The sequence below is a fragment of the Arthrobacter sp. UNCCL28 genome (assembly GCF_900102805.1).
GTDB lineage: Bacteria > Actinomycetota > Actinomycetes > Actinomycetales > Micrococcaceae > Arthrobacter > Arthrobacter nicotinovorans_A.
On record NZ_FMWE01000003.1, the window covers coordinates 458,854 to 574,196 of the forward strand.

Annotated in this window: 103 protein-coding genes (2 of these 103 only partly in view); 66 read left to right on the forward strand and 37 right to left on the reverse strand. The window is 62.8% G+C overall.

What is annotated here, in order from left to right:
* The 7 genes from BLQ01_RS10660 to BLQ01_RS10690 all read left to right on the forward strand — a co-directional run.
* Positions 1–1,317 carry the 3' portion of an ABC transporter substrate-binding protein gene (locus BLQ01_RS10660; RefSeq protein WP_026540532.1) on the forward strand. The gene continues 357 nt to the left of window position 1, outside the view, so the window shows 1,317 of its 1,674 coding nt (coding positions 358–1,674); the start codon falls outside the window, past its left edge; the stop codon is at positions 1,315–1,317.
* Positions 1,318–1,442: 125 nt separating this feature from the next.
* Positions 1,443–2,420, forward strand: coding sequence for an ABC transporter permease (locus tag BLQ01_RS10665; RefSeq protein ID WP_026540533.1), 978 nt, complete (start codon positions 1,443–1,445; stop codon positions 2,418–2,420).
* A 10-nt stretch (positions 2,421–2,430) separates the two neighbouring features.
* Positions 2,431–3,369: an ABC transporter permease gene (locus BLQ01_RS10670; RefSeq protein ID WP_091551682.1), complete on the forward strand. Its 939-nt coding sequence runs from the start codon at positions 2,431–2,433 to the stop codon at positions 3,367–3,369.
* Positions 3,366–4,328: an ABC transporter ATP-binding protein gene (locus tag BLQ01_RS10675; protein ID WP_091551683.1), complete on the forward strand. Its 963-nt coding sequence runs from the start codon at positions 3,366–3,368 to the stop codon at positions 4,326–4,328. Before BLQ01_RS10670 ends, BLQ01_RS10675 begins: the two co-directional genes overlap by 4 nt.
* 11 nt (positions 4,329–4,339) lie before the next feature.
* On the forward strand, positions 4,340–5,419 hold the full coding sequence (locus BLQ01_RS10680) for an ABC transporter ATP-binding protein (RefSeq protein ID WP_091551986.1): 1,080 nt from the start codon (positions 4,340–4,342) through the stop codon (positions 5,417–5,419).
* On the forward strand, positions 5,416–6,966 hold the full coding sequence (locus BLQ01_RS10685) for a glycoside hydrolase family 32 protein (protein WP_026540537.1): 1,551 nt from the start codon (positions 5,416–5,418) through the stop codon (positions 6,964–6,966). Before BLQ01_RS10680 ends, BLQ01_RS10685 begins: the two co-directional genes overlap by 4 nt.
* 161 nt (positions 6,967–7,127) lie before the next feature.
* On the forward strand, positions 7,128–8,552 hold the full coding sequence (locus BLQ01_RS10690; protein ID WP_091551685.1) for a glycoside hydrolase family 32 protein: 1,425 nt from the start codon (positions 7,128–7,130) through the stop codon (positions 8,550–8,552).
* A 192-nt stretch (positions 8,553–8,744) separates the two neighbouring features.
* Here BLQ01_RS10690 and BLQ01_RS10695 read toward each other — a convergent pair whose 3' ends face one another.
* Together BLQ01_RS10695 and BLQ01_RS10700 are read right to left on the reverse strand one after the other, a co-directional pair.
* A complete protein-coding gene (locus tag BLQ01_RS10695; protein WP_091551687.1) occupies positions 8,745–10,190 on the reverse strand; it encodes an SLC13 family permease in 1,446 nt (481 codons plus the stop codon).
* 12 nt (positions 10,191–10,202) lie between these two features.
* Positions 10,203–11,321, reverse strand: a complete 1,119-nt coding sequence (locus tag BLQ01_RS10700) for a PrpF domain-containing protein (RefSeq protein ID WP_091551688.1) — start codon at positions 11,319–11,321, stop codon at positions 10,203–10,205.
* 228 nt (positions 11,322–11,549) lie between these two features.
* Here BLQ01_RS10700 and BLQ01_RS10705 point away from each other — a divergent pair, with 228 nt between their 5' ends.
* On the forward strand, positions 11,550–12,488 hold the full coding sequence (locus BLQ01_RS10705) for a LysR family transcriptional regulator (protein ID WP_026540541.1): 939 nt from the start codon (positions 11,550–11,552) through the stop codon (positions 12,486–12,488).
* Here the strand turns inward: BLQ01_RS10705 and BLQ01_RS10710 are convergent, their stop codons facing one another.
* Entirely contained in the window at positions 12,489–13,268 is a 780-nt protein-coding gene (locus BLQ01_RS10710; RefSeq protein WP_026546712.1) for a type 1 glutamine amidotransferase domain-containing protein, read from the reverse strand.
* A 180-nt stretch (positions 13,269–13,448) separates the two neighbouring features.
* On the opposite strand from BLQ01_RS10710, the gene BLQ01_RS10715 reads away from it, so the two are divergent.
* The 7 genes from BLQ01_RS10715 (at position 13,449) to BLQ01_RS10745 (ending at position 20,585) form a co-directional block, all read left to right on the forward strand.
* The gene (locus BLQ01_RS10715) at positions 13,449–13,874 is read left to right on the forward strand and encodes a ChaB family protein (RefSeq protein WP_091551690.1); all 426 of its coding nucleotides are present in this window, start codon (positions 13,449–13,451) and stop codon (positions 13,872–13,874) included.
* Between the two features lie 178 nt (positions 13,875–14,052).
* The gene (locus tag BLQ01_RS10720; RefSeq protein WP_091551691.1) at positions 14,053–15,642 is read left to right on the forward strand and encodes an ABC transporter substrate-binding protein; all 1,590 of its coding nucleotides are present in this window, start codon (positions 14,053–14,055) and stop codon (positions 15,640–15,642) included.
* Positions 15,643–15,669: 27 nt separating this feature from the next.
* Positions 15,670–16,611, forward strand: coding sequence for an ABC transporter permease (locus tag BLQ01_RS10725; RefSeq protein WP_026540545.1), 942 nt, complete (start codon positions 15,670–15,672; stop codon positions 16,609–16,611).
* Positions 16,595–17,440 (forward strand): ABC transporter permease, encoded by an 846-nt coding sequence (locus BLQ01_RS10730; protein ID WP_091551693.1) that lies wholly within the window; start codon positions 16,595–16,597, stop codon positions 17,438–17,440. The genes BLQ01_RS10725 and BLQ01_RS10730 overlap by 17 nt, the downstream gene beginning before the upstream one ends.
* Positions 17,433–19,049 (forward strand): ATP-binding cassette domain-containing protein, encoded by a 1,617-nt coding sequence (locus BLQ01_RS10735; protein WP_091551695.1) that lies wholly within the window; start codon positions 17,433–17,435, stop codon positions 19,047–19,049. The genes BLQ01_RS10730 and BLQ01_RS10735 overlap by 8 nt, the downstream gene beginning before the upstream one ends.
* 92 nt (positions 19,050–19,141) lie before the next feature.
* Entirely contained in the window at positions 19,142–19,348 is a 207-nt protein-coding gene (locus BLQ01_RS10740; protein WP_026540547.1) for a hypervirulence associated TUDOR domain-containing protein, read from the forward strand.
* A gap of 4 nt (positions 19,349–19,352) precedes the next feature.
* On the forward strand, positions 19,353–20,585 hold the full coding sequence (locus tag BLQ01_RS10745; RefSeq protein WP_091551696.1) for an NAD(P)/FAD-dependent oxidoreductase: 1,233 nt from the start codon (positions 19,353–19,355) through the stop codon (positions 20,583–20,585).
* Positions 20,586–20,622: 37 nt separating this feature from the next.
* Here BLQ01_RS10745 and BLQ01_RS10750 read toward each other — a convergent pair whose 3' ends face one another.
* From BLQ01_RS10750 to BLQ01_RS22350, 4 genes are all read right to left on the reverse strand, one after another.
* Positions 20,623–21,516 (reverse strand): glucose 1-dehydrogenase, encoded by an 894-nt coding sequence (locus tag BLQ01_RS10750; RefSeq protein WP_026540549.1) that lies wholly within the window; start codon positions 21,514–21,516, stop codon positions 20,623–20,625.
* Between the two features lie 132 nt (positions 21,517–21,648).
* Positions 21,649–22,923, reverse strand: coding sequence for a cation:proton antiporter (locus BLQ01_RS10755; protein WP_091551698.1), 1,275 nt, complete (start codon positions 22,921–22,923; stop codon positions 21,649–21,651).
* A gap of 1 nt (position 22,924) precedes the next feature.
* Complete coding sequence (gene ligD, locus BLQ01_RS10760; protein WP_091551700.1) at positions 22,925–24,169, reverse strand: non-homologous end-joining DNA ligase; 1,245 nt, start codon at positions 24,167–24,169, stop codon at positions 22,925–22,927.
* A 4-nt stretch (positions 24,170–24,173) separates the two neighbouring features.
* Entirely contained in the window at positions 24,174–24,629 is a 456-nt protein-coding gene (locus BLQ01_RS22350) for a hypothetical protein (RefSeq protein WP_175493385.1), read from the reverse strand.
* Between BLQ01_RS22350 and BLQ01_RS10765 the strand changes: the two genes are divergently transcribed.
* Together BLQ01_RS10765 and BLQ01_RS10770 are read left to right on the forward strand one after the other, a co-directional pair.
* Complete coding sequence (locus tag BLQ01_RS10765; RefSeq protein ID WP_254779361.1) at positions 24,622–24,927, forward strand: DUF3846 domain-containing protein; 306 nt, start codon at positions 24,622–24,624, stop codon at positions 24,925–24,927. The two genes, BLQ01_RS22350 and BLQ01_RS10765, sit on opposite strands and share 8 nt — an antisense overlap.
* 81 nt (positions 24,928–25,008) lie before the next feature.
* Positions 25,009–26,757: a pyruvate dehydrogenase gene (locus BLQ01_RS10770; protein ID WP_091551703.1), complete on the forward strand. Its 1,749-nt coding sequence runs from the start codon at positions 25,009–25,011 to the stop codon at positions 26,755–26,757.
* Between the two features lies 1 nt (position 26,758).
* On the opposite strand, the gene uvrA (BLQ01_RS10775) is transcribed toward BLQ01_RS10770, so the two are convergent.
* Together uvrA (BLQ01_RS10775) and arfB are read right to left on the reverse strand one after the other, a co-directional pair.
* A complete protein-coding gene (gene uvrA, locus BLQ01_RS10775; protein WP_091551705.1) occupies positions 26,759–29,272 on the reverse strand; it encodes an excinuclease ABC subunit UvrA in 2,514 nt (837 codons plus the stop codon).
* Positions 29,273–29,321: 49 nt separating this feature from the next.
* A complete protein-coding gene (gene arfB / locus BLQ01_RS10780) occupies positions 29,322–29,741 on the reverse strand; it encodes an alternative ribosome rescue aminoacyl-tRNA hydrolase ArfB (RefSeq protein ID WP_091551706.1) in 420 nt (139 codons plus the stop codon).
* Between the two features lie 174 nt (positions 29,742–29,915).
* Here arfB and BLQ01_RS10785 point away from each other — a divergent pair, with 174 nt between their 5' ends.
* The 5 genes from BLQ01_RS10785 (at position 29,916) to BLQ01_RS10805 (ending at position 32,663) form a co-directional block, all read left to right on the forward strand.
* Positions 29,916–30,311, forward strand: a complete 396-nt coding sequence (locus BLQ01_RS10785; RefSeq protein ID WP_091551708.1) for a hypothetical protein — start codon at positions 29,916–29,918, stop codon at positions 30,309–30,311.
* A 72-nt stretch (positions 30,312–30,383) separates the two neighbouring features.
* Positions 30,384–31,019, forward strand: a complete 636-nt coding sequence (locus BLQ01_RS10790; protein ID WP_091551710.1) for a dihydrofolate reductase family protein — start codon at positions 30,384–30,386, stop codon at positions 31,017–31,019.
* Positions 31,016–31,660, forward strand: a complete 645-nt coding sequence (locus tag BLQ01_RS10795; RefSeq protein ID WP_091551712.1) for an MBL fold metallo-hydrolase — start codon at positions 31,016–31,018, stop codon at positions 31,658–31,660. Before BLQ01_RS10790 ends, BLQ01_RS10795 begins: the two co-directional genes overlap by 4 nt.
* 160 nt (positions 31,661–31,820) lie before the next feature.
* Positions 31,821–32,303, forward strand: a complete 483-nt coding sequence (locus BLQ01_RS10800) for a pyridoxamine 5'-phosphate oxidase family protein (RefSeq protein ID WP_026540558.1) — start codon at positions 31,821–31,823, stop codon at positions 32,301–32,303.
* A gap of 3 nt (positions 32,304–32,306) precedes the next feature.
* Entirely contained in the window at positions 32,307–32,663 is a 357-nt protein-coding gene (locus BLQ01_RS10805; protein WP_091551713.1) for a TraR/DksA family transcriptional regulator, read from the forward strand.
* Positions 32,664–32,694: 31 nt separating this feature from the next.
* Here BLQ01_RS10805 and BLQ01_RS10810 read toward each other — a convergent pair whose 3' ends face one another.
* From BLQ01_RS10810 to BLQ01_RS10840, 7 genes are all read right to left on the reverse strand, one after another.
* The gene (locus BLQ01_RS10810; protein WP_026540560.1) at positions 32,695–32,955 is read right to left on the reverse strand and encodes a hypothetical protein; all 261 of its coding nucleotides are present in this window, start codon (positions 32,953–32,955) and stop codon (positions 32,695–32,697) included.
* Between the two features lie 18 nt (positions 32,956–32,973).
* A complete protein-coding gene (locus BLQ01_RS10815; RefSeq protein WP_091551715.1) occupies positions 32,974–33,987 on the reverse strand; it encodes a fumarylacetoacetate hydrolase family protein in 1,014 nt (337 codons plus the stop codon).
* 10 nt (positions 33,988–33,997) lie between these two features.
* Positions 33,998–35,074 carry an amidohydrolase family protein gene (locus BLQ01_RS10820; protein WP_254779364.1) on the reverse strand — a complete coding sequence of 359 codons (1,077 nt, stop codon included), beginning with the start codon at positions 35,072–35,074 and terminating at the stop codon, positions 33,998–34,000.
* Positions 35,071–36,195: an FAD-dependent monooxygenase gene (locus tag BLQ01_RS10825; protein WP_091551718.1), complete on the reverse strand. Its 1,125-nt coding sequence runs from the start codon at positions 36,193–36,195 to the stop codon at positions 35,071–35,073. The genes BLQ01_RS10820 and BLQ01_RS10825 overlap by 4 nt, the downstream gene beginning before the upstream one ends.
* 65 nt (positions 36,196–36,260) lie before the next feature.
* Positions 36,261–37,220, reverse strand: coding sequence for a cyclase family protein (locus BLQ01_RS10830; RefSeq protein WP_175493428.1), 960 nt, complete (start codon positions 37,218–37,220; stop codon positions 36,261–36,263).
* Between the two features lie 44 nt (positions 37,221–37,264).
* Positions 37,265–38,206: a fumarylacetoacetate hydrolase family protein gene (locus BLQ01_RS10835; protein ID WP_091551719.1), complete on the reverse strand. Its 942-nt coding sequence runs from the start codon at positions 38,204–38,206 to the stop codon at positions 37,265–37,267.
* Positions 38,206–39,225: a VOC family protein gene (locus tag BLQ01_RS10840; RefSeq protein WP_091551721.1), complete on the reverse strand. Its 1,020-nt coding sequence runs from the start codon at positions 39,223–39,225 to the stop codon at positions 38,206–38,208. The genes BLQ01_RS10835 and BLQ01_RS10840 overlap by 1 nt, the downstream gene beginning before the upstream one ends.
* Positions 39,226–39,496: 271 nt before the next feature.
* Between BLQ01_RS10840 and BLQ01_RS10845 the strand changes: the two genes are divergently transcribed.
* Both BLQ01_RS10845 and BLQ01_RS10850 read left to right on the forward strand, forming a co-directional pair.
* Entirely contained in the window at positions 39,497–40,723 is a 1,227-nt protein-coding gene (locus BLQ01_RS10845) for an MFS transporter (RefSeq protein ID WP_091551723.1), read from the forward strand.
* 29 nt (positions 40,724–40,752) lie between these two features.
* The gene (locus BLQ01_RS10850) at positions 40,753–41,709 is read left to right on the forward strand and encodes a LysR family transcriptional regulator (RefSeq protein ID WP_026540568.1); all 957 of its coding nucleotides are present in this window, start codon (positions 40,753–40,755) and stop codon (positions 41,707–41,709) included.
* A gap of 19 nt (positions 41,710–41,728) precedes the next feature.
* Here the strand turns inward: BLQ01_RS10850 and BLQ01_RS10855 are convergent, their stop codons facing one another.
* Positions 41,729–42,979: an MFS transporter gene (locus tag BLQ01_RS10855; RefSeq protein WP_091551724.1), complete on the reverse strand. Its 1,251-nt coding sequence runs from the start codon at positions 42,977–42,979 to the stop codon at positions 41,729–41,731.
* Positions 42,980–43,184: 205 nt separating this feature from the next.
* Positions 43,185–45,095, reverse strand: a complete 1,911-nt coding sequence (locus BLQ01_RS10860; protein ID WP_091551726.1) for an FAD-binding monooxygenase — start codon at positions 45,093–45,095, stop codon at positions 43,185–43,187.
* Between the two features lie 184 nt (positions 45,096–45,279).
* On the opposite strand from BLQ01_RS10860, the gene BLQ01_RS10865 reads away from it, so the two are divergent.
* Entirely contained in the window at positions 45,280–46,215 is a 936-nt protein-coding gene (locus tag BLQ01_RS10865; RefSeq protein WP_254779366.1) for a 5'-3' exonuclease, read from the forward strand.
* A 151-nt stretch (positions 46,216–46,366) separates the two neighbouring features.
* Positions 46,367–46,927 (forward strand): Clp protease N-terminal domain-containing protein, encoded by a 561-nt coding sequence (locus BLQ01_RS10870; RefSeq protein WP_091551729.1) that lies wholly within the window; start codon positions 46,367–46,369, stop codon positions 46,925–46,927.
* Positions 46,928–46,989: 62 nt separating this feature from the next.
* On the opposite strand, the gene BLQ01_RS10875 is transcribed toward BLQ01_RS10870, so the two are convergent.
* Both BLQ01_RS10875 and BLQ01_RS10880 read right to left on the reverse strand, forming a co-directional pair.
* Positions 46,990–48,741: an acyltransferase gene (locus BLQ01_RS10875; RefSeq protein WP_091551731.1), complete on the reverse strand. Its 1,752-nt coding sequence runs from the start codon at positions 48,739–48,741 to the stop codon at positions 46,990–46,992.
* Positions 48,742–48,897: 156 nt separating this feature from the next.
* A complete protein-coding gene (locus BLQ01_RS10880; RefSeq protein WP_091551733.1) occupies positions 48,898–49,788 on the reverse strand; it encodes a helix-turn-helix transcriptional regulator in 891 nt (296 codons plus the stop codon).
* A gap of 128 nt (positions 49,789–49,916) precedes the next feature.
* Here BLQ01_RS10880 and BLQ01_RS10885 point away from each other — a divergent pair, with 128 nt between their 5' ends.
* Together BLQ01_RS10885 and hrpB are read left to right on the forward strand one after the other, a co-directional pair.
* Positions 49,917–50,960 (forward strand): NAD(P)-dependent alcohol dehydrogenase, encoded by a 1,044-nt coding sequence (locus BLQ01_RS10885; RefSeq protein ID WP_026540574.1) that lies wholly within the window; start codon positions 49,917–49,919, stop codon positions 50,958–50,960.
* Positions 50,887–53,754, forward strand: a complete 2,868-nt coding sequence (gene hrpB, locus BLQ01_RS10890) for an ATP-dependent helicase HrpB (protein WP_091551734.1) — start codon at positions 50,887–50,889, stop codon at positions 53,752–53,754. The genes BLQ01_RS10885 and hrpB overlap by 74 nt, the downstream gene beginning before the upstream one ends.
* Here hrpB and BLQ01_RS10895 read toward each other — a convergent pair.
* Together BLQ01_RS10895 and BLQ01_RS10900 are read right to left on the reverse strand one after the other, a co-directional pair.
* Entirely contained in the window at positions 53,751–55,382 is a 1,632-nt protein-coding gene (locus tag BLQ01_RS10895; protein WP_091551736.1) for an amidohydrolase, read from the reverse strand. The two genes, hrpB and BLQ01_RS10895, sit on opposite strands and share 4 nt — an antisense overlap.
* Positions 55,372–56,829, reverse strand: a complete 1,458-nt coding sequence (locus BLQ01_RS10900; protein ID WP_091551738.1) for an APC family permease — start codon at positions 56,827–56,829, stop codon at positions 55,372–55,374. Before BLQ01_RS10900 ends, BLQ01_RS10895 begins: the two co-directional genes overlap by 11 nt.
* Before the next feature lie 157 nt (positions 56,830–56,986).
* On the opposite strand from BLQ01_RS10900, the gene BLQ01_RS10905 reads away from it, so the two are divergent.
* The 3 genes from BLQ01_RS10905 (at position 56,987) to BLQ01_RS10915 (ending at position 60,645) form a co-directional block, all read left to right on the forward strand.
* Positions 56,987–57,604: a TetR/AcrR family transcriptional regulator C-terminal domain-containing protein gene (locus BLQ01_RS10905; protein ID WP_026540578.1), complete on the forward strand. Its 618-nt coding sequence runs from the start codon at positions 56,987–56,989 to the stop codon at positions 57,602–57,604.
* 31 nt (positions 57,605–57,635) lie between these two features.
* Positions 57,636–58,370 (forward strand): M50 family metallopeptidase, encoded by a 735-nt coding sequence (locus tag BLQ01_RS10910; protein WP_091551740.1) that lies wholly within the window; start codon positions 57,636–57,638, stop codon positions 58,368–58,370.
* Between the two features lie 169 nt (positions 58,371–58,539).
* The gene (locus BLQ01_RS10915) at positions 58,540–60,645 is read left to right on the forward strand and encodes an elongation factor G-like protein EF-G2 (RefSeq protein WP_091551741.1); all 2,106 of its coding nucleotides are present in this window, start codon (positions 58,540–58,542) and stop codon (positions 60,643–60,645) included.
* Between the two features lie 35 nt (positions 60,646–60,680).
* On the opposite strand, the gene BLQ01_RS10920 is transcribed toward BLQ01_RS10915, so the two are convergent.
* Positions 60,681–61,343 carry an alpha/beta hydrolase family protein gene (locus BLQ01_RS10920; protein ID WP_091551743.1) on the reverse strand — a complete coding sequence of 221 codons (663 nt, stop codon included), beginning with the start codon at positions 61,341–61,343 and terminating at the stop codon, positions 60,681–60,683.
* 76 nt (positions 61,344–61,419) lie between these two features.
* Between BLQ01_RS10920 and ligD (BLQ01_RS10925) the strand changes: the two genes are divergently transcribed.
* Positions 61,420–62,445 (forward strand): non-homologous end-joining DNA ligase, encoded by a 1,026-nt coding sequence (ligD, locus tag BLQ01_RS10925; RefSeq protein WP_091551987.1) that lies wholly within the window; start codon positions 61,420–61,422, stop codon positions 62,443–62,445.
* A 39-nt stretch (positions 62,446–62,484) separates the two neighbouring features.
* Here ligD (BLQ01_RS10925) and BLQ01_RS10930 read toward each other — a convergent pair whose 3' ends face one another.
* The 5 genes from BLQ01_RS10930 to BLQ01_RS10950 form a co-directional block, all read right to left on the reverse strand.
* Positions 62,485–63,105 carry an L-threonylcarbamoyladenylate synthase gene (locus tag BLQ01_RS10930; RefSeq protein WP_026540583.1) on the reverse strand — a complete coding sequence of 207 codons (621 nt, stop codon included), beginning with the start codon at positions 63,103–63,105 and terminating at the stop codon, positions 62,485–62,487.
* 20 nt (positions 63,106–63,125) lie between these two features.
* On the reverse strand, positions 63,126–63,992 hold the full coding sequence (locus tag BLQ01_RS10935; RefSeq protein WP_091551745.1) for an ABC transporter permease: 867 nt from the start codon (positions 63,990–63,992) through the stop codon (positions 63,126–63,128).
* A complete protein-coding gene (locus BLQ01_RS10940) occupies positions 63,982–64,953 on the reverse strand; it encodes an ABC transporter ATP-binding protein (RefSeq protein ID WP_091551746.1) in 972 nt (323 codons plus the stop codon). Before BLQ01_RS10940 ends, BLQ01_RS10935 begins: the two co-directional genes overlap by 11 nt.
* Complete coding sequence (locus BLQ01_RS10945) at positions 64,950–66,038, reverse strand: LolA family protein (protein WP_309803379.1); 1,089 nt, start codon at positions 66,036–66,038, stop codon at positions 64,950–64,952. The genes BLQ01_RS10940 and BLQ01_RS10945 overlap by 4 nt, the downstream gene beginning before the upstream one ends.
* 72 nt (positions 66,039–66,110) lie before the next feature.
* The gene (locus BLQ01_RS10950) at positions 66,111–67,112 is read right to left on the reverse strand and encodes an N-acetylglucosamine kinase (protein ID WP_254779368.1); all 1,002 of its coding nucleotides are present in this window, start codon (positions 67,110–67,112) and stop codon (positions 66,111–66,113) included.
* 103 nt (positions 67,113–67,215) lie between these two features.
* Here BLQ01_RS10950 and BLQ01_RS10955 point away from each other — a divergent pair, with 103 nt between their 5' ends.
* The 5 genes from BLQ01_RS10955 to BLQ01_RS10975 all read left to right on the forward strand — a co-directional run bounded on the left by BLQ01_RS10955 (position 67,216) and on the right by BLQ01_RS10975 (position 71,688).
* On the forward strand, positions 67,216–67,938 hold the full coding sequence (locus tag BLQ01_RS10955; RefSeq protein ID WP_026540588.1) for a GntR family transcriptional regulator: 723 nt from the start codon (positions 67,216–67,218) through the stop codon (positions 67,936–67,938).
* Between the two features lies 1 nt (position 67,939).
* Complete coding sequence (locus BLQ01_RS10960) at positions 67,940–68,734, forward strand: IclR family transcriptional regulator (protein ID WP_091551748.1); 795 nt, start codon at positions 67,940–67,942, stop codon at positions 68,732–68,734.
* 173 nt (positions 68,735–68,907) lie between these two features.
* The gene (locus tag BLQ01_RS10965) at positions 68,908–69,693 is read left to right on the forward strand and encodes an SDR family NAD(P)-dependent oxidoreductase (RefSeq protein ID WP_091551749.1); all 786 of its coding nucleotides are present in this window, start codon (positions 68,908–68,910) and stop codon (positions 69,691–69,693) included.
* A gap of 37 nt (positions 69,694–69,730) precedes the next feature.
* Positions 69,731–71,401: a 4-oxocyclohexanecarboxylate 2-dehydrogenase gene (locus tag BLQ01_RS10970; protein ID WP_091551751.1), complete on the forward strand. Its 1,671-nt coding sequence runs from the start codon at positions 69,731–69,733 to the stop codon at positions 71,399–71,401.
* Complete coding sequence (locus BLQ01_RS10975; RefSeq protein ID WP_026540591.1) at positions 71,398–71,688, forward strand: Dabb family protein; 291 nt, start codon at positions 71,398–71,400, stop codon at positions 71,686–71,688. Before BLQ01_RS10970 ends, BLQ01_RS10975 begins: the two co-directional genes overlap by 4 nt.
* Before the next feature lie 65 nt (positions 71,689–71,753).
* Here the strand turns inward: BLQ01_RS10975 and BLQ01_RS10980 are convergent, their stop codons facing one another.
* Genes BLQ01_RS10980 through kynA form a run of 3 tightly spaced genes read right to left on the reverse strand, consistent with a single transcriptional unit; the run spans position 71,754 to position 74,812 of the window.
* Complete coding sequence (locus BLQ01_RS10980; RefSeq protein ID WP_091551752.1) at positions 71,754–72,641, reverse strand: PaaX family transcriptional regulator; 888 nt, start codon at positions 72,639–72,641, stop codon at positions 71,754–71,756.
* 6 nt (positions 72,642–72,647) lie between these two features.
* Positions 72,648–73,886 carry a kynureninase gene (kynU, locus tag BLQ01_RS10985; protein WP_026540593.1) on the reverse strand — a complete coding sequence of 413 codons (1,239 nt, stop codon included), beginning with the start codon at positions 73,884–73,886 and terminating at the stop codon, positions 72,648–72,650.
* Positions 73,887–73,942: 56 nt separating this feature from the next.
* Positions 73,943–74,812, reverse strand: coding sequence for a tryptophan 2,3-dioxygenase (kynA, locus tag BLQ01_RS10990; RefSeq protein WP_026546752.1), 870 nt, complete (start codon positions 74,810–74,812; stop codon positions 73,943–73,945).
* A gap of 109 nt (positions 74,813–74,921) precedes the next feature.
* Between kynA and BLQ01_RS10995 the strand changes: the two genes are divergently transcribed.
* The 6 genes from BLQ01_RS10995 (at position 74,922) to BLQ01_RS11020 (ending at position 79,658) form a co-directional block, all read left to right on the forward strand.
* Complete coding sequence (locus BLQ01_RS10995) at positions 74,922–75,440, forward strand: HAD domain-containing protein (RefSeq protein ID WP_091551754.1); 519 nt, start codon at positions 74,922–74,924, stop codon at positions 75,438–75,440.
* Between the two features lie 181 nt (positions 75,441–75,621).
* Complete coding sequence (locus tag BLQ01_RS11000; protein WP_026540596.1) at positions 75,622–76,827, forward strand: inorganic phosphate transporter; 1,206 nt, start codon at positions 75,622–75,624, stop codon at positions 76,825–76,827.
* Positions 76,824–77,045, forward strand: a complete 222-nt coding sequence (locus tag BLQ01_RS11005) for a hypothetical protein (protein ID WP_026540597.1) — start codon at positions 76,824–76,826, stop codon at positions 77,043–77,045. Before BLQ01_RS11000 ends, BLQ01_RS11005 begins: the two co-directional genes overlap by 4 nt.
* 384 nt (positions 77,046–77,429) lie before the next feature.
* On the forward strand, positions 77,430–78,209 hold the full coding sequence (locus BLQ01_RS11010; RefSeq protein WP_139183481.1) for a hypothetical protein: 780 nt from the start codon (positions 77,430–77,432) through the stop codon (positions 78,207–78,209).
* A complete protein-coding gene (locus BLQ01_RS11015; RefSeq protein ID WP_254779369.1) occupies positions 78,206–79,093 on the forward strand; it encodes a hypothetical protein in 888 nt (295 codons plus the stop codon). Before BLQ01_RS11010 ends, BLQ01_RS11015 begins: the two co-directional genes overlap by 4 nt.
* 13 nt (positions 79,094–79,106) lie before the next feature.
* Positions 79,107–79,658: a dihydrofolate reductase family protein gene (locus tag BLQ01_RS11020; RefSeq protein ID WP_026540599.1), complete on the forward strand. Its 552-nt coding sequence runs from the start codon at positions 79,107–79,109 to the stop codon at positions 79,656–79,658.
* A 4-nt stretch (positions 79,659–79,662) separates the two neighbouring features.
* Here the strand turns inward: BLQ01_RS11020 and BLQ01_RS11025 are convergent, their stop codons facing one another.
* Entirely contained in the window at positions 79,663–80,127 is a 465-nt protein-coding gene (locus BLQ01_RS11025; protein WP_091551757.1) for a hotdog fold thioesterase, read from the reverse strand.
* A gap of 160 nt (positions 80,128–80,287) precedes the next feature.
* Here BLQ01_RS11025 and polA point away from each other — a divergent pair, with 160 nt between their 5' ends.
* From polA to rpsA, 4 genes are all read left to right on the forward strand, one after another.
* Positions 80,288–82,930, forward strand: coding sequence for a DNA polymerase I (gene polA / locus BLQ01_RS11030; RefSeq protein WP_254779397.1), 2,643 nt, complete (start codon positions 80,288–80,290; stop codon positions 82,928–82,930).
* A gap of 84 nt (positions 82,931–83,014) precedes the next feature.
* Positions 83,015–84,331 (forward strand): GNAT family N-acetyltransferase, encoded by a 1,317-nt coding sequence (locus tag BLQ01_RS11035; RefSeq protein ID WP_091551760.1) that lies wholly within the window; start codon positions 83,015–83,017, stop codon positions 84,329–84,331.
* 62 nt (positions 84,332–84,393) lie between these two features.
* Complete coding sequence (locus tag BLQ01_RS11040; protein WP_091551761.1) at positions 84,394–85,347, forward strand: polysaccharide deacetylase family protein; 954 nt, start codon at positions 84,394–84,396, stop codon at positions 85,345–85,347.
* A gap of 200 nt (positions 85,348–85,547) precedes the next feature.
* Positions 85,548–87,029, forward strand: coding sequence for a 30S ribosomal protein S1 (rpsA, locus tag BLQ01_RS11045; protein WP_026540604.1), 1,482 nt, complete (start codon positions 85,548–85,550; stop codon positions 87,027–87,029).
* Between the two features lie 92 nt (positions 87,030–87,121).
* On the opposite strand, the gene BLQ01_RS11050 is transcribed toward rpsA, so the two are convergent.
* Entirely contained in the window at positions 87,122–87,811 is a 690-nt protein-coding gene (locus tag BLQ01_RS11050) for an IMPACT family protein (RefSeq protein ID WP_091551763.1), read from the reverse strand.
* 22 nt (positions 87,812–87,833) lie between these two features.
* On the opposite strand from BLQ01_RS11050, the gene coaE reads away from it, so the two are divergent.
* The 4 genes from coaE (at position 87,834) to BLQ01_RS11070 (ending at position 93,774) form a co-directional block, all read left to right on the forward strand.
* A complete protein-coding gene (coaE, locus tag BLQ01_RS11055; RefSeq protein ID WP_091551764.1) occupies positions 87,834–89,072 on the forward strand; it encodes a dephospho-CoA kinase in 1,239 nt (412 codons plus the stop codon).
* 29 nt (positions 89,073–89,101) lie between these two features.
* Entirely contained in the window at positions 89,102–91,201 is a 2,100-nt protein-coding gene (uvrB, locus tag BLQ01_RS11060; protein ID WP_026540607.1) for an excinuclease ABC subunit UvrB, read from the forward strand.
* 168 nt (positions 91,202–91,369) lie between these two features.
* The gene (locus BLQ01_RS11065) at positions 91,370–92,398 is read left to right on the forward strand and encodes a TerC family protein (RefSeq protein ID WP_026540608.1); all 1,029 of its coding nucleotides are present in this window, start codon (positions 91,370–91,372) and stop codon (positions 92,396–92,398) included.
* Positions 92,399–92,427: 29 nt separating this feature from the next.
* On the forward strand, positions 92,428–93,774 hold the full coding sequence (locus BLQ01_RS11070; RefSeq protein WP_026540609.1) for an MFS transporter: 1,347 nt from the start codon (positions 92,428–92,430) through the stop codon (positions 93,772–93,774).
* On the opposite strand, the gene BLQ01_RS11075 is transcribed toward BLQ01_RS11070, so the two are convergent.
* From BLQ01_RS11075 to BLQ01_RS11090, 4 genes are read right to left on the reverse strand one after another with little or no spacing between them, the layout of a single operon-like run.
* Positions 93,771–95,081: an alpha/beta fold hydrolase gene (locus BLQ01_RS11075; protein WP_091551994.1), complete on the reverse strand. Its 1,311-nt coding sequence runs from the start codon at positions 95,079–95,081 to the stop codon at positions 93,771–93,773. The genes BLQ01_RS11070 and BLQ01_RS11075 overlap by 4 nt on opposite strands.
* Before the next feature lie 40 nt (positions 95,082–95,121).
* Entirely contained in the window at positions 95,122–95,634 is a 513-nt protein-coding gene (locus BLQ01_RS11080) for a GNAT family N-acetyltransferase (protein WP_091551766.1), read from the reverse strand.
* A 44-nt stretch (positions 95,635–95,678) separates the two neighbouring features.
* Complete coding sequence (locus tag BLQ01_RS11085) at positions 95,679–97,052, reverse strand: CoA transferase (RefSeq protein ID WP_091551767.1); 1,374 nt, start codon at positions 97,050–97,052, stop codon at positions 95,679–95,681.
* 10 nt (positions 97,053–97,062) lie between these two features.
* Positions 97,063–99,597, reverse strand: coding sequence for a DEAD/DEAH box helicase (locus BLQ01_RS11090; protein WP_091551769.1), 2,535 nt, complete (start codon positions 99,595–99,597; stop codon positions 97,063–97,065).
* 70 nt (positions 99,598–99,667) lie between these two features.
* Here BLQ01_RS11090 and BLQ01_RS11095 point away from each other — a divergent pair, with 70 nt between their 5' ends.
* The 15 genes from BLQ01_RS11095 to BLQ01_RS11165 all read left to right on the forward strand — a co-directional run.
* A complete protein-coding gene (locus BLQ01_RS11095) occupies positions 99,668–100,447 on the forward strand; it encodes a trans-aconitate 2-methyltransferase (protein ID WP_091551770.1) in 780 nt (259 codons plus the stop codon).
* Between the two features lie 211 nt (positions 100,448–100,658).
* On the forward strand, positions 100,659–101,039 hold the full coding sequence (locus tag BLQ01_RS11100; RefSeq protein ID WP_026540615.1) for a GntR family transcriptional regulator: 381 nt from the start codon (positions 100,659–100,661) through the stop codon (positions 101,037–101,039).
* 65 nt (positions 101,040–101,104) lie between these two features.
* Entirely contained in the window at positions 101,105–104,032 is a 2,928-nt protein-coding gene (gene uvrA, locus BLQ01_RS11105) for an excinuclease ABC subunit UvrA (RefSeq protein ID WP_026546769.1), read from the forward strand.
* A 68-nt stretch (positions 104,033–104,100) separates the two neighbouring features.
* Positions 104,101–104,817, forward strand: coding sequence for an HAD hydrolase-like protein (locus BLQ01_RS11110; protein WP_026546770.1), 717 nt, complete (start codon positions 104,101–104,103; stop codon positions 104,815–104,817).
* Entirely contained in the window at positions 104,804–105,472 is a 669-nt protein-coding gene (locus BLQ01_RS11115) for a lysophospholipid acyltransferase family protein (protein ID WP_026546771.1), read from the forward strand. Before BLQ01_RS11110 ends, BLQ01_RS11115 begins: the two co-directional genes overlap by 14 nt.
* A gap of 82 nt (positions 105,473–105,554) precedes the next feature.
* Positions 105,555–107,570 carry an excinuclease ABC subunit UvrC gene (uvrC, locus tag BLQ01_RS11120; protein ID WP_091551772.1) on the forward strand — a complete coding sequence of 672 codons (2,016 nt, stop codon included), beginning with the start codon at positions 105,555–105,557 and terminating at the stop codon, positions 107,568–107,570.
* A gap of 121 nt (positions 107,571–107,691) precedes the next feature.
* Positions 107,692–108,615: an RNase adapter RapZ gene (rapZ, locus tag BLQ01_RS11125; protein WP_026540620.1), complete on the forward strand. Its 924-nt coding sequence runs from the start codon at positions 107,692–107,694 to the stop codon at positions 108,613–108,615.
* Positions 108,615–109,631, forward strand: a complete 1,017-nt coding sequence (gene yvcK / locus BLQ01_RS11130) for a gluconeogenesis factor YvcK family protein (protein WP_026546773.1) — start codon at positions 108,615–108,617, stop codon at positions 109,629–109,631. The genes rapZ and yvcK overlap by 1 nt, the downstream gene beginning before the upstream one ends.
* Before the next feature lie 9 nt (positions 109,632–109,640).
* Positions 109,641–110,621, forward strand: a complete 981-nt coding sequence (gene whiA, locus BLQ01_RS11135; protein ID WP_018777554.1) for a DNA-binding protein WhiA — start codon at positions 109,641–109,643, stop codon at positions 110,619–110,621.
* Positions 110,622–110,796: 175 nt separating this feature from the next.
* Positions 110,797–111,420, forward strand: a complete 624-nt coding sequence (locus BLQ01_RS11140; RefSeq protein WP_091551774.1) for a superoxide dismutase — start codon at positions 110,797–110,799, stop codon at positions 111,418–111,420.
* A gap of 271 nt (positions 111,421–111,691) precedes the next feature.
* On the forward strand, positions 111,692–112,702 hold the full coding sequence (gene gap / locus BLQ01_RS11145; protein ID WP_024821016.1) for a type I glyceraldehyde-3-phosphate dehydrogenase: 1,011 nt from the start codon (positions 111,692–111,694) through the stop codon (positions 112,700–112,702).
* Positions 112,703–112,711: 9 nt separating this feature from the next.
* Positions 112,712–113,938: a phosphoglycerate kinase gene (gene pgk, locus BLQ01_RS11150; protein ID WP_091551775.1), complete on the forward strand. Its 1,227-nt coding sequence runs from the start codon at positions 112,712–112,714 to the stop codon at positions 113,936–113,938.
* 73 nt (positions 113,939–114,011) lie between these two features.
* Positions 114,012–114,827: a triose-phosphate isomerase gene (tpiA, locus tag BLQ01_RS11155; RefSeq protein WP_091551777.1), complete on the forward strand. Its 816-nt coding sequence runs from the start codon at positions 114,012–114,014 to the stop codon at positions 114,825–114,827.
* 36 nt (positions 114,828–114,863) lie between these two features.
* Complete coding sequence (gene secG, locus BLQ01_RS11160; protein WP_017198454.1) at positions 114,864–115,121, forward strand: preprotein translocase subunit SecG; 258 nt, start codon at positions 114,864–114,866, stop codon at positions 115,119–115,121.
* Positions 115,122–115,300: 179 nt separating this feature from the next.
* Positions 115,301–115,343, forward strand: the 5' end (the start) of a protein-coding gene (locus tag BLQ01_RS11165; RefSeq protein WP_091551778.1) for an RNA polymerase-binding protein RbpA. 356 nt of this gene lie beyond the right edge of the window; 43 of the gene's 399 nt are visible here — the first part of the coding sequence; it begins with the start codon at positions 115,301–115,303; the stop codon falls past the right edge of the window.

Consider the following 115,343-nt stretch of genomic DNA (forward strand, 5'->3'; position numbering starts at 1 on the left):
GGCCAGCCTTTCGTGGCCGACGATGTCGCCTATACCTTCGAACTCCAGAAGAAGATCAAGGGCGGCTTCGACTATCTGGACACTGTCACGGCTGAAGGCAACAAGGTCACCTTCAACTTCAACAAGCCATGGTCGCCTGCCCTGTACGACGTCGGTCAGCTCACCATCTTGCCCAAGCACATCTGGTCCGCGTTGCCGGACCCCGAAAAGGACGCGAACGCCAAGCCGGTAGGCACGGGACCTTACACCGAGATTGACAGCTTCCAGGCCCAGTCCTTCGTGCTGACGAAGAACCCCCACTACTGGCAGCCGGAAAAGCAGAAGATCGCAGGCATCAAGATGCTTGCTTTCGCAGGCAACGACGGCGCCAACCTCGCCGCTGCGAACGGCGATGTGGACTGGGCTCCGCAGTACATCCCGAACATAGAAAAGACCTTCGTTTCCAAGGACAAGGAACACCGCCAGTACTGGTTCCCGGCTACCGGTGCCATGATCAACTGGCAGCTGAACACCACCAAAGCTCCGTTCAACGACGTTGATGTCCGCAAAGCACTGAGCATGGCCGTGGACCGTGACCAGGTCACCAAGATCGGCATGAGTGGCTACGCCAAGCCGGCAGACTGCACCGGACTCTCCGGCAACTATGAGAAGTGGAAGAACCCCGCAGTCAAGGACAGCTGCACGTGGACCAACCATGACGTCCAGAAGGCCAACGAGCTCCTGGACAAAGCGGGCTACCCCAAGGGTGCTGACGGGAAGCGCACCCTGAAGGACGGCAAGCCTTTCGAGTTCAAGATCTCCGTCGGCGCAACGTCCTCGGACTGGCTCTCCGTAGCCAATGTCATCGCACAGAACCTGGCCGAAGTTGGCGTGACGGCCAAGGTGGAGTCCCCGGACTGGGCGGCAGTGGTTGCCGGCTATGAGACCGGAGACTTCGACTCGGGCATTGTCTGGAGCGCGAACGACCCCAGCCCGTACAAGTACTTCAACACTTCCATGGGCACCGCCAGTGTGAAGCCGGTAGGCACCAAGACGTTCGATAACTACCACCGCTTTGGCGATCCCAAGGCCGACGTCCTCCTTGCCGACTTCGCCGCAGAGGCCGACGAGTCCAAGCAAAAGGACCTCGCCAACAAGCTGCAGGAAGAGTACAACGACGTCGCACCGCTGGTGCCGCTGTTCTCCGGCCCTGAATGGGGCGCCTTCAACGACACCCGCTTCACCGGATGGCCCACCGAAGAGAACCCCTACGCCACCCTCTCAGTGAAGTCGCCCACCACGGTCCTGGTTTTGACCACGCTGGAACCGCGCAAGTAGTCCCCACCGGGTCATCTACGGCCTGGCATTGCACGCCCGGCGGCCCTCTGCCGCTAACCGGCCAACCCGCCGGGCGTGCCCCCTTTCTTTCCGCACTTTCCGCAATTCCCGAATGGAGGGAAACCGTGCGCTTCATCCTGCGCCGCCTGGGTTTCTACCTGATCGCCTTCTGGGCATCCATCACCCTGAATTTCCTGCTTCCGCGGTTCATGCCCGGAGACCCCGTGTCCCGCATGTTTGCCCGCTCCCAGGACCGAATGCAGCCCGAACAAATCGAGGCCCTGCGAAAGCTGCTGGGTGTTGATGACCGGCCCATTTGGGAGCAATACATCAACTACATGCAGAACATCTTCACCGGGCAGATGGGTGTTTCCATTTCCCGTTTCCCCACCCCGGTTACCGAGGTCATCTCCTCGCAGATCGGATGGACGCTGTTGCTGGGCGGCACCGCGCTGGTGATTGCCGCCGTCGTGGGCAACCTGTTGGGGATCCTCGCTGCTTGGCGGCGCGGCGGCGCGATCGACTCGGCGCTTCCTCCACTGCTGGTTTTTATTGGCTCCTTCCCGTACTTCTGGCTGGCCATGGGTGCGCTGTACCTGTTCGGGGTGGTGCTGGGTTGGTTCCCGATCCGCCATGCCTTCACTGACGGTTTGGAACCTGCTTTCACTTGGGAGTTCATTGGCGACGTCGGTGCCCACCTTGTGCTTCCGGCGTTGACGATCGTGCTTGTTTCCATCGGCGGCTGGATGCTGGGCATGCGGAACACCATGATTGCCACGAACTCCGAGGACTACATCACCATGGCCGAGGCCAAAGGACTCCGTCCGGGACGGATCATGCTCCGCTACGCAGCACGCAACGCCATGCTGCCTTCAGTGACCAGCTTCGGCATGGGGCTGGGGTTCGTGGTGGGTGGTGCGCTGCTCACAGAGGTGGTTTTCGCCTACCCCGGTGTCGGCTACCAGCTGCTCAACGCCGTCCAGGGCCTCGACTATCCGCTCATGCAGGGCCTGTTCCTGACCATCACCGCCGCTGTGCTGCTTGCCAACTTCCTGGTGGACATCCTCTACGTCCGCCTCGACCCGCGCGTGCGCAGCAACTAGAGGACTGACCATGACAACCGCACTTCTGAAGCAGCCAACCACCACACCGGCTGTCCGCAAGCCCAACCGCAGCTTCATCCACGGCCTGATCAGCAACAAGAAGGCACTGACAGGCATGGCCGTGATGGTCATCTTCATAGCCTTGGCCTTGCTGGCGCCGGTGCTGTTCCCGGGAGACCCCTCGAGGATCACCGCGATGGCATCACTGGAACCATCGGCCGAGCACTGGCTGGGGACCACCGCCAAGGGACAGGACGTGCTCGCACTGACCGTCCACGGTTCCCGCAGTTCCCTGTTCGTGGGACTGACCGTGGGCCTGGCATCGACCTTCATCGGCATCCTGGTCGGACTTGCCTCGGCTTACTTCGGCAAATTCATCGACGAGGCACTGTCCCTGGTGACCAACGTCTTCCTGCTCCTGCCCGGCCTGCCGCTGCTGGTCATCCTGGCCGCGTTCCTTCCGCCGGGCCTGGGCACCGTGATTCTGGTTCTGGTGGTCACCGGATGGGCCGGTTCGGCACGCGTCCTGCGCTCCCAGGCCCTCTCCATCCGATCCAAGGACTTCGTGGCCGCAGCCGTAGTCTCCGGCGAACGGGCAGGCCGGATCATGTTCCGCGAAATCCTGCCCAACATGGCCTCGATCGTCATGGGCACCCTGCTGGCATGCGTCATCTACGGAATCGGAGCCCAAGCGGGCCTGGAATTCCTGGGCCTGGGCGATGTCAGCACGGTCTCGTGGGGCAACAACCTTTTCTGGGCCGGCAATGAAGGCGCGCTGCTCACCGGCAGTTGGTGGGTCTTTGTACCCTCCGGCGTGTGCATTGCCCTGGTTGCCTTCGCCCTCGCCCTCATCAACTACGCCGTCGATGAGGTTACCAACCCGCGCCTGCGAAAGATCAAGACCCCCAAGACGTCAGCCGGCACCGCCGAAAGGAGCGCCGCCAAGTGACCATTTCCCAGGTTTCCTTCGGCTCCCACGAACCCGTCCTTGAGGTCAAGGACCTCACGGTCAAGTACATCGGCGATACCAGGTCCACCACCGCCGTCGACCGTGTTTCCTTCAGCATCGGCACCGGTGAGGTATTCGGCCTCGCCGGAGAATCAGGGTGCGGAAAGTCCACCATCGCCAACTCGATCATGAGGCTCTTGAAGGACCCGGCCAAGATTCCCGGCGGCAGCATTTCCTTCGGTGGCAAGGACGTCCTGGCCATGAGCCAGGAGGAGCTGCGGCGCTTCCGCTGGCAGGACGTGGCCATGGTCTTCCAATCGGCCATGAACTCGCTCAACCCGGTCCTGACCATCGGCGAACAGATCGTGGACATTTTCACCACCCACGCCGGCTACTCGCGGAAGGAATCGATGCGGCGTGCCGCCGGGTTGCTGGAGTTGGTCAGGATCGACCCCGCGCGGCTCAAGTCCTATCCGCACCAGCTCTCCGGTGGCATGCGCCAACGTGCCGTCATTGCCATGGCGGTTGCGCTCAAACCTTCGCTGTTGATCCTGGATGAACCCACCACAGCACTCGACGTGGTGGTCCAGCAGGAGATCATGGCTCAAATCAAGGAACTGCAGCGGGAGCTGGGTTTCTCCGTCCTGTTCATCACGCACGATATGTCCCTCATGGTGGAACTCTCTCACCGCATGGCCGTCATGTATGGCGGCAGGATCGTGGAGACCGCCAAGGCCCAGGATGTCTACGCCAATCCCCGCCACCCCTACACACAAGCCCTGATGGGTGCGTTCCCGCCGCTCACCGGACCACGTGTTCCACTGACCGGACTGCCCGACGGCGTGAAGTTCCGCAACATCCCGGACCTCACCGAGGCCGCCCCCGGCCATTTTGTGGCCCCCTTCGGTGCCGGCACGCCAGTGATCGAACCCGCCAACCTGGAAGGAGTCGCGCTGTGAGCCACTCTGTCATGACCCCGCGGCCGGAGACCCTGACCGGCAGCCCTGCCTTGGAAATCCGCGGCCTGGGAAAGTCGTTCCCGGTGGGCGGCCTGTTTTCCCGCGACTCTGTACGCGCTTTGCACGGCGTCGACTTGACTCTTGGCCGCGGTGAAATCGTGGCACTGGTGGGGGAGTCAGGTTCGGGCAAGAGCACTTTGGCCCGCTGTGTGGCAAGGCTCGAGAAGCCAACCGCAGGCGAAATCTTCATCGACGGCGTCGATGTCCTGAAGCGGGACAGGTTCCAAGCGTCACGGGCGTTTCGGTCCCAGCTCCAGATGGTCTTCCAGGACCCTTTCGGTTCCTTGAACCCTGCCCACAGGATCGAGCACTTCCTACAGCGTTCGCTGGCGATCCACGGCAAGGCCGGTAAATCCGGTGACGAGGCCCGGCGGCGGCTTGAGGGACTCATGACAACTGTTGGCCTCGAGGCGGACATGTTGAACTCCTACCCGCACGAGCTCTCCGGTGGTCAGCGCCAACGCGTGGCAATTGCCCGGGCACTGGCCGTCGAACCGCAGGTCATCCTGGCCGATGAGCCCACCTCCATGCTCGATGTCTCCGTCAGGATCGGCGTGCTCAACCTCATGCGCAAGCTCCGGGACGAGCAAGGCATCTCCATGCTGTACATCACCCATGACCTGGCATCGGCCCGCTACCTGGCAGACCGGACAGCAGTCATGTTCGCCGGTGAACTGGTGGAGGAAGGCGAATCGCTGGACCTGCTGGCAAACCCTGCGCATCCATACACGCAGCTGCTGGTTTCAGCCGTTCCGGACCCGGCGCGGGCAGGCTCGTATGATCCCGTCCGCAGGGCCGCCCTGCGGCAGGCGGTCATGGCCTCGACCCATTGCGCCTTCGATGGTGACCCGAATCAGGCCTGCTCCGCCAACAAGCCCGTCCGCCATCAAGTGGGGGACCCCGAAAACCAGCACTGGGTGCGCTGCCACCTCTACCGCCCGTGGGCAGCTGCCGGTGGCCATGCACTGGCGGGTGAACCGGCCCAACCCAGCCACCCGACGTCGACCATTCAAGAAGAGGCCTCAGCATGACTGAATTGACCCACCCGTTCGCCACCGTTCCGCAGGAAGAACTGGTGGCCCGCGCTGAAGCCGATCCCCTCAGGCCGCGATTCCACTTTGTCTCCCCGGCCGGTTGGCTTAACGATCCCAATGGCGTCAGCCAGTGGGACGGCACCTACCACCTCTTTTACCAGTACAACCCTGAGGGTGCCTTCCACCACCGGATCCAGTGGGGGCATGCCACCAGCACCGACCTGGTCAGCTGGGAGGACCAACCTGTTGCCTTGGAGCCCTCCGCGGGACCGGACGCTGAAGGTTGCTGGTCCGGGGTGTTGGTCAACGACGGCGGTACGCCCACCCTGGTGTACTCCGGACGGTCCAACGACAGGGAGCTGCCCTGCGTCGCTGTAGGTTCCGCGGACCTGATGAGCTGGACCAAAGATCCCCAAAACCCCGTCATTGCCGCACCGCCCGTTGGCGTGGACATCACCGCCTACCGCGATCACTGTGTGTGGCGGGAGGGCTCTGTGTGGCGGCAACTGGTGGGTTCGGGAATCCGGCACCGCGGAGGCACGGCGTTTTTGTATGAATCAGAGGATCTCCGGTCCTGGAACTATGTGGGACCGTTGGTCATCGGCGATGCTTCCCAAGGTGATCCATCGGACACGGACTGGACCGGGACCATGTGGGAATGCGTAGACCTCTTCCGTGCAGGGACGGGATCGCTGGGTTCGGCACCTGCCGGCAACTCGCCCGATGTGCTGGTCTTTTCAGCCTGGGACGACGGCGAAACCCGCCACCCGCTGTACTGGACCGGCCGCTACGCCGGGGATGCCTTCGAGCCCGAGGCACTGCACCGGCTGGACTACGGAGGGCGGTTCTTCTACGCGCCCCAGTCATTCCAGGATGAGGCGGGCCGGCGGATCATGTTCGGCTGGATGCAGGAAGGGCGAAGCGACGCGGCCATGGTTGAGGCCGGCTGGTCCGGAGTGATGAGCCTGCCCCGGGTCACCACCGTGGGGCAGGACGGAACCCTGGAGTTCGCGCCGGTCCCCGAAATCGACAAGCTGCGCAAGAACCACGCCAGCGTGCCGGCCCAGGTGCTGGTGGGGCATGGAACGCCGTTGGATACGGGTGTGTCAGGGAACCAACTGGACCTTGAACTGGAGCTGCAACTCGCGCCAGGAGGGGAGCTGAGGCTGGGAATCCTCGCTTCCCCGGACGGCGCCGAGGAGACGGTGATCGTGCTGGACCGCCCGGCTGATGAAACCCTGGACGGCACCCTCCGCCTTGACCGCACCCGTAGCAGCCTGGACCCCTTGGTGGATGTGGAGGACAAGTCCGGACCCCTGCCCATGGCGGAAGGCCGTGTCCGCCTGCGCGTGCTGGTGGACCGGTCCGCCGTCGAAATTTTTGCCAACGGCAAGCCGCTCACTGCCAGGATCTACCCCACCCTCGGTGGCGGGAAGGTGAGCCTGGCCGCCAGCGAAGGTTCGGTGCGGCTGATTTCCTTTGATGCCTGGTCCATGGCCGGGATCTTCGAAGGCACCCGCAGCCTTTTGCCGGAAGGGAAGTGACATCCATGGAAAAATCCCCGAGCCTCTCCCGCCGCGGACTTCTCACAGGAGCCGGCGCGGCCGCATTGGGCGGTTCAATTGCATTGTCGGTTTCCACCGCGCAGGCCGGGCCCGGCGGACCTGGATCGGCAGATGTCCCGCCGTCGAAAGGAAGATCGCGAATGCGTCCCGCCTATCATTTCAGCGTGCCGGACAACTGGAAGAACGATCCCCAGCGGCCCATCTACCTGGACGGCGAGTACCACTACTACTACCTGTACAACGCCGATTACATCAACGGCGGTGGGGGTACGTCCTGGCGCCGGGCAACCACCACGGACCACGTCTCATTCCGGGACCAGGGTGTGGCGATACCGAAGTTCAGCAACGGCAATGGTGACTGCTGGTCCGGTTCCCTGGTGGTGGATGAGAAGAACACTGCCGGTTACGGGGCGGGCGCTGTCATAGCCCTGGTTACCCAGGCACCGGAAGGACGGCAAGCGCAGTACCTTTGGTACTCCACGGACAGGGGCCGCTCTTTCACCCCGGGAGGTCAAGCGCCGGTACTGCCCAACCCCGGCGTACATGATTTCCGTGATCCCAAAGTGATCTGGGACGGGGACCGGGGCCGATGGTTTATGGCGAACGCCGAGGGCCGGAAACTCGGCTTTTACGCATCAAAGGACCTGCGGTCCTGGACACGCGTTGGCGAATTTGTGCGTGAGGACCTGGGGCTGCTTGAGTGCCCGGACATTTTCAGGATGACAGCCGACGACGGCACCTCCCATTGGGTTCTTGGCACCAGCGCGAACGGCAAGGGCCGCGGACTGCCCGCAACGTACGCCTATTGGACCGGAGCTTTTGACGGCAGTTCGTTCAACCCGGACCGGCCCGAACCGGAATGGCTCGACTATGGTTTCGACTTCTATGGCGCGGTTACCTACCCACACCACGATTCCTCGGGCGCGGAGGATCCAACCCTGCGCAGGGCGATCGGCTGGGCAAATTTCTGGGACTACCCCCACAACACGCCAACGCTTGCCACCGATGGCTACAACGGCGATGACATGATCGTCCGCGACATCCGGCTCAAGCGTGGAGCCAACGCCTACTACCTCGCCTCCGCGCCGACCTCTGCCGTGGGTGACCATGTCACGCGCGAGCATCGACTCGGTGACGTGGTGGTGGCCGGCACCCACGACCTGGAGGTCCGGTCCCTGGCCGTCGACCTCAGCTGTGAGGTGGTGTGGGACCCGGCCGCGCCGCCTGCCAACCTTGGATTCGAAGTATGCAGGGCACCACGTGGCGGCAGGCACGTCGCCGCGGGCGCCTTCCTGGGTGGTCCCTTCGCCTACGTCAACCGCCGCCCCACGATCAACCCCACGGCCGGCGAAACCCAAACCCCGGTGGACCCTGCCGCGGGCAGTCTTGCGCTGCGCATCCTGGTGGATCGCACCAGCGTGGAAATGTTCGTCGGTGACGGGCGCGTGGTCCATTCACATCGGGTATTTCCCCTTGAAGGCGATGACGGTATCCGCCTTTATGCCCATGAAGGATCGGCCACGTTCCGGAACCTGACCCTCCGGGAGCTCAAGGTCACCCCATAAACCGATGGTGAGCCGGTGACGGCTGGGCAGCGTCCAACGACAAAGGGCAGGACCACCTTCCTGGTGGCCCTGCCCTTTGCTGCGTAGGGTGCGTCTCCTGCGCCCGCGGTTCGGGCTTCCTGTTGCGATGGTGTGCAGGTGCCGTCCCCTACGCATGCCGAACTCTTCTTCGGCAGTCCATGAGGTCCTGGGCTACATGATTCCGGTGGGAACCAGCAGGGCCCAAGCCAGGGCGGGTGCCACCAGGACTACGCCGCCGGCGTACATCATCAGTTGCTTATACACGCGCTGGCGATCGTCTTCGCGGGCATTGGCCACAACCAACGCTCCGTCGGTGGAGAAGGGAGAGACGTCAACGACGGTTGCGGCGATGGCCAGGGCAGCCACGGTGCCTGACGCGCTGAGTGAACTGGTCGCAAGCAACGGCCCGGCCAGCGGGATAAATGCGGTCAGCAGGGCAGTTGAGGAGGCAAAGGCCGAGCCGACTCCGATTACGTAGCAGAGAACAAGGGCAATGAGCAGCGGGGCTCCGAGCGCCAGGGCCTGCTCGGCCAGCGTGTCGATGACGCCGACGTGCTGCAGCAAGGACACGTAGGTGATCATGCCGGCGACCAGCAGCACCGTTGACCATGAAACTCCGCCGATGAACGTCTGGTGCTCCTTGATGTTGACCAGGGCCAGGAGGAGTCCGGCAGAGAGGGCGACGAAGCCGATGGGCATGTGGAAGCCCAAGGCGCACACAAGCATTGCCGCGATCAGGCCCAGGGTGAGGATCTGCTGGCCGTGGGGCCGGGTGCTGCGTGCCTCGAGGTCGGCATGCTGGCCCGCGGCGCCGTCGCGAAGTTTGCCCAGGAGGGCGAACAGCACCACGGTGAGGACCGAGAGGATGAGGTTCAGCGCGAAGCTCGCGCCAAAAAGGGCACCTTGGGAGATCGGGAAGCCGTTCTTCACGGCAATGTCATGGACCAGTACGCCTGCCACGGACAAGGGGGAGAACCCTCCGGCATGGGCCCCATTGATGATGAAGGCACCCATCAGGACGGGGTGGATCCGTGATTCGTAGGCCAGTCCAATGGCTGCAGGCGCCAGCAGGGCGACGGCTGCGGGGGAGAACGTGCCCAGCGCGGTCAGTGATGCTGCCAGCAGGAAGAATACCCATGGCAAAAGCAACGTTTTGCCTCGAACCGCACGGACGCAGTTCTGGACGATGATGTCGATGGTCCCGTTCCTCTGGGCCATGCTGAAGAAGTACGTGACGCCAATGATGGTGATGACAATGTTTGACGGGAAATCGGCCAGGATCTCCTTATCGGTCATGCCCAGCATGAAGTAGCCGACACCGAAGGAGGCGACCAGCCCCATCACGCCAATGTTCAGCGGCCACTTGGTGGCGACGACGAACATCACCACCAGGATGACCAGAGGGATGATCTGGGTGGCAGTCATGGTCGGCTCCGATTCCGGGGTAGCCGCCGGGTTGAAGATGGCGCCCCCGAACAGGATGGCGACCAAGCCCAGGATCACGGAAGCGGCAACCGTTAGAAGCAGGATACGGCGGCGGCGGTTGGGACTGCTGGAACTCCGGTCCCGGATTTCGCTCTCGACTTTGGGAGCTGGTTGGTACGTAGTCTTAGCCATGATGGTTTCTCCTCATTGAGTGGCTGATGCAAGCGAGGCTTCGACGGCACTGCCGAGAGTCTCCGGGAGGTGAATGATGCTGGTGGCGATGGTGCGGGCAGTCCGGTCGACGCCCACCAGGAGTGAACCGTCGCGTTGCTCGGTCCAGGTCTCGATCACGCCGGCCGGCGTCCGGAGTTTCAGGGTGGGGTAAGAAACGGTGCCCGTGATCTCGTTCAGCACCGTTCCTGGGGTGCGGGCGGCCAATGTCAAAGCGATGCTGCCCGTGATGGCCAGTGCCGGATGTGGCTTGCCCATGGAAAGCATCATGACGTTGACGTCACCTACGGGGTCGTTGCTGCTGGGTGCGGCCACGATCGCAAGCTTGGGAACGGCCCGCGCCGCCTGGGAGGGGCTCGTTGCCAAACCCATACGGACCGCCGCCTGGCGTCGGATAACGTCCAAGGTGTCCAGTTGCAGTTCCACCCCTGCGCCCCAGGTGTCATAGCGCGAAGTGTCCAGTCCCAACTCTTCTGCGCGGAGTATGACAACTGGCGCACCGGCGTCGACCATTGATACGGTCCACCGCGTGCCTCCTGCGAGGATGACGTCCGTCGGCGCGCCGGTAGGAAGGAGCTTCCCGGTGGTTTTTCCTGCCGGATCAAAGAAGCCCAGGCCCACCCTGTAACCGGGAAAAACGACGCCGGGCATTTCCGCATCCGGAACGATCGGCAGGGCGCCATTGGGGGTGGAAACCCGCTGGATGATGATCTGGCCCGTGTTGGTGTTGCGGGTGACGATGCGGGTGGAATCGCCGTCGGGCGACACCCAGCCCTTTTCGATGGCGTACAGGCCCACAACTGCGGAGCAGTTGCCACAGTTGCTGCCCCAGTCCACGGCTGCCTCTTCGATGCCTACCTGCGCGAAGGTGAATTCGACATCCACGTCTTCGTCCTCGGGCCGGCTGAGGATCATCGCTTTGCTGGTGGTGGAAGTGGCCCCACCAACGCCGTCGATCTGGCGGGAGTCCGGGCTTCCGAAGAGCCTGGGAAGCAGCTCGTTGACGTCGGTGCCGGTTTGTTCCAGATGCGCAGTTTCAAAGACCCAGCACTTGCTGGTACCTCCGCGCATCCATTCCGCTTCTATCTTCATGGTGTTCCCTGCATCTCGTTGATGTTGTTCCTGTTACGAGGATGATCCGGATCACAAATGAAGACAATGTTGGATTTCTAGAGGGGGCTGTAGCCTTGCTTCATTCATTGAGGCTAAAGTGTCTAGCGGAGGAAAGTGTGCCCGTGTCTGGACGACGCAGTCCGCTGAATGGCAGCTCTATGCCGAGTAAATGCAGTGAATGAACGGTTAAAACAGGAGTGTGAAGGCATGCTTAACGACGACACCCCGGAATTATTCGACATCAGAAGGCTCGCGCTGCTGGTGGAAGTCGTCGAGCAGGGATCCATTACTGCTGCAGCCGATACCATGCTCTACACTCCCTCGGCCGTTTCACAGCAGCTGCGCAAGCTTGAGCAAGAGGTCGGCCAGCCGTTGCTGAACCGACGTTCGCGCGGCGTTGTTCCCACCGAGGCAGGCCAGATACTCGCAGGGCATGCCCGGAAAATTGTGGGTCAGATGCGGGCGGCCCGTTCCGACCTGGACCAAATCGCAGGCTTGAACCGCGGTTCGCTGACCATTGGTACCTTTCCCACACTCGCGGGATCGTTTCTGCCCCTGGTCATCAGGGCATTCAAGAAGCGGTACCCGGCCATTGGCCTCTCCGTGCGCAGCGCACGCTTTGACGAGTTGGTCTCGGACCTTCAGTCAGGAGTGACGGGATTGTGTTTGCTGTGGGACTACCCCTGGAACCGGTTCAACGATGAATCCATCCGCATCACCGAGGTCTTCCAGGAGAGCACAGTGATTTTGGTGGCCAAGGGACACCCCTTGGCCGACCGGGAGCAAGTGGAGATGGGAGAACTCCGGAAGGAGTCATGGATAGTCCGCGCGGAAGCACATCCGGTGGTTGAAGTGCTTCAACGTTCAGCACATGTTGCCGGCTTTGAGCCGAACATCGGCTTTTTGGCGAACGATTACCAGGAGGCGCAGGCCATGGTCAGCGTGGGTATGGGGGTGGCGATGGTGCCCAAAACGGCGGTGGCCTTGCAGCACCCCGATGTCCGCGTCCTCAGCCTTGGCCCTGATGCGCCCTTGCGTCGGGTACTCCTGGCCCAGCGCCAGGACAAGGTGTATGCCCCCGCGGAAGTGGCTTTCCACTCGACGCTCGTGGAAATCGCGCGGGCGCGGGGGCATGACTACCTCTAGTCAGTGGCCGGTGTCAGAACCGGCCTGCTTCCTGGCGGACTTTTCGGCGTCCTTCCCAGCACGCACTGCATCTGCCTCGTGCTGCTCTTCGGCCTTTTCCTGGTGGATGACTTCGGCAAAGAGTTTTTCCATTTCTTTGGCCACGCCGGCCGCCGAGGCAGGGTTCTGGCCTGTGACAAGGCGGCCGTCAACCGCCACCTTCTCCTCAAAGACCCCCGCGGAGACGTGACGCGCCCCCTGTTCCTCAAGCCGGTCTGCAAGGAAGAAGGGAATGACCTTGTCTTTGCCTGCAGCCACTTCTTCGTCATTGGTAAACGCTGCCACGTCGCGGCCCTCGACCAGCCGGAATCCGTTGTCCAGTTCTACGTTCACCAGTCCGGCCGGCCCGTGGCATACGGCACCCACCAGGCCGCCGGCGTTGTAAATGCCGGCCACCAGATTCTGCAGGCCTTCGCTGTCGGGGAAGTCCCACATGGTGCCGTGGCCACCCACGAGGTAGATGGCATCGTATTGGGCGGGATCGACGACGTCGACGCGGGCGGTGTTGTACAGCCCTGCGCGCGTTGTCTCGTCCTGGGTGAAGGCAACCTGGATGGGATCCTCTTCGTCCACTTCATCGCGTGGAGGCTGGCCTCCTTTGATGGACGCAAAGTCGACGAAGTGGCCCGAATCTTTGAAGACCTTCCAGGGGTGGGCGGCTTCGGCCACGTTGTAGCCGGTTTTCTCTCCCGTGTCGCCGAGCTCGGAAACGCTGGTTACTACCATGAGGATTTTCTTCATGAAGTGCTCCTTTCGTCCACCTTCCACCCTACGCCCACCGCTTTTCGGCCCTTTCTTGGGCCCTTGGCTTCAGACTCTGGCCAGATTTGGCAGGCGCCGGGGCCTCGTGAGGGCATCTTGAGGTCGGCCCTGGTGTTGTCGCATGCTTGAGGTATTCCCTGGACCAGGAGAGTGAGTCACATGCCCAAGACCGGCAAGAACGATCACGCCCGAAAAGACGAGTTGCCCTCAACCCTTCAGCGCTCGGACCAGAAAGCCCAGGACACGTTCGCCAAGACCTACGACTCCGCGATGGAATCCTACGACGGCGATGAGAGCAGGGCCGCCCGCACGGCCTTCGCATCGCTGAAGCACAGCTACGAGAAGGTTGGCGACCATTGGGAACCCAAGGAAGAACGTGGACCTTCCGATGACCATGCGGCGGAAGGGGCCAGCTCTGACAAGGCCACTGCCGGCGGAGTGGACGCCAATGCTTCCAAGGAGCACCTCTACCGGCGGGCCCGCGAACTGGGCATCAAGGGGCGCTCAACCATGGATAAAGATGAGCTGATCCACGCACTGCAGAAGGCCAATGACGCCGCTACCCGAAAAGCCCGGGAAGGCTGATCCGGAGTGCCCACGCCGTGGCGCCCTGGTGATGGTCCGGCTTGTTCCAACTGACTTGACGAACTTACCTGACGAAAACCGGCGGGTGATGTCGGGCACATTATGACGCGTCTGCGAAGCCGGCCGTTTTTGGTGTTGCGTAGGAGGTAAGGCTAACCTAAATAGTCTCTACTTCCCCATGCCCTCCCGTTCCGGGCATACATCGCAGGCGGTTCCTTTGCGCACACTCAGCCTTCCCACAGCAGCCCTTGGGGTCGCTGCACTTCTCGCCCTGACCGGTTGCGGCCTCAGCGGTGGACAGACAGCCAGCACCGAAAAGGTGGCCGATACCAACCAGCGCATCGTCGTGGACAACTTCCGGGCTCCCGTGGCCAACTGGGCGTTGGAGTCCGACGCCGCGTACATCCTCTCGCTGTCCGGCTGCCTGGAAACCTTGACCAAGTACGACTCCGCCCAGGGCAAAGTGGTCCCGTTCCTTGCCACTGAGTGGAAGCAGGTCTCACCCCTGGAGTGGGACTTCACCATCCGCGAAGGCGTGAAGTTCCAGGACGGCACCGATCTCACGGCGGAGGCGGTCGCCGCCTCGCTGAACTCCGTCCTGAAGGCCAAAGTCCCTGCCCGGGCGTTCAGCCCGGCCATTGTCACTGCCGTCCAGGCCACGGACGCCAAAACCGTTCGCGTGACCACCCCGGCGGAGAACCCACTGGTGCCGTTCCGCCTGGCGAGCGTCAACACCGGCATTCTCGCCCCTGCCGCCTACGCAGGTGCCACGATTGATCCCTTCGGTCACTGCACCGGCCCGTTCACGCCGGTATCGGAAAAGGCAAAGCAGTCCTTGACGCTTGACCGCAACGAGAACTACTGGGGCGGAAAGGTGCAATTGGCGGGCGCCGAGGTCCGCTTCATCACCAACGGAGCTACCCGTGCGGCCCAAGTACAGACCGGCGAAGCGGACATTTCCCTATCCATCCCGGCCTCTGCGCTGTCCACCCTTGAAAGCGCACCTGATGTTTCGGTCCTGAAGGCAGATTCGCCCCGCACGGCCACCTTGTACATGAACAACGGCCGGGCACCTTTCAACAACGTCGATTTCCGCAAGGCACTCCGGTCCGCATTGGACCTGGAAGCTTTGGCAGCCAGCGTCTACGAAGGCGCGGCGCTGCATGCCACCGGTCCTTTCGCGCCCTCCGAGCCCTGGGCGTCCAGCGAAGCCAAGGCGCCCAAGCAGAACCTGGACGAAGCGAAGAAACTCCTGGCCGATGCCGGTTACACCGCGGACAAACCGCTGGAGATCATCGCCATTGTGGAGCGGGCAGAGTTCGCGGACGTAGCAACAGTGATCCAGGACAACCTCAAGGACATCGGTGTACCGGTGACCATCCAGGCCAAGGAATACGCCTCGGCCGAACCGGATGTCCTGGCCGGGAACTATGACATGATCCTGAGCCAGCGCAACCGGCTCATCGACATCGCAGATCCCATTGGCTTCCTGACGGCCGACTACACCTGCAAGGGGACGTACAACCTGAGCCACTTCTGCAACGAGGACTACGACGCCATCATCGCCGAAGCAGCCAAGACCTCCAACACCGAGGAACGGTACAAGCTGTATGCCAAAGCCGGTCAACTCCTTAACGACCAAGCCGTGAACCTCTGGCTCGTCAATGAACAAGCCACGGACGCTGTCCGCAGCAACGTCCTGTCCTACGCCCAGGATCCGCTGTCCCGGTATGTCCTGACTGCGCAGACGGCCAAGGCCGGCTCCTAGCAACGGGCCGGGACAAGCTAGAAGCGTATGATCACCTTCCTTGCGAGGCGGACGGCGACCCTGGTGGTCGCCGTCCTGCTGTCGTCTTTCGCCGTCTTCCTGATTCCGTATGTGACTCCGGGCGATCCTGTCAGGAAAATCATCCGTTCCAGGGTGGCAGGAGATGTGGTGGATGAGGCAACGGTCCATGCACTGGCGGACAGCCTGGGATTGAACGATCCCCTTCCCGCCCAATATCTGCGGTGGCTGGGCGATTTCTTCACCGGTGACATGGGGTTGTCCCACATCAGCCGGACACCGGTGATCGACCAAGTGATGCCTGCTTTGGGGATCACCGTCAGCCTTGTCCTGGTGGCCTTGGGCGCTGCTTTAGTGGTGTCCCTGCCGTTGGGGATCGTGGCGGCCCTGAAGCAAGGCAGCAAAACCGACAAACTCATCACTACCGTCACGCAGTCCTTCATTGCCATGCCGGAATACTGGCTGGCACCCCTGCTGGTGCTGGTCTTTGCACTGAGGCTTGCCTGGCTCCCTTCAGCAGGGTGGAACACGGCGTCCTCCATCGTCCTGCCCGCCGCGACGCTGGCCCTGCGCCCTATCAGCTTCTTCACGTCAGCAGTCCGCTCGGGCATGATCGATGCCCTGGAAGCCGAACACATCCAGGCGGCCCGGGCCCGGGGGCTCAGCCACGTGCAGACGGTCCTGCAGCATGTGATTCCCAACGGACTGGTTCCCTTGTCCACTTTGTTCGCGGTGTGGTTCGCGGGGCTTCTGGGAGGTTCGGTGATTGTGGAGGTAATCTTCGCAATCCCCGGCATGGGACGGCTCCTCTACGACGCCGTGGTCAACAGTGACATCCCCCTGGCGCAGGGAGGCGTGGTGGTTGTGGTGGCGTTGGCCGTTGCCATCACCACTCTGGCGGACTTCCTGCACCGGATTCTGAGCCCAAAGGTGAGTGGCGCCCTTGCGTAAACGGTCAGTGCTCGACGGCGCCGCCGTCGTTATTCTTGTCCTGATAGTCGTCGCCGTGGCGGCTGCGCCGTGGTTGGCGCCTTTTCCTCCGGAAGACCAGAACCTCGCTGTGCGGCTTGCGCCGCCCAGTGCCACACACTGGCTGGGGACAGACCACCTCGGGCGGGATACGCTGAGCCGCTTGCTCGACGGCGGTCGGTTCTCCCTGGTGGTGGCGGCACTGGCTACCCTCCTGACGGGGATCATCGGGTTGGGGATCGGTGTGCTCAGCGCCCGGCGGAAGGGTTGGGTAGATGAACTGTTCACCCGTACCAATGACGTTTTGTTGGCGCTGCCGGAGATGGTGGTGGCATTGTTCATCGTTGCTGCCATGGGCACCGGATTTACGTCGCTGCTGGTCGCGTTGACGGTGACAGGGTGGACGCCCTTTGCCCGCCTGGCGCGGACATTGGCCTACGACGTCTCTGCACGCGGCTTCGTCGAAGCAGCGCGTGTGGTGGGCTGTTCGCCGTCGTTCATTGTGTTCCGCCACATCATCCCGCACCTCGCCGCCCCCATGCTGGGGCAGGCGACACTGCGTTTCGGGCAGCTCCTGATCAGCGTGGGAGCCCTGTCCTACCTCGGCCTGGGCGTTCAGCCGCCGCAATCGGACTGGGGTTCCATGGTGGCAGCGGCCCAGCCATACGCGGAGCGGGCGCCGTGGGGGATTGTTGCTCCGGGACTCACCATCTTCCTGGTTGCCCTTTGTGTCACGCTGATCGGTCAGCGGACATCACGGCGGGCAGCCGATCCGGTGGATGTCCTGGTGGTGGAGGGTCAACATGCCTGAACTGGTGATCAAGGACCTGACGGTGGTGGGAGCAGGCGGCGGGCGGCCTGTTCTTTCCGATGTCAGCCTTGCAGTACACCCCGGCGAGTTTGTAGCGCTCGTGGGCGGTTCGGGGTCGGGCAAGACCATGACTGCCCGGTCCGTCCTGCAGTTGCTGCCGGAGCAGTTGCGGATTGCTTCGGGGTCCATCCATGTGGGCTCCGTCGACGTGACCTGTGCCCCTGAAGGTGAACTGAACCGCATCCGGGGTGGCCGGCTGGGGATGCTGTTCCAACAGCCCAAGAAGATGTTCAACCCCAATAAGACCATCCGCGCCCATCTCAGGGAACCACTCCGTCTCCATTCAGGCCTGCGCGGTAAAGCTGCGGACGCCAAGGTGCTGGAACTGTTGGGTGAAGTGGGATTCGAGAATCCGCAGTGGGGCGCCAGGTCCTACCCGCATCAACTTTCCGGTGGCATGGCCCAGCGTGCAATGACAGCCATGGCCTTGGCGGGCCAGCCTGGGATCCTGCTTGCCGACGAGCCGACGTCCGCGCTGGACAAGGTCCTGGAACGCCAGATCCTGCAGCTGCTGGACCGCGAACGGAGCCAGCGCGGACTGGGAATCCTCTACATCACCCACAACCTTGCTTCCGTTGCGGCCTTCGCAGACCGTGTGTTGGTGATGGACGCAGGGAAGATCGTTGAGTCCGGCACTACCGAAGAAGTGTTGGGAAGTCCGAAGACTCCCTACACGCAGAGGCTCCTCGAAGCCTCGAACCTCCTGCCGTCAGGGACTGTGAAGCAGCCGAAGCCGGGGCCCGCTGTCCTCACCCTGAACGGCGTGGTGAAGAACTTCGGACGAAGCAGGCGGGGCCGCACTCCAGCGCTGGATGCTGTTTCCCTTGAACTGAACAAGGGCGAGATCCTCGGGGTGCTCGGCCAGTCAGGATCGGGGAAAAGCACCCTCGCCCGGGCCATCGTCGGTCTTGAAGGAATCAGCAGCGGCAGCATCACCCGGGCTCTGTCGGCAGGCCGCCTTACGGATAACACTGCCGTCCAACTGGTGTTCCAGGAACCTCACGACGCCTTCGACCCACGTATGACGCTCCGCGCCAGCTTGGAAGCACCGTTGCCCCGTCAGCTTCCGGCGGGCCTGAAAAAGCAGCGGCTGGATGAGGCCATGGCAGAGGTGGAATTGGACCCCGCAGTGCTGGACAGGCGCCCCGGCCAATGCTCCGGAGGCCAGTTGCAGCGGGTCACCATCGCCAGGGCACTCCTGCTGGAGCCCGAGGTGCTCATTTGCGACGAAGCAACCTCTGCCCTGGATGCCCTGACACAGAGAACCATCCTTGATCTGCTGCAACGCCTGCACCGCGAACGGGGACTCTCCCTGATGATGATCACCCACGACATGGACGTGGTCCGCCACATGTGCCAACGCGTAGCCGTCCTCTACCAAGGGCGGTTGGTGGAGCTGACGGACACGGACAAGTTCTTCACTGACCCCCAGCACCAGCACAGCAAAGACTTGGTCTCGGCAGCGATTCCCTGCAGGGGATTGCATCTGAAAAAGATGAGGACAGCCCTGCACGGGCAGGGAGCAAGCGCCAACTCAAACACCGCGTGAACGGATGCCTGGGTTCCGCAAAAAGATCATCATGCTTACTATTGTGGGGCGGCGCGTGATGTCAGAGCTGCAGAGCACACATTGGAGCGGACATGGCACTGAGCAAGGGAACCCACGTGGAGTGGAATACCTCCCAAGGAAAGACGCACGGAAAGATCCTGGAAAAGAAGACCAGCGATTTCGAGCTTGACGGCAACACCCATCGGGCCTCCGAAGAGGATCCGCAGTACGTGGTTGAATCCGAAAAAACGGGTGCACGGGCGGCGCACAAAGGCTCAGCGCTTACCGAGAAGAAGTAGGCCCATGTCCAACCACCATGATGTAGTCATCATCGGCGGAGGTAATGCTGGGGTATCGCTGGCGGCACGCTTGAGGCGCTACGGGGTCAAGGATATCGCCCTCATTGAGCCCAAGGACCATCACCTCTATCAGCCGCTGTTCTCCCATATTGCCGGTGGCAGGGCTGAGGTCAAGGAGGCCATCCGCAGCCAGTCATCCGTGACGCCCAAAGGCGTTGCGTGGATCAAGGACAAGGCAGTGGATGTGGACACCAACGCCAACGCGGTGTTGCTGGCATCGGGCACCGCCGTGGGCTATGGGCACCTGGTTGTCTGTCCAGGGCTCCAGTACCGGTGGGATGCTGTGCCGGGCTTGGCTGAGGCGGTCCGCTCCCCGTACGGCGCGTCGCATTATGAGTTCGAGCTCGCCCCGAAAGCCTGGTCGCTTCTGCGCAGCGTGCGGTCCGGCACCGTAATTTTCACCATGCCATCAGGGCCCATCAAATGTGGGGGTGCCAGTCAGAAGCCGATGTACCTGGCCTGTGACTACTGGCGTGAACAGGGCGTTCTGGACAATATCCGGGTAGTGATGGTGCAGCCCTATCCCACAGTGTTCGGCGTACCCGAGGTAGACAGGGAGCTTGAGCGGATCATCGCCGCGTACGGCATTGAACTGCGGACAAACAGCGAATTGGTGGCTGTGGATCCCGTAGGCAGGCAGGCAACCATCCGCAACATAGTCACCGGTACAACAGAGGACCTGGCCTACGACGTCCTCAATGCGGTGCCGCCCCAGTCGGCACCGGACTGGCTCGCGGCAACGGACTTGCCGGCCCCTGGCCGGCAGGATGGACTGAACCGCCAGGACGGACTCGGCCGGCAGGATGGATTTGTCGAAGTCGATACCGAGACGTTGCGCCACGTCCGCTTCGCTAATATTTGGTCCCTCGGCGACGCCGCAGCCACCACCAATTCCAAGGCCGGCGGCGCGCTGCGGAAGCAGACCAAGGTGCTGGCCAGGAACCTGGTTGCCGCGCGCCGTGGAAAACCGCCGGTGATGAAATACAACGGCTATTCAGTGTGCCCCTTCACCGTCTCCCGCACCACGGTGGTCTTCGCCGAGTTCGATCACCGGTACCGCCCGATGCCCACCATTCCCCGGGTGCCCACGTGGAAGGAAAGCCGGTTGTCGTGGTGGGTGGACCGCATCATGTTCCCCAAGGTCTACTGGCACATGATCCTCAAAGGCCGGGCCTGAGGAGTCCGTTCCCACCACGGCACCGCGTAGTTTAGGGCTACGGCGTCGGACTTCCACCGTTGACGTTCAAAGTCTCGCCCACCACATAACTTGATTCGGGCGAGGCCAGGAACACATAGGCCGGTGCGAGCTCTGCCGGCTGGCCGGCGCGGCCCAGGGGAGTGGACTGGCCGAACTCCGGCAAGGCTTCCTTGGGCTGGCCGCTGCTGACCTGAAGCGGTGTCCAAATGGGACCCGGGGCCACAGCGTTGACGCGGATGCCCTTGGGGGCAAGCTGCTGGGCCAGGCCTTTGGTGAAGTTATTGATGCTTGCCTTGGTGGTGGCATAGTCCACCAGGGTGGGCGAGGGGTTGTAGGCCTGGATAGAGGTGGTGTTGATGATGGTGGAACCGGCGGGCAGGTGGGGAAGTGCGGCTTTGGTCAGCCAGAACATTGCATAGACATTGGTCTTCTGGGTGTGGTCGAACTGTTCGTCGGTAATGTCCGCGAGCTCTTCCTGTGCTACTTGCTTTCCGGCGTTGTTCACCAAGATGTCCACCCCGCCCAGGACGGCCACGGCGGTATCGACTACTTCCTGGCATGTGGCGGAATCCTTCAGGTCGCCGGGAACCTTGACGGCCTTGCGCCCCGCGGCTTCGATAATGCCGGCGATCCTGCTTGCGTCCTCTTCTTCTTCGGGCAGGTAGGAGAGCACCACGTCTGCACCCTCCCTCGCGAAGGCAATGGCCGTCGCCGCGCCGATGCCCGAGTCCGCTCCTGTGACGATCGCCTTGCGGCCCTCCAGCCGCCCTGTTCCACGGTAGGTTTCCTCGCCAAGGTCCGCTTTCGGTGTCAGCTCTGCATCCAGGCCCGGCTCGGGCTGGTGCTGTTTGGGCGGGGAAATCTGCTCATAGGCGGTGACAGGGTTCCGGAACGTGTACTGGTCAGTCATGGTTGTCCTCCTGATGTCCGACGGATGGCGTGTTGTTGATACATCATGAAAAAGCTAAGGAAGCTTATGAATCAACCCTAAGCATCGCGACGCCTGTGTGCAAAGCCTGTGATGGATCCTGGCAGCCAGCCGTTACGGTAGCTGGCCGGAAGCGGCCGACGGCGGGAGGTCGCCGTCGTGAGTCTGTCGCGTTGGTGCCGGACCCTTGTCCTCAGGCCCAACGGCTGGCGTGGAAGTCGCGCCCTTGCGTTGGAGTTCCCGCAAAGCCAGCAACGGGAACAGCAGGACCGAAAGCATCCCGGCCCCCACCAGGGCGGAGGAGAAGCCGCTGGTGATGAACCCGTGCTCACGGCCAATAGTGGTCACGGCCACGATGATCGGCAGGCCCGTCGCCCCAAACAGGATGAGTGCCCGTTTGTCCGCCTTGGTGGAGCCGCGGGGAGCAGCGAGCAGGGACGGGAGCCCGCGAATGACCAGCAGGAGGACCAGGAACAGCGGAACCAGGACCAGCGTGCCGGGGCTGGACGTCAAGGCGCCGAGATCAAAATCGATCCCGGTATCGATGAAGAAAACAGGCACCAGGAAGCCGAAGGCGACCGCGTCGATTTTCGTTTCAATGACTTTTCGATCCTCTTCGGGAGCCCTCGCGATGGTCACCTGCCAAAGAACGCCGGCGGCGAAAGCGCCCAACAGCATGTCCAGCCCCAGGACCATGCTCAGCACAACCAGCGAGCTAAGGACCAGCATGATGGAGCGCATGGCGAATTGGCTGCTGGTGTGGAGGGTTCGGGTAATTTGCGCGTGCAGGACAGTGTGCTGCGCCCTGGAAGCGAAGAAAATGGCCACGCAGGTCAGGAGCACGAACCCCAGCAACACCACAGATGCCGTTCCCACCTGCTTCCCGGTGAAGAAAAGCGAAATCGCGATGAGTGGACCGAACTCCCCGACAGCGCCCAGGGCAGCAACGGCCGTGCCTGTGGGTGACGTGGATTCACCGGCATCACGGATGATGGGCAGCAGGGTTCCCAACGCTGTGGAGCACAAGGCGACTCCGATGATGACAGCCGACTCCGGGGCCGGAGCCAGAACAAAGCCTGCGCCGATTCCGGCAGCCAAAGAGATCAGCCAGCCTGCCGAAGCGCGCCTGATGGGGCGTCCGCGGATGGCCGTGAAGTCGATTTCATTTCCCGCGACGAAAAACAGCATGGCCAGCCCGAAATCGGCCAGGGTGTCGGTGAAGGCCGTGGAGTCGATCCATCCAAGCAAGCTCGGGCCCAAGAGTATCCCCAGGACAATTTCGAACACCACGATCGGCACCTTGACCACGGGATCAAGCAGTCGGACGGCAATGGGGGCCGCAACTGCCAACGCTGCAATGAGCACCAGGGACCCGGGCAGGTCTTGCATGTCAGGATCCGTGCCGTCCCGGCCATTCCTTGCCCGCCCACGGATCGTAGTCGGCGAGGAGTTCCTCTTGCGGTGGCCGCTCATTTTCCGGAACATGCTGCAGGTTCACCCGAACCCGGTACCAGAGCGAACTGGACCCCCTCATGCCATCAATCAGGACATCGGCAGGGTGCAACGCGGAGACGACGCCGGGATGCCGTCCTTTCCACTCCTCAAACGCAGCGATGGCCTCGGGTTTGGTCTTGGTGCGAGCCACCTCGATGAGCGGCATGGCGGACATCCGGCGGCCGGATCCGTCTCCTGCCCGGGGAGCTTTCTCGGCCGGCCCCAGTTCAGCAGCCAACGCCAGCAGTGCGTCCAGGGAGCCCACGGCGTGGTCGATGCCGGCGTGCGGATCACCCATCCCGGCATAGCGGTCCGGGACAGTGAGCACGGTGAACTCCTCCGGTCGGATGGAGCGTACTTCAGCCCAGGTCAGAGGTGTCGAGACGCGGGCATCGGGAAGTGAGCGGACGGAGTAGGCCGAAGCCACAGTGCGGTCCTTCGCGTTCTGGTTGAAGTCCACGAACACACTTTCACCCCGCTCCTCCTTCCACCATCTGGCGGTGGCAAGCCCGGGCGCACGGTTTTCTACTTCCCGGGCGAGGGTTTCGGCCGCGAGCCGCACTTCGCGGTAGGACCAGTTGGGAGCAATCCGCACCAGGATGTGGAGCCCCCGGGACCCGCTCGTCTTCGGCCACCCCACCAGCCCGACGTCGTCGAGGACGTCCTGGGCGACATATGCGGTATCGACGATCTGTGACCAATCCACACCAGGCATGGGGTCAAGGTCCACTCGAAGCTCGTCAGGGTGGTCCAGGTCCTCAGCACGGACAGGATGCGGATTGAGGTCGAGGCAGCCGAGGTTCACCACCCAGGCCAGTCCCGCGGCATCCCGGATAACGGTCTCTTCTGCTGAGGTTCCCGAGGAGTAGTGGAGCGTGGCCGTGTCGATGAACGGTGGGTGGTTTTCCGGAACGCGCTTCTGGAAGAACGGCTCGGCGTCAATGCCTTTGGGAAAGCGCTTGAGTACCATGGGCCGGCCGGCGGCTCCCCGAAGCGCACCATCGGCCACCGCCAGGTAGTAGTTGACCAGGTCGAGTTTGGTCACGCCGGGTAGGGGAAAAACTACCTTGTGGGGATTCGAGACGCGAACCTCTGCACCGTCAATGTCGAGGATCTCCGCCGGGGTCTTGGAGGGGCTCATGCGGTCACGCTAGCAATGAACGGCTGTCCCAACCAGAGGAGCTGAAGAAAAACTGGTTCGCGTTCTTTGCGGTGGGAGCGACAATTCCAGAACTGGCATTTAAATTTAAAGTCGGTATGGTGATGGTAAAGCACCTACGAATGGAGTGATTGGATTGTCGGGAAAATCCCCCAACAGCGCCAAGGCGAAAAAGTCCGGAAAAACCATCCTGGAGAAGCGGGCCGAAAAGAGGGCTAAAGCAGTCGGTAGCGACAACATATTTTCCAAGCCGCGAAAAAACCAGCGGTAGCCACCGGGTCGCCACGCTGCTGCGGGTAGGCGTCAGGCCCTGCCCGCAGCAGCGCCCTGACTTCGGTGGTCCAGGATGACGGCGGACGTCATCCTCATTGAGTAATGAGAGTGCAGTCTTGAAACAAAACTTTGCAGCACTTATTGTGCCGGCCAGGATTTCCTTGCCCATTAAATTGGTTCATATCGGACAGGGGCTGGATTTGCGGCAAGAACTCGTGCGGGGGAATGTCGAGACAATTACCGGCCGGGGGTGGCATGTTTTCCTGAATGACGAGGCAAAATTTATCCCCCTGCCGCTGAACCCCCGTGCTGAAGTGTTGATCCGGGAGGCCGGCATCCCCGTGGAGGACACCATCAATGGTGATGCCGTGTTCCTCGGCCACGGAAGCGACGGAGACGATGCTTCGGTTCCCGGACACCTGTTGATCAAGGCCGAACGCCTCTTCGGGACCCCGTTGGCGGCATAGCGGCCATTGAGCAGCCGCAGAGGCAGGCAGACTATATTTGGCCATGTCAGCCCGCCACCACACACAGGGAGCCTGCACACAATGGCCAAGGAACTTGCCACCCAGCTCATCGAACAACTCCAGGCTGCCGGGGTGCAGCGCATCTACGGAATTGTCGGTGACAGCCTCAATCCGATAGTGGACGCTGTGCGACAAACCGGGGGTTCGGCCAAAGGAGGCATCGACTGGATCCACGTCCGCCATGAGGAGGCGGCCGCCTTCGCCGCCGCTGCCGAGGCGCAACTGACCGGCAGGCTTGCCGTGTGCGCAGGTTCCTGCGGACCGGGAAACCTGCACTTGATCAACGGACTGTACGACGCCAACCGAACCGGGGCGCCGGTGTTGGCGATCGCCTCGCATATCCCCAGCAAGCAGATCGGAAGCGGCTTCTTCCAGGAAACGCATCCTGACCGGTTGTTCACCGAATGCTCGGTGTATTCGGAACTGATCAGCACGGCGGAGCAGGCGCCCCGGGTCATGCACAGCGCCATCCAGAACGCGATCGCCCTCAGGGGAGTCTCAGTGGTGACCCTTCCGGGCGACATCGCCGGCCTCGAAGCCGTCGTGCCCACTCCGGCACCTGCCACGTTCCGGCCCGCCACCGTGGTGCCCGATCCGGCCAGCGTGCAGGACCTCGCCCAGGCGATCAACGACGCCGGCAAGGTGGCCATTTTCGCCGGTGCCGGCGTCGAAGGCGCCCACAGCGAACTCATGGCGCTGGCCGAACTCATCAATGCCCCCATTGGCCACTCGCTCCGGGGAAAGGACTTTGTGCAGTACCGGAATCCATTCGACATTGGCATGACCGGGCTCCTGGGCTATGGCGCAGCGGCAGAGGGCATTGAAGATGCCGAGCTGCTGATCCTGTTGGGCACCGACTTCCCGTATGACCAGTTCCTGCCCGATACCCGGACGGCCCAAGTGGACAGGGCTGCCCAGCGGCTGGGCAGGCGGACCGACGTGGACATCGCAGTACACGGCGATGTCCTGCCCACGCTTACAGCACTGCTGCCGTTGGTCCAGGCGAAGAAGAACCGCCGGTTCCTGGACCAGATGCTCAAGAAACATGACCGCCTGATGAACAAGGCCGTGGGGGCCTACACGCGGAAGGTGGAGAAAAAGCAGCCGATCCACCCCGAATATGCCGCTTCCTTGCTTGACCAGGCTGCAGCAGAGGATGCAATCTTCACCGCGGATACCGGTATGTGCAACGTCTGGACCGCGCGGTACATCAACCCGCTGGGCACGCGGCGGCTGATTGGTTCCTTCCTTCACGGTTCCATGGCCAACGCCCTCCCGCACGCAATCGGTGCGCAGGTGGCCTATCCCGGCCGGCAAGTCGTGTCCGTATCCGGGGATGGTGGCCTGTCCATGTTGCTTGGTGAGCTCGTCACGGTTGCCGCGCACAAGTTGCCCGTGAACGTGGTGGTGTTCAATAACTCCACGCTGGGCATGGTGAAACTGGAGATGCTGGTGGACGGCCTTCCTGATTTTGGCGTGGACGTCCCGGATGCCAACTACGCCGGGGTAGCCAAGGCGTTGGGGTTCCATGCAGTGCGCGTTACGGACCCGGCGGACATAGAGTCTGCTTACAGGGAGGCTTTTGCGCATCCCGGACCGTCACTGGTGGAACTCATTACAGACCCGAATGCGCTGTCCATTCCACCGAAAATCTCCGGATCCCAAGTCATTGGGTTCGCCACGGCGATGTCCAAGGTGGTCCTGAACCGGGGAGCAGGCGAGGCCGTGAGCATGGCGCGCAGCAACCTCCGGAACATTCCGAGGCGCTGACTTACTGCGCGAGGGCGGCCGCAAGGTAGGGGGCTGTCCGGCTTTTGGTGGAACGGGCGACGACGGCGGGCGGCCCGGTAGCGATCACCTCGCCACCGGCGTCGCCTCCACCTGGCCCCAGGTCGATCACCCAATCAGCGGCCGCCACAACGTCCATGCCGTGTTCCACCACGATCACGGTGTTGCCGGCGTCAACAAGTCCGTGGAGCTGCTTCATGAGCAGCTGGACATCGGCCGGGTGCAGGCCGGTGGTGGGTTCGTCCAGCAGGTAAAGGGTGTGGCCGCGCTGGGTGCGCTGCAACTCGGTGGCGAGTTTGATGCGTTGAGCTTCTCCGCCGGAAAGCTCCGTGGCAGGCTGCCCGAGCCTGAGGTAACCCAGCCCGACGTCCTGAAGGGTCTGCAGGCTTCGCGAAACGGAGGGCAGGTCTGAAAGGAACCCGGACGCCGCAGCTACGGTCATGCCCAGGACCTCAGCGATGTTGCGGCCACGGTACTTCACTTCCAGGGTGTCCGGGTTGAAACGGGTGCCCTCACACTCGGGGCAGGGACCGTAGCTACCGGGAAGGAACAGCAATTCAACGGCCACAAACCCTTCTCCCTGGCAGGTTTCGCAGCGGCCTCCGGCGACGTTGAACGAGAACCTTCCGGCACCGAAGCCACGGGCGCGGGCGTCGTCGGTTGCTGCGAATTCCTTCCGGACCCCATCGAAAAGACCCGTGTAGGTGGCCAGGTTGGATCGTGGTGTGCGGCCGATGGGTTTCTGATCCACCTTGACCAGGCGGTCAAGGTGGTGGAGCCCGGACACGGCTGCAGTTTCCGTGGATTCAGGGTGGTCCGCCGATTCCGGATGGAGCCGGGCGTTGACAACCTCGGCCAGGACCTGGCTGACCAAGGTGGACTTGCCCGAACCGGAAACGCCGGTCACAGCGGTCAGGACGCCCAAAGGAAACTCCACCTCGAGTCCGCGGAGGTTATGGCGGGTTGCGCCTCGAAGCTTGAGTGACCGATCCCAGGGACGGGGAACACCGGCACCCGATTTGTCCTCCTCAGGAAAAAGGAAGGGGCGGGTCACGGAATCGTGCACGTGTTCCAGGCCGTCCACGGGGCCGCTGTAGAGGACCTGGCCGCCGCCCTCGCCGGCGAGGGGTCCGACGTCGACCAACCAGTCCGCCGCCTGGACGAACTTCATATTGTGCTCAACAACAAACACGGAGTTCCCGGACTTCTTGAGCTGGTTCAGCACTTCAAGCAGGGGCTCGGCGTCAGCGGGGTGGAGCCCCGCGGAGGGCTCATCCAAGACGTAGATGACGCCGAACAGGCCGGAGCGCAGTTGCGTGGCGATCCTGAGCCTTTGCATTTCGCCGGGGGAGAGGGTGGGGGTTGCCCGTCCCAGCGCCAGGTAGCCGAGGCCAAGTTCCAGGAGCACGGTAACCCTGGCGAGCAGGTCCCGGGTGATGGCCACGGCTACCTCGTTGCCTTCGCCGGACCTCTGGGTGCGGGAGGCAGTCCCGGCCGTGGTGAGCTCGGTGGTTGGCCTGATGATCTCCGCCAACCGGGTCAGCGGCAGGGAGTTGAACTCGGCAATCGTCTTTCCGGCGAACGTGACGGCGAGCGCTTCGGGCCTGAGTCCGCTGCCGTCGCACCGTGGGCAGCGGCCGGTTGTCATGAAGCGCAGGACCCGGTCCCGCATGGCGGTGCTCTTGGAGTCTGCCAGGGTGTGGAGGACGTAGCTCTTGGCGCTCCAGAAGCGGCCTTTGTAGGGCTTGGCGACTCGGTCCCTCTGGGGAGTCACTTCCACCACGGGCTGCTCTTCGGTGAACAGGATCCAGTCCCGGTCCTTCTTTGCCAGTTTGCTCCACGGTACGTCCACGTCGTAGCCCAGGTGGGTGAGGATGTCGCGCAAGTTCTTGCCCTGCCATGCGCCGGGCCACGCGGCTATGGCTCCGTCGCGGATGCTCAGGGAGGGATCCGGCACCAGGGATGACTCGCTGACCGTGTGCGCAACGCCCAGGCCGTGGCATTCCGGGCACGCTCCGGCCGTGGTGTTGGGGGAGAAGGCGTCGGAGTCCAGTTGGCTGGTGCCTTCCGGGTACCGTCCGGCACGGGAGAAGAGCATGCGAAGGGAGTTGGACAGTGTTGTCACTGTGCCGACGCTGGACCGTGCGGTAGCCGTACCGCGGCGTTGTTGAAGCGCGACGGCGGGCGGGAGCCCCGTGATGGATTCAACCTTGGGATTGTGTCCCTGTTGGATGAGGCGGCGGGCATAGGGGGCTACGGATTCGAAGTAGCGGCGCTGGGCCTCGGCGTAGATGGTGCCAAAGGCGAGGGAGGATTTTCCCGACCCGGAGACGCCCGTGAAGGCGACGATGGCATCTCTTGGGACATTGACGTCCACGGAGCGGAGGTTGTTTTCGCGTGCTCCCCGGACTTTGACAAAGCCATCTTCAGGATCGATGAATTGTGCTGCCGGAACATCGGAAACGGGTCGCTCGGGGATTGTCAGTTTACTGTCCATTCCTATGACTCTATCGGCGTTCGTGAGGGTGTCCGGACGGTTCGGCGGCCTACTCAGCCGGAGGACGGCGTCGTTGTTGCTTGGTGGTGGACCTCAATTCCTTGGCGGCCCGGTGCCGGCGGGCGGAGCCGCGGGTGGGCTTTGAGGGGCGTCGAATGGCTTCGGGGGCAAGGCCGGAACGGATGATTGCCGCGAGTTTCGCCAAGGCGATCTCGCGGTTGCGCAATTGGGACCGTTCCTCTGAGGCTGTCACGGTGATGACCCCATCAAGGAGCTTTCGCTCGAGCCGTCTGAGCAACAGGTGGCGCTGCCCGTCCGTGAGTGCTGTCGTTCCGGCGATGTTCCATCGCAGTTCTGCGCGGCTGTCGGTGGTGTTGACATGTTGTCCGCCCGGCCCTGAGGAACGGGAAAACCGCCAGGACAATTCCGAGGCGGGAACTGTCACTGTGGGGGTAATTTCCAGGTCCATGGGCCAAGCCTTTCATGTCCGCAACCCTTTGGTGTCCGCAACCATCGGCGCCTCAGGTGGGTCTGTCCGGCGCATCCACGCCGGCGGGACGCATTGGCCAGTGGCACGAAGACACCAGGCCTTATGCTGCGTGACCCTGCCTGACTCCGGCGTCAAGCGCATAGGATCAACCATATGGCCGGTAGCGTGGACGTTCTTGGCCCCATCCTGGAAATGATGACCTGGGTGGGGTTCGTCCCGGGTGTCCCGTTGCTGATCACTGCGTGGATCGTTGCCAGGCGCCGGTGCCTTTGGGTGACCGCCGACGGCGAACGGTTCGCTGCCGGTGGTTTCGTGGGCCTGCACTGGGTTGACCAGGCCAATGAGGAACGCAAGATCCTGTTGGATGTCCCTTCAGGCGATGGCAGCTTCCAGCCAGGAGCGGTGGTGGTCCACTATGACCTTTGCCATCCTTCCCGATGCTCGCTTCAGCCGCCGCGGTATGACCACACTGTGTTGATCCTCGGCTGGATACTCACCGGCGTCGGCATCCTCAGTGCGCTGGGAGGCTTCGCCCTTCTGGTCCTCTAACCATCAACCCCTTGAATGGCTCTTTGCTCCGGGGCTAGCATGTCCCGCACGGTAGATCCGAGGAGGCGGCGCATGAGCGAGTCAACGGCAAGCGAGTCAACGGCAACCCTGGTGGTGGACCTGATTATTTCCTTGGATGGCTATGCATCTGCTGAGGGCTGGCCCGGGTGGTGGGGGCTGGAGGGTCCTGAGTACCTGGCTTGGCTGGACGAGGAAGGCAAGAAGGACTTCACCACCTTGATGGGGGCCACCACATACCGGGTGATGTCCAGCTTGTCCCAGGAAGCCAGTGCCGGGAATTCGGGCTTTTCGCAGGACGAGGGCGCCAGTTTGAGCGGCATGGCGGCCCTGCCCAAAATAGTCTTCTCCTCCACCTTGAAAGAACCTTTGGCGTGGGCCAACACCGAACTCATTACCGGTGATGCGGTGGAAGCGGTACGGGAACTGAAGCGGACTCGAACAGGCATTCTGAGCACCCTTGGCAGCATAAGCCTGTGCCGCTCCCTGCTGACCGCCGGACTGGTGGACAGATACCGCCTGGTTGTCTTTCCCGTGATCACCGGAAGGACCGGCAGCGAGCGCATCTTCGATGGCTATCCGGACGTAGCGTTGGAGCTCGTGGACAGCCGGACCTTCGATGGCCGGTCGCAGCTGCTGGAGTACATCCCGCGGGTCATTGACGGCCCGCCGGCAAAGAGGCAATCATGAGCCAGGCGCTGGAAGTCGTCGTCCAGCAAGTGCACTTACCTGCGGGAATGGCCGGTCCTGGAGAGATCAGCTTCGATGTCAGGTCTTTCGTTCTTCCTGTCACTGACGGAATTGTCCTCATCGATACCGGTCTGGCTGGAAATGTGGAGGACATCGCGCGCGGTTTGGAGAACGTTGGTGCGGGCTGGAGCGACGTTTCGGACGTCGTGCTCACGCATTCGCATCCGGATCACGTCGGCGGTTTGGAAGATGTCCTGTCCAGGACAACAGGAGTTGCGGTGTGGGCCGGCGATGGTGAAGCCGCTGCCATGGGTGTTGGCGGAGAGATCCAGCGAGCTTCCGATGGTCAGCTCATCCGCGGCTTGAGGGTCGTTTCAACGCCCGGTCACACCCAAGGGCACATCAGCCTGTTGTTGGAAAACGAGGGACTGATGTTCGTGGGCGACGCTGTGGGTGCCATGGACGGGACCATGGTGCGCCCGCCTGCGCCCTTCACTGCTGATCCGGCGGAGGCCGAACGTTCCCTGTGGAAGATCGCCACCATGTCTCCAGACAGGATGGCTTTTTCCCATGGTGGAGAACTCCAGGATCCGGGTTCCCTGCTTCGTGCATTGCTGAGCGGGTCTGCAGCCGGATCGTAGCGTCAACGCGACCGTGCGGAGGGAGGTGCAGCATCCCGCTGTGCCCTGGCTCTTGTTTCCCGGCTTCCGCGCTGGATTCCATGGCTTCCTAGTAAATCAGTAGACTTACTATTAGGCTGGCCGCTGGGGAAAGTCCCTGGCATGGAGAATTGAGGGAAAGATGACTGAAGAGCAAGGCATTGCCAAGGTGACGGAGATTATCAACGACTCCAGGATCGGAATGCTGACCACCATCAACGAAGAAGGCGCGCTGGTCAGCCGGCCGCTCGCTGTTCAGGATGTCAAGGACGACGGCGACATGTGGTTCTTCACAGGACTGGACACCTCGCAGGTTGCGCACGTGCGGCAGGATCCCCGCGTCAATGTTTCCTTTGGGAAGAACACGGAGTGGGTTTCCGTGGCCGGCACCGCTGAAGTGGTGACCGACCGCCAGAAAATCCGCGAGATGTGGAACCAAGTGGTCGAAGCCTGGTATCCGGACGGGCCCGAAACCCCGGAGGTCTGCCTGCTGCACGTTGACTCAGATTCGGCAGAGTACTGGACCAGCCCCGGCGGGACAGCCGCTACAGTGCTCCAATGGGTGAAGTCCAAGGTTACGAACTCCCGCTTCAGCGTGGGCGAAAGCGGAACGGTGGACCTCTGAGCCGTGGTTGACGTCCAGCGGTTCCGGCTCCTCCTTGAGGAGGAGCGGAACCGCAAGTTCAAGCTCGTTGAGGCGCTGCGCAGCGACATCACGTCGGTAAGCCTTGCCCGTCAGGACTCCAATGTGGACGACGAACACGATCCCGAGGGCAGCACCATAGCGTTCGAGCTTTCCCAGGCGGAAGCCCTCCTTGACCAAAGCCGCGCCGGCCTGGACCAGGTAGAAGCCGCCCTCGAGCGGATAGCCACGGGGAACTACGGTACGTGCCAGGTGTGCGGGGCAGCCATACCGGAGGCCCGGCTCGAGGCACGTCCGTGGACACCCTTCTGTGTCCAGCATGCCACCGCGCGGCGCCGGTGAGCCGGTCAGCAGTTAGCCAGGAAGCAGTTAGCTAGGCAGACATGCCAGGGGACACGGGGATGAACTCGATGGTTTCCTGGACCTTCTTGCGGGGGCCGCGGTTGAATCCTTTGGCGTCCAGATGGTTGCCGGCCCGATACGCAGCCAGCGCCTCATCGTAGATCTCGTTCAGCCGTTGGCCTGTAAAGACTTCCCGGCTTCCGTCGGTGAAGAGTATGGATACCGAAGCGCCGCCCGGAAAGTGCCTTTTCATCCGGACGAAGCCTTCAGTGTCCTGCTGCAGGGAAATCAAGGTGGACCGCGCTTTCTTTTAGTGGTTGGTGACAGTCTCCCGCATTTCCTGGCCGGTGCGTGCTTTTGTTCCGGGCCGGGAACGGGCCGGTACCCTGGTCACGGCCTCGCGGCGCTCACCCACAGTGTTGATGATGGAGCCGATTCCGTCCACGGTCATTCTTACGCTGTCCCCGGTCTTCAACGGCGCCGGAGTCCTGCTGCCGTTCCGTCCCCAAAGCTCAGCCAGGCAGCCGCTGCCACAGGTTCCCGAGCCCAGGACGTCCCCTGGCCGGACCACGGAGTCCTGGGACGCATAGGCCACGAGCTCAGCGAAGGGCCACCCCATGTTGGAGAGCAGGTCTTGGCCAATGGCGTCGCCGTTGACCTCAACGGACATGGCAAGGGGCAGGAACCCCTCCTCGTCGTGCAAATGCTCGAATTCATCTGCCGTCACGATCCACGGGCCGAGGGTGTTGGCGAAGTCCTTCCCTTTGCACGGCCCCAGGCTGACCTTCATCTCCCGCCTCTGGAGATCACGCGCCGACCAATCGTTGAGGATCGTGTAGCCGAAGATGTGCCGGTGCGCGTCGGCTGCGGACAGGTTCTTCCCTTCACTGCCCTGTACGTACCCCACGACGGCCGCAACTTCTGTCTCAAAATCCAGCTCGCTGCAACCTGCCGGAATGCCGATGACCTCGCCCGTCCCGGTCACTGTGTGAGGATTGGTGAAATAAAAGGTCGGGGCTTCGTACCATTCGGCAACTACGCCGGCCACACCATCAATGCTCTTGCGCACCCCTTCAACATGTTCCTCGAAGGCCACAAAATCCCGGATTGTCCCAGGGAGCAGCGGGGCCAGCAACTGGACTTTCTGCAAGGCAACCGGAGGTACATCCCGGCTGGTTGCCGCGGCAATTGACAATGCCTCCTCCAGGCCCGCCTGCAGCAGGTGCTGAACGGTCCGTCCCGCGGGCATTGCAAAGCAGTTGCCGTCCTCGATGAATCCTTCGTGAGTACCGCCGTCGTAGTTCCAGCGGGCGATCTTTACCATGGCGGCTTCCTTAGGCGGTGGGGCGGGCGGTGAGGGCAGCGGCGGCGGTCAGGCCGAGCCGGGCTGCGTTCCCGGCAAGGATTCCTGCGACATCTGCTTCGGAAAGACCTGCCTCATGGACCTCGCCAACAGGGTCATCCGAACCCATGTCAAAGGGGTAGTCGGAACCGAGCATCACCTGGCCGGGCCCTGCGGCCTGGACGAGCGCGGCGAGTTCGCGCGGATTGTGAACCAGGGAATCGAAGAAGATCCGCTGAAGATATGACGACGGCCGTTCGGCGCACCTCCGCGCCTCCGGACGTACCTTCCACGCATGGTCGGAACGGCCGATCGTGGTGGGAAGGTAACCCCCGCCGTGGGCAGCAAGGATCAAAAGCCCCGGGTAACGGTCCAGGACTCCGCTGAAAATGAGGTGGGAAAGGGCCACGGCGTTCTCGGCAGGCTGGGAAACGGTGTTGGCCAGGTAGAACCGGTCCAGGCGCTCGTCCAGGGAACAGCCGAACGGGTGCAGGAAAACGAGGGCGCCGAGTTCCTCGGCCCGGCTCCAGAAGGCTTCCAGCCGTGGATCGGAGAGCTCAACGGTGGTGTGCTCCGGATCGCCGGGCGTACCGGCAAACGATCCAATTTCAACGCCCTGCAGGCCGCATTCGATGACTGCATGTTCCAAGGCCTCAACCATGAGGTCCGGATGCTGCAACGGCACCAGTCCCAAGCCGTTCAACCGGTCCGGAGCCCCTTGTACCAGCCCGCGTACTGCCTCGTTGGCCTGCTTGGCCAGCGTCAGCGCAAGCCCGGCCCCGGCAAAGTAGTAGAAATGCGATGGCGAGGGAGAGACGAGCTGGACGTCCACCCCCTGGGCATCCATATCTGCCAGGCGCCTGTCGAGGTCGGTGAGCTGGGGCCACCTCTCCTTGATCATGACGCCCGAGTTCGCCATGGACTCAGGTCCGTTCCTCCGCACTTCCAGTGCCTGCAGGGCTGCGAAACCCTGGGGGTCCGCGTTCGCCACGGTTTGTTGGAGGGCTGGGATGAGGACGTGGGCGTGGACGTCGAGGATGGGTTGGTGATTGGTTGCGGCGGTGTTCACGCGGGTTCCTTCAGCATGGTCGAAAGTGAGTTCATGAGGCCGGGCACATCTGCGTCCCGGACGCCGTCCAGCATCCATTGGCCCAACTGGACGGAGGCCCGCACTACGGCGGCGGCCCTGTCCAAGCGACGGTCCGTGAATTCTTTCCAGAGTGTCTCGGTGAGGTGGTCGGCTGAGATCAGGAGTTCGGCGAGGACCGCGGCATCCTCCAAAGCCATGGCTGCCCCTTGGGCGACGGTCGGCGGGCAGCTGTGGGCGGCATCGCCGATGATCACCGTGCGGCCACGGTTCCAGGGTCCGTCGACCAGATGCGAGGTGAACCAGGTGTAGTTGATGCGGGCACTGTGGTCCAGGTTTGCGCGGATTTCGTTCCACGGACCGCCGTAGGCCGCCGCTAGTTCGGACATGACCCTGGGGCCGTCTTCATGCCTGCGTTCCTGGGCCTTTTCCACAAGGTAGGCGTAGATGGTGTCCGGTCCGGTGGGGCAATAGCCGGCAATGAAGCATGGGCCGCCATAGGTCAGGTCCGTCCGGACGACGTCCTCGGGCCGCTCAACGAAAGCCCGCCAGATGCCCATGCCGGTGGGCTTGGGTCCCACTTCGATGCCGATCGCTGACCGTACGGAGGAATGAAGACCGTCGGCACCTATGAGGAGATCGTAGGCAGCGCTTGCGCCATCGGCAGTGCGGACGGTGACGGTGGCGCCGTCGTCTGCTATTTCGTTGACTGTTTTGCCGTAACTGATCCGGGCCCCGGCTTCTTCGGCGCGGACGCGCAGGATTTCGGTCAGGTCCGGCCGGTACATCCCAAGCGTTGCGGGAAGGTCGTCACCGCCGGTGCGGATATCCTCCAGTACCGCCACCACAGTGCCGGCGGGATCGGGAGCCCGCAGGCCAAGGGTGCTGAATGCGTAGCCTTTCCCCTGTACCTGTTCCCAAACGCCCAGGTCCCGGAGGATCCGCAGGGCGTTGCCCTGGAGCGTAATGCCGGAGCCCAGGGTTTGCGGCTCCGCCGCTTTCTCCAAAACCTCCACCTCGATACCTGACCCGGCCAGGAGGATGGCAGCAGTGAGGCCCGCGGCCCCCGCTCCAACGATTCCAACCCTCTGTACTGCTGCCATCTGAAAACTCCTTTGTGGTGACGGCTTTACTGCCTATTGTGCTGCCTGTAGTAGCGGGCTGCGTGTCAGCGGACTGCGATGGGATTCACCGGCGAACCCACGGCTCCGGTAATGGGAAGAGGGGCCGCAGTCAGCATGAAGTCGTACCTGCCATCCGCGGCGCACGCCTGGGCCAACGCATCCGGATCCCACATCTCTCCCAGGAACAAACCGAGGTTGGGAATCGCGATCTGGTGCAACGGCTGGAATGCGCCCTCAAATTCGTTGGGACGGACCTCGAAGCCCCAGGTGTCCGTGGCGATTCCGGCAATTTCCGAACCGTGGAGCCATTCGGCGGTGCTGAAGGAGAGCCCCGGCGCGGACCCGCCTGCGTAGTCTCCCCAGCCATCTCTGCGGACCCGGGTGTACTGCCCCGTCCGGATCACCACGATATCGCCACGGCGAACCTCAGCGCTGGAACCCTGGCGTTCAATGGTCAGTTCCAGATGTTCCGGGGTGATGGCAAACCCGTCCGGCAGTTCGCCATCGGTCCGTCCCAGGTCAGGACCCAGTGCCCGGCCAACATCGAGCAGCACACCGCGGGTCACGATCTTTGCCGCAGCTGTTTCGATTCCTGTGACGAGGTCGCCCTCGGAGGTGACAACATCCCCGGCTGCACGGCCGTTCCATGCCTTGCCGCGATCGAAGATGTGTCCCAGCCCGTCCCATTGGGTGGAGCACTGCAGCGGCATGGCAATGACGTCATCGGCCCCGCCGAAGCCGTGCGGGAATCCTTGGTTTCCCCGCTCGGCGTCGACGCCGGTGTCTGTCATGGTGTGGACGGGGTTGGTCCGCCGGCGCCATCCCTTCTGGGGGCCGTTGGTATCAAAGGGCTGTGACAAGGAGAACGCCTCGCCGGACTTCACCAGCTGCGCCGCTTCCACGCGCTTGGCGGCGTCGATGAAGTTCAGTGTCCCGAGCACGTCCCCTTCGCCCCAACGGTCCCAGTTGTTGTACCGTTTTGCGGCGGCGGCAATACTGGCCATCGGATCGTCCCGCTGGATCAGGGAAGCGTTCACGGCGTCGGTGGTCACTGCTCGTCCTTGCAGTGGATCAGCTGGGTGCCCAGGCCGGTAATGGTGCCTTCCATGACGTCGCCGTCCTGCAGGAGCCGGCCCCAGTGTTGTCCGTTGCCGGCAGGGCTGCCGGTCAGCACCAGGTCGCCCGGCTTCAAGGGCATCGTCTGGGAAGCTTCGCTGACCAGTTTGGCTACCCCGAAGATCATGTCCTGCGTGGATTCATCCTGCATTGCTTTGCCGTTGAGCTTCAGGGTGACCTGGACGTCCTGGGGGTCCCCGAAGAACTTGGCCGGAACCAAGAGTGGGCCGGTCGGCAGGAAGCCCGGGGCATTCTTGGCCCGGTACCAGTCCGACCCGATGGCCGGCATGTCCTTGCGGAAGACGTACTCCCGGGTGGTGATGTCATTGACCATGGTGTAGCCGAAGACGTACTCGAGGGCTTCTTCCGGGCTGATCCGGAACGCCTCCTTGCCGATCACGGCCGCCAGTTCCAATTCCCAGTCATGGGACTTGCTGTAGGCGGGGAGGGTAAGGTCGTCGGTGGCTGATGCGATGGCTGTCGGAAGGCCAATGAAGAAGTACGGTGTGCCCTGGCCGGCACGCTTGTCCATCATGGCAGCAGTCTTGGCGCGAACCTCCTCGGCATCCTGGCCGGCATCGCGGTGTGCCACGGCGAGGTCGATCACGTGCTTGCGGTAGTTGGCACCTGTTTGCAGCACCTGTGCAGGTTCCACAGGGGCAAGGACTTCAACGCCGGAGAGTTCCAGGCCTGCACCGGCACCCGCGGAGGCGGCCAAGGCGTCCAGCTCGGATTCGGTGGCGTCCCAGTGCTGGATGATCGAATTGATGTCTCCGTCCAGGGGCAGGACACGTTCTCCGACCACCAGGCCGGCTTTGGGCTTGGTATCGCCTGGCTCCTGAAAGCGGATCAGTGCATAACTTGCCTGTGTCATTAGCCCCGGCCCTGCTTTGCGTAGGGGTTCAGGAGGGCTTCCTTCATCTCCGCCGATGCTCCCTCTTCCGTGGCGGTGAAGCCTTCAGCGGGCGGGAAGGATTCGGTCATGGACTGCGGCATGGCACCGTTCTTGTAGAAGTTGTTCGAACCTTCCGACGGCTTCCAGGTGTTGGCATCCCAGTCCGGTACGTAGTTGCGGTAGCCGCCGGAGTTAAGCTCCACCCGCAGGCCCGAGGGATCGCGGAAGTACAGGAAGTTCTGCTCGCCCACGCCGTGGATGGATGGTCCGTATTCCATGGGGGTGCCGTTTTCCATCATCACATCGGCCGTGCGGAGCAGGTCCTCGGTGGCATCGACCCAGAAAGCGATGTGGTTGACGCGACCGGCACGCTGGGAGGTGTCCAGGACCACTCCGAGGTCGTGGGACTTCTCGTTGGTGGTCAGGACGGAGAATACGGTGATCGGCGCTTCATCCAGGTCCACGAATGCCATGACGCGGAATCCCAAAGCCTCGTTGTACCACTGGGCGAATCCGCGGACATCGGAGGCAGCCACAGTGACGTGGTCCAGGAAACGCGGTGCGGCTGCGTGGCTGCTGCGGCGCTCGGGGCGGTCAGGGTAGGTGGATTCGAAACCGGGCTCGGCGACGAACTTCTCTACGTCATAGAACAGGCGCATGTGGTGTCCGTAGGGACCGGTGAATTCGTAGGCCTTGCCGAAGCCGTGGCCACCGGCAGTCCAGGTACCCTGCACGCCGGTTGCTTCAACACGGGCAGCGGCTGCTTCCAGTGCGGCCTGGGTGTTGGTGCGCCATGCCATGCGTCCCAGCGATGCTTCCGGGCCTTCGGTGATGACCAGGCTGTAGCGGTAGTAGTCGCCCCAGCAGCGCAGGTAGACGTTGCCATCCACGCGGTCGATGATGCGCATGCCGAACTTTTCCTCGTAGAACCGTGCCGAGGCTTCGACGTCCGGAGCGGTGATCTCGAGGTGGGCAAGATGGGAGAGGGGAGTTTCCACGATGAATTCCTTCTAAGTGCTGATGTCTCGGACAGTTCTCTGCAGGTCCTGTAACCACCATGAGACACATCACGTATTTGGAGAAGAGAAACTATCTGATAGGAGCTATCCGCCCGACAAATAGTTCAGGAGCCCAGTACCTATCACTGGCACGAATACCTGCTATACCCAAATGGGTATTCACCGCACGCGTGGGCTTTGTCACAGTGATCAACATCCCCTCGGCGCTCCGGCCGTAGCGGGGACTCTTCAACGGCGAAGGAACACCCCCATGACCACCATTGATCCCACTTCGCTTGGATCGCGGCGCCCGGCCTCCGCCAGGGAGGCCGGCAAAGCCCAGGCCGCACTTCTTGTGGCCGGAAGTTGCATGCCGGTATTGGGCGCGGTCCTGCTGGCACCGGTCCTGCCTACCTTGAACCAGGTTTTCGCGGATACCGCTGGTGTCGCAATTCTGGTGCCGCTGGTCCTGACCCTTCCAGCACTGTTCGTGGCACTCTTTTCACCCTTGGCAGGCTACGTCGCCGACAGGATCGGACGAAAGCAGCTGCTGATCTTCGCCATGCTGGCCTATTCACTCTTTGGTACGGCTCCACTGTGGTTGGACACCCTTGAATCCATTGCCGTCTCAAGGATCGGCGTCGGTATAGCCGAAGCCGCCATCATGACCTGCTGCACCACCCTGATCACCGACTACTACGCGGGGCTGCAAAGGAACAAATACCTGGGCCTCCAAACCATGGTCAGCGCGCTTGCCGCAACGGCCTTCTTTGCCTTGGGCGGGGCCTTGGGCAGCATCAGTTGGCGGACGCCGTTCTGGCTTTACGCCGCCGGCGCTGTGCTGGTGGTCCCCATGGTCTTCAAGCTTTGGGAGCCGGCCAGAAACCAGGGTGCAGTAAACGTCCCGGGCGGGTCAGCAGTAAAACAGCCGGTGCCTTGGCGCCGGATAGGAGCGCCTGCTGCCGTGACGCTGTTCGGGGGCATTGTCTTCTACGCGCTGATCGTCCACCTGCCGTACGTCATGGCAGGGTTGGGCGTCCAGGATGCTGCCCTCATCGGCGGAGCCGCCGCGATCGCTTCATTGGCCACGGCAGCGGGGGCAATTTCCTTCCGCTTCCTTGCCACGTTGGGAACCCGAAAACTGTTGGCAGGCGCCTTCGGCCTTGCCGCCGTCGGGCTTTGCGTTGTCTCCGTGGCAGGCAGTGTTCCGCTGGCAATCCTTGGCGCAGTCATCGCCAGTGCCGGGACGGGTGTGTTGTTGCCAACGTTGTTGACCTGGGCAGTCAGTGGACTTAATTTCTCCCAGCGCGGACGCGGCACCGGCATCTGGACCGGAGCCTTGTTCATTGGCCAATTCCTGACGCCCATCGTGCTGGGGGCAACCGCTGCAGCGCTGGGCAACCTGGCACTGGCCCTCGGCGCGTTGGGCATTGCTTGTGCCCTGGCACTGTTGTTGGTCCTGGTCCGGGGCCCCCGGCTGGTGCCGGTCAGCCACTGACGTTGCCGGGGGCTGGATAACCTAGGGGGATGAAGAACCTGGACCTGAACCTGTTGCCCCAACTTCAGGTGCTGCTCGAACTGCGGAACGTGTCCCGGGCCGCCGAGCGACTCCAGCTCAGCCAGCCGGCCACCAGCGCTGCCATGGCAAGGCTGCGGCGGCATTTCGACGACGAACTGCTGGTCCGCCACGGCCGCACCTACGATCTCACCCCGTTTGCGCAGTCGTTGGTCCCGTTGGTCGATGAAGCCATGCTCCACGTCCAGCGGGCCACCCGCGTCCGTTCCGGTTTTGATGCCGCCACGAGTACCCGGGAGTTCGTCATTGCCGCTTCCGACTACGCGGCGGCCTTGATTGTTGGGCCGTTGCGGGGCATCCTGCAACAGGAAGCGCCCGGGGTCCTGGTGGATTTCGTTCCGACCTCGGGCCTTGCCGGAACGATGGCCGAGTACTCGAAGATGGACTTGCTGGTGGGGCCAACCGGATACAAGATGCAGGGCGAATCCAAACAGTTGTTCCGCGACAGCTTTGTAGCAGTGGTCGACGCCGGCAATCCGCTGCTGCAGAGGCCGGAAGTGACACTCGCAGACCTGGTGGAGCTGCCACATGCGGTGGGGTACTTCGGTGAGGGAATCAGCACTCCCGCTGACAAACTCTTTGAGTCGCGGAGCGTTCGACGCCGGGTGGCAGCGACCGTGGCCGGCTTCCTGTCCCTGCCCCTGCTGGTTGAGGGTACGGACCTGGTGGCCCTGGTTCCGCGGATGCTGGCATCCAGGGCCCGGCGGGGGGCCAGTATCGAAGTGCTGGACTTCGAGCAAAAGCTGGAAGCGGCGCTGGTTGAGGCCATGTACTGGCACCCCTCCCAGACCGAGGATCCCGCCAATGCCTGGCTCCGCTCTGTAGTCCAGAGAGCCTGTTCGCAGCTGCACCTGATTTTCCCGGTGACCGCACATCCGGTCCTTGTTTCCGAGCGCGCGGGAAGCTAGCCGGCTGCCATCCTCCAGCTCAGGACGCGGCTTGTTCTCCTGCAGTGCCTCCCGTCGTGCTGCCCCGGTCTGCTGCAGATCCTTGCTTTCGGCTGGCCAGCAGGAACGGCACGGCAATGAGTTCGATCACGCCGGCCGTGGCCAGGGACAGCGGGTAGCCATAGAGGTCGGCTGTACGGCCCAGGAGTGGCTGGATGACGACGCCGCCGCTTGATCCCATGAGCGAATCGAAGCTGAGGACAGTAGCCCGTTGTTTGGAAGGGATCATGTCATTGACATAGGCCTGACGGACGGGCGTGGCCGCGGAACCCACCACCCCCCAGAGCACCAGCAACGCCAGCGCGACCCAGAAATTGTTCGTGAAGCCAAGGACCACAAGATTGGCCGCCCCCATGATCCCGCCGAACACCAGGACGGACGTGCGTTTGTGGAAGAGCCGCCGGGCGTGGGGAGCAAGCCAGCCGCCCAGGATCTGCGAGCCCGCTACGATTGCTGCGGCCAGCCCGGCAATGGAGTAGGCGCGAGGATCGCCAAAGAGGTCCAGAAGGTAAGGCTGCAGCGCGTAGAAGACATAAATGCCGACGCCGGCGCTGAAGGGGGCTGCCAACATCACGTAGCGGACCGGCGGATTCTTCAGGCCATTATCAATGGATGCGGACAGCACTGCCCGGGTGGCCCGAAGGGGATGCGTCGAACGCTCAGGCGAGAATCCGACGTCGTGCATCAAGGTGAAGGCCACGGCGAACATGGCGACCAGGACAACAACACGCAGGAGGAAAGGCACCCCCAGGTTGGTTGCCTGGGCAATGGCGCCTCCGGCGATCGAGCCTGCCAACATGGCAACGCCCTGCACCATCTGCCCCCGGCCCAGGACTGATTCCAACCCGCCCTCGTAGCCGGAGAACCGCAGTGCGTCCACCAACCAGGCTTCCACGGCGCCGGAGAAGAAGGTGAAGCCCAAGCCCAGCAGGACCGACACCACAGCCCACATCCAGAAGGGCGCCTGGACCTGCCAAAGCGCAAAGTAGAGGTACGTGGATGCGGCGAGGGTGACGGTGCCCAGCAGGAAGGAAACCCTCCGGCCCCAACCGTCAGCAATGACGCCGGTGGGGATCTCGAACAGCACCATTCCCGCGGTGAAAAAAGCGTTGGCGGCGAACGCCTCCAGGTTGCTCAGCCCGGCGTCCAGCAGGAAAAGCGTATTGATGCCCCAGATGAAAGAGGCCGCGATGGTGTTGCCCAGCGTCAGGGTGAGGTAGACGCGCTGGATCTTGCGGGCGGCCGGGGCATCGTGTCGCCGCCCACGTTGTTGTGAGGGACCACCACCTCATTGTCGTCCCCGCTTCAGGGCTTTGCCAGAGCGGTGTGGGCAACAATGTTCGTTACAGCCGACCTTCCGTCCGGGTCCTTAAACGCAACTGCCGGCAGGCTTTGCGGCCTGCCGGCAGTTCCCATCCCAGGGGGATGCGTGCTCTTTATGCGCGAAGGAGTCCCGCTCCCGGCCGGGAAGCCAGCAAGGGGGCAAAGAACCCGCCGAGCTCAGCCGTGCCGGTCAAGGGCAGGATGTTGGCGACGTACTGGTCGGGGCGGACCACCACTACGGCTCCGTCGCGGCTGATGCCACGCAGGTCGAAGATGTCCGCGTTGGCATCGGTGCCAAAGACTTTTTCAAGGTAGGTCAGCTTGAATGGTCCGACTGTGGGTTTGAAAGCCGCCGGTACGGCGTTGATGTCCACGTTGGTGTGGTCCTGCTGGTAGATCACCTTCAGATCGAACCATGCGTCGCGGTCAGCATCCGACGGCGTAGCAGCCAACGGCGAGTCAGGCGAGTTCGCGATCCACTCGGCAAAGTCCGCCACAGGGCCCGGGGCGCCTGCCAAGGCGGCGTCGGCGAAGACATAGATCCGCCAGCGGCCGTCCGCCTTGGCGTGGTGCCCCAAGTGCATGGAGTTGGTGTCGCAGACCCGCAGTACCGGAGCAGATTTGAAGCGCTTGCCAACCGGGAAGCCGGTGGCAAGGCCCTGATGCTTTGCCTCGGCGATGACCAGGGAAGGGTCGTACTGGGTCATGAAACCTGCAGGGAACTCGGCGGTGCTGGAGTAGAAAGTCTCCAGCTCTGCAGGGTCTTCGAATTCTTCGGGCTTCTTGGCCATCAGGGTGGACCACTGCTTGTCGAAGTCGATCAGGTTCTTAGCTACGACCTGCCGCTCGGCCGAGTAGGTGTCCAGGAGGCTTTCGGGGCTGCGCCCCTCAAGGACATGTCCAAGCTTCCAGCCGATGTTGAACCCATCCTGCATGGAAACGTTCATGCCCTGGCCGGCCTTGGCACTGTGGGTGTGGCAGGCGTCGCCGGTGATGAACACCCGCGGGGTACGCGTGCCGCGCTCCTCCGGCAGGACGTCGTCGAACCTGTCCGTGAGCCGGTGGCCTACCTCGTAGACGCTGTGCCACGCAACGTTGCGCACATCCACAGTGTAAGGGTGGAGGATGTCGTTGGCCTTTTGGATGATCTGTTCGATGGAGGTCTTGCGCACGGCCCCTTTGTCGTTGGGGTCCACTTCTCCCAGGTCCACGTACATGCGGAACAGGTGGCCGCCTTCGCGTGGGATCAGCAGGATACTGCCGCCACTGCCGGACTGGATGGCGCATTTGGTACGGATATCCGGGAAGTCGGTGACAGCGAGGACGTCCATGACACCCCACGCATGGTTGGCCTGGTCCCCGGCAAGGTGGCAGCCAATGGACTCGCGGACCTTGCTGCGGGCGCCGTCTGCACCCACGACGTACTTTGCCCGAATGATCCGTTCCTGGCCTTCGTGGGGCCCGGATGTGTGGGCCAAGGTCACAGCAACCGGGTAATCCCCGTCGCCGGTGACCTTGAGGCCTTGGAATTCGTAGCCATAATCGGGAGTCATCCGGGCGGGGGAGTTGGCCATGAATTCTGCGAAATAGTCCAGCACGCGGGCTTGGTTCACGATCAGGTGCGGGAACTCGCTGATGCCGGCAGGATCATCCACGGCCCGGGCGGCCCGCACAATGCGTGAGTGGTCGGCCGGATCCGGCTTCCAGAAGGCCATCTCCGTGATGCGGTAGGCCTCTGCGATGATCCGTTCGGCGAAACCGAACGCCTGGAAAGTCTCGACACTCCGGGCCTGGATGCCATCGGCCTGGCCAATGGCCAAGCGACCAGGGCGACGTTCCACAATGCGGGTTGTCACCTCCGGAAACTGGGACAGTTGCGCAGCGGTGAGCATTCCGGCGGGGCCGGTACCGACAATGAGGACGTCTACTTCGTCAGGAAGCTCGGCTGGGCGGTTAATTCCGACGCCGGCTGCGGGCTCGACTCGCGGGTCACCGGATACATAACCGTGGTGGTGAAACTGCACGGGCTTTCCTCACTTCTTCGTGGGCCATAGCGGCTGGTGGTGTTCGATAATAGAACAACGTGTTCTATTATCGCTCAGTCAATCGTAATGCGGCTCACAGTGGCGTTCAAGTCTTTTGCGCCCCCTTCTGTTCGATGCCCGTGAGGTTCCTGCCCAAAGGACCTCCGGCGTGTCAGGATCAGGTATGCCCCGACTGATGCTGCTGGACACCGCTTCGCTGTACTTCCGAGCCTTTTATGGCATTCCCGATTCCATACGCCGCCCGGACGGGACCCCCGTTAATGCTGTTCGGGGGCTGATGGACATGATCGCCCGCCTCACCACTGACTACGAAGCGACCCACGTGGTCGCCTGTTGGGACAATGACTGGCGGCCGCAATGGCGCGTGGACTTGATTCCCAGCTACAAATCGCACAGGGTTGCGGAGATCATCGAGCACGGCCCTGACGTCGAAGTGGTCCCGGACCCCTTGGAAGCCCAGATTCCCATGATCCGCCGGGTACTGGACCTGGCCGGAATCGCCGTTGTGGGCGTTGACGAGCACGAGGCCGATGACGTCATTGGGACCTATGCGAGCCGGGCAACCTTTCCCACGGATGTGGTCACCGGCGACCGCGACCTTTTCCAACTGGTCGACGACGAACGCGCGGTCCGCGTCATTTACACAGCCCGTGGGATGAAAAACCTGGAAGTTCTCACCGACGTCGTCGTCGTGGGAAAGTACCGTGTCCTGCCCGCCCAATACGCTGATTTCGCCACCCTCCGCGGAGATGCTTCCGACGGACTGCCAGGTGTGGCGGGAATCGGGGAGAAGACAGCAGCGTCCCTGCTGGGCGTGCACGGCTCGTTGGAAGGCCTGCTCGAAGCGGCTAAAGACCCCGACGGCGGGTTATCCGCTTCCATACGGGCCAAACTCTCGGCAGCGGCGGACTACCTTAAAGTAGCCCCCGCCGTCGTCAACGTAGTGCGGGACCTCAAAGTACCCACACTTGAGGACGCGGGCGCTGAACTGCGTCCCGTTGCCGGGGCTGCACGCGAGGAGCTCGAAAAACTCGCCACCGAGTGGAATCTGGGAGGCTCGGCCAAGCGGCTCATGGACGCCCTCGACAGGATCCACTGAGGGCCCTCACAGCCTGACGTTCATTTTCACAGGCGAATGACAGGTTCGCGACAGCGTGGGCTGGGGTTGTCCTCTCATTGTTGAAAGAGGACGGCGCTCACGCCCGTCCCTCAGACACCAGCCGTACCAACGGCTCATCGAGGAGAGGTACATGTCGAAAACCAAGAGAATTACGCTGGGCGTTGCGGCCGGAGCCCTGGCATTGGGCGCAGGCCTTGGAGTAACCAGCATCGCGACCGCAGCCACCACACCATCGCCGGCGGCTACTTCTTCCGCCGATGCGGGCAAGCCTTCTGACGTGGGCGGGCGTCCGGGCGGAGGCCACGGCCACGGACGCGACGGCGGCCAGATTGCCACTCAGTTGGCCAGCAAGCTGGGCGTCGAGGAGTCAAAGGTCACCGACGCCCTGAAGGCCTTCCGGGAGGCTAACAAGCCCACAACCCCGCCGGCCGAAGGAACCGAAGGCGCCAAGCCCGACCGGACGGCCCAGGACGCCGCCCTTGCAAAGTCCCTGGCCGAAGCGTTGGGCGTGGATGAAGCGAAGGTCACCACAGCCTTGGAGGAGATCCGGGCTGAAGCCACAGCGGAGCGGTCCGCTGCACTGAAAACGCGGCTGGACAAGGCAGTCACTGACGGCAAGCTCACGCAGGCAGAAGCCGATGCCGTGGCCAAAGCCGTTGAAGCCGGCGTCATCGGCGGAGGCGGCCGCTAAGGCTGGCTGTTAAACCACTGACAGGCTGACTCGCCAGCGGGTTGACCCGCTGGCGGGATGATTCAAGGATTCCTCCGGGCGGCCCCGGGGGAATCCTTGTTCCCCCGCTGGTTACCGTGAGAAAAGCCCGGCAGCTTCCACGCAGGTTCGGGACGATGTACGCCACGTGGACGGTATCCCAATGCCCCGGCGTGGCCCAGGAGGTCAGCGAGGTACCAGATAATGGACAGCCACATCTCAGTTCCCTGAAGAGTCGGCAGGTGGTCCGGTCCACTCCCAGGCTCGGTGCTGAAGGCCATTCCTTGGTCTGGATTCCACCAGCCGAGCGCTTCCTCCAGCTGAACGTGGGCCCAACTGTTCATCTCGGCCCGACGATGGGAAGTCTGCTTGGATGCAAGCCAGAGGGGGTGGACGACGTCCAGGACATTGCAGGCATTCTGCTTTCCGGGAGCGAAATACCGTTCGTCGCCGGAGTGCGCGAGCACAGTGTCCACCAAGCGCTCAACATGGGGCACAGGGACGCCATATTGGGCGAAAGTGCCGCGGGTGAGGCGGTAGTACCCATTGACTACTTTGAGCCGCGTGCTGGCAGTGGGTATACCCCACGTTCCTGCCACGGGGTTGATGTGCGTCAACAACCAACCGAACAGAGCCTCCAACGAGCCAACGGAGTTCGGATGTTCCTGTTCAAGGTTCCAGTAGGCTGCAGTGCCCCATGCATCTACCCACGCCCCTGATCCCCACGCTTCCTCATGCCAGGGCAGCGCATCCAAGGAAGAGAGCAATGTTGCCGGATCCATGGTTGCCACGGAGTGCACTGGATGCCGGAACCGGCTGCCCAGGAGATTCAGCGCATAACCGGCTGAGAGGACGTGATAGGTTGCCGGCCCCTCTCCGAAGACCAGCGGAGCATCGGAGCTGAAATGGTTGGACCCAAGCTCCGGCAGCAACCCTGTGCCTGGATCCTGGAGGGACTGCAGTCGTTCGATGTGTTCCTCCCGAGAGAGCTGCGCAGGGACGGTACCCAGCAGGAGGTCCGCGATCTCGATGGCATCACAGTGCGCCCTGACCGTGGGCGCCTTTTGCGGACCGTCCACGTAGCGGCCGCCGCCAGAGTCGGTCCAGTGCCGGGAAAGAATCAGCGGAGCATCGGTGCGGGCCGCATCGGCGAACGAGGCCAGGGCTGCTGACAGCCCGTTGCCGGCATCCGCGTCCGTCTCGGGGAGATCGGCAGTCGGGGCGGCAACGGGATCCCGCCGGTCACGGATCCGACGTGCCGGATTGCCGCCCACAATGGACCAATCAGGTACGTCCTTGGTGACCACCGCTCCCGCAGCCAAGACGGCATGGGAGCCCACGCGGACTCCATCAAGGACCACCACGTTGGAGCCAATCCAGACGTCGTCTCCGATCCGGATTCCTTTGCTGGTCAAGGGCTGCCTGAAGACAGGTTCGGCCGGATCCATGGAGTGGTTGAAGCCCAGAATGGACGTGTGTGCACCGATTCTCACTCCGTCGCCCATGGTGATATTTCCCCGCACTACGGTGAAGGCGTTGACGGTGCAGTCGTTGCCCATGGTGATGGTGCCTGTGACGTAGGCATGGGCGGCAATGAAGGATCGCTCGCCGATGCAGAGGGAATCAGGGTCGATGCTTGCCTTGGGCGAGAGGAACGCTCCCTCACCGATAGTGGCTCCAGTCCGTTGGATGAAATCCTTGTGGTAGGCGTGCTGCGCCTCCCGTTCGGACTGCGAGGCGGAAGTCCAGAAAGTCCAGGGGGAGTAGTCGTAGTTGAGGTGATGCTCGGGATTCACGTCGCTCCGTGCTGAGGGATCGGGGAAAGCGCTTCCCACAATTATTGGTGGAGCTTACGGAGTGGTCAATGCACCAAAGGTAAACGATCAGTCCCGAACACTCCGGACAGCCGTACTCCCCATTGATGAAACATGCCTGATTCTTTTGAAGGAGGCCTACTGGTAGTGACTGAGTGGCTCGAAGTCCCCTGATTGTGCCGGGGTCGTCGCTGCCCAGCTTGCCAGCAGCTGAAAGGCGTCCGCGGTGCCTGTACCGGGCTCGGCGTTGTATACGGTCAATGTCAGGCCAGAGTCCGCGGACAGCCCCAGTGCTTCGTACACCACGTGAAGGTCGCCTACCAGCCGGTGCCGGAACTGCTTCTTGCCGCTGAAGTGGAGCCGGACGTTGTGGGATGCCCACCGGACTCGAAAAGCCTCGTTGCGCGTGGACAGCTCACCAACCAGGTCACTCAATCCCCGGTCATAGGGATCGCGGCCGGCTTCAGTCCTCAGCATGGCCACCGTGTCGTTGGCGGCGCGTTCCCAGTCCGCATAGAAATCGTGGCTGCGGGGGTCCAGGAACAGGAAGCGGGCAAGGTTTGGGGGACCGGCCGGACTGTCGAAGATATCGGAGTACAACGCCCTGCCCATTGCATTGGCCGCGAGGATGTCCAAGCGGCCGTTGTGCACAAAGGCAGGGGCACCGGTAATCGCATCCAGGGTTAGTTGTACGCCCTGCCTGATCGATTGCTTCCGGACCGGACGACGCCGGGATTTGCCGCCGTCGCTGGCTGCACGGGCGAGGTCGAAGAGATGGGCGCGCTCGGCGTCGTCGAGCTGCAGGGCGCCGGCGAGCGATTCCAGGACGCTCTCCGAGGCCCCGGCCAGGTTTCCGCGTTCAAGACGGGTGTAGTACTCCACGCTCACACCAGCCAGCATGGCCACTTCGCCCCGGCGAAGTCCCGGAACGCGGCGGTTGCCGCCATAGACGGCAAGTCCAGCCTGCTCCGGAGTCAGCTTCGCCCTCCTGGTGGAAAGGAAGTCGCGGGTCTCGGTCCGGTTGTCCATAGCTCCTACGGTAATTCTTTTGTCCGGCTAAGGGAGTCCCTGCCATTACCCCTTACAGCAGTAACTCCTTGCGTTCAGGAAAACAGGGTTAGATGGAAATACCAACACGTTCACAACGCAGGAGAAACATGCCTACCGCTAACGCTTACGCTGCCCCCTCGGCTACGGGCGACCTGACCCTGACCACCATCGAGCGTCGGGAAGTCGGCACCAACGACGTCAGCATTGATATCAAGTTCGCCGGTATCTGCCACTCCGATATCCACACCGTCCGCGGCGATTGGGGTCCGCAGCAGTACCCGCTGGCCCCCGGCCACGAAATTGCCGGAATCGTCACCGAAGTTGGCTCCGGTGTCACCAAGCACAAGGTGGGCGACCGCGTGGGCGTCGGCTGCATGGTCAATTCCTGCAAGGAGTGCCGGAACTGCCTTGCCGGAGAAGAGCAGTACTGCCTCAAGGGAAACGTCGGCACGTACGGTTCCGTTGACCGCGACGGCACCATCACCCAGGGCGGCTACTCCAGCCATGTAGTGGTGAACGAGGACTTCGTTGTCACTATCCCGGAAGGCCTGGAACTCGACGTCGCAGCGCCGCTCCTCTGCGCCGGCATCACCACGTACTCACCGCTGCACCACTGGGGAGCGGGACCTGGCAAAAAGGTTGCCGTGGTGGGACTCGGCGGGCTCGGCCACATGGCCGTCAAGATCGCCCACGCCATGGGTGCCGAGGTCACGGTCCTCTCGCAGTCCCTGAAGAAGATGGAGGACGGTCTCAAGCTCGGCGCGGACCACTACTACGCCACCAGTGATCCCGCCACGTTCGAACAGCTCGGCGGCACTTTCGATCTCATCATCAACACCGTCAGTGCCTCGATCGATATCAGCGCCTATCTCCAACTGCTGACGCTCGACGGAAGCCTGGTCAACGTTGGAGCCCCGGCTGAGCCCCTTCCCGTCAACGTCTTCTCCTTGATTACGGGTCGCCGCCGCTTCGCTGGTTCAGCCATCGGTGGCATCCGCGAAACCCAGGAAATGCTCAACTTCTGCGCCGAACACGGCCTCGGTGCCGAGATCGAAGTCATCCCGGCAAGCAAGATCAATGAGGCGTACGAACGCGTACTGGCCTCTGACGTCCGCTACCGCTTTGTCATCGACGCTTCCACCATCGGCTAGGAAACGCCCGCAGAACCCTGCAGAACCCTGCGACCCACAGGAAAGGCCGCGCCAGGTCAACCCCGGCGTGGCCTTTCCTGTGCCGGGCAACAGGGACAATGGTGTGGTGACTTTCAGACTCGACACCATCGGCAAGGGGCTGGTCTTTGCCGGGTCGCTGGCAAAACTGGCTGCGGCGCTGGAACGTCAGGGCCAAGGTGGCGCAGCAGTGGTTCAGGCACCTCCCGGGACCGGCAAGACCACGTTGGTGCCGCCGCTGGTGGCCAACCTGCTCTCACAGTGGGCCTCCCGCGCCGAACCGCGGCTTTCCGGTCAGCAGCACAGCGCACACCCGCGTGTCGTGGTTACCCAGCCACGGCGTGTCGCCGCGCGCTCGGCGGCGCGCCGGCTCGCGGCATTGGACGGAAGCCGTGTCGGCGGCCGGGTGGGATACACCGTACGGGGCGAGAGCAAGACCACCCAGGAGACCGTGGTGGAATTCGTCACCCCAGGCATCCTCCTGCGTCGCCTCCTCAATGATCCCGGCCTGGAGGATGTCCACGCCGTGGTCCTGGATGAGGTTCACGAGCGGGGGCTCGACACAGACCTGCTGGTGGGCATGCTTGCCGAGGTCCGGGAGCTTCGGGACGACCTCGTGGTGATCGCAATGTCTGCCACCCTGGACACAGAGCGCTTTGCCGCCTTGTTGTTACAGGGCAGCACAGGGCACGACGACGGCGGCCCGGCTCCCGTTATCGACTCGCCTTCAGCACTGTTCCCCCTGGAGGTCCGGTGGGCTCCGGCGCGGGAGCACAGACTCAATGATCGGGGTGTGGCCCGCACCTTCCTGGATCACGTAGCCCGAACGGCTGCCACCGCCCATACCGAAGCCGTGGCAGCGAACCCTCGGGTGGACGCACTGGTCTTCCTGCCGGGAGCCCGTGAAGTGTCCGACGTCGCCAGTCGCCTTCGCGCCCAGGTTGCGCCGGGCGTGGAGGTACTTGAGTTGCACGGCCAGATCGGCCCCGACGCCCAGGACCGTGCCGTCTCAGGCCGCGAACCAGGTGGGCCACCGCGGATCATTGTCTCGACATCCTTGGCTGAATCCTCCCTCACCGTTCCCGGGGTGCGGTTGGTCATTGATTCGGGGCTGTCAAGGGAACCCCGGAGGGATGCAGGCCGTGGAATGTCCGGATTGGTGACTGTCTCCTGCTCGCGTGCGTCCGCTGATCAACGGGCCGGCCGTGCCGCGAGGCTAGGACCGGGCACAGTAGTGCGCTGCTACGACCAGCAGGCCTTTGCAGCTGCGCCGGCGCACCAAACGCCCGGGATTTCAGTAGCAGACCTTACTTCAGCCGCGCTGGTCCTTGCATGCTGGGGCGCCCCCGGAGGTCAAGGCCTGCGGCTGCCTGATCCGCCCCCACCCGGCGCCATGTCAGAGGCCGTCGAGGTGCTGCGGGGACTCGGCGCCGTTGCCAATGACGGAACCGCCACGGCAATCGGCAAGACACTGGCCCGCGTCCCCGCCGACCCCCGCCTGGCCCGTGCCCTGTTGGACGGCTCGCCAGTGGTAGGCATGCGTCCGGCGGCGGAAACGGTGGCTCTGGTTGCTGGAGACCAGCGTCCGCCTGGCGCTGACCTTACGGCATTGCTCAGGTCATTGAAATCGGGTTCGGACCCCGCCGCACGCCGTTTCGCCCAAGAAGCCGGCCGCATGGAGTCCATTGCCCGGCAGGAGGGGGCCGTCGTCGTGCCTTCACGTCCCGGGACGGAGGTCACAGCGAGGGAGGCGGCCGGATTTGTGGTGGCCCTTGCCTTCCCCGACCGGGTGGCGCGTCGCGTTCCCGGGGATGGCTCCACCACCTACCTGTTGGCCTCCGGGACCCGGGCAGGCCTGCCAGCCGGAAGCCCGTTGACCGGGCACGAGTGGTTGGCCGTGGCCGAAGTCTCGCGCGCCCAAGGCCGTGACGCTGCGGGAACGGGCGCTGTCATCCGCTCAGCCGCACCCCTGTCAGCGGACCTTGCCGAAGCGGCAGCCCCGAATTCCAGGGTCGATGAAGTGCGGGCGAAGTTTGACCAGGGGAAAGTGACCGCACGGCTCGAACGCAGGTTGGGCGCCATTGTTTTGTCCTCAACGCCGGTCCGCCCCAGCGCTGAAACCGGGCGCAAGGCCGTGGGGGAGGCATTGGCGCAAACCGGATTGGCAATGATTGGTTGGTCAACCGGGGCCGATGCCCTGCGGCGGCGATTGGCGCTGCTGCATCGAGAGCTCGGCGCGCCGTGGCCCGATGTCAGCGAAGCCGGCCTGCTGGCAAGGCTGGATGACTGGTTGGCCCCGGAACTTGAAAAGATCGCCACTGGGAGCCCGGTCAAGTCGATCAACCTGGCCGAGCCCCTGCGCAGGCTGTTGCCTTGGCCCGAAGCCGCCCGCTTGGACACCCTTGCTCCCGAGCGCCTGGAGGTTCCCAGCGGTTCGCATATCCGGATCGATTATCCCGAGGTGCCGGACGCCGGCAGGGACGAGCACGACGCCGGGAGGCCGGTGGTGGCGGTCAAGCTTCAGGAATGCTTCGGCTGGGACCGCACGCCACGGCTGGTCGATGGCCGGGTACCTGTGCTGTTCCACCTTCTGTCCCCGGCCGGCAGGCCGCTGGCGGTCACTGACGACCTCGCTTCTTTCTGGTCCGGCCCGTACTCCCAGGTCCGGGCCGAGATGCGCGGGCGCTACCCCAAGCATCCCTGGCCCGAAGACCCTTGGACTGCGACGGCCACCGCCAGGACCAAGAACAGGATGCAGTCAGGGCCGTCCCGCTAGGCCAGTCGCTCCAGCATGAACTGGATCTCCCCGTCCACGAACGTTCCAAGGACCACACTGGCGGCGAGCTCGTCGGGGTCGGTGGTCAGGGGGTCAGCTTCGAAGGCTGTGAAGTCTGCCCGCTTGCCCACTGTAATGGAGCCTGAAACATCCCACAGGCCGGCGGCTTTTGCCGCGTGCGAGGTATAACCCTCCAGGGCCTGCATCGCGGTGAGCCCTTGGGCCGGCGCTATGGGTTCCAGCTCGGGATGTCCGGATCGCCGCCTCAACTGTGCATCCGCGATGATGGGAAGCGGTGCAAAAGGTGCGATTGGCCAGTCCGAGCCGATGCCCAAAGTCACCCCGGCATCGCGCAGGTCCCTGCAGCGCCAACCCCGGCCGGCACGTTCGGCGCCCAAGCGGGTGGACCAATTATCGCTGTGGTCCGCTGCTGAGTAGTGGGTGCAGTGTGTTGGTTGCATACTGGCCACCACTCCCGCACCCCTGAAACGCTCCACAAGTCTGTCCGGAACTGTCTCGATGTGTTCAATGCGGTGGACCGTCCGGCGGAGGACATCTGCCGGAACGGATCCCTGCAACGATTCCAACGCATCCAGGACATGCTCCACCCCGGCATCTCCGATCGCATGCGTGGCCGTAGGGATGCCGCGGGAGGCGAAGTAGCTGACAGCGGCCGAGTACTCTTCAGGTCGCGGCCAGAACGGAGCAGTCGATTGTCCGTAGATATCGGGTTCGTAAAGCCAGGCGGTTCCGTTGTCCACAGTTCCATCGACGAACAGCTTGATGGCCTCCACCGACCACCGCCGGCCACCGGTTCCCACAGAGCGGGCAAGTTCCTTCCAATCAGACTCATTGCTGCCCGGCATGCACCAAGGAGCGCTGCGCAGCCGCAAAGGCAGCCCGCCGTCGGCCTCCAAAGCCTGTAAAAGACGTGCGGATTCTTCGCTGTGGTCCATGATGTGCCCGCCGGTCAGTCCCGATTTGGCGAAGTCCTGCAGGAGGGCTGCGAGCCTGGCCTTCCGTTCGCCGAAGGACTCCTGGGGGATGTGCCGCTGGACCAGTTCCATGGCGGCTGCTTCGAGGAGGAGGCCGGTGGGGACGCCGTCTGCATCGCAGACCACCTCCGATGCCTGCTCGAATTCGTACCTGCCATGGATGCCTGCCAACTCCAATGCCTGGCTGTTGGCCAGGGCTGAATGGCCATCGAACAAGCGGATCATCGCGGGTTTTTCTCCGCTGACCCGGTCCAGGACACTGCGGTGCAACGGGACGTTGCCAAACGCGTTCGGGTTCAGGCCCCAACCACGCAACCAGCCGCCGTCGTGCTGTGCTTGGGACTGAAGCAGCGCGCGCACCTCATCCAGTGTGGCGGCGCCTGATAAATCAACGCCTATGGTCAGGTCCAGGCCAAATACAGGGTGGATATGGCAGTCCACCAGCCCCGGTGTCAGTGTTGCGTTGCCAAGGTCCACCACCCGGGTGCCCTCGTGTGCCCAGTCCTGGGCGTCACTCCGGCTTCCGACGGCGGTGACCACGCCGTCGCGGACGGCAACTGCCTGGAGGGAATCAGTGCCACGGCCGTCCATGGTGTGGATGGTGCCGGCGAGGACTATGAGGTCAGGAGTCATGTTTTTCGAAGCTTCCAATCCGTGCAAAAACGTCAGGTCGGGTGGTACGCAGGCGCCGGGCGATCAGCAAGCCTGCAAGGAAAACAAGGGGGGTCACCAGCAGGAGGAGGGCGTTGGTCAGGGCATCGGCAAACGTAAGGAGTTCGATGTTGACCGCGATCAAGGCCACCACTCCGAATAGCAGGATGGCAGAGGCTACGCTGACCGGCACCAGAAGCCGGTGGGTCACGGCATCAGGATTCCGGCGCAAGTAGATGATCGCCGCTACCGAAACCAGGCCTTGCAGGGCAACAATCCCCACGATGCCTGGAGTATTCACCCAGATCAGCAGCTGCTTGTAGGGGTCTGCGCCGGCGATTGCGCACATGATGATGACGACGGCGGCCAGCACGGTCTGGATCTGACCGGCACGATGCGGGGACTTGTATTTGGGATGGGTCCTGCCGAGGAAGGCGGGGAGGACGCCGTCCTTGGCGAGCATGTAGACATAGCGGTTGATGGCGTTGTGGAATGCCAGCTGCGAGGCGTAGACGCTGGTGACGATCAGCACGTACATGACCACCTCGGCCCACGGGCCGACGTACTGGTTGATGGTGGCGAAGAACATTCCGTCGGCCAGCTCACCGGCAGCGGCAACAACATTTCCGTCCCCGAAGGCCTGGATGACGGTCCAGACGATGAAGGCATAGAACACTGACATGAATCCGACGGCGATGTAGGTTGCGCGGGGGACGGACCTGTCCGGGTTGCGGGCCTCGCGCCGATACAGCACGGTGGATTCGAAGCCCATGAAGGCCGCGAAACAGATCGCCAGAATGGCCAGGACGCCGGGGGTGAAGGCGTGTTCGGGGGTGAAAGAGGCAAAACTGATGCCGGAAGCTCCGCCTTGGGCCAGTATCGCGATGCCCATGACGCCCAAAATGGCAGATTCTGCGATGAGGAGGACGCCAAGGACCTTCGCGCCGACGTCAATGCCGCGGTATCCGAGCAGCCAGACTGCGGCTATGGCTGCCAAGGCGACCACGGGCCAAGGCACGTCGAGGCCAAAGAGAGTACGGAGCATGGCTTGTGTTTGGACGGCGAACAGACCGTAGACGCCGATCTGGAGGCAGTTGTAGGACACGATAGCCAGGATGGCCGCGGCCAAACCCACGGTCCTTCCCATGGCGAGGCTGATGTAGGTGTAGAAACCACCGGCTGCTTTGACGTGCTTGGTCATGGCCATGAAGGAGAAGGCGAAGACCAGCAGGACTGCTCCGGCAATGACGTAGCCCATAGGGGCGCCGATGCCCCCGATGCCTATGGCCACAGGGGCTACGCCGGCCATCACTGTCAGGGGTGCCGCGGCGGAGATTACCAAGAAGGCGATGCCGCCGGTACCGATCGCATTGCGTTTGAGCCCGTTGCCGGCATCTGCTGCCGGCGGGCGGGTTTCGAGGTCAGACATGGGGATCCTCTGGGGCTGGGGGAAGAAGCTGTTCGGGAATTGCCGATCATTAAGCGAAAGGCTTTCGTTTAGATTAGGGCCTTGTGATCCGGAGCACAATACCTGGAAGAAAAGTTCTGGCTAGAGTCGTAACAACAACATGAATGGAGATACCCGTATGGCACGCCCGCTGGTCCCGCTGATATCCATCGATGCACTCGTCACCGCCGCCCTTGAGTTGGTGGACGAGGCAGGGGACTTCAGCCTGCCCAAACTGGCCAAGCGGATCGGCGTGAGCCAGTCCTCCATTTACAACCACGTCAGCGGACGGGAAGAAATCCTTGAGTTGATGCGTGGCCGGATCATCGCCGAAAGCCCCTATGCGCTGGAGGACGGGCACGACTGGGAAGCTTCGCTTCGCACGATTGTCCGCAGTTACCGCGATGCCTTCGCACGCCATCCAAAACTCGCGCCACTGTTGGTGCTCCAAACAGTGCAGGATGACAAGGTGATGGGACTCTACGAGGACCTGGCTGTGGCATTGGAAGCCGCCGGGTTCCGCGGCCGGGACGTGATGTCGGCGATTTCCACCATTGACAGTTTCGCCCTGGGTTTTGCCTTGGACCTTGCAGCGCCGGAGGTCGTCTGGGCGCCACCGGCACAGGGGTACCCTGCCCTCACCAATGCCCTGGCTTTCGCAGGACCGGCTGGTGAACGCGGCGAGGCAGCCTTCGATTTCGGCCTCGAGATCCTCGTCGCCGGTTTGCATTCGCGCCTGCAGTCAACCGTGCTGTGACGTTGATGGTGCCGGGGATCCGGAAAGCCCCATGATCATCCTTGACACATGGTGGGAGGCGGTGGTCCGCGGATTCACGGACGTCCAGACCACAGCGGTCCCGCTACCGGCCCTGCTGGGGATCCTGGCATGTGCGGTAGTGCTGAGCATTCCGCGCATCACCTGGCGCTGGTTCGGCTTGTACGTCACCTTCGTGCACGAGCTTGGCCACGCCTACGCAGCACTGATGACCGGGCGATTTGTCCACGGACTCCGGATCGGTCTTGACCATTCCGGGCGGCTTGTCAGCAGTGGACGCAGTGCGTTCGGTGCGGCTTGGTCGGGGTTTTGGGGTTACCCGGCGCCTGCCGTGGTTGGCTTTGGACTGATCGCCGCATTCGCGGCCGGCCGTTCCGGGGCGGCGATGTCCGTAGGGGCTTTGATCCTGCTGGTCTCGCTGATCTTCCTCAGAAACGCCACCGGCATTTTGGTGGCTGTGGTGAGCGCGGCAACTGCCCAACTGCTGATCCTGTTCGCTACTCCTGCGGCAGTGAACTACGTCGTCCTGGCACTTGGCGTTGCCCTCTCGGTGGGGGGCGTCCGCGACCTCCTTAAACTGGCCGGGGTACACACCCGCCGCCGGGACAGGCTGGCGGCATCGGACGCCTTCATTCTGGGCCGAACCACGGGCATTCCGGCCTTCGTATGGTTGGCCGGCTTCACCGTGGTGATCCTCGGATGCGCTGCAGCTTCTGCGTGGTTGCTGTGGGGGATGCTGGCCGTTTAGTGTGCAGCACACCCTGCGCTCCGCGCCCTCCAACAACGGGCCGCCGGCCAGCGGCAGGTTTTGCCCCCGTCAGCCCTTGCCATGTGGCCGCCCAGGGTGTCCAATCCTGTAAAGGGTTCGAACCGTACGTGTTCGGACTCCTGCCGGGAATCAGCACCAGGAGGTGCCCATGTCCGCGAGGGGCGCACGGGAAACACCAAAGGCAAGCGCAACCGGAATGCCGGAGGCCCGAAGGAGTGACACTGGAGCGGCCCTGGCAGCAAGTGAACCGGCCCGAATACGGAACGTCGCCCTCGTAGGCCATTCGGGAGCCGGTAAGACCATGCTGGTGGAATCGTTGCTCGCCGCGACGGGGGCCATCACCAGGATGGGATCCATCAGCGAAGGGACCACAGTCGGCGATTCCGACCCTTCCGCGATCCACCAGCAACGGTCCGTGAGCATGTCAGTGGCGCCGATAGTGGTGGGCGGTGTCAAGGTCAATTTGATCGATACCCCCGGCTACACCGATTTCACCGGTGAACTGCGGGCTGGTTTGAGGGCTGCCGACGCGGCCCTTTTTGTTGTGTCGGCAGTGGACGGCATCGATGCCGCGACCGTGGCCCTGTGGGGCGAATGCGGGAAAGTGGGCATGCCAAGGGCCGTGGTCATCAGCAAACTGGACCATCCGCGCGGCGACTTCAGTGCCGCCGTCGCGCGGTGCCGGGAGGCCTTTGGGGAAGCAGTCCTGCCGTTGTACCTTCCTGCGGTGGGCAATGCCGGCCTTGTGGCCATACTTGGCGCCCCCTCCGATGGGGATCAGGCACCAGTGACCTCTGTTGATGAGGCTCGTGGGCCATTAATCGAAGGGATCATTGCCGAGAGCGAGGACGAAACCCTCATGGACCGGTACCTGGGCGGGGAGGAGTTGCCGCTGGCGGACCTCATCCAGGACCTGGAGACAGCTGTAGCGCGGGGGAGCTTCTTCCCCGTTATACCCACCTCGGCAGAGACCGGGGTGGGCCTTTCGGAGCTGATGGATCTGCTGGTTGATGCGTTGCCCTCACCCATGGAACGCGCTGCCCCTGCCGTGATGGCATTGGACGGAAAGTCCATCAAGCCGCTGGCCTGCGATCCTTCAGGGCCGTTGGCCGCCGAGGTGGTGCGGACCACCGTGGATCCGTTCCTGGGCCGTGTTTGCTTGGTGCGTGTCTTTTCCGGGACCCTTCGGGAAGATTCCTCGATCCATATTGGCGGCAGGGGACTCGCGGACAGGGGCCACGAGGACCATGACGCTGACGAACGCGTCACCCACCTCTACGCGCCGGTGGGCTCCGGCCTGAAGGCCGTTCCGCAATGTGTCGCGGGGGACATTTGTGCCATCAGCAAACTTGCCGGCGCCGAGACCGGGGATACCGTCTCAGGCAGGGAAGCGCCGCTGCTGATCGAGACGTGGAATATGCCCGAGCCGTTGATGCCCATTGCGATAGAAGGCGCGTCAAGGAGCGACGAGGACGTGCTGGCGAAGAGCATCGGAAAAGTAGCGGCCGCAGACCCAACGCTTCGCTTGGAACGCAACCCCGACACCCACCAACTCATCCTGTGGTGCATGGGTGAAGCCCATGCCGAGGTGGTCCTTGACAGGCTGCGCGGCCAGGGCGTCAAGCTGCAGACCGTGGACGTCATCACGCCACTCAGGGAGACATTTGCCACCAAAGCCGCAGGGCACGGGCGGCACGTCAAACAATCAGGGGGACACGGGCAGTTTGCAATCTGCGACATCGAGGTGGAGCCCCTTGCCCGGGGTGAAGGTTTCGCTTTCACCGACAAGATCGTTGGCGGTGCGATCCCCGCAACATTCGTTGCCAGTGTTGAGAAAGGTGTCCGTTCCCAGATGCTCAAGGGAGTATCTGCCGGGTTCCCGGTGGTGGATATCAGGGTGACGTTGGTTGGCGGCAAGACCCACAGCGTTGACTCCTCGGACGCGGCCTTCCAGGCAGCCGGCGCACTGGCCCTTCGCGAAGCAGCGGCGGCCGCCAAAATGCAGCTGCTGGAACCTGTGTCCTCAGTTGTAGTCAGCGTCCCTGATGAGTACGTGGGGGCGGTGATGAGCGATCTTTCCGGGCGGCGCGGCCGGGTCACCGGCACTGACGCAGCCGTTGGCGAGGGAGCGGAGATCAGTGCTGAAGTGCCGGATCAGGAACTCCTGCGCTACGCCATCGAACTGCGTGCGCTCACCGCCGGTACGGGACGTTTCCGGCGGGCCTACCTTCGCCACGAGCCCGTGCCAAAATAGTCCGGGGCCCCGGAGCAGGGTTTTTGCCTTCCAGGTCAGTTTGCGCGCATGAAGGCAGCCACCGCCGGTGCCAGCGATGCCCCGGTCTCGGCCGCCCCGCGTTTAAGGCCCTTCACCGCGAACGAATGGTCACCCCCGTCGCTCCACTGGAGCGTCGCCGTCGGGCCTATCTTTTCCACCACGGCCTCCAACAATTCCGGCGTGGCAAACGTATCGCGCGTCCCTTGGAGGAACAGCATGGGCACCTTGATGCCGTAGAGGTGTTCATCGCGCAGCTTTTCCGGTTTGCCCGGGGCGTGCAAAGGGTAGCCGAGGTACACCAGTCCGCGGGCAGGCATGCCCTCACCCACAGCCATGGATGCCATGCGCCCTCCGAAGGATTTGCCTCCCGCCCAGACAGGGCCGCCGTCACCAAGCCCAGCGGCCACAGCCATCACCTCGCGCCAAGTGGAGATGGACAGCGGCGGACGGTCAGGGAACCGGCGTCCCGCTTCGCGGTAGGGAAAGTTGAAGCGCAGGGTAGCTACGCCCTCATGAGCCAGGGCTTCCGCGAAACCTTGGAGGAAGGGATGTTCCATTCCTGCCCCGGCGCCGTGGGCCACCACCAAGGTGGCGAAAGGGTTCTCCGGCCGGAGGTGAATGGCGGAGATGTTTGATTCTCCGACAGCAATGGTGAGGGGTGTTTCGGTGCTTGCCATATCTCCATCATTGCCCACCACACCGAAAATACCGTGGGTGCTGACGTGTGGGCCATTAACGGGGTAGCTTGTGGCCATGGCCAGCGAAGCAACCACCGTTACAGTGCCCGGTCCCCACGGCCCCCGGGAGGTCAGGATTTCCAGTCCAAGCCGGGTGATGTGGCCCGCGGCGGGAGTGACCAAGCTGGACCTCGCCAACTATCTCATCGACGTCGGAGAGGCGTTTGTGGCCGCCAACGGGAACCGGCCGATCAGTCTTCAACGCTATTCGGGCAACATCGAGGGCGAGATGTTCTTCTCGAAGAATCCGCCCAAGGGTGCTCCGGACTATGTCCGTTCCGTCCCCGTGACCTATCCCAGCGCCCGGTCCCATCCGCAGCTGGTGATCGATGAGCCTGCTGCAGCGGTATGGGCGGCGCAAATGAACACTGTGGTCTTCCACCCCTGGGCCTCCCGGGCCGATGACCCCGATAATCCGGACCAGCTGCGGATAGACCTTGATCCCCAGCCGGGAACCGATTTCGACGACGCCATCCCGGCCGCCCTGGAGCTCCGGTCAGTGCTGGAAGAAGCCGGCCTGACAGCATTCATCAAGACCTCCGGCAACCGCGGGCTGCACGTCTACGCGCCGATCCACCCCAAGCACGAATTCCTTGACGTGCGCCATGCGGTGATCGCCGCTGGCCGTGAGTTGGAGCGGCGTATGCCGGACAAGGTCACCACCGCGTGGTGGAAAGAGGAACGCGGGACGCGGATCTTTGTGGACTTCAACCAGGCCAACCGGGACCGGACCATAGCGGGGGCCTACAGCCCGCGCGCCGTTCCCACGGCCCAGGTCTCTTGCCCGCTGACCTGGGATGAGCTGGAGAGTGCCGATCCCGCTATGTACACCATCGCCACGGTTCCGGACCGACTGGCGAAGACCGGCGACCCGTGGTCGTCCATGCACGATCACCCCGGCGATATCGACGTGCTGCTGTCCTGGTGGGAGCGGGACGTCGGAAACGGCCAGGGTGAGATGCCCTTCCCGCCGGAATTCCCCAAAATGCCGGGCGAGCCGATGCGTGTTCAGCCGAGCCGGGCACGCAAGCCGGAGGAGTAAGCCGGGAGGCTGAGTGCCGGAACCAGCCGCCGGCTGGGGTTACTCGAAACGCGAAGTATCGCCCATGCCGCGCCGCACCACCTCTGCGACTCCGCTGGAGAAGTCGATCACGGTGGTGGGTTCCGAGCCGGTGTCGCCCGCGTCAATGACACCATCAACCTGGTTGTCCAGGCGCTCCTTGATTTCCCAGCCCTGGGTCAGCGGCTCTTCCTCATCCGGCAACAGGAGTGTGCTGGAGAGCAAAGGCTCACCAAGTTCGGCCAACAGTGCCTGGACTACCTTGTGGTCGGGAATGCGGACGCCCACGGTTTTCTTCTTGGGATGCAGCAGGCGTTTTGGCACTTCGCGGGTGGCAGGGAGGATAAAGGTGTAACTGCCGGGGGTGACGGCCTTGATGCTCCTGAAGATGTCGTTGTCCAGCATCACGAACTGCCCCATCTGGGCGAAGTCCTTGCACACCAGGGTGAAGTGGTGTTTGTCGTCCAGGTGCCGGATGGTCCTGATGCGGTCCAGGGCTTCCCGGTTGCCGATCTGCGCCCCCAGCGCGTAGCAGGAGTCGGTGGGGTAGGCGATCAGGCCGCCGCCTTGGAGCATATTCACCACTTGGCCGATGGCGCGTGGTTGTGGATCTTCAGGGTGAACGTCAAAGAATCTGGCCATGGGAAGAGCCTACGACAAAGCTATGACAACACGTCCTTGGTGGAGAATTTCGCATAGGCCAGCGCGCCGCACACGGCGATGTATCCGGCCTGGAGGGTGGCGTTCGCGGCAAAGGATGTCCAGGAGATCGGCTGCCGCAGCAGATCGGCGAATCCCAGCCAATGATGGCTGAAGAGCCACGGGTGCAGCCACTCAAGCTGGGGGAGGTTGTCCAATACCTGTGAAACGACTGAAAGGACGATGGTGGCGGCCATTGCTCCGACAGGCACGTCCGTGAAGGTCGAAATCAGCAGGCCGATTGCCGACAACCCCAGGAGCGAGACCGTGATGTAGGCAGCAATCAGCAGGGTCCTCACGCCGGCCTCGCCTACGCTGATCGTGTCACCGGACAGCAGCGTCACCGGCCCTACTGGAAAGAGTACGACTCCGGCCAAGGCGCCGGACGCTGCCACGGCAGCAGTGGCGGCGCAACAGAAGACGACGGCTCCGGCATATTTGACCAACAACAGGCGGATCCGCCCCGCTGGAGCCAACAGGAGGTATCGGAGGGTTCCAACGTTCGCCTCTCCGGCGATGGTGTCACCGGCCACCACTCCAACAGTCAGCGGCAGGAACAGAGGAACGCACACCACCAAAGCAGTCACGGCAACGAAGAGGCCGTTCTGGGTGATGCGATCCAGAAAGAGTGGTCCCCGTCCGGGTGTGGTGGGTCGGGACGACAATTTTACGGCCACGGCAATCAGGAGGGGAACGGCAGCAAGGGCGATCAGCATGGCCCACGTGCGGAGCCTGTGGAACAGCACTGACAACTCGGAGCCCAGCAGTGCCCAACCGGCTGCCGGCCGGACGTACGCCGGGGGCCGTTGCCCGGAAGATTCAGCCGACAACGTCGAACCCCTCCCCGGTCAAAGACACAAAGCGTTCTTCCAGGCTCGCATTTTCCACAGCGAAGCCACGGACCCTGACGCCCCCTTCAACCAGTGCGGCCACAATCGCTTCAGGTGCCAAGCCACTAAGCCCCGTGCCCAGCAGGGCTGTGGTTCCCGGGCGGCTCACGGTGCCGGGAGCGTCGCCAGGGACCAACCCGAGGCGGGCCAGGACGCTGGAAGCACGTTCGGCGTCGGGCGTCTGAACCACAACGCGGGCCTGCCCGGCCGAGCGCAGCTCCTCCAAGGGACCTTGGGCCACCAAACGCCCGGCGCTCATCACCCCAACGTCCGTGCACATTTGTTCCACCTCAGCGAGCAAGTGGCTGGAAACGAACACTGTGGTCCCGCCCGCGGCCAGGGAACGAACCAAGCTCCTCACTTCACGCGTGCCCTGGGGATCCAGTCCATTGGTTGGTTCGTCAAGGACCAGCAGTTCCCGCGGCCGGAGCATTGCATTGGCAAGGCCAAGCCGCTGCTTCATGCCCAAAGAATAGGTGCGGACCTTCTTGGCCGCAGCGTGGCCGAGCCCCACACGCTCCAGTGCGTCATTGACCCGTTGGCGCCTGGTGGAGGATGAAGCATGGCGGTCGGCCGAATCCAAGCGCATCAGGTTGCCCCGTCCCGAGAGGAACGGATAGAAACCGGGGCCCTCCACCAGGGCGCCGACTTCAGGCAGGACCACGGCGAGCGACTTCGGCATGTCCTGGCCGAGCACGCGGATCTCGCCGCTGCTTGCCGAAGCCAGTCCCAGCAGCACCCGGATAGTGGTGGTCTTACCTGAACCGTTGGGACCAAGGAAGCCGTAGACAGAGCCGCGCGGAACCGCAAGGTCGATTCCCTCGACGGCGGAGCGGTGACCAAAGCGCTTGATGAGGCCGTGTGTTTCTATGGCAAAGTCTCTGGGGGCGGCTTCGCTCACAGGGCGGCAGCCGCTGACTGAAGCCGTTCCAGAGGCACCATGCCGGCAAAGACGCGGCCGTCGTCGAGAATCAGGACGCTGAGCAGTGACGTCGTCAACGCCCGGCCGCCGGAAACTGGTTGCAGTGCCTGGGCCAGTTGCGGATTGGCCGTGAACGCTGCCGGCGCAGCGCCTGCCGGCAGGGCAATGACTGCGTCCCAGCCCTGACCAATCACGGTGGGTCGGGGTCTGTCGGGTTTCTGGCTGTCCTGGGGCGTGGGCGCCGTGGGTGCCGCCATTGCAGGTGCGGGCCTGGCGGGCAGGACCTTCTCCGTCACGGTGGACCCTGGGGGCGGGGTGAACTCGAACAGGGCAGCCTCGGGGACAGTCAGGCTCAGCTCCGTAAATGCCAGCGAATACGCGGGGTCCTCCTGACCCTTGGCCCTGACTTCCACACCCAGCGTCAGGCCTGTTTCAGCATCGACGTCGATTGCCACGGAGTCAACCAGGGTGGAGGCGGCACGGGGGCGCAGGCTGAGCCGGTAAGCACTCCGGCCGGCAACCGTAGAAGACTCGTCAACCGAGACCTCTGTGCTGGCTTCAATGCCTGCCAGCAAACGGTTTGCCATGGACCCGGGCGTGGGCAAGTCCCGGGGAGCCATGTCTACTGCTCCGGTGGGCATCGGTGCCGTGAAGTGGACGGCGCTGTTATCCGTCGAATTGTAGAACCATACGCCCCGTCCATTGACAACCACGTCACGCTCGGCCATGCGGTCCATGACCTGGAAACGGGCCTTGGACGGGCCGTCCACATAGACGCGGGCCGTGTGGGTCCCGGTCAACAATTCCATGGCCGGGACTGCACCTGGGGTGGTTCCGGGGCCGGCAGCCGGCATTTCCGGCAATCCCAACGCCGCGGATTGTTCCAGGGTGCCGGAGAAATCGCGGACCTCGCTGTGTGCCACCATTGCCAGGATTTCTTCGGCGGTCTTGTCAGGCAAGGACGCAGCGGCACCGGCTTGGATGGAGCCGAACGCCACAGTCATCGCGGCAACAACCGAAACCACCACGGCAGGCAGCCACCGCTGCTTGGATCGCGTCACCATCACCAGCCACCGATCGTGAAAGGCATGGCTCCAGACTACTCCGGTTACCTGTGCCTATCACCTGTTCGCGCGTCAGGCTTTAATCAGTTGCCGTGCCAGTTCAACCGCCCCGTGGACCGGTGTTTGGGCGAGGATCCGGATTGATGAGGGATCCTCCAAGGAGACTTTCCTGGCAACGGCGCCGGCGAGTTCGCTGTGGTTCACCAGCAGGCTGCCCGCCATGACCAGGGGCAGGTCCAGGCCGAGTTCGCCAAGGACCTGTCGAGCCAACGCCGCAAGGTGATGTGCGGCTTCAGCCTGGATCCGGACCGCGGCGTGATCGCCCTCAGCCGCCAGCTCGAGAACCAGGGGAGCCAGGGTTGCCCAGTGGTCAGGTTCCGGCTTCGCGTAGAAGGAGTCCATCAATTGCAAGGCGTCCACGTTCGCTGTGGCTGCCATGAGCGCGCGGACCATGGTGCCAGGTTCCAGTCCGGCGTAGTACTCCCGCAGGGCTTCTCGAACCGCGTCCCGCACCACGGAGTATCCGCCGCCCTCGTCGCCCAGCAAGTAGCCGTAGCCTCCACTGCGGGCTTGAATTCCGTCCCCGTTCCGGCCCCAGGCTACCGAACCGGTACCTGCAACCAGGACAACGCCGGCGTCCAGGCCTGCTGCAGCGAGAACGATGCGGGTGTCATGGACCACCTCTATGCGGGCACCAGGGAAGTGTTCGGTCAGCAGGGCGGACAGAACTGCCCGGCTGGCCGGGGTGTCCGCGCCCGCAGCTCCTGCGCACACGGCCTCGATTCCGCTTCCCACACTAGCGGCGATTCTGCGCAGGACTGCGTCGGCTCCTTGGTGGCCCACGGAGGAGAGGTTGGCGCTCGCTTCTGTGATTTCCATGCCCTCACCGTTTGCGTGGGTGGCATCCCACCGGACAGCGTGGGTCTTGGAGCCGCCGATGTGCAGGCCAAGGACCGCCGGAGTGGTTTCCGAAGGCCCAGTGGCATCTGCCTTCAACGCAGAGGCACCCGCTGCAGCGCTCTCGACGCTGGGGCTTCCTCCGCCGTTTTCGGGGAACTGCTGTACTTCCTCCACTGATGTCCCTTCGTTTTCCGGCGTGTCAGACCAGCGTGGTCCACAGCGGCTCACTTCAGATTGGCATAGACCAATAATGTTGTCTACAAGTAGGATGTCCAATATGCCACCAGACGCCGTCCCAGGTACACCCAAGTACTACCTCCTCAAGACCGAGGTTCTTGGACTTATCGCGGGCCTTAAACCCGGCACCCTGATCCCCACCGAGCGCGCACTGGCCGAGAAATACACCACGTCCCGCACCACAGTCAGGCAAGCCATCAGCGAACTCGTGGCCGAGGGAAAGCTGGGCCGCATCCAGGGGCACGGAACCTTTGTGGCGCCTCCCAAGGTGACCCATGTCAGGCAGTTGACCTCCTTCTCCGATGACGCCCGCAACCAGGGATTGCGGCCCGATTCCACGACGCTTGCCTTGGGAGTCGTCACCTCAGAGGCAGCAGTAGCCGCCTGTTTGGGCCTTGATCCAGGCGATCCCGTGACCCGCCTCGAACGCATCCGGCTTATTGACGGGGAACCGCTGGCACATGAGGTTGCCTGGCTTCCCGGCAAGCTTCCAGGCTTGAAGTCCCAGCTTGCCAAGGCAGGTTCGCTCTATGCCGTCCTGGCCGATGCCTACGGCCGGCGCGTGGCCGACGTCGAGGACACCGTGGAGACGGCCCTGGCCGGGCCGGAGGATGTCAGGCTGCTGGGGATCGAGATGGGAGCGCCTTTGTTGGTGGTGCACCGGCTGGCCCGCGACGCTGCGGGGACCCCGGTGGAGTGGACCCGCAGTGCGTTCCGCGGGGACAGATTCCGGTTCGTATCCCGGGTGAAGGCAGGAGACTGAGATGGCCAATTCGTCCTCAGGGGAGTCGATAATCCGGCGTTTCGTGCGGCTGGTTGGAGCGTTCGACGACGCACACCTCACCATGAGCGTCGCCAACCTGGCCAGGCGCTCGGGGCTGCCGGTGACCACCACCTACCGCCTGGTGGATGAACTCCTCCATGAAGGGCTGCTGGAGCGCGAAACCAGCGGCGAGGTCCGGATCGGAACCAGGCTGTGGGAGTTGGTCTCCAGGAGTTCGCGCATGGTGGGCCTGCGTGAAGCGGCGCTGCCCTTCATGGAAGACGTTCAGTCGGTGGTCCAGCACTCCACCACTTTGGGAATCCTGGATTCTGAAGAGGTGTTGTATATCGAACGGATTGGCTTCCGGGATTCATTGGTTGACATCACGAAAGTTGCCGGCCGCCTCCCGGTCCACGGAACCTCATCCGGGTTGGTGTTGCTGGCTTACTCACCACCGGCTTACCAAGACCTGTTCCTGGCGCGAACGCTGGAAAAGTTCACCGATGCCACGCTGACCGATCCTGACGAGTTGAGGCGGCACCTGGCCAACATCCGGCAACGGGGCTTCGCCTCCATGCCCGGGATCATCGTGCCCGAATCCAGTGGAATCGCAGTCCCTGTCTTTGGCCGCAGCAGTACCGTGGTTGCAGCCCTCAGCGTAGTGGTGCCCAGAAACGAAGAAAACGCTGCGGCGCGGGTGCCGGTCCTGATGACTGCGGCACGCGGAATTTCCCGCGCGCTTGGTTGGCGGGGAGAACTCAAGGGCGCCGTCCGGCAAAGCAACGGAAGCATCTGATTCCCGTTCATCGGTAACCCTGTGGTTCCACTCACACATCCACTGGCAGAGTTGAATCCAGCAGGGCACCCGCCCGAAACCCACCACACCACGGCCTCATGGGGGCCTCTGTTGTGCTGCCCTGCCGTACCCGGGTTTGAGAAGCGGCAACGCCGCGGCAGGAGGAATTGGTCATGGAAACTGCAACGCAGCCGAGCCCGGAGTCCGGAGGCAGGCGGGTGGAAGGAAAGGTCGCAATCGTCACCGGCGGCAGGGGGGACCTGGGCGGCGCCACAGCCCGCCTCCTTGCCCGGCACGGTGCGATCGTGGCCAGCTTGGACCAGTCAGGAACAACTGCAACGGACGCCCATCCCGGCATCACCGAGTACGACGTCGACGTCACCAATGAACACAGCGTCGCCCAGGCTGTGAAGCAACTGAGCGGCGACCTTGGCCAGCCGGACATCCTGGTCAACGCAGCAGGAATCATCGGTCCGGCAGGTGCCAGCCACACTGCCAGCATGGACCAGTTCAACCTCATTTTCGACGTCAACGTCAAAGGGGTGTGGCTGATGACCAAGCACGTGGTTCCGGCGATGATCGCCAAAGAGTCCGGCAGCATCATCAACTTCTCCTCCATCCACGGGCTGACCGGCGGGCGCAATGTCCCGCTGTACCACGCCACCAAGGGAGCAGTCCGGCTCTTGAGCAAGTCGGACGCAGCGGCATACGGGGCATATGGGGTCCGGGTGAATTCCATCCATCCCGGCTCCATGAACACCCGGATGAGCCGGCACTCAGCAGAACAGTCGGACATTGGGGCGGAGGCGTACTACCAGCAACTGGTAGGCGGAAATCCTCTCCCTCGCCAAGGCGAGCCTGAGGAAATCGCCTACGGAGTCCTCTACCTGGCCTCGGACGAATCCCGGTTTACCACCGGATCCGAATTGGTCATCGACGGCGGCTACACGGCTGTCTGACCACCAGAACTTTTCACGCCCTACGAGAGGTACCACCATGAAATACCTGAACGGCACCCCTGCCGATACCTATGACGTCGTCGTTGTCGGTTCCGGCGCCGGAGCCCTGACCGCAGCCGCCACGGCCGCACGTGCCGGCAAGTCCGTCGTCGTACTGGAAAAGACCGAATTGCTGGGCGGCACGTCCGCAGTATCCGGAGGCATGCTGTGGATTGCGGACAACCATCATGCCCGCGAAGCGGGGCTGTCCGATTCCAAGGAAGCGGCGGCCCGGTATGTCCGCGCCGTTGCCCGCGGACGGAGCCGCGAAGAACTGCTGGATGCGGCACTCACCTACGGTGACACCATGCTCCGTTTTACCGAAGACGAATGCGGCCTGCAGTTCATTTTCCTGGACAACTTTCCCGACTATCGCCAGGACCTGCCCGGTTCCGTGGAAGGCGGAAGGACTGTTGAACCCGGGCTTTACAATATTCGCGAGGCTCTCGGCGGGCTCGCAGCCCACGTCCGCTCCGACGGAAGGGCGCCCTTCACCATGCAGGAGTACGAGGCCTGGGGTGCATTCACCAAGTTCCCCTGGGAAAAACTGAACCAACGGCAGGAGCAGGGGCTCGTGGCCAAAGGCCAGGCCCTGGTGTCCATGCTGTTGGCCAGTTTGGTCAGGGACAGCGCCGCGCTGGTGGTTGGTGCCCGCGGGCAGAAGCTGTTGAACGACGGCGGCAGGGTAGTGGGTGTACAGCTCGAGTCAGGGGAGATGTTCCACGCCAACGACGGCGTCGTCCTCGCCACGGGCGGTTTCGAATGGGACAAGGCACTTGCGGACTCATTGTTGGCTTCACGGCTCTACATCATGTGTTCTCCGCCGTCGAATACCGGCGATGGCCTGAAGATGGCCCAGCGGGCAGGTGCCCAAATCCGGGGAACCCGCGAAGCCTGGTGGGCGCCAATGTCCATCACAGGCGACACCCGCGATGGAGCGCCCGTGGGGACCCTGCTCCGTTTTGAGCGGCAAGGGCCGGGCTCCCTTATGGTCAACCGCCATGGCCGGCGGTTTGCCAACGAGTCCCAGAACTACAACGACCTCGCCCGCTGCCTGCAGTCATGGGATTCGCCCAACAACCAGACACTGAACACACCCGCACATGTGGTGTTCGACCACAGCTACCTGGAGCGCTTCGGCGTCCTGGCACACCGGGCAGGCCAGCCGACGCCGGACTACCTGGTGGAGGGTGCCACGTTGGCGGAACTGGCCGCCAGGATCGGTGTCCCCGCCGGGAACCTGGAGGCCACCGTTGATCGCTTCAACCTCCATGCTGTCAAGGGCGAAGACCCCGACTTCGGCCGTGGCGACAGTGCGTATGACAAATACTGGGGCGACGACGACTGCCCGTGGCCCAACCCGTCCCTGGGTCCGCTGCAGACCGGGCCGTTTTATGCAATGGAGGTGGTCAATGGAGCTTTTGGCAGCAACGGAGGTGTAGCCACTGACGGCCTTGCCCGGGTTCTGGACGTGGACGGCGATCCCATCCCCGGCCTCTTCGCCGCGGGAAACACCACGGAAAATGCCTATGCTGCAGGCTACCCGGGAGCAGGCGCCACCCTGGGACCCATCATGACCATGGGCTACCTGGCGGGCCGCACCATCGCGGGCGAACCAGCGGAATACAGGCCGGCAGAGTTGGCGGATGCAACAGGAGCCCAGGCGTGATCCGGCACGCAGTGCTGTTCAAGTTCAAGGCTGACTTCCCTGCTGCGGACATGATGGCCTGGCGGAAAGGACTGGACCGGCTGGAGGGCAACATTCCAGGCCTCCTGAAGTTCACGCACGGGGCAGATGTCCTCCGGCATGGCCGCTCCTTCGACTACGCGATTGTTGCTGACTTCAACGCCGCCGAAGACCTCGAGGTATACGACACGCATCCGCTGCACGAGCCTCTCAAAATGTACTCACTTCCCAACAGCGAACAGATTATTGCCGTGGATTTTGTGCTCTAGCTGTAGTTCCCTCGGAGGTTGGGCACAGTGCGGCCAGGGCACGTCAGCACTCCCTCAGCGCTGGATCAGGGGACAGCGGGGGTAATTCCCGATGTTTCCTTCAGGGTCCGGCGGACAAACTCTGCGCCGGGCTCCGCGTAGGCAGCAACAATCCGGCCAAACAGCTCCGCACCTTCGGCCCCGGGCCAGTCCTCCGGCAGGAATTCCGGTGGCAGCCCGGGGTCGAGGTAAGGGATGATCCGCCATCGGTCAATGCACTGCACGTAAATGGAGAAGGCATCCGCGGACGGTTGCACCGTTGTGCTCTGGGGCCTTGAAGCATCGGAACCCTGAGCTCTTGCCGAACCGTGCTCACGGATGAAGTCCCCATGGAGCGCGGCCACTGCGTCCAGGTCCCACCACTTGGCGGCTGCCTCCCGGAGGCTGCCGCCAACCAGGGGAGTTCCCGTCACAAAGATTGTGGCCATGTCCCGGATCGACAGGTCAGTGAGGATCTCCTCAACTTCTTCGCGCAATGTATCAGGGCAGATCCACAAACCCGCGGCCACCGTCCCACAGCCGATCCAGTGGAGCCGGCGCCGCAACTGGTGCCTCTTTTCGCGTTCCGTTTCGGGAATGGAGAAGGAAATCAGGCACCAGGGGTCCTCCAACGACATGCTGCGGGGGTTATAGATGCGGCGGTCACCACGTGCCAGCATGGTTGCAGCGCCGTCGGTGAGGGTGAACCCGGGAATCCCGGCGCGCGTCTCCTGGAGCACCACGTCCTTCTTCCGCAACCGGCCCAGGGCAGTGCGGGTTACTGTTCCGGACGTTCCCAAGGCCTCCATGAGCACAACAATGTCCTTGGCGGACATCCATCCGCCGGCGTCACGCAAGTACAGGCCAATAACGGTTCGCAGCAACGACGTGGTACTCCCTGGACGGGAGTCCATGTCGTCAAGGACGGCGCTCATTCCGGGTTACTGCAGTTCAGAGAGCGCGTCGCGGATTGCTGTCACTCCCAGTTCGACTTCGGCAAAGCTTGTGCTCAACGGCGACAAGCCAATGCGAAGGCCGTGCGGAGGGCGGAAGTCGGGGATGACACCCTTTTCCCAGAGCTTTGCGGTGACATCCGAGAAGAGGGGGTGGTCCACAGTGATGTGGGATCCGCGCTCGGCGACGTCACGGGGGCTGACGATTTCAGCGCCCAGCGGAACCAGGAGTTCTTCGGAAAGGGCGATCGCGTATTCGGTGAGCTTGATGGATTTGGCGCGGACTGCGTCCATGCCAACAGAGGCGATCAGCTCCAGCATGTCCTTCATGGGCTGCATGGCCAGCACGGGAGGAGTTCCTGTGATGAACCTGCGCATTCCTTGGGCAGGGCGGTAGCTGTCCGTCATGCCAAACGGGTTTTCAGCTCCCATCCAACCCCAGATGGGTTGCTGGAGGCGGTCCTGCATCGAGGAGTTGACATAAGCGAACGCCGGCGAACCCGGGCCACCGTTGAGGTACTTGTAAGTACAACCTACGGCGATGTCCACGCCCCATTTGTCCAGCTCAAGGGGCACCGAACCTACGGAGTGGCAAAGGTCCCACAGCATCAGTGCGCCGGCCTCGTGCACTTTCGCGGTGATTCCCTCGGCGTCGGCCAGGAACCCGGAGCGATACGCAATGTGGCTCAGGACCACTACCGCTGTCCTATCACCCAACAGTCCGTCCAGGTCCTCCGCGCGCACGCCGCTGGAAGGGTTTGCGGCGATCCATTTGATGCTCGCACCACGTTCCGCGGCAATGCCTTCGATGATGAAGCGGTCCGTGGGAAAGTTGTCGCGGTCAATGATGATTTCATCCCGGCCCGGTTGGGCGTCCACCGCCGCACGGATCATCTTGTAGAGCATCACGGACGTGGAGTCGCCCACGGTGGTCTGCCCTGCGGCCGCGCCCAGGGTCACCTCACCGATACGGTCTCCCACCGTGATCGGCTCATCCATCCACTGCTCATCCCAACCCCGGATGAGGCGGCTGCCCCAGGACTTGTGCACAAAGGCATCCAGGTTCGCAGCCGTGACTTTCAGTGGGCGTCCCAGCGAATTGCCGTCCAGGTATGAGGCAAGCTGATCGGCGTCGGGCGCGTAGAAAGCATCGCGCTGGGCGGCAAGGGGATCAGCGGCGTCCAGTTCGGCCGCCGTTGGCCGCTGGGTCTGCTGTGCTGTGGTCATGGTTCCTCCTGGGGAAAATGTGTGGCCGGGCAATGGCCCGGTGGTGGCCTGGATGCTTAGTTACCGATTTCGGTACGGACGGCGTAAAGCTCGGGGAAGAAGGTGAGGTCCAGGGCGCGCTTGAGGAAGTCAACCCCCGAGGATCCTCCAGTGCCCACCTTGAAACCGATGGTCCGCTGGACCGTCCGCAGGTGGCGGAACCGCCAGGCCTGGAAGTTGTCCTCGATGTCCACCAGGTCCTCGCAAGCCTCATACAGGCCCCACGGAGTGTCGTCCGATTCATAGATCTTCTGGAAAATAGGCACGAGGTCCTGGCGGAAGGTCCACGGCTCGCTGGTGTCGCGCTCGAGGATGTCAGTGGGGATCCCGTATCCGGCGCGTGAAAGGACAGCAAGGAAAGCGTCGTACAGCGTGGGTTCCTCCAGGAGTTTGCCAAGCAGCGCATGCGCTTCGGGCTCGCTTTCGAACACCCGCAGCATCCCGCGGTTCTTGTTGCCCAGCAGGAATTCGACAGCACGGTACTGGTAGGACTGGAAGCCCGATGAACTTCCCAGGAATCCACGGAACTGCGAATATTCGCGCGGGGTGAGGGTTCCCAGGACGGACCACTGTTCGGTCATCGTGCGCTGGATAGCCTTCACGCGGGCGATGCACTTCAGGGCTTTGCCCAGGTTGTCGGCATCAAAAAGCCGGCGTGCTTCGAGGAGTTCATGAAGGACCAGTTTGAGCCAGAGCTCGCTGGTCTGGTGCTGGATGATGAACAAAAGTTCATCATGGTGTTCCGGTTGGCTAAGGGGGTGCTGCGAGCTGAGCAGGTGGTCAAGGTCCAGATATCCGCCGTAGGACATGGCGTGCCGGAAATCAGTGCGGACTGTGTCCTCGATATCCCGGACGCTCTGGGCGGAATGGACTGTGGGCTTTTCCATGACTTGAGATTATCACTTCCATGACGCACGTCAAGGGATTGATTTGTGATCTGGTTGAGCCCGGAGTCCCGTAGGCTGAAGGCCAACCATTGGGGAAGGGGGAGTGGCCATGGAATATGCCGGCAGCGCCGCCGTGCCCGTGTCCATCTACTTGGATGTCGATGGCGTGGTAAACCCCTTCAGCCCTATGGGGACCACCGACTGGGGCGGCGAATGGGCAACTGCCGACGCCGGCATCCTGGAGGTGGCTTTCGCGCCGGAATTGGTTGCCGGACTCAATGACCTCGCTGCCCACCCTGCTGCGCGTTTCGTTTGGCTGACCACGTGGGAGCGCCTTGCCCCCGAGTTTCTCTGCCCTGCCATTGGCCTCAACGGTCAGGAGTGGCCCGTCCTGTCCAGCCAAGGCTGGGACCAGGGGCCCGAGTGGTGGAAGTTTGTAGCCCTCCAGAAGGATCTGGCGTCCTCGGGAAGCCAGCGGATCGTATGGCTCGATGACCAGCTCAACAGGGAATCCGATGCCCTTTCCTGGGCCGAATACCAGCAGGACCATGTGCTTTGTATCTCACCCGATCCCCGTAAGGGACTGTCGCCGGGCGACCTTGCCGCTGTTCGGGAGTATCTGGGCTGAAGCCCAGGGAAGATACGTTTGTCCGCTCACAGGATGCCACGTAGGATTCTTAAGGTTTCAAGCCCGCCAGAGTGAATGCCGCAAGCAGAGTCAGTTGAACAGTTGCTGAACTATGCTGTGGATGGCAGGTATGGGGAAGTGAAACTGCTGAACGTCGTCGACTCTGCAGATTGGGCAACAGGTGGATATCACCTTCATGGTCGCGCTGGTAATAGCGTTGGCCCTATTCTTTGACTTCACCAACGGATTTCACGACACCGCAAATGCGATGGCTACGCCCATCGCTACGGGGGCGATCAAGCCCAAAACGGCCGTTGCCCTGGCCGCCGTGCTGAACCTCGTGGGCGCCTTCCTCTCCACGGAAGTAGCCAAGACCATTTCCGGCGGGCTGATCCGGGAGGGATCCGATGGCATCCACATCACTCCCGATATTATTTTTGCCGGACTGATGGGTGCTGTCCTGTGGAACATGATCACCTGGCTTAAGGGCCTGCCTTCGAGTTCGTCGCACGCTTTGTTCGGCGGACTGATCGGCGCAGCCGTTGTGGGCATCGGATTCCACTCCATCAATTTTGAGACCGTGCTGCAGAAAGTGATCCTGCCCGCCGTCTTCGCGCCCCTGATCGCGGGACTGGTGGCGTACATCTGTACCCGCCTGGCCTACGCGCTGACCTCACGGCACGATCCCGAGACCGGTGACAAGCTCACGCAGAAACGTGGCGGCTTCCGCACCGGTCAGATTTTTACCTCCAGCCTCGTAGCGCTGGCACACGGCACCAACGACGCCCAGAAGACCATGGGCATCATCACCCTGGTCCTTATTGCCGCCGGCACCCAGGAACCGGGCAGCGGTCCGCAGTTCTGGGTCATCGCAGCATGTGCCTTCGCCATCGCCATCGGCACCTATGCCGGCGGTTGGCGGATCATCCGCACCATGGGCTCCGGGCTGACCGAGGTCAAACCGGCCCAGGGTTTCTCCGCTGAAACCAGCACCGCGTCGGCCATTCTCGCCTCCTCCCACCTCGGCTTTGCCTTGTCCACCACGCAGGTCGCTTCGGGCTCAGTCATCGGCTCGGGCCTGGGCCGCAAAGGCACCTCCGTTCGCTGGGGTACCGCGGGAAAGATTGCTTTGGGATGGCTCTTCACCCTTCCAGCGTCCGCAATTGTCGGTGCGCTGACAGCGCTGCTGGTGGGCATCGGCGTCGTGGGTGTCATTATTGCCGCGGTGGTGGGAACGGCAGCAGTGCTGTTCATGTTTGTCGCGTCCCGCAAATCGCACGTGGGCCACCACAACGCTGTCGAGGTCGAAGAGGCCCACCACGCGGTGCGGTTCCGCAAGAAAAAGAAGAATCAAAAGACCAGCAAAAACGAGGATGCGCAGCGATGAAATGGTTGGAATTGCTGCAGGTTGCCGGCGTGACCCTGGTGGCAGCCGTGACGCTGGTGGTCCTGTACTCCTTGGGAGTGCGGCTCACCGCCATCGCCGGTGACGCCCAGCAAAAATCACCCGGACTCGTTCGCTCACTGGCGTTCGTTTGTTTCGGCGTCTGCGGCGTGGCCGTATTGTTCGGAATCTACTTGATAGTTCCCTACTTCGGAAAGTAGCGGCATCTCTGGCCGTCCGCGGCATTCGGGAGAATAATCAGCAATGTAGTTATGCACATAACTGCGTGGTTGTGATCCGGTAGATGCGGGGCTGTCATGAAATGCCCATCCCGAAGCCAATCCCTTGGACTGGCCCTGGTTCCGGTCTTGACGCTGGCGCTTTGTGCCTGCCTTCCGCCGGCTCCCCAGGGAGAATCACCCTCTCCCGGTTCCTCCACGGCGGCTGCGCCCGCCCAGCCAAGTTCAAACAACGTAGTCCCTACGGCCACCCAGCCGGCGGGTCCTGCAGGGCCCGGGGCGCCGAAGGCAGAGGCTCCAGTGGTTCGTTGGGTCCCCATAGGACCGGTCGGGCCGAATGATCCCACCTCCGGACAGCGGTACCTTTTGCTTCAGCAATTCCAGTGCGATGCCTTGGTGGACATCGTGCAGGGGGCGGACGATGCCGCTGTATGGCTGGCCGGCGCAGCGGTATGCAAGGCGCTTCAAAGCGGGGCCCAGCAGGACTGGCAGCGCGCCTCCATCGCCGTTGCTGCCACGCCGCGGATTCCGCAAACCCAATGCCTGGAGTTCAGGGTGGCTGCCACCGCTGCGTCCCTGCTGGCGCAGCACCGGAGCAACCCCAATGCGGTCTTCACCGTAGAACCAGGGCAGGGCGAGGCCTGCCCGCGGCAGCTCGTTGGCCTGACGGTGGTGGACGAAGAACTCAGGCCCGTCCACGGACTGGCGCGGGCGTCCGGGCCCAGTACCGGCGGAACGATTGTCCGCCTGGACGGCTACTACGTCCGCGTAGGCGATGTCCTGTTCGACGGCGTCCCGGCGGACGCTGAATTCGTCGCCGCCAGGGACGACTACAAGCCCGTCTATTTGCGGATGCCGCCTTCAGGCGGGCGGGACTCCATCCGTATCTCCATTACGGACACAGTGGACGTTGCCGGAACGGTGACCTTCTTCTATGACGACTCCGGCGGTTCCGCCCAGTCCCCGGGCACCGGGAATCCACCACCCGGCAATGGCCCTACCCCCACTGCACCTGCCACTCCACCTGCCACTGCGCCACCGTCAAGCGGGCAGGAGCCGGGTGGGCAGGAGTCCGGGCAGCCGTCCGCAACGCAGCCGCCGGCAACGCCGCGTGCCAGCGGTGCCAGCCCCACGGCCGCACCGTGAGCGACGCACCGGATACCGAAGAGCAAATCAACAACACCCGTTGGCAGCGGACCCTTCAGGTCCTCCAGGTCATCGGGCCCCCCTTGACCGTGGCAACAGCATTGCTGGTCTACTTCGGGTGGGCGCGTACGGATGCCAAAGCCATGGGCCTTGACGTCAGCCTGTTCGGCTACACGGTGCAGGACTTCATCCTGCGGAGCATCCAGTCGCTGTTCCAGCCGCTGGCATGGCTGGTGGTCATTGGCCTGCTGTGGCTCATGCTGGACCGTGCTGTGTCGCGGCTTCTCGAGGCAGGGCGCTACAGGAAGGCGGTCCGCCTGGCCGGCACTGTGGTGATGCTGCTCGGCTTTGCCTACGCTGCGGCCATGTGGCTTGCCGTTTCCGCCCGCCCCGAGCAGATCCTGCTGTACGTGCCTTTCCTGATCGCAGGGGGACTGGTGGTGGGGGCATGGGGCATGAACCTCAGGCGCAGGGCCGATGACCGTACAGAGCCCCCACCGCGGACTCTGCAGGCACCAAGGGCCCTTGAGAGGTCATTGGTGTTCGTCCTCGTCACCCTGTTGCTCTTTTGGGGTACGTCCGACTACGCCCAGGCGCTGGGCAGGGGAGCGGCCCTGGATTACCAGGCCCGCTCGAGCCTGTTGCCAACAGCGGTGGTCTACAGCAAAGACCGCCTTGCCGTTGGTGCTCCAAATGTCCGCGAGGAATCGGCCGGCTCCGAGGGGGCCCCGCTCTACCGGTACACGGGGCTGAGGTTGCTGGTGGTCAGCGGCGGACGGATCTTCCTGCTCAATGACGGCTGGTCGCTTGAGCGGGGGCGCGTGGTGGTGCTGCAGGACGACGGCAGTGTCCGGGTCGAGTATGGGAACCCTGCCTCCGACTGACTAGGCTGGCTCCATGGCGACCTTCCAGTATTACGTGGCTTCCACCATCGATGGCTTCATTGCCTCGGCGGACGACGACCTTGGCTGGCTCCTGCAGTTCGATCAGGTCGAAGGCGTCAACGAGGGCATCGAGTCCTTCATGGCCGGCGTTGGGTGTATTGCCATGGGCGGGGACACCTACCGATGGCTCCTGGAGCACGAGCCCGGCGCATGGCCCTATCCGGACCTTCCCAGTTGGGTTTTTACCCACCACGAGTATTCTGCTCCGGCCGGAGCCAACATCACTTTTGTCCGCGGAGACGTCAGGGAGTTTGCTCCGGACCTGCTCAAGGATGCCGGCGACAAGAATGTCTGGCTGGTTGGCGGTGGGGACCTGGTGGCCCAATTCGCCAATGCCGGCCTCCTGGACGAGATGATCGTCACGATTGTGCCGGTGGTGCTGGGAGCGGGAAAGCGGCTGTTGCCGCTCCAAGGCCCGACGGCGCCACTTGAGCTGGTTTCGCACAAGATCATTGGCGGGGCAGCGGCCGAGCTGCACTACCGGCTGCCGACGGGCCGGGCTTAGGGGGTCAGTGGCGGTTGTCCCGGATCATGTTGGTGATCCTGGCCGTTGAGAGGCGGCGGCCCTTGTCGTCGGTGATGACGATCTCGTGCGTAGCCAGCGTGCCGCCCAGGTGAATGGCCGTGCAGGTGCCCGTGACCAGGCCGCTGGCTACTGAACGGTGGTGGGTGGCGCCAACCTCGATGCCTACGGCATGGCGGCCCCTCCCTGCATGGAGGGATGCTGCAAAGGAGCCCAGCGTCTCTGCAAGGACAACGTGGGCGCCACCGTGAAGGATGCCCGCCACTTGGGTGTTTCCTTCAACCGGCATGGTGGCGACCATTCTCTCTGCGCTCATCTCAGTGAAACGGATACCGAGTTTTACCACCAGCGCTCCGACGCCGTGCGCCGAAAGCCAATCGTGGAATTGTTCGGGCACCCCTGCCTCGTTGAGTTCGTCGACAAAGGGGTTCGGCGTGAAATTGTCCATCATGCCAACTAGGCTGGCACCTGTGAGTGAAACAACCAAACCGGACCAGGTTCCAACGGCCCAAGCTGCTGCCATCGCGACAGCACCCACCCCCTCTGCCACAGCATCGGCCGGAACCACGGGGGAGGGCCGGCCCAGGCTGCTGGTCCTGGACGGCCACTCCATGGCGTTCCGGGCTTTTTATGCCCTTCCCGCAGAGAACTTCTCCACAGCCCGGGGGCAGTACACCAACGCAGTCCATGGGTTTACCTCCATGTTGATCAACCTGATCAAGGACCAGAAGCCCACGCACGTCGCCGTGGCTTTTGACGTCTCCGACGACACCACCTTCCGGAAAGCCGAGTACAGCGAATACAAGGGTGGGCGCAATGCCACGCCCGCAGAATTCGCCGGCCAGATCGGCCTCATCGCCAAGGTGATGGAGGCATGGGGCATCAAGACCATTGCCATGCCTGGATACGAGGCAGACGACGTCCTGGCTACCCTGGCCGCCCAGGGCGACGCCGCCGGTTTTGAAGTCCTCCTTGTCTCCGGTGACAGGGATGCCTTCCAGCTGATCAACGACAACGTTTTTGTGCTCTACCCCAAGCAGGGCGTGAGCAACATCCCCAGGATGGACGCCGCAGCCATCGAGGAAAAGTACTTCGTCAAGCCCGGCCTGTACTCGGACCTCGCTGCACTTGTCGGCGAAACGGCCGACAACCTTCCCGGCGTCCCCGGAGTGGGTCCCAAGACGGCCGCCAAATGGATCAACCTTTACGGCGGCCTCGAAGGAATCCTGGAAAACCTTGACTCCATCGGGGGCAAGGTGGGCGGTGCCCTGAAGGAGAACCTGGAGAACGTCAAGCGCAACCGCCGGCTCAACCAGCTCCTGACCGACCTGGAGCTGCCCCTTGCCCTGGAGGACCTCCACGAGCCACGCCCGGACCGCCAGGCCATCGAGGAACTTTTTGAGGAACTTGAGTTCCGTACCCTGCGTACCCGGTTGTTCGATCTTTACGGTGATGACACCGCCGGTGAGGCGCCTGACACGATTGAAGCCCCGGAGTTTGCCTCGCTCACGGATGCCTCGGGACTGCGGGACTTCTTCTCTGCAGGGGCGGGGGTCCGTTCCGCCCTGGCTGTCCACCTGGTTCCTGGACGGATCGGTGAGGACGCCAATGCCCTGGCTGTGGTGAGGAACAACGGCGCCGCCTACATCGAGCTCACGGCCCTGGATGCTGAAGCGGAGTCCGTCCTGGCCACATGGCTGCAGGACCCCGAAGAAGCCAAAGTCCTGCATGAGTTCAAGTCCGCTCTCAAGGCCCTGCACCACCGTGGCCTGGGCTTGGAAGGCGTAGTGGATGACACCTCCATCTCGGGTTACCTGATCCAGCCGGACCGACGCAGTTACGACCTCGCCGAGCTCGCACAGGTCCATCTGAAGATCTCGCTTACCACCGCTGTTGCCGCATCCGGGCAGCTGGAGCTTGACCTCTCCGGCGAAACGGACCAAGCTGCCGCAGCAGCGCTCGTCCAGCAGGCCGCCGTCGTGCACGCCCTCAGCAAGCACTTCGAAACTGAACTTGCCGCCATCAAGGCCGATGCCCTCCTGACCACGCTGGAACTGCCGGTGGCACGTGTCCTTGCCCAGATGGAACTGACCGGGATTTTCGTCTCCACCGACCGCATGGACGAGCAACTGGCCGATCTCACGAAGGTGATCGAAAGTGCCCAGGAACAGGCTTTCGCGGCTATTGGGCATGAAGTCAACCTGGGTTCGCCCAAGCAACTCCAGACCGTCCTGTTCGAGGAACTGGGACTGCCCAAGACCAAGAAAATCAAGTCCGGCTACACCACCGATGCCGCGTCCCTGAAGGGATTGCTGGAGAAAACCGGGCACGAATTCCTGGTCCAGCTAATGGCGCACCGAGAGTCTTCCAAGCTGGCCCAGATGGTGGAAACGCTGAAGAAATCCGTGGCTGAGGACGAGCGCATCCACACCACGTACGCGCAGAACATCGCCGCCACAGGCCGCATCTCCTCCAACAACCCCAACCTGCAAAACATCCCTGTGCGCAGTGAAGAGGGTCGTCGGGTTCGGGGCATCTTCGTGGTCAGTGAAGGGTACGAATGCTTGTTGTCGGCCGACTACTCACAGATAGAAATGCGTATCATGGCGCACCTTTCCGGCGACGAAGCCTTGATCCAGGCCTACCGCGACGGTGAAGACCTGCACCGTTTTGTGGGTTCCCGGATCTTCAACGTTGAGCCGGCCGAAGTCACCAGCGCCATGCGTTCCAAGGTGAAGGCGATGTCCTATGGTTTGGCTTATGGCCTGACCTCCTTCGGCTTGTCCAAGCAGCTGGAAATTTCCGTGGATGAGGCACGCACGCTCATGAAGGACTACTTCGATCGCTTCGGCGGCGTACGCGACTACCTCCGCGGCGTTGTCGACCAAGCCAGGACGGACGGCTACACGGCCACCATCGAAGGCCGCCGCCGTTACCTGCCGGACCTGACGAGCACCAATCGCCAGGCGCGGGAAGCAGCCGAACGCATTGCCTTGAACTCGCCCATCCAGGGCTCCGCCGCGGACCTCATCAAACGGGCCATGCTGGGAGTCTCGGCCGAGCTCGCGGGCCAGGGCCTGAAGTCCCGGATGCTGCTGCAGGTCCACGATGAACTGGTCCTCGAAGTTGCTCCGGGTGAGCGCGAAACCGTGGAGAAACTGGTAATCGAACAGATGGGTTCAGCTGCCCGCCTCTCAGTTCCCCTTGATGTCCAGATCGGCGTCGGTTCCAGCTGGTACGAGGCTGGACACTGATCCAGCCGGGAATTCCACGTAACGCCGCAGGGCGCGCCGCTGTGATGGTGGCGCGCCCTGCGGCGTCTGGCTAGGCTCGGGAACGTGGCCGATCCCAATGAACCAAACCCGCAAAAGTACTCTGTCCGCCGTTTCCCTGCTGTTGCAGACAAAGAAGACTCCGATGCCTACAGCCGTTGTGCCACTTGGGTGCAGGCTGTATCTCATGGATTCCACCAACAAAAGCGCGATGACGAGTACATCGCCAGGACCCTCAGCGCCTACAGTGCCGATCAGCGCGAGCTGACGGGCGTCTACATCAACGGCAGTGTCCCTGAGCATTCGCTGGGCGCCGACGTTCCGGTGGCGACGTACGCCACCATGCGCAAAGCGTTGAACGTTGGCTTTGGCCGGCAGCTCGAAGCCAACCTGGTCACCGCCGTGACGGTCCGTGGCACGCACCGGCGGAATGGCATACTTCGCGGCATGATCACTGCCGACCTCGAAAGCGCCAAGGACGACGGCCTGGCCATTGCGGCACTGACGGCTTCGGAAGGAACCATTTATGGTCGCTTCGGTTTCGGCGTGGCTACCTTTGAACGCAGTATCAAGGTAGACACCGGCCCACGCTTCAGGTTGAAGGGTGAGCCGGTGGGAACTGTTGAAGCCGCCGATCCTTCCGTGCTACTGGAGTTGGCACCCCGCGTATTCGACCGGCTCCAGCGGCTTTCGCCTGGCTCGGTGGACCGTCAGGAGTACTACCGACTGCTCGCATCAGGTTCCATCGGTCAAGACGGCAAGCCTGACACCAGCGTCCGCTGTGCTCTGCACTATGACCTCACCGGGGCGTTGGACGGCTACGTTTCCTACCGCTTCAAGGGGTGGGACCACAAGCCGTACACCATGGAAATCGTGGATTTCGTTACGGCCACCCAGGCCGCCTACCTCGATTTGTGGCGCTTCATGGGCAGCATCGACCTCATTGAAGAAGTCGTGTGGGCTGAGGCGCCTGTGGACGATCCCCTGGTGTGGGCCCTTGAGGACCCAAGGTGCGTGGATGCCTCCGATGTCCGCGACATGCTGTGGCTCCGGATCCTGGACATCGGGGCAGCCCTGCAAGCCCGGCACTACCCCTCAGCGGGACGCCTGGTGCTGGAGGTGGAGGACTCCCTGTCCCTGGCCGGCGGCAGTTGGGTTCTGGAGTCCGACGGCGGTGCTGCCGCCGTCGTTTCTGAAGCCGCGGGAGAGGCGGCCGACTTGAGCATGGACATTTCCGATCTTGCCTCCATCTATCTTGGTGCAGTGTCGCCGGCGACGTTGGCCGCGGCGGGACGCATCCGGGAGAAGTCGGCGGGTGCAGCGTTCCTCGCCCAGCAACTGTTCGCGGTGGAACGTCCGGCTCACTGCCTGACTCATTTCTAGGCTCCACCACTAATGCGCAACACCTGACCACACGCAATTCCATACTGAAATTAAGGACATCCATGGGGGATTCCAAGCGGCGGCCTGTGGCCGGCCGGCGATCAGTGCTGCTTGGAATGGCGGGCCTCGCGTCCGCTGCCCTGGCGGCCTGCTCGTCGGTTGAACGACCAAAAAATGCGGCAGCGCCTTCAGTGGCGCCTCTGGTGGCGCCGCCGACAGGCCCGGCGACGCCACCGCCGTCGATCGCTGCCAGATCCAGCGAACAGGCCGCTGCTGCCCTTGCGCCTGCGGCCAAGGCCACAGCAACCGTGCTTCCGGACAAACAGCAGATCATGGCCGAATTCGCCGGGCGGCGGCCCAAAGAATGGGGTCTGCATGTCACGGGAGTGGTGAACGATTCGGCCTCGAAGCACGTGGCGCTGACCTTCGACGCATGCGGTGGCCCGGGAGGCACTGGATGCGACCACGCGCTGCTGAAGACGCTGCGCCGGCTCCATGTCCCGGCCACGCTCTTCATCAACAGCCGCTGGCTCCAGGCCAACCCGTCACTCGCCGCCGAACTGGCCGCGGAACCGTTGTTCGAACTGGCCAATCATGGAACGCTGCACCAACCGTTGTCGGTCACCGGAAGGGCCGCCTACGGGATCGCAGGAACTGCCAACACCGCTGCCGCCTACGATGAACTGATGGGAAACCAGGCGTTGATGCAGGAACTGATCGGTACTCCGCCCGGCTTCTTCCGTCCCGGAACGGCTTTCTACGACGACGTCGCTGTGGAGATGACCAGAAGGCTGGGGCTGCTGCCGGTCAACTTCACCATCAACGGCGATGGTGGCGCGACTTATCCTGCATCGACCGTGGCGGGCGAGGTAGGGCGGGCAAGGGCCGGCGACATCGTCATATCGCACTTCAACAGGCCCGCGGCGGGCACGGCTGAAGGCTATGGCCGGGCCTTGCCGGGAATGCTGGACAGGGGAGTCACGTTTGCACGGCTGGGAGATGTCCTGACCTTGTGAGACTCCTTTTGACCCTGCTTTGCCAATGCGACTAGAATAAACGGGCGTGTACTACGTGCATGCATCCATTTTGTATTAAATCCATTTTGTATTAATCCACAAATCAGGATGACCCGGCGCTTTGCCGTGTTCTGCCGTCCGGAACCGGACGGCAGCGGTTTGCCTGACCGACTCACTATCCACAACGGAGCCCCTACTACATGACCATCACCTCCACCGAGAAGCCCGGTACCCCCGTAGTCGCCATTAACGACATCGGTACCGCTGAGGACTTCCTCGCAGCTGTCGACGCCACCATCAAGTACTTCAACGACGGTGACCTCGTCGAAGGTACCGTCGTCAAGGTCGACCGCGACGAAGTTCTGCTCGACATCGGTTACAAGACCGAAGGTGTCATCCCTTCCCGCGAGCTTTCCATCAAGCACGATGTTGATCCCGGTGACGTCGTCGCCGTTGGCGATCAGGTCGAAGCTTTGGTTCTCACCAAGGAAGACAAAGAAGGCCGTCTGATCCTCTCCAAGAAGCGTGCTCAGTACGAGCGCGCCTGGGGCGACATCGAGAAGGTCAAGGAAGAAGACGGCGTCGTTACCGGTACCGTCATCGAGGTTGTCAAGGGTGGCCTCATCCTGGACATCGGCCTGCGTGGCTTCCTGCCCGCATCCCTCGTCGAAATGCGCCGCGTCCGCGACCTCGCTCCGTACATCGGTCAGCAGATCGAAGCCAAGATCATCGAGCTGGACAAAAACCGCAACAACGTTGTGCTCTCCCGCCGTGCATGGCTCGAGCAGACCCAGTCCGAGGTTCGCTCCACGTTCCTCAACAAGCTGGAAAAGGGCCAGGTTCGTCCGGGCGTTGTTTCCTCCATCGTCAACTTCGGTGCCTTCGTGGACCTGGGCGGCGTAGACGGCCTCGTCCACGTTTCCGAGCTGTCCTGGAAGCACATCGACCACCCGTCCGAGGTTGTCGAGGTTGGCCAGGAAGTCACCGTCGAGGTCCTCGAAGTGGATCTGGACCGCGAGCGTGTCTCCCTGTCGCTCAAGGCTACGCAGGAAGATCCGTGGCAGACCTTCGCCCGCACCCACGCCCTCGGCCAGGTTGTTCCGGGTAAGGTCACCAAGCTGGTTCCGTTCGGTGCGTTCGTTCGCGTCGAAGACGGCATCGAAGGCCTCGTGCACATCTCCGAGCTGGCTGTCCGCCACGTTGAGCTCGCCGAGCAGGTTGTCTCCGTTGGCGACGAACTGTTCGTCAAGGTCATCGACATCGACCTCGAGCGTCGCCGCATCTCCCTCTCCCTCAAGCAGGCTAACGAGGGCGTTGACGCTGACAGCACCGAGTTCGATCCCGCTCTGTACGGCATGGCCGCTGAGTACGACGAAGAGGGCAACTACAAGTACCCCGAGGGCTTCGACCCCGAGTCGAACGAATGGCTCGAAGGCTACGAGACCCAGCGCGCAGCTTGGGAGCAGCAGTACGCTGACGCCCAGACCCGTTGGGAAGCCCACAAGAAGCAGGTTGCCCAGCACGCTGCTGACGACGCTGCTGCTGCAACGTCCGGTGAGAGCGATTCCGGCACCACGAGCTACTCCTCGGAGCCGGCTGCTGCTGAGTCCAACACCGGCGGCGGTACCCTGGCGTCCGACGAAGCACTCGCTGCACTGCGTGAGAAGCTGACCGGCAACTAATTCCGCCTCCCTCACGGGATGTGCTGAATAGCCAAAGAAGGACCCCTGCCTCCGGGCAGGGGTCCTTCTGTCTTAGGCCGCAATCAGATTGATCAGCGCGGTACGTCGATCCATTCCGTGCCGAGGGGTTTGAGTTCTGCCCGGCCGGCGGTCAGGGACGCCAGCTTGGAACGGGCGTCGGCGATGGTTGCCGCATCATCTGCCAGGGCAACGTTGAGGGTTGTGTGCCGGGGTCCATAGGACGAACCGGCCATGACATACCCGGAACTGCGAAGTTCGTTTTCCAGCCGACCGGCCTCTTCGTGGAGAACGTCGACGGCGCACAAACGCAGCCTTTGGCGCCGAACCAGCGGAGCCGGATCCAGCGCAGCAGAGACCGATTCAGAATATGCGCGGACCAAGCCGCCGGCGCCCAGCAGGATACCCCCGAAATAACGCACGACGACGACACTTACGTCGCTGAGGTCCGTCACCCCTGGCGCTGTCTCACGCTTGATGAGAGCCTCCAACATGGGGATGCCCGCAGTGCCGGAGGGTTCGCCGTCGTCGTTGGAACGCTGGACCTCCCGATCCGGGCCAATGACGAACGCGGAGCAATGGTGCCGCGCATCATGGAATTCGCGCCTCAGATCGGCCACAAGCGCGCGGGCAGTCCCTTCATCGGGGGATCGGCGGAGAACGGTAATGAACCGCGAACGACGGATCTCAAGCTCGTGGCGGAAATCCTCGCCCGCAGCCAGGGTTGTGTACGTTGTTGCCCGGCTCTGATCCTCAATTTCCACCGCTTCAGTCTAGTGTTGAGGGGTGTTGAAGATCGGACTGACGGGCGGCATTGCCTCGGGTAAATCATTGGTTGCTGCCAGGTTGCAGAAATTGGGTGCACTGCTCATTGATGCAGACCTCATCGCCAGGCAGGTGGTGGAACCCGGCACAGCCGGCTTGGACCGCATCACAGCTGCCTTCGGCCCTGGCATTCTCGACGCCGAGGGCCGGCTCGACCGACCAAAGCTCGGGTCCGTCGTGTTCCGGGACCCGGCACAACGGGAGCTCCTTAACAGCATTGTCCATCCGTTGGTGCGGGAAAAAGCAGCAGCCATGATGGCCGGCGCCGGTCCCACCGACATCGTGGTGCAGGATATTCCGCTGCTTGTGGAGACTGGCCAAGGCAGCAACTTCCACTTGGTGGTGGTGGTGGACGCACCCGAAGAGGTGCGTCTGCAGCGCATGGTGGATTTCCGGGCAATGACCGCGGAGGATGCACAGGCGCGCATGGCTGCCCAAGCTACCACTGCTGAACGTAACGCCGCCGCAGACGTTGTTTTGGCCAATGCCGGCGCCCGCGAAGAACTGCTTGCCCAGGTTGACGCTTTGTGGACGGGCAGGTTGGTGCCCTTTGCCGAAAATTTGGGTCAGGGTCAACGGGCAGGACGGCATACCGGGCCAGTCCTGTCGCCAGCCAATCCGGACTGGACCCGCCAGGCCGGGGTACTCACAGCCCGTATCGCAGCGGCCGCTCCTGCACGGATCCTGGCCGTGGACCATGTGGGTTCCACTTCCGTGCCCGGGCTTGCGGCCAAGGATGTGATTGACCTTCAGGTTGCTGTGGCTGACCTCGAAACAGCCGATGACATAGCGGCCCAGCTGGCGGCGGCCGGCTTTCCGTCGGTGCCGGGAGTCAACCAGGACACTCCCAAGCCCGGAAACCCCGATCCCGCGGAGTGGCAGAAGCGTTTCCACGCCAACGCTGATCCGGGCCGGCCAGTAAACCTGCATGTACGGGTGGCCGGCTCAGCCGGATGGCGTTATGCCTTGCTTTTCCGCGACTGGCTGAGGTCCGAGCCCACCGCCCTGGCAATGTATGAGGCGCATAAACTCGAAATTTCGGAAGCACATGCGGGGGATGGGGACACTGAGGGCTATGCCGAGGCCAAGGAGCCGTGGTTCACCCAAGTGGCCTGGCCGCTCATGGCTCAGTGGGCCGCCCGCACGGGGTGGCAGCCGCCGTCGTACCAGTCTTCTGCTGACGGCAAACGCGGACAGTAGCTGACCGGGACCGGGGGTAGATTTGATGTATGAGCCTTGCCCAGGAGATCAATCGTGTCGTCGCGCCGTTCGAAGTCATCAGCGAGTTCAAGCCTGCCGGCGATCAGCCTACTGCCATTGCAGAGCTGACTGAACGGATCAACAACGGGGAAAAGGACGTCGTCCTCCTCGGTGCCACTGGTACGGGTAAGAGCGCCACCACTGCGTGGCTGATCGAGCAGGTCCAGCGACCCACCCTGGTGATGGTTCAGAACAAGACCCTTGCCGCGCAGCTTGCCAACGAATTCCGTGAGCTTCTGCCCAACAATGCGGTGGAGTACTTCGTCTCGTACTACGACTACTACCAGCCAGAGGCATACGTAGCGCAGACAGATACCTTCATTGAGAAGGATTCCTCCATCAATGAGGAAGTCGAGCGGCTCCGGCACTCAGCCACCAACGCATTGTTGACCCGCCGCGACGTCATCGTGGTGGCCACGGTCTCCTGCATTTACGGCTTGGGTACGCCGGAAGAGTACATTGCCGGCATGGTGACGCTCCGCAAGGGCGCGGAGATGAACCGCGACCACCTCCTGCGGAAGTTCGTCTCCATGCAATACGCCCGCAATGACATGGACTTCCACCGGGGAACGTTCCGGGTCCGCGGCGACACCGTGGAGATCATTCCCATGTATGAGGAACTGGCCATCAGGATCGAATTCTTCGGTGATGAAATCGAGAACATCCAGACCCTCCACCCCCTCACCGGCGAAGTCCTCCGTGATGAAGAGGAAATGTACGTTTTCCCGGCGTCGCACTACGTTGCCGGTCCCGAGCGCATGGCCCGTGCCATCAAGCGCATTGAAGACGAACTGGCAGACCGCTTGAAGGTGTTGGAAAGCCAGAACAAGTTGGTGGAGGCGCAGCGCCTGCGGATGCGGACCACCTACGATCTCGAAATGATGCAGCAGATGGGCTTCTGCAACGGCATCGAGAACTACTCCGTCCACATCGACGGACGGAACCCCGGGACAGCACCGCACTGCCTGATTGACTACTTCCCGGACGATTTCCTGCTGGTAGTCGATGAATCGCATGTCACCATCCCGCAAATCGGCGCGATGTACGAAGGCGATATGTCCCGCAAGCGGAATCTCGTGGACTTTGGCTTCCGCCTACCGTCGGCGATGGACAACCGGCCGCTGAAGTGGGATGAGTTCCTGGAACGCATCGGCCAAACCGTCTACCTCTCGGCAACACCGGGCAAATACGAGCTGGGCAAGGCCGATGGCTACGTGCAGCAGATCATCCGCCCCACCGGCCTGATCGACCCCGAAGTGGTGGTCAAGCCCACCAAGGGCCAGATTGACGACCTCCTGGGCGAGATCAGGACGCGCACGGAAAAGAATGAGCGCGTCCTGGTGACCACCCTGACCAAGCGCATGGCCGAAGACCTCACCGACTACCTGGTGGGCCACGGCGTCAAGGTGGAGTACCTCCACTCCGATGTCGACACCCTGCGGCGCGTGGAATTGCTCCGTGAACTGAGAATGGGTGTCTTTGATGTCCTGGTTGGTATCAACCTTCTCCGTGAAGGCCTGGACCTCCCTGAGGTTTCCCTCGTCAGTATCCTCGACGCCGACAAGGAAGGCTTCCTGCGGTCCTCCACATCCCTGATCCAGACCATTGGCCGCGCAGCACGTAACGTCTCCGGCCAGGTCCACATGTACGCTGACCGGATTACCGACTCGATGGCCCATGCCATTGAAGAAACCAACAGGCGCCGTGCCATCCAGGTGCAATACAACACAGACCACGGCATTGATCCCCAGCCACTGCGCAAGAAGATCGCCGACATTACGGACCAGCTGGCCAAGGAAGACGCAGACACCCAGGAGCTGCTGAACAACAACCGGCTGGCCAAGGGCGGCAAACGCGGCAAGTCCGCTGCCAAGGGTGCTGCCACTGTTCGACAGGACGGCCTCGCCGCGGCTCCCGCGGAGGACCTGGTGGGACTTATTGAGCAACTGACAGAACAAATGCACGGGGCGGCAGCTGAATTGCAGTTCGAAGTGGCGGCCCGCATCCGTGACGAAGTCAAGGAGTTGAAGCGCGAATTACGCCAGATGCAGTCCGCAGGGCACGCCTAAGGTAAAGTTGTGGTCACGTAGGGGAGTATCCCAAGCGCTATGTCCGTCAGCACGCAAGGCACAGATGCCTCGCCGGACCTAGCGGGCCGCCAATTTCTGCATTCACCGCACCCTGGCAGGCCGGAGAGACTTACACCGCTTTCCCGTACCCTGCGAAAGGCACCTTTAATGCAGCTTCCCGTCTGGTTTGAGATCGGCTCCTTTGTCGTTCTCGGAATCATTTTGCTGATTGACCTCCTGTTGGTCGTCAAGCGCCCCCACGAACCTTCCATGAAGGAAGCCGGCCTGTGGGTCGGCTTCTACGTCGGCCTGGCCCTGCTGTTCGCCGTGGCCATGTTCTTCTTTGCCGGCCCGGAGTACGGCGGACAATTCGTCGCCGGCTGGGTCACTGAGTACAGCCTGAGCATCGACAACCTCTTTGTCTTCATCATCATCATGGCCCGCTTCTCGGTGCCCCGTAAGTACCAGCAGGAAGTGCTGATGGTGGGCATCATCATCGCCCTGATCCTTCGCGGTATCTTCATCGCCCTCGGCGCTGTGGTCATCGAACAGTTCAGCTGGGTCTTCTACATCTTTGGCGCTTTCCTTCTGTGGACCGCCTGGAAGCAAGCCAAGGATTCCGGCGAAGACGAAGAAGAGGGCGCTGAGAACCCCCTGATCGCCCGCCTTCGCAAGGTCCTTCCGATGTCCGAGAAGTTCGACGGCGGCAAGTTGCGCACCGTGGTTGACGGCAAGAAGGTCTTCACCCCCATGCTGATCGTCTTCGTGACCATCGGCCTGACTGACCTCCTGTTCGCAGTGGACTCCATCCCCGCGATCTTCGGCCTGACCCAGAGTGCATTTATCGTCTTCACAGCGAACATCTTCGCGCTCATGGGCCTGCGCCAGCTGTACTTCCTCCTCGGTGGACTCATGACACGCCTGGTCTACCTGAAGCACGCCCTGTCCGTGATCCTGGCCTTCATCGGCGTCAAGCTGGTCCTGCACGCCATGCACGTCAACGAGCTTCCGTTCATCAACGGTGGCCACCACATCGAGTGGGCTCCCGAGATTCCCACCTACGTCTCTCTAGCGGTCATTGTGGGAACCATCATCGTTGCCGTTGTGGCCAGCCTCCTGAGCCCCCAGGCACGGCAGGCCAAGTTGGATGCCCGGCTGGAAGAGGATGCCAAAAAGAGCATGAGCGAGGCAGACTAACTCTCCCCGGAAAGTTGTAGTCTCGTGAAGTGACTACCACTTCAACTACGGCGCTGGACCCACAAAGGGTCCAGCGCCGTACTGTTTTTCTGCTCAGTTCTGCACAGCTGCTAAGTGGGGTCGGCAACGGAGCCACGCTTTCCATCGGTTCCCTGCTGGCAGTTGACCTGTCAGGTTCAGAAGCGTGGGCGGGTTCCATCACCACAGTGCTGACGTTGGCTGCTGCGATCGCGGCTTTGCCCCTTGCGCGGCTGGCGGAAACCCGCGGACGCCGCACAGGCCTGGTGACCGGATTGATGGCAGCGATGATGGGGGCGCTGCTGATCATTGCTTCCGTGGTGGCCCAGTCCTTCTTGTTGCTTCTGCTGGGTGCAGCGTTCCTGGGCCTCGGCACGGCCGCGAACCTGCAGGCGAGATTCGCCGCCGTCGACCTCGCTGAACCCGAGCACCGTGGGCGGTCGCTGTCCACTGTGGTCTGGGCGATCACCATCGGCGCTGTCGCCGGGCCCAACCTGATCCAGCCCGGGGCAGTGGTTGGGGCGGCCCTTGGCCTGCCGCCGATTGCCGGTCCGTTCCTGTTTTCAGCCGCCGGCCTGCTCCTGGCTTCCATCTTGCTGTTCGCGGGACTGCGCCCTGACCCGCTGTTGTTGTCCCGGAAGCTGGCAGCCCAGGCAGCCGGCAACACCGGAACGGGAGGTCCTGCCGTGAGGGGTACCATCCGTTCGGGCCTGCGGGCCGTGCGGCAATCTCCGTTGGCAATGCTGTCTCTAGCGGCCGTAGTGGCGGCGCACGGGGTCATGGTGGCCGTCATGTCCATGACACCGCTGCATCTTCAGCAGCTGGTGGGCGGTTCCCACGCGGGCCACCATGGCGGAGCAACCGGGAGCGCCGATGCCTTGGTGGTCATCGGGCTCACGATTTCGCTCCACATCGCGGGGATGTTCGCCCTCTCGCCCCTGTGGGGCTGGCTGACCGACAAAGCCGGCCGCCTGCAGACCATCGCCATGGGCCATGGTTTGCTGCTGGTTGCTGTGTTCATTGCCGGGTTTGGCCAGGACGAGCCCGGACTCGTCACTGCCGGGCTGGTCCTGCTTGGCCTGGGCTGGTCTGCGGCAACCATCGCGGGTTCAACATTGCTGGCTGAAAGCGTGGCTCCCGATTCCCGCGTGACCGTCCAGGGTGTCTCGGACACCCTCATGGGTGGCGCCGGCGCAATCGGCGGCGCCACCTCCGGTCTACTGCTCGCGTGGATCGGCTACCAGGGGTTGAACCTTGCCTCCAGCATCCTGGCGGCACTGGTGCTTGCCTTGACGCTGGTTATGACCGCACGGAAGACACCGGCTTCAGCCGGGCCGGACATTCAGCCGTCGGCCTAGCGGACAGCCCGGACCATCCCCAGAAGACGGGCAAAGATTCCCTCGCCGTCTTCGCCGATGCCGTCGTGATGGAAGTCCGCGGTAACCCACAGTTGGAGTCCGCGGACTGCAGCTGCCGTTTCAAGCGACAGATCGTGGTCGACGTAAATATCATCCTTGTACACAGCGGCCGCCACGGGCACAGAGTTTGCAGCCAGCCGCTCGGGGTCGTACAAGGGCTTCCAGTCCATCTTGGCGGCCAACTGTTCGGCCACTTCCCGCAGCGGCACCAAGGCAGGATCCTGGTCGAAATACCACGGGTAGACCATTTCACCGGTGAGCAACGGCTCAGTGGCGTCGGGCTTGAAGCCCGGATGGTCCTCCAGCACCCGCCACGCGGCCCAGTTGGTGGCCTGGCCCTGCGCGTAGATGGACTCATGCAGTACGGCGTAGAGCGGATTGGCGGCGCGGCTGACGAGGCCGCGCACTTGTTCAAGGAATGTTTCGGACAGGCGTGGCCCGGACGGAGTGTCTATGAAGGCGTCCTCCAGGAGGTAGTGGAGGGCATCCACGCGGGTGTTGCCGCCGAGGAATGACCCGACCATCTGGAACCGGGCGGCCGTGAGCTTTTCGCCGCTGGAGAGGAACTCGTCCTGGCTGTCCAGGTGCCGGGCGATCCGGGTGACCCTGTCCCGGTCTTCCGGGTACCAGGAGAAGTACTCGGCATTGCGCGCAGCAACACGGCCGAACGTGGCCTGGTATACCCGGTCCGCAGAACCGTGCAGGGGAGCCAGGCCGCCCGTGATGAGGACCTCGCGAAGCCCCTCCGGAGCGAAAGACAAATAGGTCAGCGCGCAGAATCCACCAAAACTCTGGCCCAGTACTGACCACGGGCCGGAGCCCAGTACGCCCCTGATCAATTCGCAGTCAGCGATGATCGAATCGGCGCGGAAGTGCGTCAAATATTCGGCTTGCGCCGCGGCGTCGCCACGGAGTTCAAGTGACTTGTGTTCGACGGGCGTGGACAATCCCGTGCCCCGTTGGTCGAGCATCAGGATCCGGAAGTCCTTCGCAGCCGCCTTCATCCAGCCCGACAACGAGGTGACCCTGTTGCCACGGCCGCCCGGACCTCCTTGAAGAAACAGCAACCACGGCAATTTTTCGGCTTCCTCAGCCGTGTGCCCGGTGGATGAGTACTCCCTGGCAAAGACTGTGATGGTCTCGCCCGCGTTGGCCGGTTCCCCGGGTACGTGCACCAGGGGAACAGTGAAGTAATGCTCGGTGGTCCGCAGGCCACGGAACTCATGACGGGCGGAAACCCTGTGCATCCCGGCAGCCTGCCCGTGCGCCTGCCTGACGTCGATCTGCTCAGCCACGGGCAAGTACCCCGTCGGCCTGGCCGGTTTTCGTGCCGAAGGCCTCGAGTGCCTCCCCGGTCAGTCGGAAGGTGGACCATCCATCCATCGGGAAAGCGCCCAGGTTCTTGTAGAAGTTAATGGAGGGTTCGTTCCAGTCCAGGACACTCCATTCCACGCGGGCATAGCCACGTTCGACGGCAGTGGCTGCCAGATACTGCAGCAATGCCTTGCCGTGGCCCTCGCCACGGGCGTCGGGAACCACGTAGAGGTCTTCGAGGTAGATGCCGTGAACGCCTTCCCAGGTGGAATAGTTCAGGAACCAGAGGGCGAAGCCCTGGACTGTACCGGCGCTGTTTTCCGCGATGGTGGCAAAAACGCGGGGGTTCTCGCCGAAGAGAACTTCGGTGAGCATGGCCGGGGTGTTCTTAACGGCGTCCGGTTCCTTCTCGTAGATCGCAAGGTCATGGATCATCCGGAGGATGGCAGGGACGTCGTCAACAGTGGCTGGGCGGATTTCACTCATGGCTTCGAGCTTACTAGGGGAGCCCTGCCGGCCGCTGCAAGGTTTCAGCTACTCCAGGCCAGCGCCGAAGTTCCGTACTGCACCGGAGTTCTCCTGTACTGAAGTGGCACGCCGTCAACGGTCAAGGGCGGTCCTGCAAAGTGCAGCGGACCATAGGGGCTTTCCGCCACGTGCAGGTCAGGGACGGCAAGTGAACGGGCAGGGATTTCGGAGCCGGGCGGCGGCAGGCGGAAGAGTTCCTCCGCGGTGCGGGCCAGGGAAAGATGCGCAGCTCCTCCCAATCCGGTGCGGAGGCGTTCCGACAGAAGAGCCAGCACAGCGGCGACGATTCCATATCCCGTCGCGTGATCCAGCGCTTGGACAGGCAGCGCTCCTGGCCTCCACCCGCCGTCGTCGCTTCCGCACTGCTCCGCGATCCCGCAGGCGGCCTGGACCAGACTGTCGAAGCCCCGCCGCCCGCTCCACGGTCCCGTGGTGCCCCAGGCGCTCAATGTCACTGCCACGAGATCGGGCCTGGCCGCCAGCATCCCCTCAGGGCTGAAACCGAACCCATCCAGCCCGCCCTGGCGGTAGCCGGTCACCACGACGTCGGCGGTGGCGAGCAAGCCGCGGACCCGCTCCAGGACCGCTGGATCTTTGAGGTCAGCTACGGCGCTGCGCTTATCAAAGCCGGAGTCAACAAAGGCATCCGTGAGCTCAGGAAGGTGGGGCGGATCGATCCGCAGGACATCGGCACCCAGGGCGCCCAGCAAACGGGTGGCCGTGGGGCCGGCTATAACGCGCGTCAGGTCCAGCACTCTGAGTCCGGCCAGAGGCCGCGTTGCTTGCTTTGAGGGAATCCACGACGACGGCCGTGGACTTTCGCCCGACGCCGATGGACGGCTGAACCGGATCCAAGGACCGAAGCTTGCCGCCGGGTGCATGGCCGTGGCTTTCCACTCTGCCCTTGAGCGGACGGCTGCAGCCACACCTTCCGCCGAGGTGACAGCCTCCTCTGCCTCCAGGGCCGACATGGAAAGCAGGACCCTGTCCAGGTCATCAGGCGTAGCGGCCCTCAGTGCCTTCATCAAACGCTCCGCGTGATGGGGGTAGTTGGCGTGCAGGCGGATCCAGCCGTCCCCGGTGGGCCGGAATCCGGACATCGGGACAAATCCCTGGGCCTTCCGGCCCGAGATCCGGAGGTACCCCAATGAATCAAACGAAGCGGCCGTCAGCTGTGCTGACATCGAGTACCGGCCGGGGGAACCCGTCAATGATTCAAGCGCCGCGGCTGCGGCCTGGACCGACCCCAAAGCCAGCCCTTCGACGTCCAGGCTGCCGCCCCACCACCGGCGCGGACCGGGGACGGCAGCACGTTCTGCCGCACTGAAGGATTCCAGGTGCCGAAGGCTGGCGGTCAGGTCCGGAACAGGTTCCACGGCGGCAAACCTACAGCCTGTTGACGTTTGTCACCCGGACCACTGCGGTACCGGTCTCGTCAGAAGCCGCCAAGTCCACCTCGGCGGAGATTCCCCAATCATGGTTCCCGGCGGGATCGTCGAAGATTTGCCGGACCTTCCAGGTGCCCGGTTCTTCGGTGATGATGAGCAGTCCTGGTCCACGGGCGTCCGGGCCAGTGCCAATGTCGTCGTGTTCGTCGAAGTAGTCATCAAGGGCCTCTTCCCAGCGCCCGGCTTCCCAACCTGCGTCACCGTCGAGTTCCCCCAACGCAGCGGAGTCCTCGTCCGCGAAAAGCTCAACCCTTCGGAACAGTTCGTTCCGGACCATCACCCGGAAGGCACGGATGTTGGAGGTCAGGAGCGGCGGCGGTGGCGGGGGAGCGTCATGGGGTGTGGGGGCGAGCCCCGAGGTCAGCTCTTCCCACTCATCCAGCAGGCTGGAATCGACCTGGCGGACCAGTTCGCCCAGCCAGGCAATCAGGTCTTCCAGGTCCTCACGCAGCAAATCCTGGGGAACCGTCTGGCGCAGTGCGCGGAACCCGTCCGCCAGGTAACGCAGGACGATACCCTCCGAGCGGGCCAAGCCATAGAACTGCACGAACTCACCAAAGTTCATGGCACGTTCATACATGTCCCGGATGATCGATTTCGGAGCCAGTTCGAAGTCGCCAACCCACGGGGCAGCTTTGCGGTAGACCTCAAAGGCCTCGCCCAGAATCTCCGCCAAGGGCATGGGGTAGGTGACTTCATCGAGCATGGCCATCCGCTGGTCGTACTCAATTCCGTCGGCTTTCATCGCTGCAACCGCCTCGCCGCGCGCCTTCTTCTGCTGCGCTGAAAGGATCTGGCGGGGCTTTTCCAGAGTTGACTCGATGACGGATACCACGTCCAGCGCGTAGGACGGCGACTCGGGATCCAGCAACTCCAAGGCGGCCAAGGCGAAGGGGGAGAGCGGCTGGTTCAGTGCGAAATTCGCCTGGAGGTGCACCGTGAGGCGCACGGAACGGCCCTCGGCTTCCTGCTCCTCCTCCGGGATACGTTCAACCACTCCCGCGGCCAGCAGCTCACGGTAAATGCCCAGGGCCTTCTTCATGAGCTTGAGCTGGGCCGGACGGCTCTCGTGGTTCTCGCTGAGCAATCGGCGGGTTGCCTGGAACGGATCACCAGGGCGTTCCATGAGGTTCAGGAGCATCGCATGCGTCACCGTGAAACTGGAGGTCAGTGGCTCGGGAACGGATTCCACCAGCCGCTTGAACGTAGGCTCGCCCCAGGAAACGAATCCCTCCGGAGGCTTCTTCTTCACCACCTGGCGCAATTTCTTCTGGTCATCGCCAAACTTTGCCGTCGCCTTGGCCATGGCCTTCGTGTTTTCCACCACATGCTCAGGAGCCTGCACCACCACTGTTCCGGCGGTGTCGTATCCGGCACGTCCGGCCCGTCCGGCAATCTGGTGGAACTCACGTGAGTTAAGCGACCTGGTGCGTACGCCGTCGTACTTGCTCAAAGCAGTCAACAGCACTGTCCGGATGGGCACGTTGATGCCCACTCCCAAGGTGTCCGTACCGCAGATGACTTTCAGCAGCCCGGCCTGGGCCAGTTGTTCCACCAAGCGCCGGTATTTGGGGAGCATGCCTGCGTGGTGCACCCCGATGCCGTGGCGGACCAGCCTGTTGAGGGTCTTTCCGAAGCCTGCGGCGAACCGGAAACCAGCAATGAGCTCAGCAATCCGGTCCTTTTCAGCACGGCTGCACATGTTGATGCTCATAAGGTTCTGGGCCCGCTCAATGGCCTCGGCCTGGCTGAAATGAACCACGTACACCGGGACCTGTTTAGTGGACAGCAGTTCTTCCAGGCTCTCGTGGACCGGTGTCAGGTGGTAGTAGTAGTGCAGCGGAATGGGTCGTTCCGCAGAGCTCACCGTGGTGGTGGGCCGGCCGGTCAGCTCCGTCAGTCCGGTTTCGAAACGCGTGACGTCGCCCAGTGTCGCGGACATCAAGAGGAATTGCGCCTGGGGGAGTTCCAGCAAGGGAACCTGCCATGCCCAGCCGCGCTGCGGGTCCGAGTAAAAGTGGAACTCGTCCATCACCACCGAGCCAAGCTCCGCCATTGAGCCTTCACGCAGGGCGATGTTGGCGAGGATTTCAGCGGTGCAGCAGATGATGGGGGCGTCTTGGTTGACACCGGAATCACCGGTAATCATCCCCACGTTTTCCGCACCAAAAATGTCACAGAGGGCGAAGAACTTCTCGGACACCAGCGCCTTGATCGGGGCCGTGTAGTAGCTCCGCTGGCCCCGTGCCATTGCTTCGAAATGCGCTGCAATGGCAACCAGCGACTTTCCCGAACCAGTGGGGGTGGCCAGGATGACGTTCGCTCCGGAGGCAAGCTCCATGATCGCTTCGTCCTGGGCGGGGTACAGCTCCAGGCCGCGGCTCCCGGTCCACTCCACGAACCGTGTGTAGATTTCGTCCGGGTCCAGGGGACCGTCTGCGCTGGAACCGGGAAGCTGCTCAAGAAGTTTCATTGGTTTCCAGCTTAGTGCCCGGACGGTTTAGGCTCGCCCCAGCAGAGGTGGCAGATGCGAGGAGGCTTTGATGAAGTGGGATCCGTCCAAGTATGTGGAGTTTGGAAACCATCGGGACCGTCCGTTCCACGACCTCGTCGCGAGGGTCCAGTCCTCTGCGCCGCAGAGGGTGGTGGACCTGGGCTGCGGGCCTGGGAACCTGACGGCCACTCTCACCGAACGCTGGCCGGACGCCCATGTTGTGGGCGTCGACGCTTCGGCGGAGATGCTCGGCAAAGCGCGCCAACTGAGGCAACGGTTCAACAACCTGGAATTCATGCAGGGCGACATCGCCCAGTGGCAACCCGAAGCTGATACGGATGTGGTTGTCACCAATGCAGCCTTGCAGTGGGTGCCGGGCCATATGGACATGCTGGCCGGCTGGCTGGATGCGTTGAAGCCAGGGGCATGGTTTGCCTTGCAGGTTCCGGGAAATTTCACGTCCCCCTCCCACACGTTGATGCGGCAACTGGCTGAAACACTCCGGTGGGCAGACAAGCTCGGCGGAGTCCTCCGGCATGAGGGCGCCGTAGGCAGCCCTGCGGACTACTTGGAAAGAATGCTCGACGCCGGATGCTCGGCTGACGCCTGGGAGACCACCTACCAGCAAGTGCTGCCCGGCGCAGACCCGGTCTTGGAGTGGGTCCGCGGGACCGGGCTCCGGCCCGTGCTGGCGGCATTATCCGGCGAAGAAGCCGCCGTCTTCGAGACGGAGTACGCCGCGATGCTGCGCGAGGCCTATCCAGCCACACGCCACGGAACCGTCTATCCGTTCCGGCGCATTTTTGCCGTGGCACGGAAGAACCCGTGATGGCGTTGCACGCCCCGCGCCGGAAGGGTGCGATCTTCCCGGGCCACTGCCTGGGCAACCTGCCACGGCGCGGATACGGTTGCAGCTTTAGTCATGGCTTACGTCATGGCTTGTCCAGTGTCGTCGTCGCTGGTCTAATTCTCGGCATGGACCAAGGACGCTTCGAAGAACAGATGCCCCGCCTCCTTCCGGCACCCGGGCGGAGCTCCTCGTGACTCCCTCAGGCGAATTTCCCGGCAGCTGGCGCCCCAACACCACCAGCGCCGTCGCCCTCTTTGAACAGTTGCGGCTGCGGATCATTGAACTTGCAGACTCGGGTGTCCTTGCGGTGGGGGCCAAGCTGCCACCTGTGCGCAACCTGGCCGGTGTGCTGGATGTCGCGCCGCACACCGTGGCGCGGGCCTATAAAGAACTCGAGGCCGCGGGCGTCGTGGCAACGCGGGGCCGTAACGGCACGGTGGTCTGCGCCCGGGACGATCGCTGGGGAGCCCTGGCCGAGGTAGCGGGGCAGTACGCCGCTGCTGCCAAAGCCCAGGGCGCTTCGTTCGCTGAGGCCGTCCAGCTTTTAGCCGCAGCATACGACGCTGATTGATACCGATCAGTAGCATGTGAGGCACGACATGGAAATTCGAAGAAGTTTTCGATTAGCATTGGTGAGTGCCCAAAGCCTTAGCTGAAGATACCGCCATCGAATCCGCCAACAGCGTTCCCGTCGTTCCTGATACCAAACCCGCGAGGCCCGACCTTTCGCGGCTCGTGGTCAAGGGCGCCCGGGAACACAATCTGCGCAACGTGGACCTCGACCTTCCCCGTGATGCCATGATCGTCTTCACAGGGCTCTCAGGCTCCGGGAAGTCCTCACTGGCCTTTGACACCATCTTTGCCGAAGGGCAGCGACGCTACGTCGAATCACTCTCGGCCTACGCCCGCCAGTTCCTTGGCCAGGTTGACAAGCCTGATGTCGACTTCATCGAAGGCCTGTCGCCCGCGGTCTCCATCGACCAGAAGTCCACCAGCAAGAACCCGCGCTCCACGGTGGGCACCATCACGGAGATCTATGACTACATGCGGTTGCTCTGGGCCCGCGTGGGCCGCCCTCACTGCCCTGTTTGCGGGGAACCCATCGCACGGCAGACGCCCCAGCAGATCGTGGACCAGCTCCTGGAGCTTGAGACGGGCACGCGCTTCCAGGTCCTCGCTCCCGTGGTCCGTGGACGCAAGGGCGAGTTCGTTGATCTCTTCAAGGAGTTGACCGCCAAGGGGTATTCGCGTGCCCGCGTGGACGGCGACCTCGTTCAATTGAGCGATCCACCCAAGCTGGGCAAGCAGTTCAAGCACACCATTGAGGTGGTGGTTGACCGCTTGGTGGTCAAGGACGACATCAGCCAGCGTCTCACTGACTCCGTGGAAACCGCTCTTGGCCTGGCTGAAGGCCGCGTCCTTGTTGAATTCGTGGATCTCGAGGCCGGGGATCCCGGCCGCATTCGCGCTTTCTCCGAAAATCTGGCGTGCCCCAACGAGCACCCTTTGGCGATCGACGAGATCGAGCCGCGCTCCTTCTCCTTCAACAACCCCTTCGGTGCTTGCTCGGCGTGCAGCGGCATCGGCACCAAGCTGGAGGTGGACGAGGAACTCATCGTCCCCAACCCTGAGCTGTCCTTGGGTGAGGGCGCCATTGCCCCATGGTCCCTTGGCACGGCAACTACCGAATACTGGAACCGGCTGCTTGAGGGCTTGGCCCACGAGCTCGGATTCTCCATGAAGACTCCTTGGGAAAAGCTGTCCAAGGAAGTCCGGAACACCGTATTGCACGGCAAGGACCACAAAGTTGTTGTCCAGTACAAGAACCGCTTTGGCCGTGAGCGCAAATACAGCACGGGCTTTGAGGGTGCAATTCAGTACGTCCACCGCAAGCACGGCGAAACCGATTCCGATTGGGCCCGTGACCGGTACGAAGAGTACATGCGCCAGATCCCCTGCCCTGAGTGCAACGGTGCGCGCTTGAACCCGGCGTCCTTGTCAGTGCTGATCAATGGCAAGTCCATTGCCGCAGTTGCGGCTTTGCCCATGCGGGAGTGCGCTGAGTTCCTGGGCAGCTTGACCCTCACCAACAGGGAAGCACAGATCGCCAACCAGGTGCTGAAGGAGATCCAGGCCCGCCTGACCTTCCTCCTGGATGTGGGACTGGAATACCTCAACCTCGAACGTCCCTCGGGAACCTTGTCCGGTGGAGAGGCCCAGCGCATCCGGCTGGCAACACAGATCGGCTCAGGCCTGGTGGGTGTCCTCTATGTTCTTGACGAGCCCTCCATCGGCCTTCACCAGCGCGACAACCGACGACTCATCGAGACACTCACCCGTCTCCGGGACCTCGGCAACACCCTCATTGTGGTGGAGCACGACGAAGACACCATCCACGAGGCTGACTGGGTGGTGGACATTGGACCGGGTGCCGGTGAGCACGGCGGCCAGGTGGTGCATTCGGGCACCTACAAGGAACTGCTGGAGAACACCGATTCCCTCACGGGTGATTACCTTTCGGGGCGTCGGAAGATCGATGTTCCCGCCAAGCGCCGAAAGTACGACAAAAAGCGGGAGCTGAAAGTTGTTGGTGCCCGTGAGAACAACCTCGACAACGTTGATGCCACGTTCCCGCTGGGGCTCTTTACAGCGGTAACCGGCGTCAGCGGCTCCGGCAAGTCCACGCTGGTCAACGAGATCCTCTACAAGGTCCTCGCCAACAAGCTCAACGGGGCCAAGCAAGTGGCCGGGCGGCACCGGACCGTGGCGGGACTGGAACATCTGGACAAGGTGGTCCACGTTGATCAAAGTCCCATTGGCCGCACGCCCCGTTCCAACCCGGCAACGTACACGGGGGTGTTTGACAACATCCGCAAGCTCTTCGCCGAGACCACCGAAGCCAAGGTGCGCGGGTATCAGCCCGGCCGCTTCTCGTTCAATGTCAAGGGCGGTCGCTGCGAGGCCTGTTCAGGCGACGGCACGTTGAAGATCGAGATGAACTTCCTTCCGGACGTCTACGTTCCTTGTGAGGTCTGCCATGGAGCCCGGTATAACCGGGAAACCCTTGAAGTCCATTACAAGGGCAAGACCATCGCCGATGTCCTCAATATGCCCATTGAGGAGGGTGCGGAGTTCTTCGCGGCCTTCACGCCGATTGCGCGCCATTTGAAGACCTTGGTGGACGTGGGACTGGGCTACGTGCGTTTGGGACAGCCGGCCACCACGCTTTCCGGTGGCGAGGCCCAGCGGGTGAAGCTTGCTGCTGAATTGCAGAAGCGCTCGAACGGTCGCAGCATCTATGTCCTTGACGAACCCACCACGGGTTTGCATTTTGAGGACATCAGGAAGCTGCTCATGGTGCTCCAGGGCCTGGTGGACAAAGGCAACACGGTGATTACCATCGAGCACAACCTGGACGTCATCAAGTCGGCCGACTGGATTGTGGACCTTGGGCCCAACGGTGGTTCCGGCGGCGGAAAGATTGTGGCCACTGGAACGCCCGAACAGGTTGCGAAATCCAAGGACAGCCACACGGCGACATTCCTGGCCGAAATTCTCGGTTAGCCGCCAGAAGTATTCCGGTAGCGGCATGCGAGTTTCAGGCATGCCGCTACTCGTGAGAAACTAACCCGGTGACTCAAACAACGGTGCCCGTAATATTCGATCTGGACGGCACCCTTGTCGATCCCGCAGGCGGTATCACGGGAGGAATCTCTGCGGCCCTCCGTGAAATGGACCTTCCTGTTCCGGAGCAGGCCGTGCTCAATTCCATGGTGGGTCCCAAGCTCAGCGACTCCTTGCTGCATTTGGCACACGTTCCCGAAGCGCTGGTCAACGAGACCATTGAGCGGTACCGGCGCCATTACAGGGAAACCGGTATTGGGCAGAGCAAGCTTTACCCCGGTATTTACGAACTCCTCCAATACTTCGCTGCGTCCGGCCGCGCTGTGGCCGTTGCTACGCAGAAGCCGCAGTCCATTGCCCGGCTTGTCCTCGAGCACCATCACATTGCCGATTTCTTCGTCTCCATCCGTGGGGCAGCGGACAACGAGTCCCTGGAAGCAAATACGGCATCGGGCAAAATCGAAATTGTTGGCGCAGCCTTGTCGGACCTGAACTCCCAACCTGCGGTGATGGTCGGCGACAGGCACCAGGACGTTGCAGGAGCCATGGCGAACGGCCTGGACTGCATCGGGGTTTCCTGGGGATTCGCTCCGGACGGAGAACTCGAAGAAGCCGGCGCCGTGGCTGTTGTGCACACCGCAGTTGAATTGCGGACCAAAATTGAAGAACTTGACGCTGTCCGTGCGACGGCCCTGAGCGAGGTACAAAACGATGGCAGTCTTTGATGCGATCCGGTGGACTACCCGTGGACTGATCTCCTCCACGTGCCGGCCTACTGTCATTGGGTTGGAAAACGTTCCCCAGGACGGTCCCTTTATTGTGGCTCCCAATCATCTGTCATTCCTTGACAGCGTTATTGTCCAGGCCCTGATGCCACGTCCGGTCGCTTTCTTTGCCAAGGCCGAGTACTTCACCACCAAAGGCGTCAAAGGCGCCGTCATGAAGTCATTCTTCGAGGCCGTGGGTTCCATTCCGGTTGAACGCGGCGAGCAAGCGGCCAGCGTGCAAGCGCTCAAGACACTGCTGGACATCCTGGAGTCGGGAAAGGGGATCGGTATTTACCCCGAGGGCACGCGGTCCCGGGACGGCATCCTCTACCGCGGCCGCACGGGCGTGGGGTGGCTTGCCCTGACCACCGGCGCTCCCGTTATCCCCGTGGGGCTGATCGGAACAGAAAAACTGCAACCGGCGGACAAGAACGCGGTGCGCCCGCAGCACTTCACCATGAAGGTGGGCGAGCCACTCTATTTCGATAAGACGGGTCCGGACCACTCGCTTCCGGCGCGACGTGAAGTAACAGACAAAATCATGGATGCCATCGCCCTGCTCAGCGGCCAGGACCGGTCTGCAAGCTACAACCAGAGCAAATCCGTCGACTAGCAGGAGCGCCCACCGGGGCGGCAGGAGCGCCCGCGACGGTGAAGTGGCCGTGGCTGTCCGTTCGGTTCACTAGACTGGAAACGTGGCAGATCCAGCAAGTTACCGGCCCCAAACGGGTGAGATTCCCACCACCCCAGGCGTCTATCGGTTCCGCGACCCCCATGGCCGGGTCATTTACGTGGGCAAAGCAAAGAACCTGCGGTCAAGGCTCAATTCGTACTTCGCCAATCCAGCAGGGCTTCTTCCCAAGACCCATGCCATGGTCCATGCTGCCAGCAGTGTTGAATGGACAATGGTGGGCAGCGAGCTCGAATCGCTGCAGCTGGAGTACACCTGGATCAAGGAATTCAAGCCGCGCTTCAACGTGGTTTTCCGGGACGACAAAACCTACCCGTACCTCGCGGTCACCATGGGGGAGAAGTACCCCCGGGTGCAGGTCATGCGTGGCGAGCGGCGCAAGGGCACCAGGTACTTTGGTCCGTACACCGCCGGAGCCATCCGCGAAACAATGGACACCTTGCTGAGGGTTTTTCCCGTGCGCAGCTGCAGTGCGGGCGTCTTCAAGCGTGCCGAATCCAGCGGGCGCCCATGCCTTCTCGGCTACATCGACAAATGCTCGGCCCCTTGCGTTGGCCGTGTGAGTGCCGAAGAACACCGGGACCTTGCTGAAGACTTCTGTTCGTTCATGGGCGGTGAAGCGAAACGCTTCATCGGCCGCTTGGAGAAGGACATGGCAGCGGCCGTCGCCGAGCTCGACTACGAGCGCGCTGCCGGCCTCAGGGACGACATCATCGCGCTCAGGAAAGTCTTCGAGCGAAACGCCGTGGTTCTTGCCGAAGACACCGACGCTGACGTCTTCGCCCTCCACGACGACGAACTGGAGGCTTCCGTACAGGTGTTCCACGTCCGCGGCGGCCGGGTCCGGGGGCAGCGCGGGTGGGTTGTCGAAAAGGTCGAGGACGCCACCACGCCGGAGCTGATCGAGCACTTGCTCCAGCAGGTCTACGGCGAGGACAGCGAGGTCCAGGGCCGGATCCCCCGGGAAGTGCTGGTCCCGGAAACGCCCAGCAACCATGCCGAACTTACCCTGTGGCTTGGCGGACTGCGCGGGGCCAAAGTGGACATCCGCGTGCCCCAGCGCGGTGACAAGGCCGCCTTGATGTCCACCGTGCGCGAAAATGCGGAGCAGGCCCTCAAGCTGCACAAAACCCGCAGGGCAGGCGACATCACCGTACGGTCAGTGGCACTCCAGGAGCTGCAGGAAGCCTTGGAGATCCCTGTTCCCTTGCTGCGCATTGAATGTTTCGATATCTCCCATGTCCAGGGCACCAATGTTGTGGCCTCCATGGTGGTAGTGGAGGACGGGCTGCCCAAAAAGGCCGACTACCGGAAGTTCTCCATTACGGGAGCGGCAGCAGCGGACGATACCGCGGCCATGCACGACGTCCTGACCCGTCGGTTCAGGCACTACCTGACGGACAAAGCTGCCCAGGTGCCCGTGGTCTCGGGCGAAATCGTCAACCCCACACGTGCCGGGGCCAGGAGCGGCGCCGACGGGCCGCCGTCGGACCCCACCATGCCTGCCCCCAAGGCCAAGTTCGCCTATCCGCCCAACCTGGTAGTGGTGGACGGCGGCCAGCCGCAGGTCAACGCCGCCAAGCGTGCGCTGGATGAACTGGGAATCGACGACGTCTACGTGGTGGGCCTGGCCAAGAGGCTGGAGGAAGTATGGCTTCCGGACAGCGACTTCCCGGTGATCCTGCCTAGGACTTCGCAGGGCTTGTACCTGCTTCAACGGATCCGTGACGAAGCACACCGCTTCGCCATCACCTTCCATCGGCAGAAGCGAGGGAAGGCCATGACGGTGTCCGTCCTGGACGGCGTGCCGGGCCTGGGTGAAGCCAAGCGCAAGGCCCTGGTGGCGCACTTCGGCTCGCTGAAAAAGATCAAAGCGGCCTCGGTGGAGGAGCTTACCTCTGCCAAGGGAATCGGCCCTGCGCTGGCAGCTGCCGTGGTCCAGCATCTGGGTTCCACCGAGGACTCAGGAACCACAGCCCCGGCGATCAACATGACCACCGGCGAAATCCTTGAATCTTAGCTAGGGTTAGAACCTGGCCGATGGCCGCATCAGCGGTCACCGGTGCTTGAACACGTCGAACGTGCGCGCAGTTCCACGATGCGCACGGCACGGACCACTTCCGAGGAAACGGGGACAACTGATGGATGAGGCAACACCGGGGGCCGGAACGGAGCATGACGGCCTCACGCCCGTCAAGCCCCCGGAGGCGGAACTGCTGGTTGTCACCGGCATGTCCGGGGCAGGCCGCAGTACGGCCTCGGACGCCCTGGAAGACCACGGCTGGTACGTGGTGGACAACCTCCCGCCGCAGATGCTCGGCACCTTGGCCGAAATTGTCTCCCACGCCCCCAAATCCATTCCCAAGCTGGCCGTGGTGGTGGATGTCCGCAGCAAGGACCTCTTCACCGACATCCAGACAGCCCTGGGTGCACTCAGTGCCAGCGGCATCACCTTCCGGGTGCTGTTCCTCGACGCCAACGACGAAGTCCTGGTCCGCCGTTTCGAGCAAGGCAGGCGTCCGCACCCCCTGCAGGGTGGCGGCCGGATCCTGGACGGCATCGGGATCGAGCGCGAGGTCCTGAGGGAACTGCGGGAGCATGCCGACGTCGTGCTGGATACGTCCGATTTCAACGTCCACGGCCTGGCAACAGCCATCACCGAGCTCTTCAGCGACACCGGCCCGGTTACCCTGCGATTGAACGTCATGAGCTTTGGATTCAAGTACGGCCTTCCAGTGGATGCCAACTTCGTAGCCGACGCCCGTTTCATTCCCAATCCGCATTGGGTTCCGAAACTTCGGCCCCACACCGGCTTGGATGAGGACGTCAGCAACTACGTCCTCGGTGCCGATGGCGTGCACGAATTCGTGGACAGGTACGTCCGGGCTTTGGAGCCGGTGCTGGACGGCTACCGCCAGGAGAACAAGCACTACGCCACCCTGGCTGTTGGCTGCACCGGAGGCAAGCACCGTTCGGTGGCAGTCGCCGTCGAGCTTTCAAAGCGTTTGGCGCAGTATCCACGCGTGACAGTCACCACCACCCACCGCGACCTGGGACGCGAATAGTGGGGGTCCTTACCGGCCCGCTTCCCCTTATTCCGCCCAAGGGTGTCCCCGGCAGCCAGCAAAAGAAGAGCCCCTCAGTGGTTGCCCTTGGTGGCGGCCACGGGCTGGCGGCGTCGCTCTCGGCATTGCGCTTGCTCACCTCGGAGCTCACGGCAATCGTTACGGTAGCGGACGACGGCGGCTCTTCCGGGCGGCTTCGCGAAGAGTACGGTGTCCTCCCGCCCGGTGACCTCCGGATGGCGCTCAGCGCATTGTGCGACGACACCGACTGGGGACGTACATGGCGTGACGTCATGCAGCACCGCTTCAATGCCGGATCCGCCAAAGGTGGCTCCCTGGACCACCACGCCATGGGCAACCTGCTGATCGTGACCCTCTGGGAGCTTTTGGGAGACACAGTGGCCGGCCTGAAATGGGCTGGAGCATTGCTCGGAGCCAGGGGCCAGGTCCTCCCCATGTCCAGTGTTCCCCTCACCATCGAGGGAAAGGCACACGTCGGGCTTCCCGGAGGCGGGCAGGAACTCAGGACTGTCCGGGGCCAGGCAAAATGCGCTGTTGCCGGCAAGCTCGAAGAGGTCAGACTGTTGCCGGAGGACGCACCTGCCTGCACCGAAGCCCTGACGGCGATCGAGCTGGCTGACTGGGTTATTTTGGGACCCGGCTCCTGGTACACCTCGGTGCTGCCGCATTTGCTGTTGCCCGAGCTCCGCCAAGCACTCGGCGACACCGCTGCCAAACGCTGCCTGACCATGAACCTGGATGTCGAAACCAAGGAAACCTCGGGCATGACAGCCGCGGACCACCTGGACGTCCTGCGCCGCTATGCCCCGGAGTTCAGCGTCGATGTTGTCCTCGCCGATCCCGCCGCGATCCAGGACCTCAAGGCATTTGAGAAGGCCGCCGGGATGATCGGCGCCGAAGTGGTGTTGGGTAGAGTAGGGGCGTCGAGGCGCCGCCCCGTCCACGATCCATTGCTGCTGGCAGCGGCGTACCACGATATTTTCGGGAACAGTTAGGAATACGCGATGGCACTTACTGCGTCGGTCAAGGACGAACTGTCCCGGCTGGACATCAAGAAATCTTCGGTCCGCAAGGCAGAGGTTTCGGCAATGCTGCGCTTCGCAGGCGGCTTGCACATCATTTCGGGCAGGATCGTTATTGAAGCCGAGGTTGATCTTGCCTCGACGGCGCGTCGCCTCCGTGCCGCAATAGCCGAGGTCTACGGCCACCAGAGCGAAATCATCGTCGTCTCCGGCGGCGGCCTCCGCCGCGGAAGCCGCTACGTTGTCCGTGTGGTCCGCGACGGCGAGGCCCTCGCCCGGCAGACCGGACTGCTGGATGGGCGGGGACGCCCGGTCCGTGGACTGCCATCAGTAGTGGTCAACGGCTCGGCTGCCGATGCCGAGGCTGTATGGCGGGGAGCCTTCCTCGCACATGGATCGCTGACGGAGCCAGGGCGTTCCTCTTCGCTGGAAGTGACCTGCCCCGGACCCGAGTCCGCACTGGCGCTTGTGGGAGCTGCCCGCCGCCTGGGCATCCAGGCCAAGGCCCGGGAGGTGCGCGGAGTCGACCGTGTGGTGATCCGGGACGGAGACACCATTGCAGCCCTCCTCACCCGGATGGGGGCACATGACGCCCTCATGGTCTGGGAGGAGCGGCGCATGCGCAAGGAAGTCCGGGCCACCGCCAACAGGCTGGCAAACTTTGACGACGCCAACCTGCGTCGCTCGGCACAAGCCGCCGTAGCCGCCGGCGCCCGGGTGGACCGGGCCTTGGAGATTCTTGGCGACGACGTTCCGGACCACCTCAAGTACGCAGGCGAACTCCGTGTAGCCCACAAGCAAGCCAGCTTGGATGAACTCGGACGCCTGGCCGATCCACCGATGACCAAGGACGCCATCGCGGGCCGTATCCGCCGGCTCCTGGCCATGGCGGACAAACGCGCCCTTGACCTTGGCATCCCGGGCACTGAGGCAAATGTGACTCCGGAAATGATGGACGAGTAGTCCGCACCCATAGAATCGAAAATGCGTAGAGGAAATACTGCGAGGCCACCCAGGGTTGTTCCCGATGGAGGCAGGAGCGAAGCTTCTTCGCCAAGGATTTCCGGCCGGTCCGCTGGCCGGATGACATAACGAGAGTTACCAACCCGGACGTCAGTCCACTACATTGGAGGATTTCGTGACAGAGTACGTTCTGCCCGAGCTCGGCTACGACTATGCAGCACTCGAGCCGCACATTTCGGCAAAGATCATGGAGCTGCACCACAGCAAGCACCATGCTGCTTACGTTGCAGGCGCCAACAATGCCCTTTCCCAGCTGGCAGATGCCCGCGAGAAGGGTGACTACGCCAACATCAACCGTCTCTCCAAGGACCTCGCGTTCCACACTGGCGGACACATCAACCACTCCGTTTTCTGGAACAACATCTCCCCGGACGGCGGCGACAAGCCCGAAGGCGAGCTCGCTGCTGCGATCGATGATGCTTTCGGTTCGTTCGATGCCTTCCGTGCGCAGTTCAGCGCCGCGGCTCTCGGTTTGCAGGGTTCCGGCTGGGCTTTCCTGGCATACGAGCCCATCGGCGGCAACCTCCTCATTGAGCAGCTTTACGATCAGCAGGGCAACGTTGCAGTGGGTACCACTCCGCTCCTGATGCTGGACATGTGGGAGCACGCCTTCTACCTGGACTACGTCAACGTCAAGGCTGACTACGTCAAGGCCTTCTGGAACATTGCCAACTGGGCCGATGTGGCCCAGCGCTTCGAAGCCGCACGCACCAACGCCACGGGCCTCATCGTCCTCTAGTTGGTGAGCTCCGGTTCACGCCGATGTAACAAAAGTCACTTTTAGCGTGAATTCGGGCCAAATGCTGGAAAGCCTGCCTCCGCAGTTGCGGGGGCAGGCTTAGTTAAACGTAAGATGGATCACGGAAGGCGGTTAGCCTTCAGCAACGTGGCTGGTCGCCCTCCGATCTGATAATCACCTCTGCCCAAAGACGTGCGGGGTCTGTTAGTTGGAAATTATTTATCCGACTCACTAGGCGTGCTTGCAAGAGCACCAAGGAGATTGACACATAGTGACCACCCGTATTGGTATCAATGGCTTCGGCCGCATCGGCCGCAACTACTTCCGCGCAGCACTGGCCCAGGGCGCAGACCTCGAGATCGTCGCAGTCAACGACCTCACCAGCCCCGAGACGCTCGCCCACCTCCTGAAGTACGACTCCGTCGGTGGACGCCTCGCCCAGACCGTGGAAGTTGTCGATGGAAACCTGGTAGTCGACGGCAAGTCCATCAAGGTCCTTGCAGAGCGCGATCCCGCCAACCTTCCGTGGGGCGAACTGGGCGTTGACATCGTGATCGAGTCCACCGGTTTCTTCACCAAGGCTGCTGCCGCGCAGAAGCACATTGATGCCGGAGCCAAGAAGGTCCTCATCTCGGCACCTGCCAGCGACGAAGACATCACCATCGTCATGGGTGTCAACCACGAGCTCTACGATCCCGCAGCGCACAACATCATCTCCAACGCTTCCTGCACCACCAACTGCCTCGGCCCGCTGGCCAAGGTAGTGAACGACGCCTTCGGTATCGAGCGTGGCCTCATGACCACGGTCCACGCCTACACGGCGGACCAGAACCTCCAGGACGGCCCCCACGGTGATCTCCGCCGCGCCCGTGCTGCTGCGATCAACATGGTTCCCACGTCCACCGGCGCGGCCAAGGCAATTGGCCTGGTCCTCCCGGAGCTTAAGGGCAAGCTGGATGGCTACGCCATCCGCGTCCCGGTGCCCACCGGTTCGGCTACCGACCTCACGGTCACGGTTTCCCGCGAAGTCACGGTCGAGGAAGTCAACGCAGCCGTCAAGGCCGCAGCTGAGTCCGAGCAGTGGGCCGGCATCCTCTCCTACACGGATGCCCCCATCGTGTCCTCGGACATCGTTGGAGACCCTGCTTCGTCGATCTTCGACTCCGGCCTCACCAAGGTCATCGGCAACCAGGTCAAGGTTGTTTCCTGGTATGACAACGAGTGGGGTTACTCCAACCGCCTCGTTGACCTCACGGAGCTCGTCGCATCCAAGCTGGGCTAGGGTAGACACATGACATCTCACACCCTCAACGAACTCATCGCTGAAGGTGTCCGCGGGCGGTACATTCTGGTCAGAAGTGACCTGAATGTGCCGCTCGACGGCTCTAAGGTGACCGATGACGGCCGCATCAAGGCCTCGCTCCCGGTCCTCAAGAAGCTCTCGGACGCCGGTGCCCGCGTGCTCGTAACCGCCCACCTGGGACGCCCCAAGGGCGCACCTGACGAGAAGTACTCCCTGAAGCCTGCTGCAGACCGTCTCACGGAACTTGCGGACTTCCGGGTGCAACTCGCAGCAGACACGGTTGGTGACTCCGCCAAGGAGCTCGCAGCCGGACTCCAGGACGGTGACGTCCTCGTCCTCGAGAACGTCCGCTTCGATGCCCGCGAAACCAGCAAGGACGACGCCGAGCGCGGCGCCTTCGCTGATGAGCTGGTTGCACTGACGGGCAGTAACGGCGCTTACGTGGACGACGCCTTCGGCGCGGTCCACCGCAAACACGCCAGCGTCTATGACGTAGCCACCCGTTTGCCGTCGTACCTCGGCGACCTCGTGCACACCGAAGTCGAAGTTCTTCGGAAGCTCACCACGGATACACAGCGTCCATACGTCGTGGTTCTGGGCGGTTCCAAGGTCTCGGACAAGCTGGCAGTGATCGAGAACCTCCTGGGCAAAGCGGACACCATCCTCGTCGGCGGCGGCATGCTCTTCACATTCCTTGCCGCAGCAGGCCACAAGGTTGCCGGAAGCCTCCTGGAGGAAGACCAGATCCCCGTGGTCCAGGACTACCTCCAGCGGGCCTCAGCAGCGGGAACGTCGTTCGTGATCCCCACCGACGTCGTAGTGGCGAGCCGCTTTGCCGCTGACGCCGAACACGAGGTCGTCAAGGCCGACGCCATAGAGGACAGCGCTTTCGGCGCTTCCGGCATTGGCCTGGACATCGGACCCGAGTCTGCTTCCGCATTCGCAGCCCACGTCGAGGGGGCAAAGACCGTCTTCTGGAACGGCCCCATGGGTGTCTTCGAATTCGAAGCCTTCTCCAGCGGTACGCGGGCAATTGCCCAGGCGCTGACCGATACCGTGGCGTTCACCGTCGTAGGCGGGGGCGATTCAGCCGCGGCTGTCCGGACCCTGGGTTTCGAAGACTCACAGTTCGGACACATCTCCACCGGCGGTGGCGCAAGCCTGGAATACCTTGAAGGCAAGGAACTTCCGGGACTGAGCGTCCTCGACCGCTAAGTACCAGACGGCCGGCAGGACGCTTTGCGTCCTGCCGGCCGTTCCATATTTCGACGCATTCTTTGGAGTTCATGTGACTACCTCTGCCAATGGCAAATTTGTCCGTAAGCCCTTCATCGCCGGCAACTGGAAGATGAACATGGACCATGTCCAGGGCATCACCCTGCTGCAGAAGCTTGCCTGGACGCTCTCCGACGCCAAGCACGACTACAACCGTGCCGAAGTCGCTGTCTTCCCGCCCTTTACGGACCTCCGAGGCGTTCAGACGCTGGTACAGGGCGACGACCTCGAGGTCGTCTACGGTGGCCAGGACCTCTCGCAGTTTGACTCCGGAGCCTACACCGGTGACATCTCAGGCCAGTTCCTCAGCAAGTTGGGTTGCGCCTACGTCCTGGTGGGCCACAGTGAGCGCCGCACCATCCACAACGAGTCCGACGAAGTACTGAACGCCAAGGTCAAAGCTGCGTTCCGCCACGGCGTAACCCCCGTCCTCTGTGTTGGCGAAGGCCTCGAGGTCCGCCAGGCAGGAACGCATGTGGAGCACACCCTCGCCCAGTTGCGCGCGGGCTTGGAGGGACTCACCGCCGAGCAGGCCGCAGACCTCGTCGTTGCCTACGAGCCCGTCTGGGCCATCGGTACCGGCGAAGTAGCCGGACCGGAAGATGCACAGGAAATGTGTGCGGCCATCCGTGCTGAGCTTGCCGAACTCTTCGACGAGACCGTCGCGGAGAAGACCCGCCTTCTGTATGGAGGTTCCGTCAAGGCAAACAATGCAGCGGCCATCATGGCCGAAAAAGATGTTGACGGATTGCTTGTGGGTGGCGCAAGCCTGGACCCCGCTGAGTTTGCTAACATTGTCAGGTTCGAGAGCCACCTCGTCACGGACTAGTCCGGCTCCCGTTTTCCGCTTCTTCGAAAGGCCGTCGTGGACGTTCTTCAAGTCATTCTGCAGATCCTGCTGGGAATCACCAGCCTTCTGCTGACGCTGCTCATCCTCCTGCACAAAGGACGTGGGGGCGGTTTGTCCGACATGTTCGGTGGCGGAATGAGCTCCGGATTGAGTTCGTCCGGCGTAGCCGAGCGCAACCTGAACCGCTTCACCATCATTCTCGGTATCACGTGGGGCGTTGTCATCATCGGCCTTGGCCTGATCATGCGCTTCACCTCGGGCGGAGACTCCTAGTCGCCAACCGGCACCAGCCGGCCGAGAACAAAGGGAGCGGTTCCAGAACGGAACCGCTCCCTTTGTTGTGAGCCGGCCATTTCTACTGCCTTTGCAGGGACTCCCGCATTAGACTGGCCTTGTTGGCCCTAAGGCCTGCGGGCCGTGACGGCCGACCACCGAGTCGCTAGGGGTTCGATATGGTTCATGGCACGCCAGGATACCGGGGTACCCGCGTAGGTG

Coding starts and splice junctions, on each gene's coding strand:
- BLQ01_RS11115 (WP_026546771.1), top strand. CDS start 104,804: ATGGCAGTCTTTGATGCGATCCGGTGGACTACCCGTGGACTGATCTCC.
- BLQ01_RS10705 (WP_026540541.1), top strand. CDS start 11,550: ATGCTTAACGACGACACCCCGGAATTATTCGACATCAGAAGGCTCGCG.
- BLQ01_RS10880 (WP_091551733.1), bottom strand. CDS start 49,788: ATGGACAACCGGACCGAGACCCGCGACTTCCTTTCCACCAGGAGGGCG.
- BLQ01_RS10845 (WP_091551723.1), top strand. CDS start 39,497: ATGACCACCATTGATCCCACTTCGCTTGGATCGCGGCGCCCGGCCTCC.
- BLQ01_RS10710 (WP_026546712.1), bottom strand. CDS start 13,268: ATGAAGAAAATCCTCATGGTAGTAACCAGCGTTTCCGAGCTCGGCGAC.
- BLQ01_RS10770 (WP_091551703.1), top strand. CDS start 25,009: ATGGCCAAGGAACTTGCCACCCAGCTCATCGAACAACTCCAGGCTGCC.
- BLQ01_RS10800 (WP_026540558.1), top strand. CDS start 31,821: ATGACTGAAGAGCAAGGCATTGCCAAGGTGACGGAGATTATCAACGAC.
- BLQ01_RS10700 (WP_091551688.1), bottom strand. CDS start 11,321: ATGAAGATAGAAGCGGAATGGATGCGCGGAGGTACCAGCAAGTGCTGG.
- arfB (WP_091551706.1), bottom strand. CDS start 29,741: ATGGACCTGGAAATTACCCCCACAGTGACAGTTCCCGCCTCGGAATTG.
- BLQ01_RS10995 (WP_091551754.1), top strand. CDS start 74,922: ATGGAATATGCCGGCAGCGCCGCCGTGCCCGTGTCCATCTACTTGGAT.
- BLQ01_RS10960 (WP_091551748.1), top strand. CDS start 67,940: ATGGCCAATTCGTCCTCAGGGGAGTCGATAATCCGGCGTTTCGTGCGG.
- rpsA (WP_026540604.1), top strand. CDS start 85,548: ATGACCATCACCTCCACCGAGAAGCCCGGTACCCCCGTAGTCGCCATT.
- BLQ01_RS10885 (WP_026540574.1), top strand. CDS start 49,917: ATGCCTACCGCTAACGCTTACGCTGCCCCCTCGGCTACGGGCGACCTG.
- BLQ01_RS11005 (WP_026540597.1), top strand. CDS start 76,824: ATGAAATGGTTGGAATTGCTGCAGGTTGCCGGCGTGACCCTGGTGGCA.
- BLQ01_RS10790 (WP_091551710.1), top strand. CDS start 30,384: ATGAGCGAGTCAACGGCAAGCGAGTCAACGGCAACCCTGGTGGTGGAC.
- BLQ01_RS10865 (WP_254779366.1), top strand. CDS start 45,280: ATGCCCCGACTGATGCTGCTGGACACCGCTTCGCTGTACTTCCGAGCC.
- BLQ01_RS10750 (WP_026540549.1), bottom strand. CDS start 21,516: ATGACTGACCAGTACACGTTCCGGAACCCTGTCACCGCCTATGAGCAG.
- uvrB (WP_026540607.1), top strand. CDS start 89,102: ATGAGCCTTGCCCAGGAGATCAATCGTGTCGTCGCGCCGTTCGAAGTC.
- BLQ01_RS10795 (WP_091551712.1), top strand. CDS start 31,016: ATGAGCCAGGCGCTGGAAGTCGTCGTCCAGCAAGTGCACTTACCTGCG.
- BLQ01_RS10815 (WP_091551715.1), bottom strand. CDS start 33,987: ATGGTAAAGATCGCCCGCTGGAACTACGACGGCGGTACTCACGAAGGA.
- BLQ01_RS10900 (WP_091551738.1), bottom strand. CDS start 56,829: ATGTCTGACCTCGAAACCCGCCCGCCGGCAGCAGATGCCGGCAACGGG.
- BLQ01_RS11025 (WP_091551757.1), bottom strand. CDS start 80,127: ATGATGGACAATTTCACGCCGAACCCCTTTGTCGACGAACTCAACGAG.
- BLQ01_RS11095 (WP_091551770.1), top strand. CDS start 99,668: ATGAAGTGGGATCCGTCCAAGTATGTGGAGTTTGGAAACCATCGGGAC.
- pgk (WP_091551775.1), top strand. CDS start 112,712: ATGACATCTCACACCCTCAACGAACTCATCGCTGAAGGTGTCCGCGGG.
- BLQ01_RS11040 (WP_091551761.1), top strand. CDS start 84,394: ATGGGGGATTCCAAGCGGCGGCCTGTGGCCGGCCGGCGATCAGTGCTG.
- BLQ01_RS10850 (WP_026540568.1), top strand. CDS start 40,753: ATGAAGAACCTGGACCTGAACCTGTTGCCCCAACTTCAGGTGCTGCTC.
- BLQ01_RS10745 (WP_091551696.1), top strand. CDS start 19,353: ATGTCCAACCACCATGATGTAGTCATCATCGGCGGAGGTAATGCTGGG.
- BLQ01_RS10755 (WP_091551698.1), bottom strand. CDS start 22,923: ATGCAAGACCTGCCCGGGTCCCTGGTGCTCATTGCAGCGTTGGCAGTT.
- BLQ01_RS10830 (WP_175493428.1), bottom strand. CDS start 37,220: ATGGCCAGTATTGCCGCCGCCGCAAAACGGTACAACAACTGGGACCGT.
- kynA (WP_026546752.1), bottom strand. CDS start 74,812: ATGGAAAAGCCCACAGTCCATTCCGCCCAGAGCGTCCGGGATATCGAG.
- BLQ01_RS10930 (WP_026540583.1), bottom strand. CDS start 63,105: ATGGCCAGATTCTTTGACGTTCACCCTGAAGATCCACAACCACGCGCC.
- BLQ01_RS10735 (WP_091551695.1), top strand. CDS start 17,433: ATGCCTGAACTGGTGATCAAGGACCTGACGGTGGTGGGAGCAGGCGGC.
- kynU (WP_026540593.1), bottom strand. CDS start 73,886: ATGACCACAGCACAGCAGACCCAGCGGCCAACGGCGGCCGAACTGGAC.
- ligD (WP_091551987.1), top strand. CDS start 61,420: ATGGCCAGCGAAGCAACCACCGTTACAGTGCCCGGTCCCCACGGCCCC.
- BLQ01_RS10970 (WP_091551751.1), top strand. CDS start 69,731: ATGAAATACCTGAACGGCACCCCTGCCGATACCTATGACGTCGTCGTT.
- BLQ01_RS10695 (WP_091551687.1), bottom strand. CDS start 10,190: ATGGCTAAGACTACGTACCAACCAGCTCCCAAAGTCGAGAGCGAAATC.
- rapZ (WP_026540620.1), top strand. CDS start 107,692: ATGGATGAGGCAACACCGGGGGCCGGAACGGAGCATGACGGCCTCACG.
- BLQ01_RS11075 (WP_091551994.1), bottom strand. CDS start 95,081: ATGCACAGGGTTTCCGCCCGTCATGAGTTCCGTGGCCTGCGGACCACC.
- BLQ01_RS11065 (WP_026540608.1), top strand. CDS start 91,370: ATGCAGCTTCCCGTCTGGTTTGAGATCGGCTCCTTTGTCGTTCTCGGA.
- ligD (WP_091551700.1), bottom strand. CDS start 24,169: ATGAGCCCCTCCAAGACCCCGGCGGAGATCCTCGACATTGACGGTGCA.
- BLQ01_RS10905 (WP_026540578.1), top strand. CDS start 56,987: ATGGCACGCCCGCTGGTCCCGCTGATATCCATCGATGCACTCGTCACC.
- BLQ01_RS10910 (WP_091551740.1), top strand. CDS start 57,636: ATGATCATCCTTGACACATGGTGGGAGGCGGTGGTCCGCGGATTCACG.
- uvrA (WP_091551705.1), bottom strand. CDS start 29,272: ATGGACAGTAAACTGACAATCCCCGAGCGACCCGTTTCCGATGTTCCG.
- BLQ01_RS11020 (WP_026540599.1), top strand. CDS start 79,107: ATGGCGACCTTCCAGTATTACGTGGCTTCCACCATCGATGGCTTCATT.
- hrpB (WP_091551734.1), top strand. CDS start 50,887: ATGAGGCGTACGAACGCGTACTGGCCTCTGACGTCCGCTACCGCTTTG.
- polA (WP_254779397.1), top strand. CDS start 80,288: ATGGCGTTCCGGGCTTTTTATGCCCTTCCCGCAGAGAACTTCTCCACA.
- BLQ01_RS10920 (WP_091551743.1), bottom strand. CDS start 61,343: ATGGCAAGCACCGAAACACCCCTCACCATTGCTGTCGGAGAATCAAAC.
- BLQ01_RS22350 (WP_175493385.1), bottom strand. CDS start 24,629: ATGGGCAAGGAAATCCTGGCCGGCACAATAAGTGCTGCAAAGTTTTGT.
- BLQ01_RS10895 (WP_091551736.1), bottom strand. CDS start 55,382: ATGACTCCTGACCTCATAGTCCTCGCCGGCACCATCCACACCATGGAC.
- whiA (WP_018777554.1), top strand. CDS start 109,641: ATGGCACTTACTGCGTCGGTCAAGGACGAACTGTCCCGGCTGGACATC.
- BLQ01_RS10715 (WP_091551690.1), top strand. CDS start 13,449: ATGCCCAAGACCGGCAAGAACGATCACGCCCGAAAAGACGAGTTGCCC.
- BLQ01_RS10835 (WP_091551719.1), bottom strand. CDS start 38,206: ATGACACAGGCAAGTTATGCACTGATCCGCTTTCAGGAGCCAGGCGAT.
- BLQ01_RS10680 (WP_091551986.1), top strand. CDS start 4,340: ATGACCCCGCGGCCGGAGACCCTGACCGGCAGCCCTGCCTTGGAAATC.
- BLQ01_RS10740 (WP_026540547.1), top strand. CDS start 19,142: ATGGCACTGAGCAAGGGAACCCACGTGGAGTGGAATACCTCCCAAGGA.
- BLQ01_RS10720 (WP_091551691.1), top strand. CDS start 14,053: ATGCCCTCCCGTTCCGGGCATACATCGCAGGCGGTTCCTTTGCGCACA.
- BLQ01_RS10870 (WP_091551729.1), top strand. CDS start 46,367: ATGTCGAAAACCAAGAGAATTACGCTGGGCGTTGCGGCCGGAGCCCTG.
- BLQ01_RS10690 (WP_091551685.1), top strand. CDS start 7,128: ATGCGTCCCGCCTATCATTTCAGCGTGCCGGACAACTGGAAGAACGAT.
- BLQ01_RS10945 (WP_309803379.1), bottom strand. CDS start 66,038: ATGGTGACGCGATCCAAGCAGCGGTGGCTGCCTGCCGTGGTGGTTTCG.
- BLQ01_RS10955 (WP_026540588.1), top strand. CDS start 67,216: ATGCCACCAGACGCCGTCCCAGGTACACCCAAGTACTACCTCCTCAAG.
- BLQ01_RS11080 (WP_091551766.1), bottom strand. CDS start 95,634: ATGAGTGAAATCCGCCCAGCCACTGTTGACGACGTCCCTGCCATCCTC.
- BLQ01_RS10825 (WP_091551718.1), bottom strand. CDS start 36,195: ATGGCAGCAGTACAGAGGGTTGGAATCGTTGGAGCGGGGGCCGCGGGC.
- BLQ01_RS10980 (WP_091551752.1), bottom strand. CDS start 72,641: ATGAGCGCCGTCCTTGACGACATGGACTCCCGTCCAGGGAGTACCACG.
- BLQ01_RS10915 (WP_091551741.1), top strand. CDS start 58,540: ATGTCCGCGAGGGGCGCACGGGAAACACCAAAGGCAAGCGCAACCGGA.
- BLQ01_RS10725 (WP_026540545.1), top strand. CDS start 15,670: ATGATCACCTTCCTTGCGAGGCGGACGGCGACCCTGGTGGTCGCCGTC.
- BLQ01_RS10670 (WP_091551682.1), top strand. CDS start 2,431: ATGACAACCGCACTTCTGAAGCAGCCAACCACCACACCGGCTGTCCGC.
- BLQ01_RS10785 (WP_091551708.1), top strand. CDS start 29,916: ATGGCCGGTAGCGTGGACGTTCTTGGCCCCATCCTGGAAATGATGACC.
- BLQ01_RS10965 (WP_091551749.1), top strand. CDS start 68,908: ATGGAAACTGCAACGCAGCCGAGCCCGGAGTCCGGAGGCAGGCGGGTG.
- BLQ01_RS11090 (WP_091551769.1), bottom strand. CDS start 99,597: ATGAAACTTCTTGAGCAGCTTCCCGGTTCCAGCGCAGACGGTCCCCTG.
- BLQ01_RS10685 (WP_026540537.1), top strand. CDS start 5,416: ATGACTGAATTGACCCACCCGTTCGCCACCGTTCCGCAGGAAGAACTG.